Here is a 115,343-nt window from a genome sequence, read left to right as displayed (position 1 = left end):
CGCAGCATTGTTCAAGGATCGAACCCATGACCCAGCGTCAATCCATCCGCATCCCCCTTTCCGCTCAACCGCGCTTTCTCTGGTTCGCTTTCATTCCGGTCGTGCCTGCCGTTGCATGGATACTCGTCCAGGCAACCTCTCTCCCTAACCTCATTGCGTGCGCGGCACTGATGCTGACCGGCCTCGGCGCAGGCGCCTGGAGTGCTGTTTCCCGGCGTGACGCGGTGCTGCGAGCCATTGCGCTGGAGCAAGGGGATCAGTCAGCGGCGCACGCGGCCAGCAACAGCATGACCTCGCAGGTACAACTCAATGAGGTATTGCTGGGAGCGATGCCCATCTGGGCTCGGCAAGTGGAAAGCTCTCGGCATCAGACAGAAGAAGCGATTGTGAATCTGACCAATCGTTTTATCGGGATTGCCGCGCGATTGCAGGAAACGGTTCAGGCTTCCCAGCGCGCTGCCGGCGAACTGGACGGGCAAACCGCCGACGGAGCGCTTGAAGTGCTGTCCCTCAGCGAAAGCGATTTAAGCCAGGTGATCAATTCGCTCAAAGCCGCGCAAACCAGCCGCGACCAGACCCTGGCCCAGGTGCGCGGCCTCACCGCTTATACCGGCGAACTGCGCACCATGGCCGCTGACGTGGCGGCGATTGCCGCGCAGACCAACCTGCTGGCACTCAACGCGGCCATTGAAGCGGCCCGTGCAGGTGAAGCCGGTCGCGGCTTCGCCGTCGTGGCCGACGCGGTGCGCAGTTTGTCGAGCAAATCCAGCGAAACCGGCCAGCAGATGTCGGCCAAGGTCGACATCATCAATAACGGCATCACGCAATTGGTGCACGCCGCCTCCAGCAGCGCCGACCAAGACAGCCAATCGGTGGCCGCGTCAGAAAACAGCATCCAAGTCGTGCTCGAGCGTTTTCATAACATCACTGGGCGCCTGGCCGAATCCGCGGACCTGCTCAAGCAGGAAAGCCGTGGCATTGGTGACGAGATGACGGAGGTGCTGGTCGACCTGCAATTCCAGGACCGTGTGAGCCAGATCCTCAGCCATGTGCGAGACAACATGGACGACTTGCATGGCCACCTGCTCCAGGCCAGCGAGGCCCCGGACCAGGCGACGTCCATCGATGCCCACCAGTGGCTGGCGCGCATGGACGCCACCTATGCCACTGACGAGCAGCGGCGCACCCATCGTGGAGAGACGCCTGTGCAGCAGAACTCTCAAGACATCACCTTCTTTTAGGAGCTCATCATGGCGAAGAATGTATTAGTGGTCGACGACTCCAGCAGCGTGCGGCAAGTGGTAGGCATTGCTTTGAAAAGCGCCGGTTACGACGTGATCGAGGCGTGCGATGGCAAGGATGCGCTGGGCAAGCTCACCGGGCAGAAAGTGCACCTGATCATCAGCGACGTGAACATGCCAAACATGGATGGCATCACCTTCGTCAAGGAGGTCAAGAAACTGGCCAGCTACAAGTTCACCCCGATCATCATGCTGACCACCGAGTCCCAGGAGTCGAAGAAGGCCGAGGGCCAGGCGGCGGGTGCCAAGGCGTGGGTGGTCAAGCCGTTTCAGCCCGCGCAAATGCTGGCAGCGGTGTCGAAACTGATCCTGCCCTGAATCCTTGCGCGAGGGAGGCTGCGATGCCGATCACCATCGAAACACTCGACGACAGCACCTGCGTCAGCATTGACGCAGAGCTCACGATCTACACCGTCGCCGATCTGGCGGCCGCCCTGTTGCCGCAGATGGGTGGCGCGCCACGTCTGATGCTAGACCTCTCGCAGGTCACAGAAATGGATGGCGCGGGGCTGCAGTTGCTCGCGGTCATCCAGCGTGAAGCCGACAACGCTGGTACAGCGCTGAGCGTTACCGGCCAGAGCGTGGCGGTCACGCAGGCCCTTGAGCTGTGTCGCAAAGCGGGCCCATAGCCAGCCACCGCCACGCCAGCCCCAACCACGTTCATTGCACGTTCATTGATAGACAAGGAAGGTCCAGGTGAGCATCAATCTCGACCAGGCATTGCAGACATTCATTGTCGAGGCGCACGAACTGTTGCAGGTCATGGAGCAATCCCTGCTGCAACTGGAAACCGAGCCTGCCGACCAGGATGCCATCGGCGCGATCTTTCGTGCCGCGCACACCATCAAGGGTTCCGCCGGCCTGTTTGGCCTGAACCCCGTCGTCAGCTTCACGCACATTGTCGAGGACGTACTCGACCGCCTGCGCGACGGCAGTGTGGGCGTAGATGCCACGCTGATCGCGGTGCTGCTCAAGTGCGGCGATCATATGCTGGAGTTGATCAACGTCGTCGCCAGTCGTGGCGAGACGCTCCAGCCTGCAGCCCTGGAACGTGAAGCGGGGTTGCGCGAGGCGCTCAGTCGCTATCAGGCGCCGGCCCATCTGAACGACACCTCCGCTCAAAGCACACACACCGCTGCTGGCTGTGCAGACACGTCCGCCGAGGTGCTCTGGCATATCTCCCTGCGTTTCGGTGTGGACGTGTTTCGCAATGGCATGGACCCGCTGTCGTTTCTGCGCTACCTGGAGACCTTGGGGCAGATAACGCAGGTCACCACTCTGAGCGATCGTATTCCGGCACTGGACAGCTGGGACCCTGAAAGTTGCTACCTGGGTTTCGAGATCGACCTGCGCTCGACGGCCAGCCACGCCACCCTCAACGAAGTATTCGACTTTGTGCGTGACGACTGTGACGTGCGCATCGAGGCCATCGACGAAGCTTCCGACAGTGCTGTGTCCACTGGAAGCGAGTTGGTTGCCCAGGCGGAGCAGGGCCCATTGACGGCTTCGGTGCAGCGGCTACCGGCGGCCAGTGAGCCGAAAACCCGCGACGGCAACTACGTGCGCGTCAATGCGGACAAGCTCGACGAGCTGATTAACCTGGTCGGCGAACTCGTCATAGCGAGCGCCGGCGCAAGCCTGTTGGCCCGCTCCTGTCAAAACGACCCGCTGCAGGAGGCGACATCGACGGTATCGGGACTGGTGGAGGAGATCCTGGATGGCGCCCTGCACCTGCGCATGGTCCCCATCGGCGACACGTTTAACCGCTTCCGCCGCGTGGTGCGCGACATCAGCCAGGAGCTGGGCAAGGACATCGAGCTGACCATCAGCGGTGCAGAAACCGAGCTGGACAAGACCGTCGTCGAGAAAATCGGCGACCCACTGATGCACCTGCTGCGCAACGCCATGGACCACGGTATCGAAAGCGCCGATGCCCGGCGCGCTGCGGGCAAGCCGGGGAAGGGCCATCTGAGCCTCAATGCCTACCACGACTCGGGCAGCATCGTCATCGAAATCGCCGACGACGGCAACGGACTCAACCGCGAACGGATCCTGGAAAAGGCTCAGGAGCGCGGCCTGGTCGCCAGCGGTGCGGTGCTCTCCGATCAGGAGATCTACAACCTGATCTTCGAACCGGGTTTCTCTACCGCCGAGGCGGTGACCAATCTGTCAGGCCGCGGTGTCGGGATGGACGTGGTCAAGCGCAATATCACGCTGCTGCGCGGCACTGTCGATCTGGACAGTCGCCCGGGCGAGGGCACCGTGGTGCGCATTCGGTTGCCGCTGACCCTGGCGATCATCAACGGGTTTCTGGTCGGCATCGATACATCCACCTACGTGATCCCGCTGGACATGGTCCAGGAATGCATCGAACTGGACGAGCACCAGCGCCAGTCGAGCCGTGACAAGGGCTACCTGGACTTGCGCGGCGAGGTGTTGCCGCTGGTGGACCTGCGCGAGCACTTCAGCCACGAAGGCAGCGCCGGCCGACGCCAGAACGTGGTGGTGGTGCGCTACGCCGAGCACAAGGCCGGGTTGGTCGTCGACGACCTGCTCGGTGAGTTCCAGACCGTGATCAAACCGTTGGGCAAGTTGTTTGGCGCACTGCGCGGCATCAGCGGCTCCACCATTTTGGGCAGTGGCGCGGTGGCCCTGATCCTCGACATACCCGCATTGCTCAACCAAATCGTACAACTGGAAGCCCGCACGGCCCAGGCGCCTTATTCGCCAACCGTCGTCGCCCGCTGACGTATTTGCAACACCCTGGAGGCTCCACGATGAAATGGTTCTACGATCTTAAAATTTCCACCAAGTTGATCAGCTCATTCCTGGTCGTGCTGGCCCTCACTGCCGCGATGGGCGTCTTCGCCATTCTCCAGCTCGGGGCTGTCAACCAGGCTGCGCAGGACATCCGGGGTAACTGGATGCCCTCCATGCGGGCAGCGGCAGGCATGCGCTTTTTTGCCGCCAACTATCGCTTGAAAGAGAACCGCTACATCAGCACCGATATCGCCGAAGAAAAGGCCCAGGCCGGGCGTGAAGCCGTCGAAGCCCGCCAACAGTTCGAAACCCGCATGGGCACCTATGAGCAGTTGCTGTCGAACGAGGAAGATCGTCAGCTTCTCGCGGGTGCAAAAAGCGCATGGGCGTCCTACCTGGCAACTAGCAGTCAAGTGCTCGAGCTTTCCCGGCAGAATCAGGAGGACCAGGCGCGCAGCCTGCTCAGGGGTGAGTCCAAGGTGCGTTTCGAAGACTTGACCAACCGCCTGCAGAAAATGGTCGAGCTCAATGACGCCGGCGCGACGGCTGCCGGTGACAAGGGCTCGGCGCTGTACGAAAACGCTCGTTTAGCGATCATAGCGGCGCTGGTCGCTGCGTTGTTGATCGGGCTGGGCTTGGCCTTATTCATCGCGCGGATCATTTCGCGTCCTCTGAGACAAGCCGCCACAGCCGCCGAGCAATTGGCCGAAGGCAACCTCAGTGCACCTATCGCACCGGGTACGAAAGATGAAACCGGCATGGTGCTCAACGCCATGCGCAACATGGTCGGCAAGCTGGGACACATCATCGGCGAGGTGCGCAACGCCGCTGACAACCTGGCGAGCGCCTCCGAGCAGGTCAGCGCCACTGCGCAATCGATGAGCCAGGCCACCAGTGAACAGGCCGCCAGCGTCGAGGAAACCAGTGCCTCGATCGAGCAGATGAGCGCCAGCATCAACCAGAACACCGAAAACGCCAAAGTCACCGATGGCATGGCCAGCAAAGCCGCCAAGGAAGCCACCGAGGGCGGCGATTCGGTCCAGCAGACCGTCGTGGCGATGAAGAAAATCGCCCAGCGCATCAGCATCATTGATGACATCGCTTACCAGACCAACCTGCTGGCCCTCAACGCAGCCATCGAGGCCGCTCGGGCCGGTGAGCATGGCAAGGGTTTCGCGGTGGTAGCGGCTGAGGTGCGCAAACTGGCCGAACGCAGCCAGGTGGCCGCCCAGGAAATCGGCGAGCTGTCTTCCAGCAGCGTGGACATGGCCGAGAAGGCCGGCAAGTTGCTCGGCGAGATGGTGCCGTCCATTAACAAGACCAGCGACCTTGTACAGGAAATCAGCGCTGCATCCGAGGAACAGGCCGCCGGTGTCGCGCAGATCAACACGGCCATGACTCAGCTCAACCAGGTGACCCAGCAGAATGCGTCGAGCAGCGAAGAGTTGGCGGCCACCGCCGAAGAAATGAGCAGCCAGGCCGAACAGCTGCAACAGGCCATGAGTTTCTTCGTGCTGGATTCGACGCCAAGGCCCGCCGCTCAAAGCAGCAACGTGGACAACGCCGGCAGTAAGCCGGGCCATCAGCCGCCACGGGTGAAACCGCAGCCGCCGCGCAAAGCGTTCGCGTACAGCATGGCCGGTGCCCCGGACGAATCGGAATTCACCCGCTTCTGATCACAAGCATCGATGCGGGCCTACAGGGAGAACGACATGGGCGCAGTGACGACCACTCGGCATACCGCAGTTGCGGTGGATGAGGACGCGCAATATCTGACCTTCATGCTCGGCGGCGAAATGTTCGCCATCGGCATTCTGGGGATCAAGGAAATTATTGAATACGGCAGCCTGACCGTGGTGCCCATGATGCCCGCCTTTGTGCGCGGGGTGATCAACCTGCGCGGCGCGGTGGTCCCGGTGGTCGACCTGTCGGCGCGCTTCGGGCGAGCCAACTCGGCGATCACCCGGCGCTCCTGCGTCATCATCATTGAGGCGAGCACCGAGGAGGGGCAGGCGCAGGACATCGGTTTGCTGGTCGACACTGTGTCTGCGGTGCAGGAGATTCCGGCCGCGCAGATCGAGCCACCGCCCAGTTTCGGCGCGCGGATTCGATCGGATTTCATTGACGGCATGGCCAAGGTCGATGGCAAGTTCGTGATTGTGCTGGATGTGGACAACGTGATGTCCATCGATGAGATGTCCAGCCTTGCCGAAGCCGGTCAGGCGCCGGCCCTTGATCTCGACCCGCGTTGAGGCCCGAACATGGCAGACACCGCTACCATCGATGATCGTGAGTTCGGTCAGTTCCAGAGCTGGCTGTACCGCGCGGCCGGCATCAACCTGTCACCCGCCAAGAAAGCGCTGGTGGCAGGGCGCCTGTTCAAGCGCCTCAAGCATTACGAGCTGCAGAGCTATGGCGAGTACTTCAAGCTGATCATGAAGGACGAACGCAAGGGCGAGCTGCAAGTTGCTCTGGATTTGCTGACCACCAACGAGACCTATTTCTTCCGCGAACCCAAGCACTTCGACTTCCTGCGCCAGCAGGTGCTGCCCAAGGCTGCGCCGGGCAAGGTGTTTCGGGTGTGGAGCGCGGCCAGCTCCTCGGGCGAAGAACCCTACAGCCTGGCGATGACCCTGGCCGAGGGCCTGGGCACCACGCCTTGGGAAGTGGTCGGCTCGGACATCAGTACCCAAGTACTGGCCAAGGCCCGCAGCGGCCATTACGCCATGGGTCGCGCCGAGACGCTGCCCCAACCGCTGCTGGTCAAGTATTGCCTGAAAGGCATCGGGCGCCAGGAGGGCACCTTCCTGATCGACAAGGCATTGCGCAGCCGCGTCAATTTTGTCCAGGTCAACCTCAACGAAGCGCTGCCCGCCCTCGGTGAGTTCGACGTGATATTCCTGCGCAATGTGATGATTTATTTCGACCAGCCAACCAAGACCCAGGTCGTCGCACGGATGCTGCCGCTCCTTAAGCCAGGCGGCTACTTGATCATCAGTCACTCGGAAAGCCTCAACGGTGTGAATGACACCGTGAAGCTGGTGGCGCCTTCGATTTATCGCAAGCCATGAAAATGCCTGTCGGCGCGGCCGAAGTGGTGTTGGCCCCTGGCCAGGTCTGTTTCGCGACGCGTCCGACGCGCTTGCGCACACTGCTCGGCTCCTGCGTGGCGATCACGTTCTGGCACCCGCAACGGCTGATCGGCGGCATGTGCCACTTCATGCTGCCAGGACGGCTGCGTCACGATCAGCCGCTGGACGGCCGATATGGCGATGAGGCGCTGGAGTTGCTGCTTCGACACGCCCTCATCAACGGTACTCAGGTGCAGGATTACCAGATCAAGCTGTTCGGCGGCGGCAGGATGTTTCCCGACCACCCGCGCGACCTGCGCACGCAGGACGTGGCCAGCATGAATATTCGCGCGGCGCTGGCCCTGGCCGAGCGTCACCACCTGCACCTGACGGCTCAGGACATGGGCAGCACCGGTCACCGCACGATCATGTTCGACGTGTGGAACGGCAATGTCTGGGTTCGGCACCAACCAATGGGAACACTTCAACACGATGCCTACCAAAAAAATCAGCGTACTGCTGGTCGATGACTCGGCCGTGGTGCGCCAGGTGCTAATGGCCATTCTCAGCGACACACCCGATATCCACGTCATGGGCGCGGCTTCAGACCCGATTTTCGCCATGGACAAGCTCGCCCGGGAATGGCCCGATGTGATCGTGCTGGACGTGGAAATGCCACGGATGGACGGGATCACCTTTCTCAAGAAAATCATGAGCGAGCGGCCGACGCCTGTGGTGATCTGTTCCTCGCTGACTCAAAAAGGCGCAGAAACCTCCTTGCAGGCGTTGTCGGCAGGCGCAGTGGAAATCATCACCAAACCCACGACCGGGTTAAAGAATTTCCTCATCGAATCGGCGGCCGAACTGGTGGCCGCGATACGCGCTGCCGCCAACTCCAACGTCAGAAACCTGGGAAAGCGCAGCGCCACCCCGGTTCCGCTTGCTCCGGCCGGCAAGCTCAGTGCGGATGCGATCCTGCCTGCCGCCACTGGCCACGCCATGGCACAGACCACTGAACGCATCGTCGCCATCGGCACCTCCACCGGGGGGACGCAGGCGCTGGAAGCGGTGCTCAAGGCATTGCCGAGGGTGTGCCCGGGCATTGTGATCGTGCAACACATGCCCGAGAAGTTCACGGCCTCCTTTGCCGAACGCCTCAACAGCATCTGTGCGATCGAGGTGCGCGAAGCGCGTAACAACGACCGCATTCTCCCAGGTCTGGCCTTGATCGCCCCGGGTGGCAAGCACCTGATGGTCACCCGCAGTGGCGCTTATTATCACGCCCAGGTGATCGACGGGCCGCAGGTCAACCGGCATCGGCCTTCAGTGGATGTGCTGTTTCGTTCGGTGGCCAAGTTCGCCGGCAAGAACGCCACCGGTATTATCATGACCGGCATGGGCGACGACGGCGCGCGCGGGCTCAAGGAGATGCTCGACGCCGGCGCCGCCACGGTTGCCCAGGATGAGGCCAGCTGCGTAGTCTTCGGCATGCCCAAGGAGGCCATCAAGCTCAACGCTGCCCAGCGGATCATGCCGCTGGAGCATATTCATCAGGCCATCCTCAACGGCTAGCCTGGCCGCTGACCGTCAGCGTCTGCCCAAGGATTTACAGATCACGATCGCTCTTTCATGGGTAAGCGCTTGACCGAGTAAGCCCGCTTCTCATCCTCGGAGTTGTAGTAGACGTTCTGCGTCGTGCTGAGGCTGTTATGGCGCAGATCGACCTGCAGATCCTTCATGTCGCGGTGCGGCGCATCGAAGGTGGCCGAGGTGTGCCGCAGCCAGTGCAAGGACGCAGCGCGCAGGCGGCCCACGTCCTCATCCGGCCAGTGCTCGGCCTGCATGCGCTGCAGCGCGCGATCAAACACCTCCTGCAGCAACACACGGATATGCCGGTCGGACAAACCGGCGCGTCCACGTTGGGTGGCAATCAGCGGCGTGCTTTCACGGAAGCCGGGCAGGGGGGACAGACCCTGATGAAGGCGCCAGCGCTTGAGGTAGTTCTCGACATAGTCGTCACGCACGCTGATCTTGCCGGCTTTATTGCCTTTACCCACCACGTGATACCACCAGTTGCCGGCGCCGTCTTTGCGCAGATCGCCCATGGTTGGCTTCCAGTTATCGCGACCGACCAGATCGGAAACTCGCAGGTACATGGCAAAAATGGTCGCCACAATAAACAGTGTGCGCTCGTACTTGGTGTCCTCGGCGGCCAGCAGTTCGGCGGTCTCCAGCACGAAATCCCACTGCAGCGAAGTCAGGATGCGCGTGTCCTGGTTATCGGTGTTGCGCTCCTTGTATTTGCTCTTCTGTTTCACCGCGCGAAACGGATTCTGCTCGCAGAAACCCTCGTCAATCGCGTGCTGGAAAAAGCTGCCGCACACCGCAAAGATCTGCGCGATAGAGCCCTGGGCCAGCCGGTAGGTGTCCTGAAGGGCGGGCCGGTTTTCCTCCTCGGCGCGCTTGCGTTCTTCCTTGGCGACGGTCTGGCTGAACGGCCGCCAGTCGGGGTTGAGCACGCAAGTGTCCGTCGCGGTTTTCTTGCGCGCACCGAGGCGGGTGAAGCGGGATTTGACCACCGGGCCTACCCAGGAAGGATCAGGCGCCAGGCAGAATTCCATAAAGCTCTCGGCCTGGGTGCGGCGCATGGCGAGGAGGGGTGTTCTGGATTTGACCATCGTCCAGAGCAGCAGTCGTTCGACGTGAGTACGGTAGGAATTGAACGTGGATTCGTTGCCGGCGTAGGACTTGAGAAAGCTGCGCACGGCCCGGTAGCCTTCGATGGCCTGGGTCTCGGCGGGGAACTGCTCGAGATAATCACGGATCGCCGGAAGCTCTTCCTTTAATGAGCTGAAGTTGAGCTCGCCGAACTTCGCGTAGGTTTCGAACAGCGGATGGGGGGACGAAGGCGCGGGCATTTGAATTCGCTGGCTGGAGATGCGGAAGATGCCGGCATGATCGTGCAGGATGGGTATAGATGCAATATCCGGGTCTGACAGTTATCGGATATTGCATATTTGCGTCGGGGTGTGTTAGCGGGGTTCTCTGATCACCCTAAGGTTTGTGGACTCGTTTAGGCCTTCCGGGCAATTGAAGTGACGTTTGCGTGTGCAGGTAGGTGTATTTCGCGACTTTTGGGCCAGTTTCGACGCCAGGAGCAGCGATTTGTTGGGCTATCCAGAGGCTTTAGCGGGCGCACTGATACTCTACAGGCCTTGTTTTACTGGGCTTTCGGGGTGTTCAGGCGATCGCACGTCCGGGTGATCGGCGTTGGGCAGCTGCCTGTTACGCGGCTGGAGTGACGGTTCATTGGGGCGTCCTTGCACTGACTTGAGCCGGCTGTATCGGAGGATCGGCTTCGAAGCCTGGGCCTCATGAAGTCGCCGTTCAAGCTCCCGGCGGTCAGGCGCTCGCGGTCAGCTGGATGTCGGCGAGCTGAACTGCCGTAAATCTCCGGATCTGCGTCTGTGACAGATCATCTGTCGTGCATATCACTGGCGCCGGTCAGGTATCGACATCCTCGTGACTTGGGGATCAGGTATCGATGCTGATGTGGATGTTGGCATGGCTTACGAGATGTTTGCTGTGGCTTCGGACGCTGCGCTGGATTCAACGGTGCGCGGTAGGTAAGCGGCGATGAGCTTGTTGGATCATCGAGCTCGGCGTGAACGGTGAGCTGTGTGTGGGCATCCTTTTAAAATGGACAAACACTCAAGCCCTTATGAGCCGTGGCTTTCAGCTGGTCTGACTTTTATATGCGACTGAAAGCTGGGAGGGATGGTCGATATGACCATTTTTAAGGGATGCCACCTATACCCTCGAAAACACGGGGGGTACGGGATGCGCCTCTCCGACTAGGAACGAACCGTATCTACCCAAGTAACTGATTTATAGGAACTTTCTTTAAAGATTGGGCTGGTACACTTCAACGGAATCAGCCGTTTCTAAAAGGCGGCAAAACGCTGCCTGCGCCCTCCCATTCAACCAATGGCTACCGTCGAGGGCAGAGGCGCTCTAAGAGCTTTTAACGCAAGTAAGCCCTCTAGCTAACTACCCCATCGCATCCCTAGATGCATATCCAAGCGAGCGCCGATACCTCCAGGCTGTGGATAAACACCGTAAAACGATGATTTGGAGAATGCTAGCTAACCGTTCATGATTGTGAAGACCTGATTTTCTAGGGGAGCAACTCCGAGCCATCTCATAGAGCGGCGGTGCGTCTTACAAAGCGTCAGGGTATAGAAATTTGTCATTTTTTTGGCAGATATAAGGTCGCACCATACTTGAGACCTCTGGTGCAGCGGTTAATGTCGTGGGAGAAGGGCAAATAACACAACTCCGAACCTGAGCGCCGCTCATGCACTTGACGCTCATGAATGAATTTCATACGAGTTAAATGCCTTTAGGCAATAATTGATTTGTCTGGATTCCCCGGCTAAATAACTTATAAATTCGATTGCGACGCCTTTAAATTCGGAGCCTCAATGCAGTTGGCTCACTTATTGCTGCCCAGTTGTTACTACACTCGCGCATAACAATTAACGAAATATTAGTCATTTGATAGTATCAATTAATACATTATTCGTAATCGCTTAGCGCCAAATTTATGGCCATTGACAGCTCTAGATAAGTTGGAGATATCCTTCTCCACCTATTGTTCAACCATCAGGCGCTGAGTTATTATGTTGCAATACATCGTCCAAGGAAATTTGGTCAGCTTCGAGGAAAAGACATATCGAGTGGTAACGTGTGGCGCTGACGGCAGCGTTACCTTAAAAAGCCTAGAAAGCGAGTACACTTTTGAAGCGCCGTTTACTCAGGTTACTCTGGTTGAAATTGATCAGCATAAGCATGATCTGCACAATGACCGCCGTTTGATTTGGCTGGAGCAAACGGACGTTAACCCAAAAGAGCTCGCCATTGCTTCTGAACGAGCCAAAAATATTAATGATTACCTAGCCAAGAAGATTTCCAGGGCGGCTCTATTAGAAAAGCTTGATTCCTCGGAAACAACAGCGCGACGGCTGTTGAAAAGATATGATCCTGAACTGGGGGCAGTGTCCCTTGTTCGGAGTGTCAGGGGGCGGAAAAAGAATTCCCGGTTGCTTTCCGATATCCAAGAAAAAATCATGGAGAAAGCGATCACAAAACGTATTAAGGATAAAACAAAAAAACTAGAGGCCTTTTCTTCGCTCTGGGAGTACGTCGACTCTCTCTGTCATTCTATGGGCGTCAAAACCCCAAGTCTTAATGCGCTTAAGCGAAGATTGGAGTCGTATGGAGAAAAAGCTGTCTACTCGCTACAGCATGGCAGGGAGGCGATGCTTCAGAAGTTTGAATTGAAGCCGGGAATGATTGATGTAGAAACCATTCTAACCATGGTGCAAATCGACCATACCCGCGTAGACATTATAATCTGCGATGACCAAGGTGAACCACTCATGCGGCCTTGGTTGACGGTTGTCATCGATTTGAAAAGCCGCGTTATCCTTGGTTACTATCTCGCGCTCCACCCGCCGAGCGCAGTCAGCGTTGCAATGGCGTTGCTTTCAGCTTGTTTTCCCAAGCAAGACTTTCCCATCGCGCTTGGTGGCGGTCAGAATACCCGCCATAGGTTCTGGGGGGTGCCCCATGCTCTTGGTATGGATAACGCCGCAGAGTTCACAAGCCCGGAACTTGAAGCGACCTTGCAGTATTACAAAATTATTCCCATGCTACGGCCCATTGGTAAAAAGCACTACGGAGGGCACGTTGAGCGGATTATTGGGACGTTGATGGGGAAAGTGCACCTTCTGCCAGGCACTACCTACTCGAACGTCCTTAAAAAAGGAGAATACGACTCCGCCAAGAACTCAGCCATTACGTTCTCAGCATTCTGTGAGTGGTTCGCAGGTGAAGTGGCTATCTATCACGGTCGCTCTCACGAAGGGTTAAACCGACTCGCCCCTTTTGAAGTTTGGGATGCGGAAATGGCTAAAAAAGGCCCTAACTATGTTCCTCCTATGTCAGGGAATTTTAAAACGTTTGCACTTGATTTTTTCCCTAGCGTAATTCGAACGGTTCAGCCCAAGGGTGTCGAATTTAGCCGGGCTTTCTATTCCTCGGCGATACTTAATAGGCTCGTTGGTCGGCGACTTTCATTTAAATATAGTCCATTGAACTTCTCTAAGATATGGCTGCGCCAAGAGGGGCGGTATCACGAGATTCCGTATTCTGATCTCACAAGGGCCCCTATCTCCTACAGCGAGTACTGGGCCTTTGCAAGGCCTCGTAAGCGCCGTCCCGGTGCGCTCGTGGACGAAGATTTGCACCAAGTTCGTCTTGATAATTACGAATTGGTGGAGAGCTCCAAGGCTGAAACTAAGCGGCTCCGCCAGAACATGGCGAAGAAAGTCACAGCTGCTGAAACCATGTCATTTCTTTCTTACGGAGGGGAGGGGCACTTGCTTCAGGGGGATACCAAAGAGCCTAGTCCTGATCAAACTCGGAAAAAACTTAAGTGGGTGGATTGAAAATGGATGGAGAACATCTGCATGAAAGTCGCCGTTACGCTTTGACTTTGTCAACTGAAGAGCGTTGTAAGATTATTCGGCAGGATATCAAGGTCGATACCGAGCACTTGCTTACCGTATCTAATATTGTTCATAATATGCTCAGTATTCTACGCGGCAGCATGGAGGCTCCATGTTTAATCGTATCCGCAAGATCTAATCATGGGAAGACTACAATCTGCAACGCGGTCAGAGGTATGAATGCATCATGGCGCCATAAAATCAGGTACGTGACCTTTGTGAAGGATACCGAGAAAGTGAAGCCAACGGCGAAACTTTTAACTGCTTTAGGTATGGAGCCTGGGAAAGCCGGGATCCCGATTAGCATGGTAGCTGAATACTGTATCGCTAACGACATCCGCGGTATGTTCATGGATGAGTTCCATGATTCCCTTAAAGGGCTATCTAAAGGCGATCAAGATACCTTTCTATCTTTGCTCAGAGGTTTAACCGGGGCACCTGCTTACCTAAGCTTTTTTGTCTTCGGTATCGATGAGGCCCTCAACGCTCTGGCGATTGACACCCAGTACATCCGCCGATTTGAGCTCTATGAGCTCACGCCCTGGTCGAGAAATGATGCCGAGTATCTTAATTTCTTAGACACTTGGGAGGAGATCGTTCCGCTTGCGAAGAGATCTCACCTTTCTTCTAAACCGATTGCTGACTATATCTATGCCAATACAATGGGGGTCATTGGAAATATTTGCACCTTGCTTCGAGCAGCCGCTTGCCTAGCAGTAGTCTGGGGAGACGAAAAAATCACTCTTGAAAGCTTGCAAGCTTCGAGCAGATCGAAGTGGAATACCCGTGTGCTACGACCAGGTATTGTCGAATGAATTATTTACTATGTCCAAAACAGTATCAAGCTGAGCAGAGCGTCGTGGCAGGTTTTTCTGCTGACGCTCTAATTATCCTTGGTGGGGAGACACTGACAGGTAAAACCACAGTAGCCAGGCGGTTACTTAAAAATGCTGATCGGGCTAGGGTTTATACAGCTTACGTGCCTGGTATTTTTACCACACTATATGGCGATGTAACAATGGCATTTGTTTCGGCGCTAGGACTGCCGCTGACTAGCCAATATACGTCATTCCGAAATATTGAACGTTCACTACGAGACATGATTGGCGATCGTGAGTTTCGTTTAGTGTTTGACGATGCGGGCGTTCACTTTGGCGGCGGGGCAAAACAACGGAATGCAGCTATCAAATTGATGCAGGCGCTCCTGATGCATTTTCCGAACATAAAATTAATGGTTGTTTCGGGAGCTAGTATTTTGGACGGCCCTTTTAGGGATATCATGACTAAAGAGATGCGATACGTCGACATCAGTGTTTGGCAATATGGTTCACAGTACCGGTCTTTCATTAATAAGGTTGGGCAGGCATGCGGCTTCAAGCGCTCTCAGTTTGCCAATGAAGAGTTCGCACAAAACCTTCTAGAAAGGGCTCATGGTGCCAGCGGGGCCCTCATCCAAATCTTGCAGACACTGGCGAAAAACCCCCGCTACAAATTTTGCCCGTCGTTACCTGCTGATAGCCTACGAACCATGTGGAAGTTTTAAATTGTTCGATGAGTTTTCATCCGGGCGGCCGCCCCGTTTCATTCTGGGAGAAACTCTGCTTTCTTGGGTGATGAGGGGACTTGCCCAAAGCAAGCTCCGAAACCCACATTTATTCCGGAGCGCAATTAGTCAAGGCCTCGCCTCCCCCAAGCGTATGTTTCCGGGTGCTGTGGACTCATGGCCATTCCCAGCATTTGAGGACATCGAGTTTGATCGTTCGTCAAGACTTCTCGATGTTATCCATGCTACTTATGGAGTTGATGTGTCCGTCCTCCAGAAGCAATTTTCTGCCCGTGAATCCGGGTTGCTTCACATCCATTTCCGGCACTCATACTGCTCTTGCTGTCTAACAGACAGTATGGTCAGAACCGGGTTTCCTATCTGGCATCAATCCTGGTGCTACACGCACAGCGCATATTGTTTGGAGCACCGGCGCCCATTAATGAGAGCGCGAGATACGTTTACCCCCGATAGACGGATCTGGGACGCCTATCTCGACTCTGCGGCTGGGCGGACGGGGGAGAGCTCTCTGTTTGAACGGCGGATCGCTGGAATCACAATACGCATCCAACAGTGGGTTGAATCTTTGACACCTGGGGAAGGCCTGACTGAAGGCGTGGAAACCCTGTATGGACTGCTGCTTGCGAAGCGAACGGCGTTTGCATCTGGCGGGATAGCATCGGTGGGGTTTTCTCGCACGCAGCAGGTTCTTTGTAGGCTCAAGCTGGATCTAGCAGCGCGCATCGAGTACGGATTAAATGACAGTCATCCTTACCAGCGAATGGGCGCTTTGCTTTTGATTGGATGGTTATGCGGTCTAGTGTCCGCGGCAGAAATAGCTTATCTGGCTCGCCATGACCACTGCGTCCGTAGAACACTGCAGTCCTCAGGGCAGCAGTTAGCACGCTTAGTAGTTCTCGCGCTCACCGTAGAAGAGGCGGCGATCTATCGGGAAAAGCTGATCAAGCTGAGGGCGGCATCATCCGACATGATGTCTAGCTTTCTGGACGGGTTAGATGGCGCCTGAACTACAAAGCTCGTGAAAAAAGTTGGTGTAGGCCAGCTTATTGAGTCGTACATGAAGCCTGGTATCGAGGGGGATTTTTACTTCGTCAGGCTGGGCAGCTTTGGGTTTATTTTGTTTGCGATCAAAAAAGCAGACGGTCAGAAAATCTACGAAGAGAATGGGTTCTCTACGTGGATTTCGAAAATGCGCTGGAGCGCGTTCGTGCTGGCTCTGCTATTTATCCCGCTCAGTTTTGTGGGTCTTTTGATGGGAGGATATTTGGGGGTGATCGTGCCGATCGCATTCATCTGGCTGATCTGGAAGCTCTCGGTAGCATTCCCAGGCGTCTTGAAGGAAAGCTTTCTCAAGGGGCAGCTTAATCAGCTTGGATTCGCCAGTTAAGCTGCATACGGTGAGGCATCACTGCAGTGATGCCTCACCAGTCCTTGGTAACGCATCTACGCGCGGATATTTGGGGTCAATCAGTCCCTTTCAAGATTTGCACGTGCCTGGTGATTGTCGACCTGGCCACGCCAAGCTCACGGGCAACCTCGGCCTTCGATTTACCCTGCGCTAGAAGACTATCAATCTTGCGCGCCAGCTCCGCTGACTCCACCGCCCTTGGGGATTCGAGTTTAGACGGCTGGGCCGGCACAGAGGCCTGCAACAACCCCAATGCCTCCAATTCGTTCTGAGTCTGCCGCAAAACGGTCTCGGGGGACTCACCGCTGCGAGATGCGTAGACCAACGTGAGCAGCGACAGCGGGCTGATCCGCATTGCCTGGGCTAGCTCTTCGGTCACATCCAGGGATACCGATGTCGAGGCAGATTCGAGTCTGCTCACATGAGACTGATCCGTTGCCTTTGCGATTTCCCGCTGGGACATACCTCGATGTGTCCTCACGTACTGCAGAGCCGCAGCGAATGCGTTGCGAAGCGACATTTTATGCGTCCCCATAAAACGGGACGGTATGCCGTGTTTGCGTTGTTCGGCACAAATGTCTATATTCATCACGAAGCAACAACCGAGACACGTGAAGCTTGGGCATCTTTACCCGCACGTTCGAGCGAATGGATGGTACTTGGTCTGGCTGAGCGACATTGAGCGTCCTTCGATGCGGTGTGCCTGATCAATATATAGCTAAAACGAATCCACTGACGGGTCGAGATCCCTGACCGCAGTGAATTTGAAAAACACCCGGCCGTATGCCGATAAATCAAGATGAAGTCGTGCGATGAAAATCCAGATTTACTCAGACCTGCACCTCGAATTTTCCGAGTTTGTGCCGTCGCCAATAGATGCTGATCTCGTAATCCTTGCCGGCGACATCGGCGTGCAGGGGCGAGGAGTGCGGTGGGCAAATGAAACCTTTCAGTGCCCTGTTATCTACGTCTGCGGAAACCATGAGTTTTACAAAGGCCACATCGACCACACCCTTACGAAGATGCGAAACCAGGCAGCTCCTCACGTCCACATCTTAGAAAATGAAAGCTTTGTTTGGCAGCAAACACGCTTCCTCGGCACGACGACCTGGACTGATTTTTCGTCAACCGGAGACGTCGTCGCTGCTACCAGTCTGGCGCGAGAGTGGATGAATGATTTCAAGGTCATTCGTGCCGATGCCTCGTATCGCCGGCTGCGTCCTGATGACCTGGTCACACGAAACCAATTTGCACGCGCTTGGCTAGCCGAAGAACTTGCGAAGCCTTTTGATGGCAAAACCTTGGTCGTCAGCCATCACGCCCCGACACCACTAGTCGCCGGCGATAAGCATGACGGTCACCTGAATGCTGCTTATTCGAATCACTGGCCGGAGCTCATTACGCAGGCCGATGTCTGGATTTTTGGCCACACGCATCAAGCTATCGATACCACCTTGGTGGGGTGCCGGATCGTCTCAAACCCGCGCGGGTATCCAGGTGAAGAGACTGGCTTTCGCGCGGACTTCGAGATTGAGATCTGATGAGGGTATTTAAGTGAGCTCCAGCAACAAGATCTGCGCGTCGTACATGATCAAGACGTTCGGAGCGACTAAGGATGACCTCACATTCAATCGTCTGCCGCATGTGATCCAGACAGCGAAGACGCTGCTTCCTGACGATGGAATCGTAGGATTTTTCCTCTGCGCTCTAGAGCGTCCACCGAGGATGACGGGCTTGATTTTCTGTGACCATCGCAACGAATTCCCGCAGGGCTTACCCGCGCACACTCCGCCAATAATGAGGCGCTATTACCGAGAAGGTTATCTCGTTGTACAGGCGTCCACGGGCGGACTCTACGTTGTGGCTCATTGGCTTTACCAAAATGGCGAACAAGGGCCATTCAATGTGATTCATTAACAAACGGTGAACTCATGCAGACAGCGCTGCACAGCAAGTCGATCCGAGAGAGCATCGAGCCAGTATCGATACCGGCGATGGTGCTTGACGCAATGGCAACGGATTTTGGTGTGGCCATTACCGGTTACCTCATCTGCGCAGCAGCTGAGGGGGTAACCCTTATTGGCATCGTCTTTGGTGACAACAGAGGGCGGTTCAAGAACGGTCACAGCATTAGAACCTCTGTCGTGATGGGACGGCAGGTGATCCATGGGCACGTCATTATAGAGACGCTAAACAGCCGTTACGTCGTCTGCGACTGGGCGCAAGAAGGACTGGGGCCTCGGTTCACCGGCGTGCACCACTAAACCTCGATGAGTGTTCAGGAGTAGCAATGATCTGGTTCTGGCAGAGGAAACCGTTGAGCGCTGAAGATCGCGAAATAAGGGACGCAATACTGTCTCTCAAAACGCTCAAAGTCCGTGACGGCAGGGTATCCATAGATCCCTCGGAAGTGGTCGACCGGCCAGGCTACCTCGAAGCTCGCCGGCAGGCCGCTCAGCTCGTCCACGGGCGTCCAACCCATCCGGCGCAACCTACGACTTCGGCAGATTGGGCCATGGTTGACGCGTTGGGTATAGACGCCTTTGTGAGCAAGCTTTCGAAGAGCCTCGAAGAATCCCGCCGCAGAGGATTGAGCCTGGCGGAGGCGCTCGGTCAACTTAAATCTGTTCCAGACGAGACGAGCACGTGAATGAAGCGAGCCTTGAAGCTGTCATGGCCATCACCAATCGACGTCTTGCCTGATTAACAACGCGTGTAAATCACACTCGACCCACCTCACACATTCAAAACAAACAGGGGGATTTTTTGGATAACCAGCTGCTGGGAGACTTGTTCTTCGGCCCTGCACAACCTCTGCCGGGAGCAGATCTCGATGATGAGGCTTTGCTTCAATTTGCATGCAATGAATTTCCTGAAAAGGAGTTCTGCATCGTGCGGCGATGGATGTTGATCGACGTCATTCTCTCGGACGACCAGGAAAACCTGATCCGATCCAGCGGATTAAGGCCCTCGCTCATCTACGCTCAAGAAATGATCACCAAAGCAGGTACGAAAGCTGAAGCGACCCACGGCGTTCTTTCAGGTTTTCAGCTCACATTCGAAGATTGCTTTTTTGAGACCCAAGACATGCTGTACATCCTGGCAGGGCGGGGAAGCCGCAGGTTTGCAAGCAAACCGGCTGTCTCAGCGTTGGCTGATCTATGTGGTTCGGGACTTTGGAACACTTATGAAAAACGATCCACTAACAATCCTGCGTGATCAGTATCCCCAGGTTTTTTTGAGCCTAGCGCTCCCTGAGTTTGAGTGCTTGTCTGACCGGCTTCAACTTTTGGTCAAATTTGGATGCGATGGTACGGTCGTTTGTGAGCCATGAGCCAACGTTTCCAACAGGTTAGCTATACGACTCGTACAGGTGAGTTCATGATCTCAGCCGTTGTTTTCGATGCCTTCGGCACGCTGCTCAACCTCCAAAGCAAACGTCATCCCTTCCGGCAGTTGCTCAAGGAGGGGATCGCCGCCGGTCGTAGGCCCAGCCCGGATGATGTGCGAGTACTGATGAGTAACCCATGGACGCTGCAAGATGCTGCGGATCATTTGGTCATCAATGTCTCGCCAACTCGATTGCAGGCTTTACAGGACGACCTGGATCGCGAGGTCGCATCGATCACCCCATTCGCGGATGGCGTTGAGGCCGTGGCTTTGCTGCGCGCAGAGGGCGTGCGGGTGGGCATATGTTCCAACCTGTGCGAGCCGTACGGGGCTTCGGTGCTGCAGGCATTTCCGGAGCTCGATGGCTACGCCTTTAGCTATCAGATTGGTGCAATGAAACCGGACGTTGAGATCTACCAGTCCATCTGCAATGCATTGCAGGTGACGCCTGGGCAGCTTTTCGGCGATGAGCATGACCAGATCGCGATGGTGGGAGATTCGCTGAAGTGCGATCAAGATGGGCCCAGGGCAGCGGGCATACTGGGATTTCATTTGGACAGGTCGGGCAGGGGAGCTGTGCGGGGTTTGGTTCAATTTGCGCAGTTGATCATTGAGTCAAGACGCAGCCACGGTTAGGGCCGGTTGGGGACTGAGGGACTGTCCGTTATCGACCCATAGCTGCCCATAGCTGCCGGTGGCGACAGGGAACGATCGGCCAGAAGCAGTCACCTGATTTATTGCATGAGCGACGCGATCCATTTAAGGGCACTCAGAGACATAAGCACCCCGATAACCTTCGCAATCGCCAACCCCGCCTTTATTGAAACCATCTGTTTTTCGTGACGAGTCATTACACCAAAGGGTGGAATTGAATCTGCACTTTCACCGGTCTTTTTCCACTCCATCTCACGGGCGTATCCGATGCTCATGAAAACATACAGAATCACAGCCACGCCCAAGCATTTCAGGAGATCGTGTACTGAAAGCGAGTAATCTACCGTACCAAACACGTAATAAACCGCTGCCACTGCCCAAAGGCATACGCCAAACCACGTGAGCGTTTTTCTAGCCCGTGGCGATGCTTTCAGATTCTCAGCCAAACTGAAAGGACAAAACAATCCATCTCGTTGAAATCGAGCTTCAAGTGACACCACGTAGCCTGAGAGGAACGCTAAAAAACCCAGGAATATGAACATAACCATCATATTTTTGAGACCACCCGCGGCATGTTGTTGCTTGTGTTGACATATCTAATTTACCGTAAATATGAATTCACGATGAAAAAAATGTCGATCGTTTCTATAAAATCCTGCAGGACAGGATAATAAATGGACTTTGCAACGAGCGGCCCATTACATAGGCGTTCGCGTGCTGGGTTAGCTGAGCAGCGGTCGCTTCAGGGTAAAAACGGGATTGCATGTAGTGCATGGGGTTGCGGTTAGCCACTTAGGGTCGGCAGTTGCCGCTTGTAGATAACAGTCTCCATCCTGAGCCTTACAACCTATCTAGCGGGCAGCCTTATCAAAATGAGGGCGGCAGCTTACCCACGCGAGCAGTCTAGGATGTCGTGCAGCTCAACCCACGGACGCTCGGATTTTGCTCTGCTGGCTTCGCATTTGCTGGCATGAGAAAACGGTCTCTCACAATCCTCCAGTGCTTGGCTTTCCAGGCAGTCACTGCAAACCGCTCGCCCCGCAACAATCATCCACTGAATGTTCCATTTTTCAATCCTCCGCTCATTGTCCATATCCGGATCTCTTCCATGTGGGCTCTAGAGAACTGACGATACAGTCTGGACAGCTGCATTGATACGCTCGAAAATATCCTTGTTTTGAAGGTGATACCCCTGTCCTGCTCGCCCAACGCATGCGTTCGTCACCACCTGCTATCGACCCAAAGCTGCCGCTCAGGGAGGGGCGCTACCGGCCGATTTCTGCCACCCCACGCAGCCAGAAATCTATCCGAAGCGGCCATTGAAGAACAGCCACTCCAAGTTTGGAACTGCTTCACCTCCGCTACGGTAACAATCCAATCGTAAAATTGATCGACGCGCATAGCATTAAAAAAGGATAGGGTGTTTGCCGATTTACTTATAGTCAATTTCACAGACGTACACTGGCGAATTCTCACCTTTTCTCTGCACTGTTACTCCGGTGTAACCAGCATTGATCAGGTAGGGCGTATCGCCATGTAGTTTAGGAAATCCGTACAAATTGCCTTGGCGATTTTCAACTGTCGTTAGATCGTTGTTTACTGGTGCTAGGATGCCATCCTCATAATCCTTTAGCGCGAGATGCGGACAAAGTTCGTCAGAACTGGTGAGAGCAGCTACGTTTCCAGGTATCCATGCCACGATCCGATCTTCAGGTACTTTATTTTTTCTGTCATGACCGAGAAACTCGCTATACGAATTCTTTGAGATCAAGATAATGTTGTGCTCTGAAATGAGCTTGTCTAGCTTTTGTTTGGCTTCGTTGACAAAGTAAAGGTTGCCTTTCTGGGTAGCGCTATCAGCATCCTTTTTGAATAATGTCTCATACCGCTCTGATCCGAGAGAATGCTGAATTAACATGCTTAGCGCGAGATTTTGGTGCTCGTCCAACTTCAATTGCTCCCACTGCATATCCTGAAACTCTTTCATCTCTAATACGGCTGCCCTAGTGCATTTGCCAAGACGCGACTCCAGCCCGCGATCAATCTTATGAGCTATTGATAAATCAATTTCGTTTCGCAATTTGTTAAATATCGCAGGGCACAGAGTTTCGTCTAAGCTGATCACTGTATTCCAACCATGCTCAAAGGCAAGCCCTGAGTCAGGCGTCACGCTAGTGTCGTCGCAGTATGTCTCCGTGTAACCAGCGTTCCAGTCCCAACTGGCATGACAGCCGGTTATATGCGGTGAATCTTGTTTTCCAATGATCTCGATCTTGTAGTACGAATCTGGATTAAAGCAGTAGTAGTTAAAACTTATATCCTCAAGAACCGGGTGATCGTTAATTGACAACCGGTCGACAATTGCACCGCCTACCGCACCGCACATACCCTTATCTCTGATCTCGAGTATTGAGATCTGAGCTTCGATCTGAGCAGCATTGAGCGAACATTTTAAGGTGCTAGAGTCTGAAATAGGTTGGTAGCCATCGGGCACATCGACAGTCCCTACATCTGGTGTACTGGTAGCCATGGTGGCGACCAAGCTAAATGTGCCTGAGATTTGATCACATTTGTAAGCTACACCTGGGTTTGTCCAATCAGCGTATGATTGGCAGCAAAATAGCAAAACTGCGACTAAGGTTGTAATTTTTATAGCCACGTTACTGTCCTTTTTTATTGGACTCATCACGACATATCTCTTTGCCGCTTACGGATAGAGATCCAAGGGAACCATAGACAAACCGACAGCTATGACGGCTCTAAGTCCTATTTGCACGGCAGGTGCGTTACGCCTGATAGCCATTTGCCTGATGCATTTTGCCACTACTCCCCTGCGCGAGCTATTAGTAATCCAGGCGTATGTTGTTGCGGATTGGGATGAGAACGCAGAGCTGCCCAGTTATGTGGCAGGTCAGCGGCGGCCTGAATGCGGCCAGACGAACTGATCCGGGATGCAGAGGGAGTCAGCGCCTTGCTCTTGAGCATCCGAAGACGTAGAGAATGACCGCGCGAAACCTGGTGCGATTCAAGTTTTTACTCTTCTTGCGGGTTCCTACGTGTTAATTGCCGTCAGCGGCTGATCTTTCTCGAAAGGCGCTGAGGGGAAACTCTCGACTTGGCGTCCATAAAATCCCAGGGCCGCTATCGACCCAAAGCGGACATCTCCCTTGAATGCTACGGCGTAGGCAATCCCAGCCGGTGTGCTTCAGCGCTCACATTCATCGGTTTGTCTTTCAACATCGGCTTATGCCCGAGCAAGGCAATAGCTGGCCCAAGGCTGTCGTCCGAAGGTACCAGCAGGGCTTGAAGGCTTTCAGGATTGATTACTCCCCAGTTCGATAAATTATGACAACCGCTGCCGCCGCAGACAGCCTGATAGATGATCCGGCTAGCGTGATTTTCATCGGTGTCACATTCGCCGCCAACGAAATCCACATTGCTGTACCGCAAGACTGTTGAACGAGGGCCTCGTTCTACTCGGAGAATAACGTCTGCGCCTTCTGTTGACCGCAATGGCGTGGTCGCATCTACCGCAATAGTGACGGTTGCCCCAGCACACTGGAATTGCTCCTGTGCCGACAATTGCAGGGAAAAGATGGCCGTGGAAATAAAGATGATTGCAATCCGTAGCATGGAAAGATCTCAGGTTATCAATGAGTGGATGCTAGCAGCGGTTTGAGTGTAGGGGCGAGCCGCTTTGAGTAAGAAAGGAGTGACCGCTTCTGGCCGATACCAGCCGGTGGGCTACTACGAAGCTCGGCTAGAAGCTACTACTGCTAAAAGACCGCATCCGCCGGGGTTTGACGCTCATGCGTCGCAGGCTGCGTTTTACGCACCCTCGTGACACCGTGATGGATATCTCCCGTGGCAGGGGCCGATCCAGAGGTGGAATCAAAGCCGTCGCGGGTAGTAGAGCGCTGAGACGGATCAGTGCGCCGGAAACTCGATGAGATGAGATTGGATATCGTTTGGAGTTGGCAAAAGCCCGGCGATAGGCCGGGCTGATGTGAGTACTTGCTTGAGTGAATCTGAGGATCAATCTGTATCAGACGAGCCATGCCTGGGAGTCTTTGCCGGCACTGTGCGTGGGATTACTCCAAACGGAGGTATGTTTTTGGACGTATCGGTTCCGCTATCCCGGAGGTATCTTCAGCTGCCAGCCAGGGCACATAAGGAAAATCCGGACATGGACAGTGAATGCAGGATAGGAAAATGGAGTACCGAGTGGATGATCGTTGCCGGTCGCGTGGTGTGCACAAGCTGTATGGAAAGCCAAGCGCTGGAGGATTGCGAGATCCCGTTTTCTCATGGCCTTAAATGCCAAGCGCGTGACGATAAATTCAAAAAACCATGGGTTGCACTGCACGACGTCCTAGATTGCGCGCGAGGTTAGGCCGCCGGTGATGTTACGGTCTGGTCTCGTCTTGAAACGCTCATTTGGCTAAAGCCTAGAGTCTAAGGTGGCCCTCTCGGACGGCAGCTATCGATCCATAGCTCGTCTCGGAAAAGTCAGCCATCGGCCAACCGCCGCCACTGGCGAGCGGCGTTTCCCATAGGTGAAATCCGGTCAGCAAATAGTTGCTTCAAACCGCCATGGCAACCGGACGAAACGCCGTAGACGTGGCGTAATGCCATCTTGGATACTGTCGCCTTCTACTCACCTGTCCTAGGGCCCAATGCGAAATGTTTCTTACGTGAAAAAGAACACGGCTCGCGGTTTCGCAGTGGCGAAGCGCTCGTACATTCCTAGGTGCATCGGGCTGAGCGTCGGATTCGCCGCTGTTTATTTTGCGCTGCCAGAGCCTCAAGCAAGCACGCAGACGATCGCTCTCTTGGTGGTCTATTGTTTTGGCTGGCCTCACCTCGCCATAGTCCGCGCACTGTTCAGTGCGGCGCCAGCAAAAACTGAACGAGCGAACCTGCTGATTGATGCGTTTGCCGTAGGCTTCTTTTCAGGCTTGATCGGCATTAACCCTCTCCCGTCCTTAGCTATCACCATCATGGTCAGCATGAATAGCATCGCGGCGGGAGGGCCCAGGTTGTTGGCAACTGGTGGGCTTTTCACGCTCACCGGACTGGGGCTTTCACTCCTGATCTTCTCGCCCGATATCCTATGGGCAACCACGCCCGGGCAGATGAATGCATGTATCCCGCTTTTGGTGCTTTACCCGCTTTCGTTGGGCTATGCCTGCTACCTGACGGCTATCAAATTGGCTCAAAGCAAGAATGAGCTCAGAATTCTTAGCACTATAGATTTTTTGACTGGACTCAAAAATCGAAAGGCTGTGAATGATCTTCTGACTACACATCTTGATGCTGGGCGAGTAGGGCTGGGCACTAGCGTCGTTGCGCTTATCGACGTCGATCATTTCAAGAAAATCAATGATCAGCACGGTCACCTGGCTGGAGACAATGTCTTGGAGCAGCTTGGGAGAATCATGCTTTCCTGCGTTAGGGAGCAAGATACCGTGGGACGGTTCGGGGGCGACGAATTCTGTGTGATCCTGAGAGATGTTGAGCCTAATCAAGCCAAACTGATTTTAGAGCGCATCAGGGCAACAGCGGAACTCTCAGAAGTGAGCGGTGTGCCCAAGCTTCCGACGACCCTGAGCGTTGGCGCATCAATCTACAACGACGCGTCTTTGACAGTTACGAAGTGGCTTTCTCGTGCGGATACCGCATTGTATGAATCGAAGCATGAAGGCAGAAATCGGGTAACGTTCGCAAATTCATGAATCGTGGGCACCGTCCCTGTAATGCCAACCAGACACATTCGTTTGGTACTTGCTTGTTAGGCTTTTGCCTGGCCGTTGACCTCGCTCTCCCTGTGCTCGATTGAACGCATCGCACGCCAGCGAAGCAGGGCAGGGCAGCGAATCGGCGTTCGACGGCGAAGCCCATGCTGGCTCTTTGACCAAGCACGATATGAGCGCTGCGGGCCTCGAACAGGGGGCCGCATCCATGGTTTTAGCTCTTTGATTTCGGCGGGACGGGAGTCGCTATTTCATTTCAGGGACATAGAGCCGTCCGTCTTCAGCGCTGGAAGTAACGAAGCCTAATCTATTTTGCACGCCAGACCATCGCTACCGTTCAGGCTCTGCATCTGCACATGATTTCGGCAGAGATGAACGCCATTCGGGTACGGGCCTTGGCTGAGTGACGGACTTTTTTCGGGTACAGGCGCCCATCTCGATCAGCCATGCTCGCAATCTAGGATCTAGTGCAGCTCGGCCCACGGAATGGTTTCTACAGCGTTCTTAGCCGTGCGCCTCGCTCATGGATTAGCCGACGCGGAAACTAGAGAGAAAACCTTCCCACCAGTTTGCTCATATCCACAGCAAGGCGTGAGAGCTCGGAACTCGCTGCAGCGGTCTGATGAGCGCCCGTTGCGCTCTGAATGGAAAGATCGCGAATACTCATCAGGTTGCCGTCGACCGAACGTGCGACCTGCGCCTGCTGTTCCGATGCGGTAGCGATCATCATGTTCATTTCGTTGATTTCATTGATTGCTTTCGCGATCAGAGTCAGCGCCGCTCCTGCTTCATGAGCGATACTAAGTGTGCCGTCGGCCTGCTCGCAACTTTCACTCATGGCCTTGGTGGCCTGAGCAGTGCCTGTGAGTATGTCACCGATCATTTTCTCGATTTCCTGCGTCGAGGCCTGTGTGCGATGCGCCAAAGCCCTGACTTCATCCGCCACTACAGCAAAACCGCGTCCCTGATCACCGGCCCGTGCCGCTTCGATTGCCGCATTTAATGCCAAGAGATTAGTTTGTTCCGCAATCGTACGAATGACTTCCAGCACCTTGCTAATGTCCTTGGACTGCAATGCCAGACGCTCTACATCGACACTCGTGTTCTGCACTGTCTTGCTTAGTTTCTGGAGGGCGCTGACCGTGCTGGTTACCCGTGCGGCTCCGGTGCGTGTTGATTGATCAGAGGCTTTAGCGGCATCCGACGCGTTGGCAGCATTACGCGCCACCTCATCCACCGCAGCAGTCATTTGATTGACTGCTGTGGCTGCCTGATCGATTTCGTTGTTCTGTCGCAGCAAACCTCTGCTGGACTCCTCGGTGACGGCATTCATTTCCTCAGCAGCGGACGCCAGTTGAGTGGACGAATCGCCAATCAGCTTGATCGTATCGCGCAGATTGTTTTGCATGACTTGGGTAGAGCGCATCAGGTCGGAAAACTCGTCTTGGCCCGTGACAGTAATCACGCTGCGCAGGTCACCTTTGGCGATTGTTTCGTTGATAAGCAGCATGTCGCGCAAGGGTGTAACTATACTTCTTGTGAACAGCACGGCCAGCACAACTGTCGCAAGCACCGCAGCTGCGATTATAAAAATAATAAACTTCAAACCACTTTGATATGAATCCTCAGACTCTTTTCCGGAGATTGCTGCCTCGTCGATGTTCAGTTGAACAAGTCCGGTCACGGCTCCGTCAAGAAGAGGGGTTACAGGAGTCACATTGGAGCTTAGATAGGCCAGCGCTTCAGTCGGTGCGTTTCGTCGCATAAGTGAGTTCACTTCGTCAAATGCGACCAGCATTTTTTCAGTGTTGTCAGACATGACCTTAAACAGTTGCGCTTCTTTTGGGTTCGCATCTTCGCCTGAAACAAAAGGGCCATAGAGCTTGATTTGCTTTTTTAATTCTTCGCTGAGTGTGGCTATCGTACTGATCGTCGTGGCAATGTCTTGCGGATCGGTCTTGAACAGAAGTCGGCGGACTTCCAGCCTCAGGCGCAGCATCGCGGAATTAATTCGGTCGGCAACAACCACGCTGGCGAATGCATCGTCTTGAAGGGATCTGGCAGTCTCTCGAATTTCCCCCATTTTCCAAACGGAAATACCACCAAGAGCAACCAACAACAATGCGATAAACATAAAACTGACTGCTGCGCGTATTGATACTTTCAGGTTTCTCATCGCCACAAATCCCTAGTGTTAATCGACGTTTGGTTACCAAAAAAGGTTATCGGCTAACTAAAACAAAGCTTGAGCGCGACAGCCCATCAGGCCTTGACAGAAGCCAATAAATTTATCCCGCGCCAGAGAAAAACAGCCCTGCTAGTCCGCAATGATCCTCACAGCGAAATTATAGGGCTTCATAGGGAGATATTTTATCGTTGGTTATTCATGGGATTACGTGTGATTCCTGAGGAAAAGAGTGCCAGCAACACACCTTGCTGATGCCACCGCTTAAGGCGATGGTTTCCACCTAAATTTGATCCGATCAAGAAGAGTTGGACGCCATTTTTAGCCTTTTTACGGGGGACGCCCAAACCACCAGAACGCCGTATCTATTCCACATCCTCCAAAGTCCTGTTACACCACGAAGCGACTCACCAGCTTATTAAGGTTCACCGCTAGCTTTGACATTTCGCCGCACGCCGTAGCAGTTTGACTAGCACCCGCAGAGCTCTGAACAGCAAGCTCTCGAATGCTGACAAGATTACGATCAACTTCGCGGGCAACGTGAGCCTGCTCCTCAGAAGCGGTGGCGATCAACAGGTTGCGTTCGTTGATCTGCGTAATGGCCTTGGAGATCTGATCCAGTGAACTGCTGGCCTCTTGTGCCACATCAAGGGTTTGATTTGCCAGTTCCTTGCTCATGTTCATTGCCTCCACCGCTTCTGCTGAATCGCTCTGCATGCTAGAGATCATCTGCTCGATTTCTTGAGTTGAGGACTGTGTTCGGTGGGCCAGCGCCCTGACCTCGTCGGCGACTACTGCAAATCCACGGCCCTGCTCACCGGCTCGCGCCGCCTCAATCGCTGCGTTCAAGGCCAGAAGGTTGGTCTGCTCAGCAATAGCTCGAATCACTTCCACTACTTTATTGATGCTTTGAGCGCGCTGAGACAGCACCTGAATCTTGTCACTCGTGCTTTCAACATTGCCGCTCAGCTTTTGAATAGACTTCAATGTTTGAGCGACTCTCTCCAATCCTGCCTCTGTAAAACCCTGGGTGCGACGCGACTCTTCCGAAGCTGACTCAGCATTGCGAGCCACCTCATCAACGGCAGCGCTCATTTGGGTGACAGCTGTGGCGGCTTGGTTGACTTCATCATTCTGCGAAACAAGACCTCGACTAGATTCCTCAGTAACCGCCGTCATCTCCTCTGCAGCAGAGGCCAGTTGCGTCGATGAATCACCAATTTGCATGATGGTGTTACGAAGGTTTTCCTGCATGTGTGCAAGCGCTTTCAACAATCGTCCGGCCTCATCAGTCCCGCTGATCTTCACCTCCTTCGAGAGGTCGCTACCTGCGATTCGCTCGGCAATGGACAGGGCATCGCTGATAGGAGTCGTTATGCTTTTCGTCAAAAGTGTTGCCAAAGCGACCGTCAGGACTACGACGCCCGCAATAAGCCCAACAATCATCCACAAACCAGATGAGTAGGTGTCGGCTGCATATTGCCCAGCCAGTGCCGCTCCGTCGTTGTTGAAGTCAGCCAAGGCCTTGATCTCTCCTTCCATCCTGTTCGTCAGGGGACGGATGCCTGTACTTACCATGTTGAACGCAGCAGAAGTATCACCCCTTGTTAACGCCGAGATGAGACCATCCAGTTGGTTGGAGTAATCCTCGGCGGACGCCTTTACCGTTAAATACAGCGCGCGCTCCCGGTCGCTCGCTATCAAAGGCTCATAATTGATAACTGCATCCGTAAAGACCTTCCGGTAGCCGGGGAAGGCCGCTAAGGTCGACTGAAGGGTTTGGGCGTCGGAGATGCCTCGCAGAGTTTCAAGCCTTAGACGAAGTATCCCAGCGTTAATCGAGCCTGTTTGCCTAATGCTGGGTAGCCAATTGGTTTCGACGTCTCTTTCGGCGTCCCGCAACTTTCCCATTTGCACAGCAGCGACTGCGCCGAGTACAAAAACTAATGCGACAATGAGCGCGAAAAACAGAGAGGCTCTCGGGGCTAGGTTTAGATTTCTAAGGCGCATAGGAACTTCCTGTTACCAAGGGAATGATAGCGGTGTTTAATGGGCTATCGACCTGAAGTCGAAAACTTTAGGCAGATCGAGCTTAGCGGACGGATTGAGAGTCGAGGAGAAACTCACAGGGTTTTTAGCTATTTGACCGCACCACCAGCACCGACGCCTGCCGAGGTAGGCTGAGCGCCAAGACCCGAGTTTTTCGGTATCCAACTGCATTCCCTGCCTTGTTGCATGCCTGGCCCGTGACATCTATGCCTTGGTTCAAACGACGTGCAGCCAGCCAAACGCCAATCCCATCGTGTGCCAGCACTTTCATCCCCATCGCGCGGCGATTGGCAAACAGATAAGTACAGTGCGGCTGTGCCGCACAGAACACCGCGACCACCTTGGGTAACGCCGTTTGGTGTCGGCGCGCATGTCCATTGGCTCGGTGGCGGGGCAGATGGAGTCGATGCGGATCATCGCAACAGGTCTCGAAGAAAGGTCGCACAGGCAGCAGCACTTTCAGTTGGCCATCTCACTTTAACGGTGCCGCGTGGGTGCTGGATCTCAACGCTGATGTTCGATGATGCCGCTTGCGACTCAGCTCGTGCGAGTGGCATCGGCAGTGAAAAAAAAGCGGATCGCCGCTCCACGTTTTTCTGCGTTTGCAGCCGAACCCACTTGTGGACGAGATTCGCGTTGAGGCTGTGGTTGAGCGCGATGCTGGCAATCGACGCGCCGGGTTGGGAGCACACTTGAATGACTTGGGCTTGAACGACCTGGAATAGGAACGATGTTGTGGCTGCATGAAAGCTCCTCTTTAAAGGCTAGAAGTGGTGTCCACTTAAAATGAGGTGGAGACCATCGCCTTTGGCGGTAGGGCCAGGAAGGTGTGTTGGCTTGCGGGTTACCGAACAGAATCACGCCGCGAGGGTTGATAGCTTTTCTAAAGCCGATAGGCATCGGTAACCGCGACTCTCATGCCCGATCCCTTATCGATTGTTAGGTGCTAGGCTGTAATGAGCTGGTGCGGCACGGTAGATTGTCCTGAGTGACGGACATGATTTGAAAATAGCCGATACGGAGATTTACTCGCATGGAAAAGCAGATACAAGTAAGCGGTACTGACGATATTAGGATCAACCCTGAGGATGGATCAGAGTTGAAATACTGGTCTCATAAATTCGGGGTGACGAAGCAAGACATCCATGTTGCTGTTGATAAGGTTGGTGATTCCCTAACCGCTGTGACGAGCTATTTCAGAGCGCGGCGCTGAATGTGTGATGTGCTCGACATAATATTTCGTGGCAACAGCTCATAGCCTGCCCAATTCGCGTACCGCTGCTAGCAGCGAAATCGCGCATTACCCTTTCGTTACGGGTGGTGCGTGCTCAGCAATGCCCCAAGCCGATCTTCGAAAGCCTTCGTGAAGGCTTCAGCTATTAGATTAAACTGCGCTGGGGTAATAGCATTCACCAGCCCAAGGCCCGTGCTCAGCCCAAGGGCACGGCCATGGGCGTGGGTCAGATCAATGGCAGTATCCGCAGTCCATATCCGTTCTAGACACATTTGTAACCCCTGTTGGAGGCCGTAGCTCAGCCGCAGGGCGCGAAGGATGCGTTGCGGATCAGAGGCCGAATTAAGCAGGCGGTGGCCCATAAAGCGTCTCCTGTGCCGGTGAAGTCGGAACTGCGTATGCATCCTCAGGTATACCAGCAAACAGCTTGCCCCAAGCCAGCCGTTGAAGGAAGTTCAGACTTTTCGAATACCGATTTGGCCTACCTTGATCTTGGAATCCAGCGCGCTGCCGGTGGCCAAGTACAGGCCCCTCCTCGAACTGATCACCGTCTCGGTTAAGTCGAAGCTGTACCGCTGCGTCTCCAGCGCGCCCCTCCAGTTCGCTGGCAGCGTGAACTGCTTCTCGTACTTGTCCATCGAGCGGTATTAGACGAGCGAGGATTCGCCGCCGACGGGCTTGGTGATGATCAGCTCAGCTTCCCACCCCAGAATGGCCACGGTCGTTCCCAGGATCTCTGGCGAGGCCACCATCTCGATACGTCGCCGACCGGTAAGCGTCCGCCGAACACCTCTTACGTTATTAACGCGGATGGCGTCGGGGTTAGGAAGGTGAGTTGGCAGGACGGTGACCTATGTGCTTATCGATGGAATGGCGAAAGGATGCTTACGAACGATGCTTTTGTATGGGTTGATGAAGTTGAACGCGAGCAATCCCGGCGTTCATTAGTTGAGCAATAGGGCAGGCGAGGCTTCAGCATCCTGTGATTTACGAGCCGAAGTCGTCAGTCCGACAACCCTGCCTACCTTGCCGGCAGGCTGAAGATTCACGTCTCTCCATTCTCTCGTAGTGAACTCTACCTGGCCCCTGCAGCGTTGCTCGGAATCAAATACCTGCTGGATTAGGCCCACTCTGCGCCGTCGCCTTGAGGCCTCAGAAAGCCAATGGCGAGATCGAGGCATCTGACCTACATAGGTTTGACAGAGATGACCTCGACATACCTGTATTTCTTTCGAGCAGCTTTGGTCGCCTCCTGTTCGGCGAGGAGTGTGCTCAGAGTGTCGGCCTCGTGGATCAGCTCGTAGGTTTTGCCCTCAAACTCGTTGGTGACCTGCATCGCTACACGCAGCCGCGGGGTGTATGCCTTTGTGGCCTTCTTTTTGGGTTGGGGCTTCACCGCTTGCGCGAGCGCGACGTCTGGTATCGACGTCGATGAAGCTGGCGCAATTACTTTTGGAGCCGCCGCGGGGCTGCCGAAGAGCGCTCTACGCATCTCTTCTTCAGTCAGATCTGTATTCATCGACTTTCTCGTAGGTGATATGTTGCTGGCGAGATTCTAGCATTTCAAAACGGGTCGGCTGATTGGCCTTTTTAGATTGCCGCTCCTTCATTCAGCCGTTACTCATCTATCCAATCGGGCGCTCGGTGAAGTCGGCGCTGTGGCGCCTGATAATTCGGGGTTATCTGAAATATGTACTGACGTAACGGCCGCCGCAGCGGGAAAATGAGATTGCGGAGTTGCTGCTTCAAGTCTGGCAGCATCCCACGTTATGCTATGGGTAGAGTGCGCCTCAGAGTTTCCAGATCTTGTATAGGAGTCTTGAAGCTAGGCAAAATCAACATGTTACCGTTTGAGATCTGCCATTCGTAAAAGTCAGAAAAGTCCCCTTTGGCCAGTGCTCTGACTACTTTTGTGACGAAGCCGTGCGCTACAAGCAGAACAGTTTTCGAGGGGTATTTCGATTCCAGCTCAGCCAAGCCGTCTCGCACTCGTTTCACAACGTCAGAGATCGTCTCACCACCGGTGGGCCCAGCATCCCAGAGTCGAGTGATGTTCTGCGACCAGAGTTGCGGATAGCGCTTCTTGGCCTCTCCTTGGGTCAGGCCCTCGAAAACGCCGACATCCCGCTCTCTGAAGCAGTCCATTATTTCAGGAGAGAGCTTCAGGCGTTCGTTCAGAACACTCGCGGTTTGTACCGCCCTGAGGCGCGGAGAAACCACGAGCACATCAAGGCTTGCGGGCAACTGCTCGCAAAGCCTATGAGCTTGCAGGCGGCCCAGCGCTGTAAGCTCTGGATCAAGAGATCCAAGGTATCGATGTTCGGCATTAGCCCAGGTTTCACCATGTCGCACGATGTATAAATGCATGAAATCCGTCTCAGCGAAAAAAAGGATAGATTGTACCTTTCCGTCGCCGTTGAACGCACCAAGACCGGGGTTTGGGGCAGGCGTGTTCACCAGACGCTCACGATTTCCAGGGCTAAGGAGTGACCTTTCCGAAGATCTGCCTAAAACAGCTTCCGGGCAGCGCTGCTTTCAACTGCTACATCCACGCTTTTCTTGGCGGGCCGTTTTCATGCACATCAATCCGGATCACTTCCTACAGACGGAGAGGGGCCGCATTATTAATGCTGAGCTAAATAGACTGGCTTGGCAAAGAGCTCACATTGCCCTATCAGAGGCTTTGCTAGTGACTCCAAGGCCTTGTCGTTTGTATTTGTTGATAGGCGCTCAGGGTTCAGGAAAAAGCACTTGGGCCAAATCGACGCTTTTAGTTGAGCCTGGCGCTGTAATCTTCGATGCCATCCTGGTTCAGCGCTGCGAGCGTGAATCGCTCATACAGGCCGCCAAGAAGCATGGGGTTGATGTGGTAGCTATTTGGTTCACGACTTCGCTGGAAGACTGTTTGGCACGTAATCAATTGCGTCCTGATGATGAGATCGTTCCTGAGAATGCCATTAGAAACGTTTTTAAAGCACTTCAGCCTCCACGCTTGAGCGAGGGTTTCACCGAAATCCTAGTCGTAGATGCACAGGCTAGCGCGAATGCTCATGCTTCTAAAGACTGAATTGACTTCGAGGTGTACGACAACAGCTCGGCGATCTCGCTCGCCCGCCAGTACGTCCTTCAATTAGGCATGCGGATTATGGCCTTTGAGCGTAGGCGTAGGGCGAACCCACCTTGAGTGATCTGTCAAAGGATTGCATGCCATCGTGCAGACAATGTAATTTGCACCTGCAGGGGTTACTTTCAAATAGGTACATCGCTTAACTGGAGCTATATGGACGAGCTAAAAGTTTTAGGAAATGCCCACTGGATAGTGACTCATCGACGAGATGCACGTTACGAGGGATACTTGATAATATCATCCGAAGAGCCGGCTTCAGAACTCAGCGATTTAAGCGACGATGCCCTGTCATCTCTAGGTTTGATGATGAGAGCACTGGATCGTCTGCTTACGAAGGTGTACGAACCCTACACAGTGGTGTTTTATAAATTAGGGTTCTCTCGTGGTTTCAACGTACATTTTCATGTCGCCCCTATCTCGGAAAATTTGCTAATAGAGATATCAAAACATCCCGACTATTCCGACAACCCTGATGGTAACGACGCGATTATTTTTTTAAGTCGTGAATATTGCGAGAGACCCCTTTCCGCTGACGAGTCTGAAAAGCAGCTTTCGGCGGTTCGGCTGCTGAGGGCTTCGTTGACTAAGCCACAGCCCGTGTAGTCAGGCGCGCGCACTCATGCGGCAGTGACTGATCGATCCCACTCGCCCGCTGCGTCGGTAGACGAATGAGGACGTCTTATAAGTAGGCATTCGGGTCACGACCATTGAGCCGCGCACACTGGATCAAGCTCATGATGGCCGCCGCGCGTTTGCCCCTGCGCAGCGACCCAGCAAACTAATCGACTTCCCTTCAGACCTTCTTTAAAGCATGAATCTCAATCTTGGTGATTCATTGAGCATGGAACTGGTGAGCAGGACGATTTTGCTCAGTCCTATTCGTGATGTGGAGCCCTAAGGCAGGTATCGACCAATGAGAGAGGGTTATGCCAAAAGCAGAGCAGCCTCCGCCGGTTGAATCCCTTGCATCTAAGCGTCAGATTCTTTTTTTGCCAGCCTGATCGCTGTAGTCATATGCGGTACAGCGTAGGCCTTGTACCAATAATGCATTCCTTCAATAGCTTTCTTAGCTGGCGCCGTGTCGGCTGCTCCAACCAATTCCGCACAAGCCTGAGCCATTGAGACAAGAAGGCGGGCTGCTTCGGGAATGTAGGGAAGGTTATTTCCAGCTTCATGACGCTCACGAATGATCTGGTAGCGAATGTTTTCCGGCAGCGTCCACGCACTGATCAAAAACTCATGAACGGAGTAGTGGACGCCATTGATTTCCACGGTCGCGGAGCGATGTTCTTCACTGAACCCTGCTGTTTCGATCTGCTCGCAGCTATCGATGACAGTGCTCATCATTTCTCGAATTTGTTGCCAATCAGTACTCATTTGGGCTCCTCTCAATCAGCCATTCTGCAGGATACGTCGAGTGTGCTTCTACGGGTAGGTGAAAGGCGGCTTCTGGCCGATAGCTGTCAGTAGGGGCCATGCGGGCGTAGGATGAGGGCTCTCCCAGACATCGAAGCCTTTTCCCTTATGACTCAATCCGTGCGGACAATCGTGAAGTGCTAGGATCCAGGTGATGGTGGCGGAGACGTCATCATCGATCTCCCACCGGATGTCGTTGCAGCAATAAACGTCGGTTTGGGTGATTCCTTGAGCATCGGATTGGTTAACGGGGCGATAGTGCTCAGAACGATTCGCGAGGCGAATACCCAGTCCTGAGGCAGTTCTCGGCCAATATCGGCCGGGTGCGGTCGAGGTCGATATTCTAAGTGAAAGCCTTTTCGTAAAAACTAAATGATTAGAAAAAGGTTAGCCATGGAAAGCGATGACGTCACAGACTCCCACCGCGGTAAAACAATCGCTAACGCCTTTCCGCCCTACCTGAAAATGGAGGCAGATTGTCTGAGCTTGGTCATAGGCGATACCAAATGTGCTGATCATCGAGGCGTAGAGGTCACAACAGACAAAAACCGGGTGGTCGTTCCATACCGAATCCACCATGAAGGCAGCGAGCAGGATGGTAAGTCTCTGAGCCGGACGCAAAGCATCATGTACTCGTGCCTATTGACCAGGCATCACAATGGCTATGTGCGCCAGCGCCAACTTGAACGCATCCTCCCGGTCTACGAACCTTGGGTTGTTCCATTCGTTGTTCAGCTCACTGGCGAGTATGTGATCGAGATACTCGACACGTGCGAATCCCACTTTTCCCTGCTTGACCCTTTGCTTTATGGCTCCTTCATCAGAGACAACCCAAAGTATTTTCAGGCCACACGCGACCGAATGATCAGCTACTGGGATTGCTACTATCGGAGGCTATACAAGCGTAAACCTGACTATGTCGGGTTCAGGCTGTTCGACCGATTCCAAGACTTTGCATCTCGCCTGTAAAACTGAACCGCCCCCCGGCCTAACCACCGCTGAGCGTCTGCAATGGGTCGACATCGGCCGCTGCTCACCACGCCGTCTCCTAATTGTACGAAAACGATCCTTCCGGACACTCCACACACGGCGTATTGAGCAGGAGCGGGTATTGGCTAGAAGCCTTCATTGCGACGATGCAAGACGATGCAAGATAACCCGGTATCGGGCTTTAGCTGACCGGTTACGTTCAAACACGAGGAATGAGACATGGAATATCGGATTCAGATTGCTTCGGACGTGATCCGTGATGGCCTAGGACTAGAGCTGATTAACGCCACCAATCAAGTATGCGCCGAGGTCTTCAGGTGTGATTCTGATAACACATTGAAAATTTCGCTATTCGCTGAGGATCTGCCATTCGTACAGGTTGAAAATTTGGTGCTGATCGCCCGAGAAGAATTGGTTCGCTACGAGGACGGCACACCCTTGCCCTCTGCTATCCCTCTCCAAAGCTCATAGACAGAAGCCATCAGCTAGTCCTTCCCCGACGAACACTACCAACCATTGCCGGCCTCCTAGTGCCGAAAGGGATCCCTTTCGACATCAGATGGTCTGCAACGGGCTTTAGGGATCGCCGGGGAGGGGCTGCTACCGACTCAAAGCGGCTATTCAACTGCATCTCCATACAGGTGCGTGAGACCTCGGCCCACTGCTACCGTACTGGTGCGTATGTCAGCCAACTCAATCAATGCGGTTTAGCATTACGCTTAGTAAAAGGTCTTACGCTCAGGAGGCGTGGATGAACAGAACTTTTCTTGGTATTGCGTGGGCGGGGCTCTATGCAGCCGATCTGACTGCGCTGGTCGGTTTCTATGTCGAAAGGGTAGGCCTTCCTATAGTGGAAAACGGCGATGGCTATTGCATGCTGGATGTCGGCGGCGGCGCAATTTTTGAGTTGTGGGCCGATGGCGCGCGCGCTCGTCATCGAAAGACGCCTGCAGAGCAGTCAGTGATCATCGCATTCGCGGTACTTTCATTGGAGTCTGCTATGGAGGACTTGAGCAACCGGGGGCTTCAGCCAGACTCCGAAGTGGGTACATACGGCAACAGTCGTTGGGTCTATTACTCAGACCCAGAAGGCAACAGGTTTGAGCTCAAAGAAACATTGGATGCCGCCCTCACTTAGTTGAGAACGGCTTCGCCAATGGCGCGCGACCATAGTAGATCAACACGTTGAAGACATTCCGCATTTGCGCCGTAAGTCAGCAGCGGCAGCGCTTCGGCAAGCCGAAGCCAGCGAAATGATGTGTGCTCCGCTGACAGGACAGGATCTTCCATACCCGAAATATCTGCAGTAAAGACGCGCTCTTCTACTTGCTGAGGCTCGGCACCATAGTGCTTTCGCCATTGCTCCTTGATCGGATATTGGTGACTGAATCCAGAGTAGATAGGCGGACTGATGCGCAGCGCAGTTTCTTCGAATACTTCGCGAACTGCCGCGTCCTGGAAGCTCTCCTGATCTTCAAGTGCGCCCGAAATGCCCTGAAAAAACGCCGGCAAGCCTAGATCATCGCGTGGGGCTCGCTGGAAGATCAGATACTGACGTTCGCCTCCCACAGAGCGGGTCAGAAATACGTGAACTGAATAAGCACGTCGCATTGGCCTTCCTTTGCAAATGATCGATGGGCGAACGCGCGTTTACCTTTGCCAGGTTTTGGATCACTCACCTGTGCAGGAGTGCAGCCTTTGTGCGCCGGGACGTTGAGAATAATTAGCCTGATCTGGGTAAGATGACTTAGGCAGATCGCCCGCTCAAACATCGCTTTCCGGACTCAATATTTTCAAAAGTGTGTGGCGACTCCATGGCCCGCAGTATCCCGGAAGATGTGCAACGATTCGGTAACCGCAGCGTTTATATAAGTCAGCCGCGCCGTCATCGAGGGTCTCAATAAGCGCTTCCCGGCAGCCACGCGCCAGAGCCAGCGCCTCAAGGCGGTGCAAAAGCTTCGTGCCGAGTTTCTGCCCCCGCGAAGCTGCGTCTACCCACAGGTAATTGATAAATAGACGGCCGAATTCGGTACGGCCGGTGACGCCGCCTATCAAGACTCCATCTTCCAGCACTGTGCAAGCGATAGGGTTCGCCACGCCGCCCTGCTCACGGGACAAGTTCTGACCGTGTTTTATGACGCCATCAGAGACGGCTTGCAGATGCTGTTCGTAAATGCCGTCGCATGTGCGCCATTCCTTCATGTCGGTTCCCTATGTCCGGTGTACCGACATCTCGTGCAAAAGCCGTTCCTATAGCCGTTCGATTGGCTGCTCCCGCTCGAAAGCTGCCTCTTGGTCTGTCTGCAATCAACCCAGAATGTGTAAAAACGCGCGATGCACTGTCGGCGCTAAGCGCCGACGGCTGTTAGTTGAGTAATTGCTCGCAACAAGTCCTGCGGATCATCACTTGGCCTTAGGAGCTCCCAGCGTGCTTTATCTTGCTGGGTGGCCAAAATTAAGACCTATCCAGGCCGGCAGCGGCTTCGTTTAACCGCTGGTACCGAGAATTTTCATGACCCGCTTCCGGTTGTGGCGAGCACGTTCAAGCTCATCTCCCTCTGCCGGAAGCACCTTGAATATCACAGGCTCCGAGCCATCTCTAAGGCGAGCACCAGTCGCTCAAGCCCGATACCGAACCCAGCTCCTTCGAGATAAGCTCCGCCGCCGACAACTTGCTGCTGTGCCCCCAGCACAGGGCAACGCACCTCAAAACCGTTCCCCTCAAGGTAATAGCTCAGGCCACGCTTCACTGACAGATTGAGTTCATACGCGAGTCCCAACGAGTCAAGAAAGCCGGTGCAAATTGCTTGGCTACGTTGCAATGCCTGCACGGGGGCGGAACTAAGAATTTCGAGTCCCAGTTGACTGAATTCGCGATACCGACCGGCTTGAGGTCGTTCATACCGGTAACATCGCGTCACGTAGAAAAACATCGCTTCGTCTCGTGACCCGAGAAGTGCATTGTTGCGCTCCTGAAAAAGCGCGGTTGCTTCTGGGATGAGACAACAAGGCCGTCCGGCCTTGTCATCAAACGCCCACATTTGTCCGATTATTTCACTTCCACCGGCTTTCTCAGTAAACGTGTCTTGGCCCCACAATGCAGGAAGTATGGCCTCCTCAGCCCCGGCATCGATGAAGGTAGCTCCGAAATATGGCTTCTATCTCACGCATGGTTGCAGCTTCTTTCCCTGTCACTATTCGAGTTCCGCGAAGCATGGTCATTTATAGATCTCCATTTTACAGGCAATAAAAAAGGCGCCATTGGCGCCTTGGTTTGGTTCACTGATTGGTCAGAAAGGATGTCTAAAATTCTGAGCATTCGATGAGCGTGAGCAACCGCGGCACCCTGAGTGAGTCCCGTGATGATGACGGCGATTGCTTGGAATAAATTGAGTCATAGCTGATCCTCGCACACTTCTGGAAGCGCTCACAAGCTGCTGTATCTTTCACCCAGCGCAGACCAATGACGCGTGCCGCTGACACCGTTTTCACCCAGCCTGGGTCACTAGCAGCCGGTGGGCTATTGCGAAGCTCGGCTAGGCGCTGCCACTGCTATATGACCGTTTCCACCCAGGCCTGCCGCTTATCCGTCGCAGGCCGCGTCTTACGTATCCTCGTGACACCGGGATGCACATCTCCTGTGTAGGGCGCGCCCCAGAGCAGTACTGAATACCCTCACGAACGATCTTTTGAACATAGCTTGAGCCTGGCAGCTATCGGATATGCGTCCCTACAACGGAGAGCACGAGACGATCCTCCGATTGAACTCTCATAGACTCATGACCCGGCTCGTAAGCCCCTCGGCAGGCAAGATAGTGTGAGCTGGTTCACGTTTTGAAATTATTCAGGGGTACCCCCCCTGTAAATTTTTTTTGAAAGACGGAGTTGTTATATTTGAGACCTAAAGAAAAGCAGAGGCGTTGCGGATACCCCTGGTTATCCTGAAAAGACACGATCTGAAAAACATGCCCTGCCTTTTGAGGTCGTTTTCCACTCTGCGGTTACCTCACTGATACGGTTTTGCTTCGCCCGTCGTTCTCAACGCCCGCTAGGGCAGGGGAATCGCCGTTTCGACCGCAAGGTCGCTGCTTTTCATCTTTGTGTTCAAACCGATATCTCTTAAATTTTCAGAAATCTGTCGCCCGCCACAGACGCTTTGGTTTGGGATTACTACGTCTGAAAATTGGAGGGGCGGGATGGACTACAGTTTGGAATCAACGATCTGGAAAGAAGCGCAGGCGACGTTTCCTGGGGAAGCGTTTACCGCCGTTGTAAAGCTGGCTGTCAGCGGCTATCGAAGACGCCCTGGCTACTCCGGGATTGAGCGGATTTATGCCTCAGATCTCGGTCAGACCGGGCTACAAGCCCTTCGATATGCACTGAGGCACGTCGATCACTTACCTCGTGGCGAACTACCTGAGTGCGTTTCCGTGAGAGCTGCGCTCAGGGCGCACATCTACTATTTCCTGGAGTCGCAGGTCGTTCGGGCTGGTGTTGCTTCTGAAATGGTTATCGAGGATCACTTGGCTCGTGCGCTGAATCTATGAGCAGGGTTACTGGGGTGGCGGGTGTGGAGGAGGTTGCTCCCAAAACCTCGTCCAGCCTTCGGGCCCGGATTTGTTAGGCGCTTTTGCCGCCGGGGATTGATCAGCATGTGCGGTTGGAGTGGCGGAAGCTACAAGGTCGCAGCGCGAGCGTGCGGCCTGCGCAGGCAACCATGCGGCTAAGATCGTGAGTCTGCTCCGCCCCCCGACTCAGCGGGCTTGATCCGTATGCGTGCTTAAGAAGGATATTCTCAATCGCCAGCGGCTGCCGCCGGCGGGTGCGTATTCAGAGTTGTTGCCTCATAACAGGATGCGCGCGTCACTCACTCCAGTTGGACGCGGTGCAGGCTCAAGACTTTAAACAAGGACGGATGGAAAATATGACAACGCATATCATCGTGATTGGTAATGAGCAAAATCCCGAGTTTGAGGCAGCAATCAGCGTTGGCTTGAATGCCTTCAATGATCAGATGACTGGCTCAAATGATCGGAGCCCATTGACGGTGATAGTCAGAGACCCGACCACAAACGAGGCTTTAGGAGGGATCGTCGGACGATCGTCCCTAGGGCTGGCGTTTCTTGATCTCTTTCATCTTCCAGACTCTCTTCGTGGAGGGGGTTTAGGTACGAAAGTCCTGAAAGCATTCGAGGATGAAGCGCGGACGCGGGGATGTCGCTCTGCTGTGCTTTACACCATCAGCTTCCAGGCACCTGGTTTTTATGAAAAAAACGGGTGGGTACGTTTTGGGGAAATAGCCTGTGATCCAGAAGGTGCGAGTCGAGTTTTTATGAGCAAAAAGCTTTGATGGGCAGGTCAAATCGCGACGATTGTAAAGGTAGCTAGCAGCAAGGCATGGTCGCCATACCCTCACTTTGAGCGCAGCGGATCATGGAGGCCGTCAATGCCTTGGTAAAACTGCGCTTGAGAGCTTACCTGCATCAAAGAGAGCAGCCTTTCGAGCTCGCTGTGTTCCCAGGTGCTTAGGAGCTCCACCGGATCGGTACCGAACCGTTTGGAGGAGTCAAAGGTATAGGCCCTGCCTTCCGGGTTGTAGCAGCTGTCGCAATAATCGAGTGTGTCGCAATCGTTTTAAAACGTGATCACCCACCCATCGGTTTCGACTGTCATCAGGCCGCAGTAAATATCTACCCACGAGTGTTCGCCTATGCGGCGCATTGATCGCACCCCCAGGGCGATGTCCCGCAGGACTTGATAGGTTTCGCGCGCGGTAAGTGGGTTTGGAGACAAACGGATATACCTTCGTGGCTCTGGCTGTCGAGGAATAGGTGCATGAAGAATTCTTGCTGAGGCATGCGGCGCAGGCATCGATTTGATAGCCTCCGTTCACCTTTTGGAGAGTGTTCATGGCTACCAACAACCAATCAAAGATGGCGGCTCGCTATGGTCAGCCTGATGCATCTGCGCTCCTCGTTTGGAACGATATCATCGATCAACTCCTCGACCATCGCAGCGTCCGCGCATTTACTGCCGAGCCCTTGCCTGAAGGCGCAATCCAGACGCTCATCGCTACCGCGCAATCTGCATCAACCTCGTCAAACCTGCAGGTCTGGAGCGTTGTCGCTGTGCAGGATGCTGATCGAAAGGCACGACTAAGCGCGCTCGCCGGAAACCAGGCCTATATCCGATAGGCGCCTCTGTTCCTCGTATGGCTCGCCGATTTGTCCCGAGTCACGCGCGTCGCCGAGCAGCAGCATGCAGAACTGGAAGCACTTCCTTACCTCGAGAGCCTGTTGCTCGGAACAATTGATGCTTCCCTGGCTGCGCAGAATGCGGTCGTGGCGCTCGAATCCCTGGGGCTTGGGAGCGTGTACATTGGCGCCATCCGCAATGACATCGAGGGAATCGCGAAGGAGCTTGCGCCGCCTCCACACGTCTACCCGGTATTCGGTCTTTGTGTAGGTTATCCCTCCAACGAATTGCCGGCCGAGGTCAAGCCGAGGCTTCCTCAGAGCGCGGTTCTCCATCACGAAACATACTCAGCTAATCCAGAGCCTGAAGCGGTCGCCGAGTATGATCAGCGTTTGGGGGCTTTCTATCAGCGCGAGGGCATGAAGGCATCGGGCTGGTCGGAGCAGGTCGTCAATCGGTTAAGCAGCGTCTCTAATCTTCATGGCCGCGAACGACTTGTTGAACAGATGCTGCGAATGGGTTTTGGTCTTCGTTAACCAGTTGTCCGTCATAGGCGCAAGCGTAGCGATGAGGTCGCCCTGCCATGGAAAGGGGCTCCGCCTGGGTGAGCAAATTATTCTCTGCTATCACTACACCCCAGCACCAAAGGAGGTGTTGCATAAGATGCCAACCGCCTATGTCTCTCGAAATTTTGACAGCAACTTGGATTTTTGGAACTTTGCTTTTCATTTACTGTGTCAGGCCGAGCCGTCTAACGTGGGTCGATCATGGCAGGGTCATGATCAGAACTCCGATCGAATTCACTTCGTTATATGCTGATGCTGCGACAGCAGCAGGATGCGCTGCCCCAGCGGCTCTAAGTGCTGTCCTAGCAGGTGCACTATACCCGATAGCAATCACGTATCTTGAAAGATGTAAAGCGTCCGGGGCGACATATTGTGCAATTTTCTGGACATCGGACATTGCTTGTGTCATTACGCTGGCACCCGCATTGGTTGCGCTTTCAACCTTGAGTTCGATCGCGTACCTACCATGTTGATCAGTAGCAAGGAAATCCAATGTCATTCTCGTTGCACCATATGGAACCTCCCTAGCAACTGTAACCCCAGGCATCCCAAAAAGCATAATGTACATTTCCACTTGCATCCATAGCTCCCATTGGGCACCTGTTTGTATGGCAAGCGTTAGTCGTTGCGAGTCATTGATGATCTGACTGATTAAATCGTTCGGCGTCATTGGTCGCTCCAATATTGATTAAAGGATCTATTTTAGGTATGGCTACTAAATTTTTTTTCGAAATTAAGTCTATCCTGGCTTTGGATTAACATCTTCTGTGACTCATGACTTAACGTCCACAGTTACAGCTTGGGGCTAAACACTATATTAACGTTATTGAGTTGCATAGCGGTCAGCCTTATAGTCATCGTTAGGCCGAGCTCCTTTGTTAGGTATATTCCATAAAATTATAGAACAGCCTGATCTTTAAAGTTAATATTGACCTCGGGTTTTGATCGGGCTGTTTCAATTATTGCCGTTCGTCAATATGAGGGAGTGTGCTGAAAATAACCTCATCTAGATAGGCGTCCCCGGCGGCTGTAGGCTGACGCCCTAAGCCGCGTGCAAGAATCGATCTAGTTCCCTGAGACAAATAAGTTTCGTTGTGTTTAGGTCGGTGTGGCGGGTGTAGACGGTGTGGCCGGGTTTGCAGGTGCGCCGATCATAGCTGCCATCTTACTGACTAACGCATCGTATGCGGGCTGGTCACTATTAAGGCTCGCACAATAGGCTGATATTGTCGTCGGGTCGATGAACAGGTACGTACTGGCCTGTTGTGTTTGATCTATTGTCACACTTGATGTATGTGAGCAAGAGGTGGAAGTAACCTGCGTATGTGTCGTCTTGGTGGCGTAAAAAATTCTCACAGATACGCTTGGAGCGCCGAATAATTCTTCGCAGAAGAATAATAGGTGCCCGACTTTTGTAGAGTCATCGCTCGATTTGCTTGTCAGCTGGGTATTAAAAGCGCCGAGGACTGCTTTTGCGATTGTCATAGTTGATGTGTTATCCATAACGCCTGGAAGAAGCTCCTGAACTATCTGTGTGTCGATCGTAATGGAACTTTCTTCAATATGCAGGTTTTGTTGAAAGTCTTCCATTTCAACAAAATAGCCAGTTTTACCGATCAACTGAGCCCAAGAATCATAGTCGAACAAGGTTTTGCCTGCTTGGTGCATGGCTTTCGTCATCGCAGCAAACAATACCGATGCGGAGTTGAAAAGCGCTTTTGTATCAGCCTCTAGTTCCGGGGACGTAGTGGAGTAGAAGATGTTTCCAGTAGTGTTCAGGCGGAACTGTACACCAGCTTCGCTATCTCCTGTCCCCCCGGATTCGTTTCCAGCAACGGCTACCGCCTCTACCAAGGATGATGTTGCGAGATAGTTTTGTAAGTTTTTATTAAGCTCAGCGGAAGCAAATTTGTAAGTTCGAAGATCGGCAGTGCCTCCCTCCACGAAACTAGATACTGCTTTTACTTCTTCATTCATAATAGTCATAAGACCTCATCCAAGAGAGAGCCCCGGCAAAGTGCCGGTGGGGAAATACGTTACTTGCAATAATCAAGGCAGCAGTTCGCCGGTAACATCGACTCAGTAAAAAAACCTCAATGTGTGATCACTTACCCCGCCTCGATAAGTAATGATGCCGGATTTTAGCAGCATGTGGGCAGATCTCAGCCCCGTTAATAGAGAGTTAAGCAAAAATTACACAGTTCAGATTTTCTACATCGAGCATGTGCGCAAATGGGTTCGTCGACGTAGGTAGTCTGGTCTAGGTTAAATAAAAATCGATTCTGAACCGGTATCGGCAGTTTCTCCGCAAGGTATTGACAGTCTTTACGATTGACTCATTCCAAAGCAATCTCAGCCTAGCATGCATTTTTTGGTTGTAAAGGACGCGAAACGAAAGTTTAGCGCTGGACGGAGAATCGCTCAAAGCCCGTGATCCATCTCGCTACGGATTGTCCTACACCTTGCTGCTGCACCACTGGCAGGCTGAACAGTCGTGAGTAAAAGCACGGCTGGAGACCGCGTTTTGTCGTCTGCAAAATGCACAATAAAACCCGGATTTGGCTTGGTATATATATCTAGAAAAATATAAAAATTAATTTTCTCGATACTGTTGACCCGCCGAGTGGGGCGCATAGCGTCTGATCTGAGTCGGTTCTCACAAAACCGTAGCGATGAGGTCGCCCTGCCATGGGTATGGGCTCCGCCTGATCGGCACCACGAAGGCACGGCGGAGGTAGGTGAGGGCGGTGAGAGAGCGACGCTTGAAACGCTTTCGGTCGTTCAAGTCGCCAAACCTCCCACCCTCGTTCACCTAAAGCGCACACGCTGTATCCGCAGCCATCGCCTTCAGTAATCGAGCACTAACGCTAGTGAACGGTTGTGCTTTCAAACGTGCTTCCACCGTGAAGCCACCGAGTACTGAACAACTTTGCGAACTCGACCGCGCCTTTGAAGTTGAGCTGAGACGAGGCATAGGATTTCATGAGCAGCGAGCGGGGCAAAGCCCAGTCCCATTTTTCCTTGATGAGATTCTCGACGCCTTCCAGCAGTGATTCGATGTCGTCCGGATCCAGCTCGACGATCTTGGAGAGCGCGTCAGCGACAGTCTTTTTTGAGCCGCCAACCGACAACGCAAGGCCTGAGCTCTCGCACGCCATTCCTACGTGGTTGAACATGAGTACCAGAGCGTCGTTGGTTTGATCGCCACGCCAGGTGACTAAATGAGTCTTCGAGTCAGAGCCATAGGTGAATTCATCTACCAGCCCGAGTGATCTGAACGATTTACGGGCTTCGCTCAGCAACTCCTGTGCTTTGGTATCGATGAAGGGGCAGGGCGTCGTTTCGGTCAGTACAGCGCGCATTTCTTCGCGGACATGATCGTGCACCATGGCGCCAAGTCCGTCGAACTGGGGGCTGACCCCCCTCGTGCGGCAGTGACGACGATCACCTTATTACTTTCAAGATTAGCTGTGGCATTCCCTAAGCACTTCAATGAATGCCTGCAACCCTGATGGTATATGGCGATGCCCCGGATAATACAAAAACAATCCGGGAATCCGCGGGCACCAATCTTCCAGAACCGGCACCAGCCGAGCATCTGCCAAGGATCCCGAGACGACAAGTTCCGGCACGTAGGCGATGCCGAGTCCAGAAATGGCCGCTTTGGCCATTATTTCCGGATTATCGAGGGTCAGCTGTCCATTCGGGTCGATGACGAACGACCGCCCATGTTTTTCGAACTCCCATCGATAAGGTTTACCACTGGGCATACGGATGCCGATGCACTGATGTCGAAGCAGGTCACCTGGCGTCAATGGGCAGGGATGCGTCCTGAGGTAGTCCGGGGAAGCGACGGTGATAAACCGAATGTCCGGGCCTATCGGCACGGCGATCATGTCTTGAGGTATTGACTCACCCAAACGGATGCCCGCGTCGAACCCGCTGGCAACGATATCAACCAGGCGACCATCGGTGACAAGATCGACCGTCATCTGCGGGAAACGTCGCAGGAATGTCGGCAGGGCAGACTCCATCAAAACGCGCGCAGCCTGATCGCTTGCATTGATTCGCAAGATGCCACTTGGAAGAACCCGATACTCGTTCACTTCATCTACCGCCAGCGCAAACTCTCGCAGCACCGGCCTTAACCTACTCAGCAGGCGTTCGCCCGCTGCCGTCGGGGAGACACTACGTGTTGTGCGATTGAGTAACCGAACTCCGAGTCTTGCCTCCAGAGTTCTCATCAAATGGCTGAGCGTGGATGCAGACAACCCCAACTCATCCGCAGCTTTGCGAAAACTTCGGTGAGAAACGATCAGAGTCAACGCACGTAAATCAGTAAGTGAAAGGGGCAGGTCATTCATGGTTTTTTTTCATCAGGTCATGCGCATTCTGCTCGATAGTAGCAGCAGTTCCGAGGGCGTAGCGTTAGGCCCTCGCAAGCCAATCCGGCTCGCCATGAGGAGGACACACGCATGAACAGAACCTGGTTAGTCACTGGAAGCTCGTCCGGCATTGGCTTGGCGGTGGTTGAGCAACTCCTGGAACGAGGGGATCGCGTGGCGGCTACATTACGAAAGCCTGACGCACTCAGCCACTTAAAAGAGCGGTACGGCGAACGGCTGTGGACAGCGGCACTGGATGTGAACGATACCTCCGCCGTTCGGGATGTGATTCACCGGGCGTTCACTGAACTGGAGCGCATTGATGTCGTGGTCAGCAGTGCGGGATACGCATTATTTGGCGCAGCAGAGGAATGCAGTGACGAACAAATCGATCAGCAATTGCAAACAAATCTTGTTGGCTCAATACAGGTGATCCGCGCGTGCCTGCCTTTTCTCCGTCGGCAAGGGGGCGGTCGAATCCTGCAGGTTTCGTCGGAGGGCGGGCAATTGGCTTATCCCAACTTCAGCTTTTACCACGCCAGCAAATGGGCCATCGAGGGTTTCGTCGAATCAGTCGCCCAGGAAGTTGCGCCATTTGGCATTCAGTTCACCCTTGTAGAGCCAGGCCCGACTCGCACTAACTTTGCTGCGGCCCTAGTTAGCCCTCCCGTGATGGCCGAATACGACCAGACGCCTGCCGGCGAGGTGCGTAGAGCTGTCGCCAGTGGTGCTTTCCCCCTGACAGGAGATCCGCAGAAAATGGCCAAAGCCATGCTGGATATTGCTGAAACCGATCCAGCGCCAAAGCGTATGCTGTTGGGGAGCGGTGCTTATGAGCGTGTCCGCGCAGCGCTGATCCAGCGAGTGGCTGAGCTGGAACAGTACAAGGGAATCGCAAGGAGCACCGAGATCGATTGACTTCCGTTCAGGAAAGCGTGCAACACAATCAGCGCCGACACATGGGTTTACTTCTACTAGAGACATGCCCAGCACGCGGATAGTCCTAGGCGTGGTAATACCTCTCGAATGTGATCCTCGAAGGCGCTCACCAGTGCGGATGGCTTTTTGCTGTCGGGCTTCAAAGTGATTGATACGTCAGGAAGTTGAGGAAGCCCAAATTCGCTAGGTAGGATTTGCAGGTCATCGGGAACAGCGGTCTGAGTAAGAACCGCAATGGCTTGGCCTGACCGCACAACGACTGTTAGTCCAGACACTCTATGACTTGCGTAGGCAAGGCGATATGGGCGGCCTGCATTGTTGAGCTCTGATATGGCTGCAATGTGATCTAGCGTATCGGGATCAGAAAGCGCTAGTTGCAGCGGTTCCATCTCGGCAGCGTCACCCCCTTTTGCTCCTACCCACACTAACGGCTCTCGCCTAATGATGGCCCCTTCGATGGTATTACCTGGCAGTGAAATCATAGCTATGTCCAAAGTATGGTTTTCCAATCGCTCCAGCAAACGAGGCGTGGGTGCGCAGTAAACCTCGACTAAAACTTGGGGATGTTGGCTAGCGAAATCGCGCAGCAGTAGTGGCAAGAAAACCACTGCGTAGTCGTTAGGACATCCGAAGCGGATTGTTCCCGAGAGGCCGGCACCCGATAGCTCAGCCAAGGCCTCATCGTGAGCTCGCAGGATTTTTTGGGCATGGAGGAGTAAGCGCTTACCGTGGCCCTTAGAAGAACGCCTCGACCGGTGCGCTTAAGCAATAGGAACCGCGTGTTAGTTGCATGAAATCCCCGCTTAAAAAGGCTAGAACCGGTGCCCACTCAAATTTAAGCGCACACCATGTCTTGGCTTTGGAGGGCTGGGTGGATGACTTGGCCGGACGCATACGCTGAGTCAGCAGCGCTGGCAGGTTCAATCCTTGGAGGAGCTTTTGAGCAACCGTCCTGTCTTCGCCTAAGCAATGCCTTGACGAGACTAAGACCCGCGTTTATCGGGGTTTTTCCAGAACGCTGGATCAGCATTCTTAAGTCTTTCTACCGCGTTACAGATATGGGCCAACGCAGCTTGACGGGAGCCCTCGGGATCCCTGGCAGCAATCGCCGCATAGATCGCAAAATGCTCAGAGTGTACTTTCCGGGACAAGTCCTCTCGACGACCTTCATTTGAGCGCGTGATGCGGATCGCTTCTTTGACGAACTGGGCGATGAACTCATGCATTGAAGGGTAGAGCGGATTGCCAGTGGCATGCGAGACGGATAAATGGAATGCGAGATCCTCTTCGACACCGTCATGGCCTTTTTGCTCGGCTTTGTCGATGGCTTTCAACGCCACTGCGATGGCTTCGAGTTGTTGTGGAGTATGCCGCTGAGCGGCCAACGCTGCCGCTTCGCTCTCGATACCGCGACGTAACTCGGTCACTCGCAGCACGGCCTCGATGGAGCCGCAAACATCCACGTCTATGGTGAATGCCTTGATGTGAGCGCCTTCGCTTACAACGGTACCACTGCCTTGGCGCACTTCTACCAAACCTGCAGATTTAAGTCGGGAAATCGCCTCACGCACAACTGTGCGGCTAACACCATAGCGCTCGCAAAGCACTGGCTCGGTTGGCAGACGCGAACCGGGTAAGGCTTCGCCGCTAGCGATGTGAGCCTTAAGCGCAGCTGTCACTTGATCGGCCAGCGTACCCTTTGAGGCGTCTTTCAAGCTGGCCGAGGTATCAGGAAGCCAAGAAGTCAGGGTGGCTGACATATGGATCTCACATCAATGAACGTGGACGCATTGTGAGCGCGTCCCCCTGCTCTAAGCTACCCTTGAATTCGTATGACGTATTATGTAGATTCAAGTCACACACTGTTACCCGTACACCAAATCTCCCACTACAAAAATAAAGGGATGTGCTTCAGATGAGCGAATCATTGATTCAAAACAGCATCCGGCCGTCTGTCGACGCTTCAGAGGACGCGCTTTACCGCAAAGCCGCGTGGCGAATCTTGCCACTGTTGTTGCTGTGCTACTTGGTCGCCTACCTTGATCGTGTGAACGTCGGTTTCGCCAAGCTGCAAATGTCAGACGATCTGCATTTCTCTGAAGCGGTCTACGGCCTTGGCGCCGGGATCTTTTTCATTGCTTATTTCCTCGTGGAAATCCCCAGCAACTTAATACTGCACAAGGTCGGCGCACGGCTTTGGATCGCGCGGATCATGATCAGCTGGGGGTGATTTCGTCGTGCATGGCCTTTGTCACGACGCCGATGTCTTTCTACATCATGCGTTTCTTGCTGGGTCTGGCTGAGGCTGGATTCTATCCGGGGGTCATTCTGTATTTGTCGTACTGGTTCCCTACCCATCGACGCGGAAAAATGTTTGCGCTGTTCGCCACGGCAGTGCCGTTGTCGGGTCTTGTCGGCGCGCCGCTGTCGGGCTGGATCATGACGGCCTTTGACGGTGCTCACGGGTGGGCCGGCTGGAAATGGCTGTTCTTCATTGAAGGCCTGCCTTCGGTAGCCATCGGAATCCTGGTGATTTTCTGCTTAAGCGATCGTATCTCCCAGGCAGGTTGGCTGACTCCTGAACAGAAGGCCCTTCTACAATCGCGGATTGATGCCGAAAGTCAGGGACATGTTGCCCACAAGGTGAAGGACGTGTTCCGCCAGCCACGCATGTGGTTGCTGACGGGTATTTATTTCTGTCTGATAGCAGGTTTCTACACCGTTGGTTTTTGGCTGCCGACACTGGTACGGCAGGCGGGTGTGACCGACGTGTTGCAGATCGGCTTGCTAACTGCAATTCCTTATGGCGCAGCGGTCGCAACCATGCTGCTGGTGTCGCGTAATGCCGACCGTCTGCGTGAGCGTCGCTGGCATCTGGCACTGACGGCGATTGTCGGAGGGATCGGTCTGATCATTTCAGCCACTTGGAGCGATAACTTCACGGTCTCGATGATTGGCCTGACGCTGGGTGCAATGGGTGCGCTGAGTACGTTGCCACTGTTTTGGCCGCTGCCAACGGCGTTTCTTGGCGGTACGGCTGCTGCGGCCGGCATTGCGCTGATCAACTCCTGTGGCAACCTCGCCGGCTTCGTGTCGCCCTACTTGATGGGATTTCTCAAGGATATGACGCAAAGCACCACCATCGGCATGTATGTCATGGCCAGCGCGTTGTTTCTGGGCGCGGCTCTAGTGTTTCGTATTCCCGCCAAGCTGGTTAATCGCTGAGTATCAGGAGCTAATCATGAAAATTCTAGTGACCGGCGCGGCTGGCTTTCTTGGCCGTCGCCTTATAAATGCGCTCCTGCAGCGCGGTTCGTTGTCAGATCGACAGGGCGTCAGTCAGGCTATCTCCACCCTCGTGGCATTTGACCTGATGCCGCTGGCCGGTTTCAGTGATTCGCGCTTAAAGGTGCTCTGCGGCGACATCGCCGATCCAGAAGTGCTAAGAGGGTTGGTGGATGCCGAAACCGACAGCATCTTCCATTTGGCGGCTGTCGTATCGAGTCAGGCCGAGCAGGATTTTGAGCTGGGCATGCGCATCAATTTCGCGGCTACGCAGAATCTGCTGGAGCGAATCCGCCGTCTGGGGACGTGTCCGAAATGGGTAATGACCAGTTCGGTCGCAGTCTTCGGGGGACAACTGCCCGAACAGGTAGAAGACGACCAGGTGTGGGCTCCGCAAAGCTCCTACGGTACCCAGAAAGCAATGAACGATTTGCTGCTTGCCGATTACAGCCGACGTGGCTTTGTCGATGGGCGCAGTCTGCGTATGCCCACCATCGCCGTTCGTCCCGGCAAACCTAACTTGGCAGCGTCCAGCTTTGCCAGCAGTATCATCCGGGAACCACTCAATGGACAGGAGAGTGTTTGCCCAGTGCCCCTTGAGACTCGCTTGTGGTTGATGTCTCCGGCGCAGGCCATCAGCAACCTGATCCATGGTCATGAATTGCCGGGCGAGATGCTGCGGCGGGGCAGGGTGATCAACATGCCTGGCTTGTCGATTACCGTTGAGAAAATGATTGATGCCCTGCGCCAAACGGCAGGCGATGAGGTGGCAAACCGAGTTCGTATTGAGCGCAGTCCTGCCATCGAAAAAATTGTGGGATCTTGGCCCGGCTCATTTGCTTCTTCGTATGCACGAAATCTAGGGTTCACCCACGATCAGGATTTTGACGACGTCATTGCCCAGTTCGTTGACGAGTATCTTCCTCAAGCTCTTGAGTCTTAGGACGGAATTGAAAGCGAAATCTCGCGGAGACCTTGTATGTCCCCGGCACCGATCAGTGTGAGGTAACACGGCATCAACTGGGTGGGTAGGCAGCGTTTCGTAGATCACGGATGATCACCCTAGCTCGTATGGCTGCTGAGAGGATGTGGGGATCATTCCGCAGTAAGGAGCCTGACTAAACAGACCTTCCGGTACCCAGAGTTTGACTGGGATTAGATTGACGTCCGCGCGCATTGCCCAAATGACGGATACAGCAAGCCCAGGCATGAACTACGATTTTTAAAGCGGCCTGATTGCAGCGCCAGCGCCAATACGCTTCCAAGGTCAGCCGAATACCGAGGCCTGAAGCTGCTCAGCATCCAACTGCAATTGGCTGCCTTGCTGAGCAACTGGCTAGTGGAGCCGTCGCTGATTCACTCGACGTGCCGCGAGCTGGACGCCAACCCATTGTGTATCAGCACTTTCATCCGAGTCGTGCGGCGATCAGCAAATAGATAGGCGCAGTGCGGCTTCGACCTAACGAACATCGCGACCAACTTGGGCACCGCCGTCTTGACGCTGGCGCGCATCCAGAGGCTAGGTGGCGAGCCAGATGGCATCAATGCGCCTCATCGCAACAGGCCGCGAAGGAAGGCGGCGCAGGCATGCGCGCTATCGGTTGGCCCTTTCACTTTGACGGCGCCGGGTGGGTGCAGAATTTCCACGCCGATATTCGGTGAAGATACCGGCGCAATTGTTTGTAACGACAACGGGATGACTGCGGGCTGAGGCGTCGTACTATTGGACAAGTCACAAGGATGTTCGTGATGGTGTAGTGGCGGATGTTGGCCGGCTGCTGACTTAAAGCAGTGCGGGCGGTACGAATTTTTTGCAGAGGCGCATTGGAATGCTTCCGCTCCTGCATCATCAGTACCCCCGGACGGGTTTTACGGTCGGTCGGTGCTGTGATTTCTTGGTGATTTCGGTATCGGGAACACCCATGGAGAGTCACAACGCGTTGCCAGCGCAACAACACGGCTGGCTGAACTGAGCAAACTTCAGAGCGATCGTAATGGCTCCTTTTTTGAAGCCGAGGATGTCCTTTGCAACCTTGCAGGCCGAGGAGGCCGCAATCATGCCAGCACGCCGTTAGTCCTAGCGCTCGAAAATCGGGTCAGTGTCCAACTTCTCCCTGCGATAGCTCCGCTCGTCTTATTGAACATGGCGCCAGAAAGTGGTCGTTGACTGACGAGAATCTTGAAAAATTCAATTACCTTAGATGACATCTGACTGCCCATAATTCTTAGCAATCTGCATCAACGGCAGGGACGAGCTTGTGTAAGCGTCCGGCGAAGTCACCTACCCGATCCCAGCGATAAGGGTGATGTTGTCCACTTAAAAATACGTGGACACTATCGCCCCTATCATCAGGATTGCCATGCGCCAAAGAACCTCTTATCCCAAACCCTTTAAAGGTAAGCGCCTGGGCAACCCGCCTTGTAAAGTGCGCGCTGAGGATGGGTACATTTCCTTCCAAATGGCAGTGTCACACGAGTGGTGTAATCTATTTCAGAACTCAGGATACGCAAGCCGATAACCTGTGCCCTACATGAGCAATCTTGAGCCAGAACCACCCTATGTTAGAGGAGTTCGCATGTGACCGTACCACCTGACGATCTGCCAATTTATCGTATTCTTACTGGCCATGACGATGCAGCTTTCTGTCACCGTGTGAGTGCTGCATTGCAGATGGGTTACCAGCTTTATGGTAGCCCTGCTGTCACCTTCAATGGGCAAAATGTGATAGTGGCGCAAGCGATCATTTGGGGCGGATCTACCCTTGTATCTGTTGGGTAATCAGCCTGTATCGATGATGGTTAGAAGTATGCCTCCGGCATCACGCCTTGCGTGCTTAAAACGGTTGCCACTTATGCGGCAGCAACTGGTCGATTTCACTCGCCCGCTGAGTCGGCAGCCGCGTGAGAACATCTTTCAGATAGGCATAAGGATCATGACCATTCAGTCTCGCCGACTGGATCAGACTCATGATCGCCGCTGCCCGTTTTCCGCTGCGTAGAGACCCTGCGAAGAGCCAGTTCTTGCGCCCAAGAGCCCATGGCCTGATTTGGTTTTCGGCCCAATTGTTATCTATGGGTACGGCCCCGTCATCAAGGTAGCGCGACAGCGCTGCCCAGCGTTTGAGGCTGTAATCGAGTGCTCTGCTGATGGCCGAGCCTCCGGGCACGAGGTCACGCTGGGCGATCATCCAGGCATGCAACATATTCATCACTGGGACGGCTTTTTCTTGCCGTATTCGGCGCCGTAAATCCGGCTCCAGATCGCGGACTTCGCTCTCGATTTCGTACAACAACTGGATATAGCGCAGGGCTTGCTCGGCGAGCGTGCTTTTATTCGTGGCGTGCAGCTCGAAGAATTTGCGCCTGGCATGGGCCATGCAGCCGATCTCGGTCACGCCCAGTTCGAAGCTGGCCTTGTAGCCGCCAAAATCGTCGCAGACCAGCTTGCCCCTCCAGTCTTGCAGGAAGTTGCGAGCATGCTCACCGGCACGACTGGGACTGAAGTCATAAACCACCGCTGCCAAGTCCGAGAACTGGCTGGTGGCGTAGGCCCACACATAGGAACGGTGAGTTTTCTTTGTTCCCGGCATGAGCATCTGCACCGGTGTTTCATCTGCGTGGATGACTTGTTGCCCAAGCACTACTTCGCGCAGCGCGTCGACCAGCGGCTGCAACTGCACGCCCGTCACGCCCACCCATTGAGCCAAGGTTGAGCGTGGAATCGCCAGGCCTGCTCGACCGAAGATCGATTCCTGACGGTAAAGCGGCAGATGGTCAGCAAACTTGGCAATCATGACGTGTGCAAGTAGGCCCGCAGTCGGGATGCCCTTATCAATAACCTGCGCCGGAACCGGTGCCTGGATAAGCGTTTCGCAGTCATCGCAGACCCACTTGCCACGTAAATGGCGTTCAACGGTAAATACGCCGGGCGTGTAGTCCAGCTTCTCGCTGACGTCCTCGCCGATGCGCTTGAGGGCGCAGCCGCATGGGCAGTGAGTGTTGTCCGGTTCGTGATGGATCAGCGTGCGTGGAAACTCAGCCGGTAATGCGGTGCGCTTGGGCTTCTGCTTTTTCTCGGCCGGAGTTATCACTGCCTGCAAGCTTTGAAGCTCTGCTTCAATTGCCGCGATATCGGTGTCGATCAGATCATCGAGCAGGCTGGCCTGCTCGGGATTCATCTGTTCGCTACGCTTGGCAAATTTCAAACGTTTGAGCTGGGCGATTTCGTGGGTCAGTTTCTCGATCAGCGTTTGGTCGCGGCTGATCTTCTTGCCCATGGTCTCAACGGTCTTACCCATCGTCTCAACTTGTTGGTCGAGCGTTTCTACCGTCTTGCCCAGCGTGTCGACCTGGTGGTCGAGCGTCTCGACACGCTGCATCAACTGCGCCGTCAAGGCGCGCAGTTGTTCAGGGGTCAGGTGAGCGAGATCGGGAAGCGAAGTCATGACGCCGATTTTGCCAGAGCAGGCAATTCGCGGCGATAGACCGATAGGCTAATGGTAGCGGTTAAAGCAGTGTGATCGAGCCTCCAGAACCTGCGCGTTGCCATGGCAGACCCAGCACCAGTGCCTGAAACTGCTCGGTATCGAGTTCCATTTCTGAGCCTTGGCGAATGCCAGGCCAGTGAAACTTGCCTTGGTTTAACCGGCGCGCTGCCAGCCATATCCCGAAGCCGTCATGCACCAGCACTTTCATGCGATTGGCGCGGCGGTTGGCGAACAGATAAGCACAGTGCGGCTGCGCCGCACCGAACACCGCTATCACCTTGGCTAACGCCGTGTCGGTGCCTGCGCGCATGTCCATCGGTTCGGTGGCGAGCCAGATGGCGTCGATGCGAATCATCGTAGAAGGTCTCGAAGAAAGGTCGCGCAGGCAGCAGCATTTTCAGTGGGCCAGTTCACTTTTACGGTGCCGCGCGGGTGTTGTATTTCAACGCAGATATTCGATGAGGCCGGATGGGAGTTGGCCCCGGCCAGCAGCATGGGTAACGGAATAAATGCAGGTGGGAGCGCAGGGCTTTTCTGCGCTTGCAGCCGAATCCATTTGTGGACGAGGTTTGCGTTGAGGCTATGGCCGAGCGCGACGCTGGCAATCGAAGCGCTGGGCTGTGCACACTCTTGAATGACTTGGGCCTTGAAGGACTTGGAATAGGAACGGCGTGTTGGCTGCATGAAATACCCGCTTAAAAGGCTAGAACTGGTGTCCACTTAAATTTAAGTGCACACCATGTCTTGGCTTTGCGGGGCTGGGTAGATGACTTGGCCGGACGCATACGAGCTTGTTCTCCTTTTTGACCATCGATAGGGATAAGGATAATGGTTACTCATCGACTCTTTGTGCTTGGCCGGCTTTTGCTAATACCGATAGTTTTGAGTGGTTGTGCCGCGTTCAACCAGACACACGATGAGGTCGTAGTCCGAAAGCCAGGCACGCGGTTTTTAGGAAAGCCATTCCCTAATCAGGGCGAAGCCAAAACCCATTGGCAATATGCCTGGTTAGCCGATGCCGCGTATGCACATGCGGTCAATGGTGAGGATAGGGATATCTGCAAGGCAACAAGTGCCGACCGCGTTGTGGCTAAACACGGGTGGACGCGCTGGACTAACTTCCCCATTCCTAATGGTCATCTGGACTCAGTTATGCAAACTTCTCATCTTCGTGCGGAAGTGTGGGAAAACCGTGACTTAAAACAGGTCGTGGTCGCGTTTGGTGGCACTGAATCTAAAAGTGGTAAGGACTGGATATCGAATTTTCGATGGTTGACTTTCAAGGTCGACGACGAATACACCAGGCTGGTGAGAGACTTCGCACCTGCATTCGTGCAGGAGTATTCAGATCGCTCTCGGTCAGAGTTGGGGGGATGGTTGAACGGTGCCAAGCTGATTTCCACCGGCCATTCTCTGGGAGGCGGGTTGGCTCAGCAATTTGCTTACGCCATTCCTGCCACACCTCAGAAATTGAAGGTCAGCCAGGTGTACGCTTTTGATCCCTCACCGGTCACGGGATTCTTCAGCGTGGATCCGGCAGTTCGCGATGTGAACCGTGTTGGCTTGCCCATCGACAGAATCTACGAGCGGGGCGAGATTCTTGCCTTGCTTCGGTCGTTCACTAGCCTGTTCGTCCAGCCTTCAGCGGAAAACCCGACCATCCGAGGCGTGCGCTACAGCCTGCTCAATGGTGGGAGTGCGGTCGCTAACCATTCGATGCATGACTTCGCGTGTGCCATTCAAAAAGCCTCGGGGATGAATGTGGGCGAACTGCAGTAGTCCACGTCAGAACCTGCTCGACATCATTAATGTGAAGATAACCGGCCAAGCGCACAGCATGGCCGTGCTTCATGGCTTGATTTTTCGTTTGGTTGGCATTTTGGGCGGCTGGGGCGGAGGTCGGAGAGGAGGCTGTTTGCGAGTACTTGTTGGTTCGTTCAGACGAGTCGAACTTGAGGCTTCAAAACGCCATTGGCGAGATAAAGGTATCTGACCTACACAGGTCTTACAGAGATGACCTCGACATACCTGTATTTTTTTCGAGCAGATTTGGTCGCTTCCTGCTCGGCGAGGAGTGTGCTCAGTGTGTCGGCGTCATGGGTTAGCTCGAACGTTTCGCCTTCAAACTCGTTGCCCACTCGCAGTGTAACTCTAAGCCTTGGCGTAAACGCTTTGGCGGCCTTGTTCTTTAACCGTGGCTTGAGCGGCGAAATTATCACGGTATCCGGAACGATTTCTTTCTCAATGGATTGGGCTCGCGGGGAAGGGTGATCGGATCCCCGAACAGCGCGCGACGCATGTCTTCTTCTGTCAATTCTTGATTCATATTGCGTCTCGGGAGTCATGGAGCAATGTGCATTCTAGCAGCCAGCCCGACATTAACAGGTACCGGTGGCACGTTCTGATTGCGTCAGCCGCGCTCGAAATGCGTGAAGTGGTCTTTGGGAGTGAACTCTCTCCAAGCAGTTATCGGCGATGTAGTACCGAGCAGGTGTTATCTCACCGAGGTAGACGGCCTCCGTAAGTGGACGTTGAGCGGCCTAGCGGGCGACTGCAATCACCAAGGGAAGCGTGACTTAAGGTGAGCCTAGGCTCAAAGCGAGTTTAGCTTCAGATATCAGACGGTCGATACTATTCACTCTCGCTGGATCAAAATAACCGTCCGCTCAAATCATCTTCCCGATCCCAGCGATAAGGGCAATGTTGCCCACTTTAGAATACGTGGACACTATCGCCTTTATTATCAGGATTGCCATGCGCCAAATAACCTTGAAAGCAACCCCGGTCAACCGATGTGCTGGGTGGAGCGATGGGTTTTTGCCATGGATTCAAAACGCCTGATTGACGCTTAAACCACGCATGATAGAAAAGCGCGGGTCGATCAACTGCAGCGTGCTATCCGCCTTCAACCTGCCGACAACCACGCGATAGCTTTTCGGTTCTTCAGAAAGCGTTTCCGGGTTGCGTGCCAGTTTTTGAACAGCAGGTGTCTTGGCCCATGCGGCTACTGACTTCTGACGAATGTCCACCGTCACGACCCATGACTTATCGACAGCGGGGCCCATTTGTTCAGTGTTTGTTGACGTGTCTCTGATCTTGGCTATTTCAAAGCCCCGGGCATAACAGAATCCTGACTCCTGCTGGACATAAGCAGCTTGGCCAGGGTCAGTGAGGGAATATGTCTTGCCACTTTTAGCGAGCAGCCCCGCCGCCACCAAGGTATCAAAAGCGGGCTCATTACCCATCGACGTGCCGCTCCCGAAACCTTCCTCCAGAGTCACCGGGAAGGTCTTGAACATCGGCGCACGCACACAGGACGCGCCCTCAAGCCTAGGTTGCAAGGCGGCCTGAATCTCACCTTCGGAAGGCCCGCCTGAGCAGGCAACAAGCATCAACGCACCACTTACAATCAACACCGCCTGTGACACTTCACTGATTCGCATCGTTTTATCCTTTACGATTGAGGGCGATATTGGCGTTAGGACTTCTGGCTCAGGTAAATGTTTCCATTTCTCCAAACTACTACTTTCCAACCTCGATAAGTGCCAAGTCAATCGACTGTCCCTTGAAGCCGTCGTGCTGTAAGCCAGATGCACACCCTCGTGCACGAGTACATTTATCCAATTGGCGCGGCGATTGGTCAATAGATAAGCGCGCTTCGTGGCTTCGCCGTACCGAACTCGGCAATTAGCCGGGCTTAGGCCGTTTCCGCGTCACCGCGCATAGCCAGCGATTCGGCAGCGAGCCAGATCGCATCGATTCGAATCACCTCAACAGGTCTCGCAGAACGGAGCACAGGCCGCAGCGCTATCGGTCGACCAGTTCACTTTGACCTGCCACGCGAGTGCTGGACTTCAACGCAGATGGTCGATGACGGAGCCTGGGGATGCCCTCCGGCGAGCTGCAAAGGTAGCGGAACGAAAGCAGGCTGCCGCTCTATGACTTGGTCGTTTGTACCCGAATCCAATTATGGACGAGGTGCGCGTTAAGACTGTGGTGCTGCGCGACGCTGGCAATCGACGCGACGGCCTGAGCGCACTTTTGGACTACCAAAACCGGCGGGGGACAGACCAGTTAGGGCTGGAGGTGGCGCCGAGATACTTAGGCGAATGACTGGCCACCGGCGATCGGCTAACATCGGTGATATCAAACGTCCTTGGAGATTTACATGTCGCGTCTAGCCGAATTCCGGAAGCTTGAACAACAGCTCGCAGCCCAGCTCGCCGAGCTTGAAACGCTGAAAAACGACAGTGGCCTGAAAAAAGAAATCGAGTTTGAAACCAAACTGCGCGACCTCTTGGGTGAGTACGGCTTCAGCTTGAGAGAGATCGTTGGCATTCTCGATCCGCAGGCTGTTACCGGTCGAAAGGCTGCTCCAGTCGCTGCTGAGAAAAAGACACGCAAGGCCCGCGAAATGAAGGTTTATAAAAACCCGCTGACAGGTGAGGTCGTTGAAACCAAGGGCGGTAACCACAAGCTGCTCAAAGCTTGGAAGGGCCAGTTCGGCGATGAGGTTGAGTCCTGGTTGGTGAAATGACCCGTTGCAGTTGAACCAGCCGTCGTAAGACGGTTTTTTTTGGCTGCGATTGCGCTCTATGCACGCTGGAACGGCTGGTACCGCGTCGTGCCAATTGGAGTGGTTCAGCTGCCCGCTCACCGGGCTTCTCTGGCTACTCAAAGCCAAGAGATTTTAGTGCTCTTTAGGGTTCTCGTTCTAGGGCCTTCTGCTGGCGCATGATTAGCGCGGCCAGTCGGGCGTCCTCAACTCCGTTATCGTCTGACCGTATCAAGAGCCGCGAAGATACCTAGGTCTCGTTCGTCTCATCCTGATTGTCTTTAGTGCGCCGGCTATCCGGCGGGCTAGCGACCAGGCATAGGGCGCTAGCGCTTACGAAGCAATAACGCAGAGGTGATAAACCCGAGAAATCCCACAGCCCCTAGGGCTGACCATGTCTCGACGGGGGTTCGATTCAATATGAGCCAGCTCCCCACGTAATAACCAGCGGCGCCGCTTAGCGCTCCTACCGCACTCATCACGCCGAAGAAGGTTCCCTGGCTGCCGTCCGTCGCCAGCGATGCGGTCATACTTTCAATCGTGGGCAACAAGATTGTTTCCACGACGGTATAGGCAACGATAAACAACAGGAACCACCCGATGCCATTCAGCACAGCCAGAATGGCGAACGCCACTGCTGCTCCGAGGTAAGCCCAAGTGGTGAGGGATGCAGCATCCATTTTCAACATCCAACGCTTCGCCGTGAGGATGAAGGCAAGCCCCACAAAGCCATTAACGACGTATATTGCAGAAGCTGCATGGGGCCCCGCTAATTGACCGGCGTACATCGGGAACGCCACATAGAGCTGTGGAAATAGAAAAAACCACGGCAATGAGGCGACGATCAACCGCCATAACCCAGCATGTGTGAGTGCTGCCTTAAGGCTCTCCATTATTAGCTGCCTTCTGAAGATCACAGATGATCCAAACTGCGCTTTGTAGGCAATGACGCCAAGGGTGATGAACACCATGGCGCTGAATCCAAAAGCTACACGGATGTCAGCTAACCCCGCGAGACCGCCAATAATTGGCCCTACTGCTGCTCCTGCGTTCAGCATCTGGTTGTTATAAGCAAAGAGGGTCGAGTGGCATTCTTTGGGTTGCCGGCCGAGTAGGCCATAAACGCCGCCCTCGTAGCAGGCGACGCCTGCACCCGCGATGGCCGCACATCCTACCCAGGCCGCCGCCCCGTCAAGATAGCTGAATCCGAGAAACCCCACGCCACGCAGCAGCAGGCCCAGGGTAATGAGTCTATGCGAGCCGAACCGATCAGCAATTGCGCCGGCAGCGAGTGGCAACGCCTGTGCGCAGAGCAAGTTGGCTGACATAACGGACGCGAGCGCTGCGGCGCTGAAATGAAGGTTCGTTGCCATGTACAGTGCCAAGAGAGGAATGGTCATAAAATGGGACGCGTTCATCAATCCCTGCATCCACAGCAATCTGCGGATGTCGGTCGGCCAAGGCATTCGATCGGGGTGCGCTTCTATGACCATGTCCATCTCCGTAACCATCAATTCTGGTTTGATGGTTACTCCGAAGACCTGCGTTTTGCAAGGAACTCGCGATGCAGACTCATAATCAGGCAGCACCCGGCGCGCTCGAACTCGTCCGACGCTTCCTCAATACCTGGTCAATTCCAAACCAGACGAGGGTAGAAGTGGACAACCTGCCGGTGCTGGCACGTGACGCAGATAAATGGCGCGAAGAGCTCTCCCTTCACCCTCGGGCTGAAAGCGATACCTTGGAGAGGCTATCGGAGCTGCGCTCTGATCTGCGCAAGTCTTGCGAGGGCCTCGACGACGACCATCAGTTGCTGAACGCTTGGCTTGCGCGCGTCGCTCTGTCAGTGAAGGCAGTTGCTGCAGAAGGGGGTGCCCCCGGGTTATGTGTGACGTCTGCCGACACTAGCTACGTCGCCAGTATTCTTGCACTGGTTGCGAATGCAATATCGTCAGGTACATGGTCGCGACTTAAAACTTGTGATGACTGCCGGTGGGCTTTTTATGACCATACCCGCAACGGCAGCAAGCGCTGGTGCGGTATGACAAAGGGTGGAGTGGATGGTCGAGCGTGTGGGACGATTGCTAAGGTCAGCGCCTTCCGAGCGCGCGCTGCGGCGAAGAAGAGTCCGATAACGGACGGGGGTTAGTCGCTCGCGTTCCCGGCCTTTTGGGCCATAACCGGGCTGTCGGGATTGTTTGATCCTAAGGAGCTGGCCAGTGGTTCTGCGCTCAGTCCGTCTTCGCTAAACCCATCAGGCGCTGAAAATCCAAAATCTGATGCGACCGACGTTAGTGGTACCGCCACCTGCGGTGGGCATTTGCAGCCAGAAGACGCTCCTGCGGAAGTGTTAGCGATTTGAAGTGGGCACCACTTCTGGCCTTTTAAGAGGGTCTTTCATGCAGCCAAAACGCCGTTCATATCCCAGGTCGTTCAAGACCCAAGTCATTCAAGAGTGCGCCCAACCCGGAGCTTCGATTGCCAGCATCGCGCTCAACCACAGCCTCAACGCGAACATCGTCCACAAGTGGATTCGGTTGCAAACGCAGAAAAGCATGGCGCTGCACCCCGCTTTTGTTTCACTGCCCATGCCACTCGCAAGCACTGAGTCGCAAGCGGCATCATCGACTATCAGCGTTGAGATCCAGCATCCTCGCGGCACCGTTAAAGTGAACTGGCCAACTGAAAGTGCTGCTGCCTGTGTAACCTTTCTTCGAGACCTGTCGCGATGATCCGTATCGACTCTATCTGGCTCGCCACCGAGCCCATGGACATGCGCGCTGGCACTGACGCAGCGCTGGCGCGGGTGGTGGCCCTGTTCGGTGCGGCGCAGCCGCACTGTGCTTATCTGTTTGCCAACCGCCGCGCCAATCGTATGAAAGTGCTGGTGTACGATGGGTTGGGTATCTGGCTGGCGGCGCGCCGACTGCATCAAGGCAAGTTTTTCTGGCCGGGATCTCGGCACGGCTCACAGATGGAATTGGGTGCCGAGCAACTGCATGCCTTGGTGCTGGGTTTACCTTGGCAAAAAGTTGGGCAAAACAGTGCAATCACCCTGATGTAATCACTGCCATGACCAGCGTCGCCGTGCAAATTGTCCAATGAGCCTATCGCCGGTGTTGGCCTGCTCTGGCAAAAACGGCGGCATGACTTCGCTTCCTGATTTCGGCCAATTAAACCCTGAACAACTGCGCGCTATCGCAGCGCAGCTGATGCAGCGTGTCGAGACTCTCGATAAAAAAGTCGAGTCCATGGACAAGCAGATCCATCACTACAAAACGGTCAACGACAAACTTACCAATGAGATAGCACAGCTCAAGCGCTTCAAGTTTGCCAAGCGCAGCGAGCAGCTAAGCCCGTATCAAGCCAGCCTGCTCGATGATCTGATCGACGCTGACATCGCTGACATCGCTGCCATCGAAGCTGAGCTTGAGGCGTTGCAACCTGCTCCAGCTTCGACTGGGGCTCGGCAAAAACCTAAACGCACCGCCTTGCCGCCCGAGTTTCCACGCACGCAAATCCATCACGAACCGGACAACACTCAATGCCAATGCCAATGTGGCTGCGCCCTCAAGCGTATAGGCGAAAATGTCAGCGAGAAACTTGACTACACGCCCGGCGTGTTCACGGTTGAACAACACATCCGTGGCAAGTGGGTCTGTGATGATTGCAAGACTCTGATCCAGGCACCGGTTCCTGCGCAGGTCATCGACAAGGGCATCCCTACGGCAGGTCTGCTGGCCCACGTGATGATCGCCAAATACGGTGATCATTTACCGCTGTAACGTCAGGAAAAGATCTTTGGCCGGGCCGGCCTTGCCATCCCGCGATCGACCTTGGCGCAGTGGGTCGGCACCTGCGGTGTGCAACTGCAACCGCTGGTTGATGCACTGCGCGAAGTGGTGCTTGGACACAATGTGGTGCACGCCGATGAAACGCCGGTACAGGTGCTCATGCCTGGCGCTAAGAAAACCCATCGAGCCTACGTCTGGGCCTATGCAACCACCACGTCTGCCGATATCCGCGCAGTGGTGTACGACTTCAGCCCCAGCCGCTCAGGCGAACATGCGCGCAGTTTCCTGCAAGACTGGAAAGGCAAGCTAGTGTGCGACGATTTTGGTGGTTACAAGGCCAGTTTCGCACTCGGCGTCACCGAAATTGGCTGTATGGCCCATGCCCGACGTAAGTTCTTCGACCTTCACGTCACGAACAAGAGCACGCTCGCCGAGCAGGCCCTGCGCTATATCCAGTTGCTCTACGAAATCGAAAGTGAGATCCGCGACTTGGAATCCGATTTACGGCGACGAATACGGCAAGAAAAATCCGTGCCCGTGATGGACATGCTGCACGCCTGGATGATCGCGCAGCGCGAGCTGGTGCTCGATGGCGTGGCCATCGCCAAAGCTCCAGATTACAGCCTGAAGCGCTGGACGGCGTTGTCACGTTATCTGGATGACGGCGCGGTGCCTATCGATAACAACCACATCGAGCAACAGATGCGGCCATGGGCGCTTGGACGCAAGAACTGGCTCTTCGCAGGATCGCTGCGCAGCGGTCAACGAGCGGCGGCGCTGATGAGCCTGATCCAGTCGGCCAAGCTCAATGGGCATGATCCGTATGCTTATCTGAAAGACGTCCTAACCCGACTACCAACACAGCGAGCGAGTGAGATCGCCGGGTTGTTGCCGCATAACTGGATGCCGTTGCGCAGCCTGTGATCCCGTTTGCTTACTTTCAAGTCAAGGGAAACGAGTTGGGACTCTGTTCCTAGCGTGCGAGAAATAACCCGAAGTCCAGCCGGCAAACCGCTGTGCAGCGGCCGTAGAGTGGCGCTGTTATCGCGACTCAGATTCTGGCGTTCCACAGCTTGGGAATAAATTCGCCAAACATGTTTAATAGCAAACCTGCGATGATAATCAGCGAACTTGCCCCTTGTGAGGCGGATAGTGTTTCGCCCAATAACAGATTGGCGCTTAGCAAACCAATGACGGGTACCAGCAGTGACAGTGGTGCAATACGCCACGTCTCATAGCGTTTCAGTAGTTGTCCCCACACGGCATAACCAAACAGTGTGGCGAAAAATGAAAGGTATACTAGCGACAGGACAGTCAATCTCGAAATATTTTCCAAACTGTCCTTGATCGCCCTAGAGCCATCGAACAGCCAAGAACAGACGAAGAATGGGACAATGGGTACCAAGGCGCTCCAGACAACCAGCGACATCACCGAGGTCGGATGTTTCTGTGCGATCACTTTGTTTGTGATGTTGCCCAAGCTCCAGGACAGAGCGGCGCCAAGTGTCAGCATAAGCGGCAGCAACGCGATCCCTCCTGCCTGTGTGGCGGTAGCGGCATTAGCTAGCAGCATCATCCCTACGGCGGCAATCAACATGCCCGCAACATGATTCCACCTGAGCTTTTCCGAGAGCAGCAAAGCTGCGAGCATCATAGTGAAAAACGCTTGGGCCTGGATGATTAGCGAAGCTATGCCTGCGGGCATCCCCAGTTTTATGCCTAGGAAAAGGAAGGCAAATTGCCCGAAGCTTATTGTCATGCCGTACGCAAACAACCATTTGAAGGGAATGGATGGTCGCTTGATGAAGAAAATAGCTGGAAAGGCGACTAAGGTAAAGCGTAGCCCCGCTAACAGGAAGGGCGGCATCCCATCCAGCCCGACTTTGATAATCACAAAATTTACGCCCCAGGTAACCACCACACCGAGCGCGAGTATCCTATCTGTAAAGCGCATTAAGCATTCCTTGTGCTACTCATTCACGTGCGTGCACGTCTGTATAATAAGTTCGATTCTAAGCTGGCCTTACCGTGTCAGCGATATACAGATCTATTGGGTTTGAGGTAGTACAGATGATGCTAGGAGTAGCAGGGCAAGGGTTGAATGATGCCCGGTACCGACTCATCGCCGACAAGATCAAGGCTGCCATTGACGCTGGCGGGTTACGTCCCGGTGCTCGGCTTCCATCGGTACGCAAGCTCGCCGCGCAGTTTAGCGTTAGCCTAACCACGGCGTTGAAAGCGTTGCGTACCCTGGAAAATGAGCACTATGCAGAGGCAAGGCCCAAATCCGGTTTTTTCGTAGCATCGGTACTGTCGAAGTTCAGAGAACACGCAAAAATAATTGCTCCCCTTGATGAACAGACAGAGCTGCATCTATCTCTGGTGGGGGCAGATTGCCGGGTTCGGCTCGACTTGGCCAACGGCGCAAGTTCACTATACCCACTCGATAAATTGGCACTGCTACTGCGAAAGGCTGGGCAGTCAAAACCGTCAGCCTTAGGCAGTGCCGTCAAGGGCAGCGGTTATGAGCCGCTGAAAACAGAAATTGTCCGTCGTGCCGTCAGCTATGGCTGTCACCTCGAACCTGCCCATTTACTAATCACTAACGGCTGCATCGAAGCGCTGTCACTGGCGTTGCGGGCGACGCTCTTACCGGGGGATGCAGTTGCTGTCGAGTCACCGTGCTATTTCGTGTTGCTGCAAATGCTACGGAGTCTCGGATTGCGAGTGATCGAAGTGCCGACAGGCGCTTCTGGTCATGTTGATGTCGACAAGTTGGTACTACTTTTTTCACGCAAAGCAGTAAAGGCCTATGTCACCCTAGCCAATGTCAACAACCCGCTGGGCAAAAGTATACCCAGCGCAGCAAAGGCTACTATTGCCCAGCGGGCGGATGAGCAAGGCATAGTCATCATTGAAGACGATATTTTCGGCGACACGGCGTTTGGCGGGCAGCGCCCGTTTCCGATGTTGGCCTTTAGCCCTAACACTATATTGTGCGGCGGCTTCTCCAAGACCTTGGCACCGGGGCTGCGTATTGGTTGGGTCTACAGTCGCCAGTACAGTCGCCAGTTGATGATGCTCAAATACACGTCGAGCATGGGAACCTCGGTGCCACCTCAAATGGCGATTGCCGAGATGCTTAGCAACGGCGGCTATGACGCGCATTTACGCAGACTGCGAGCTACCCTCGCCAGCCAGATTCGCCTTATGCGCGAGACGGTTTTGCGTTGTTTCCCGTCTGGTACCCGCGTATCTGATCCTGAAGGTGGGTATGTGCTGTGGGTTGAAATGCCGAAAGAAGCGCTCAACGTTCGTGCGCTGTTTATCAAGGCGCGAGAGTGGGGGATTGGTATCGCCCCCGGCCATATTTTCGCCACCGATGAGCGATACGACCATTGCTTTCGGCTTAATGCCGGGTATGGCTGGAATGAGCTAGAACGGGAAGCTATTGAAATACTCGCGAAATGGTGCACAGACTCACTCATTGGGAAGGGGGGCGAGTAAAGGTGACTTCGCCGGCCGGTTACTGTTAACCGTCCGCATACGATGCTTCGCCGGACGCTGGCAGCCCTGAGTACAGCGCCATAGTTCAGACGGGCGATACTATCCACTCACGTTGGATCAAGCGCTGGGAATGACATTCATACTGAGACATGCAGTTGTCATCGATCTCCCGGCAATCTACCGAGGAGAGCAGAGCTATATCCTTCTTGGGAGCCCGTCCACGAGGCTTCCTGGAATTCCCAATTTGAGGGCCTACGACCGGCGGCGATCCCCTCCTTGAGCAACTGCCGGAAGGGATGGCGTTTGCTTTTGACGTTGACGTTGACGTTGACGTTGACGTTGAGCAGGGTGCCGAAGGCATCGAAAACAACGGCTGAGATCATGGAGCCACCTGTACGAGTCGTAGAACTAACATGTTGGAAACGTTGGTTCAAGGCTAGCAAACGACCGTACCATCGCAGCCAAATTTGCCCAGCCCGGGTGTCCGGCTAAGGCAAAGGAAGATTTCGCCCCTAATCCATGCTGAAGCATCTTCTCTATGGTGACCTACCATCTGTGTCTGGCGAGCCGCAGATGGTCATCCGATGAGAACGCACAGTCATACGCCACGCATTGACTGGCGAATTGCTGTCACGGAGCGGAACTCTTGCTCTATCGAACTGAGATTTCTCGACGTATCGCTGGAGCGATGTTCCGTATCCTTTCGAAACTGTCGGCTCAGTGGCCCGACGCATATGGCAAAGCTATGCGGATTAAACTCCACAAAAAAGGGCAAGCCCGTCGAGGCTAACCCTTTTCCCGAAGCGTGGATTGCGCTGCTTTCTGCTGAATCTGCTTCAGTCCATTGCGCAGTGCCGCACCTAGGCGCTGTACATCTTCAGCTGTGTTGTAGATGCCAAAAGACACTCGGATGCCATCTGGAGATCGGTGCGATGAAACCGGACGTTGAGATCTACCAGTCCATCTGCAATGCATTGCGGGTGACGCCTGGGCATCTATTCGGCGATCAGCATGCCCAGATCACGATGGTGGGCGACTCGCTGAAGTGCGATCAAGATGGGCCCAGGGCAGCGGGGATGCTGGGATTTCATTTGGACAGGTCGGGCAGGGGGGCTGTGCAGGATTTGGTTAAATTTGCGCAGCTAATTATTGAGTCAAGACGCAGTCACGGTCAGGGCCGGTTTGGGGACTGAGGGACTCAACAAACGGCGCAAAAAAAGGGCTGATACCAAACCAGCTGCAGAATGCCGGAGGCGCTGCTTCGAGATATTTCGCAACGCGACGCTTCTTGCTATCCGTGAGCAGTTGAGTCGCCGGCGTCATGACCTTGGCCGGGTTCAAGGGCAATGGCTCAAACGTGTGGTGAGCGGTTACTTCAATTACCACGCGGTACCGGGGAACCTGATATGTCCTGGCGGTTTTGTTTGGCGGCATGCCGTCTCTGGCGGCAAGCCCTTAAGCGACGCAGCCGGCGTGATCGGCTTCAACGGTCACGGTACGGACGTCTTGCCGATCTCTACATTCCGAGACCTAGCAATGCACATTCTTACCTTGAGGATCGCTTTGCGTCATACCCGAGGCCGAAGCCGTATGCGATAGTTCCGCACGTACGGATCTGCGCGAGGGGCGTCAGGTAACTGCCGTTCCTACCGCGACCCATCAGTCATTATTTAATGCACCGCTACAACTGAATTCGTCAATACCAGTTCAATAACGTACTGGCACCAGCTCAGTCCGAGATAAAACTTAACGTCGTTTCCGGGATCAATTGACCACTACATTACCAAGGCTAGTACCTGATCATAGGAAGGCGTAGCTTATCATTTAGCGCTCCTCGAAAAACTTCTTACACCGAACCAGTAACTTGCTTTATCCGATGCAGCTTTTCCCGACTTCCGCAGACACTCATCTGGCACCATCTTCGTTGCTTGTTCTTGGAGCTATCAAGAAAAAGCCAATCACATTCAGAAGATGAGCAGCATTTTAGGTACATAAGATCGGGGCCTGTTAGCAGCTCTTGGGCAAAATTAGCCAAGCGTCCTAGGAGGACGCCGGCGATGTCTTGGGCGTTGAGGCACGGCCTCCATGCCCAACAAGGTATTCCGGCCTCAACATTAAGAAAACGCAAGGGCATAGTGCGCTGCAAAACGGCATTAAGAGGGTGCAGTGTGTGGTCGTTGATGGGATGGCTTTGCGAGCGAGCATAAAAGAGCATGAACAAGTCCTCCCTAAACCCTGTAATAGCGTCGAGCATAGGAGCCAAGCTCTCCTGAGGGCCAGCTACAAGAGGAAGCCAAGTCGCATGTTCTGCGAGCGTGATCAGCCCTGAATGCTGAGCCCACTCAAAAAAGAAGCCAAAGCTGGTTAATCGCTCCTGTGCTTGATGCAGTGAGGTATCTGGACGACGCCCATTGCAAGTATTCACAAAATCCAACACTACGGCGCCGCCGATTAGCCGAACCATTTTGGCAGCTATGAAGCCATGTTGCATTGCAGTCTCCCCAGACCGTGTTTATAGACGCTTGGGTCAAGACTACTCGCTTCACGCGAAAGGGGGCATGCATGTCGTCCGATTTAGGGCTTTCCGTGGCCAGGAGGCACTAACCATTGCAGTATCGCGTCGACTGAGTCAGAAACTGACAGCTTATCGGTCTCAAGCCGCAGCTCAGGCCGTACTGGTATTTCATACGCAGAGTCGATGGCAGTAAAATTTTTGATCAAACCTGCCCTTGCTTTTTTGTACAAGCCCTTTGGATCCCGCGATTCGGCAGTGACAAGCGAAACGTCTACATGCACCTCCATGAAGCGGTCGGTACCAATGATTGATCGGGCGTGATGGCGGCTCGACATCGATGGCGAAATAAGAGCCACAATCACCACCAAGCCTGTCTCGGCCATCAATTTAGCGACTTCGGCCACGCGCCGAATGTTTTCATCGCGATCTGCTAAAGCGAAACCTAAGTCCCTGCATAAACCGCTTCTGACTGAATCGCCGTCAAGAATACAAGCCATGCGGTTGCGAGATTTCAGGCTATGGGCTAAAGCATCTGCAATGGTCGACTTACCCGATGCAGAAATACCAGTCAGCCAGATAACTAAGGGGTTATGTGCGTGTTCATGGAGCTGCTGAAAGGCATAAAAATGCAGGTCTTCCCTGCCAGGAACTGGAAAATAGCTCATGTTAGCCTCGTTGACTAGTTTAAGTTTTTTGGTTTTTTCAGCATGAGCACTAACGCTACCTGAAGCAATAAAAGCATTGCTACCGCCGCGTATACCGATGAGAAAGAACCAGTCGTATCTTTTGTAAGTCCGCCAAGAAAATTACCACATACGCCACCGAGACCTATGAGGACATTGGCAATGCCGAATGCTTGAGTTAGCCGGCTGACGTGTACTATCTGGCCAATGTAAGTTGGGACTAAACCAAAAATAGGATAAAACGCGGCAGCAAATAGAAAAGCCGCAAGATAAAAAATTGGTATTGCATCAAAGCCGTAGACCAAGGCGGAGGCAGCACCCGCGCTCGCGAAGCACAATGCAAGTGCGATCCTTACTCCAATTCTGTCAGCGATCCAACCGACCAGAAAACCTGAAGCCATACCTACCGCCCCTATGGTTGTCCAAATGAAACCTGTTGTTGCAACTGGTAAGCCAAGTTCATCGCGTAGGAATGGTGACAGATAGGTTTGAAAAGGCAGAAGCGTTACCCCGTTGAGAAATGCCAATACCCAGACTACATATAAGGATTTCGTCAACCACGCGGTTTCTAAATCCTCCGACATCTTTTTGGCGATGGCAGCACTTTGATCTGAGTCCTTCATTGTGCTTCGAAGCAAAAAAAAAGCGACAAAGCATAACGCTATCGATATGCAGCCGGCAGTCATCCAAATCGAGCGCCATCCGCCATGTACAGTTAGAAACGATACAAGGAGGCCATTGATAAAAACGCCATAGCTAGTGCCACTTGATATGAGGCCCATAACACGAGAGCGTTTAGATGGGCTGAAACTCTTGGTGACAATTTCAGCCAATGGAATGTAGACAGACGCAGAGCAGCCACCCAATAATATGAGTAACGCCCCAGATATCCACACATTATTGCTGAAGCCTAAGCCAAGTAGGGCACCTGATGTGGCAAAAGTAGAAACCAGACTTATTTTCCATCCCTCTACATAACGACTAATGAAGCTAGTTACAGAGGAAAAAACTAGAAAGCCGATTTGGGCACCGCCAGTGATAATTCCGACAGTGGTATAATCAAATTCCATATCTTTGCGCATGTCGACTACTAAGTTTGCAAAGAGATATACGCCGAAACCATAGGTGCTGGCTACGAAGCCAGTTAAGACTAGCGCTAGTATTATGCTGTGAGTGCCACGACCTGGCGCGCTCTCGAAAGTGCTGGAGGCTTCATTGCTCATATTGCCACCGCCTTATGAATAATGAAGTCAGAGCTAAGCATGTCGAAATCCGCGCGGAAATCACCGTACATGGACTGATGTGAAAAACCGGACGCGTTGATTTCCGACTTGAGTTGATTTGGTTGTAGCGGATACACTTTAAGCGAGTACGGGGGGGCGCCATCGAAGCTATAGCGAAATTCACAAAGTTGGTCGTTTACCTCCCCCAAGGTCACCGAGGCAGATGTCCCGCAGTAATAGTAATTACCGCTTGCCTTGAACCGGCCTGCAAGTATCGCGTAGAAATTACGTTGATCAACAATTAGCAGGCCCCCAGGTTTGAGTAGAGACCTGAAATTTGAAAGGACTTTACGTCGGTCTTGCTCATCAAAGACGTGGCACAACGAACTGCCTAGGCACACTACTGCGTCAAATTTCCCTAATATCCTGCTGTCGAGGTCTAACCAGTCACTATTATGGCAGTCAATACAGACATCATATCGCTCAAAGTTAGCTTTTGCCTTTGCAACCATGGTCGCGCTGCCATCGTTAGCCACGACGTGCAAGCCCGCAAGTGTCAGTTGAACCGAATGAAAACCGCTACCGGCCGATACGTCAATTACTGAATGGCACTGAGCCGCTTTAAGCAATTGTTCGAAAAAGCCATTCTCGCCTTGCTTTCTCAGCTCCCAATTAATCAGTTCGTCCCACTTGCTGACAAAGTCTGCTGAATATTGTGATGTATATTCGTCAACAGAGTCTTGGGTTTGTGCATGCTGGGTCATGAAAAAAAACTCCTATCTTTGCGCAACTTTGAATGCTTTATATGAGGATGATAGCTCCTCGGCAAATTCTGCGGATTGCGCTATAGACATCTCACGCTTTGTGTAACCTAATAAATCTTTAAACACTGCCATGCATGAGGGGTTGAAAGTAACAGTGCCGTCCTCATGTATACGCTCTATGCCGTCTTGATTTTGACAGCGCTGATTGATTTCTACTGCTTCCTCTTCAGTGCATTGAGAAGAGAATTCAATCTCAATGCTGCCTGCTTCTAATTTAACAGGGTACCCTCCTGGCAAACCCATCGGCCCTGGACTATGAACCCAAACAGGAGTTGGGGAAATAAGCCCTTCAAGTATTGTTACCGCAGAGCATGCTGTAAGGTACTGACCGTCAATACCGCCGAGGCGCCGGAATCGTTTTCGTACTGTCTCGAAAATGTCGCTGTCAATCAGGGATCCTGTGGCGTCTTCACCTCTAACTGTATAAAGCAACTTATAATGTGGATCTGGCGGCAGCCCGCCACGCGGTACGTAATGGCTGAAATAATGCTGTGTATATAGCCTCGCCTGCACATCAACGGGATTAAGTTCCAACAGCAAGGCAATGGATGCACGTACAGCAGGAATTAAATTAGCTACGTTTCCGATGCCAAGTTGCGGTGCAAGTCCGACCTTACCAAGTATTGGATTCACTGCATCTGGGAAGGCCGCATTTATAACGGTGATACGGATTTCGCTCTTCTTTACTGCGATCATTAAACTGTGCATCAGCGTCAGATGCATGGGCAACCATGGCCCAAACTGACCTTTATCAAGCTCGTCAAAAATAGGTTTTGGCAACTCAGTTATAATCCGCCAAGACTGCAAGGAGGCGCAGTTCATGATGATGTCAGGTTTGTATTTATTTAATGTTGCAACCATGCCATCTACATTAAGAACGTCCATAGTCACATTGTCTATTGATATATACGAGTTCAGTTGTGCTGCGGACAATGCCACAAGATTGCAAAGTCGGAACGTTTCCTCTTCTCGACGGCCAACGACGACAAAGTCAAATTGATTACGTGGAGCCAAGATCTTCAAAATCTGAAAGGTCAGATTGCCGGCGCCGACTAGCATCAATTTTTTCTTCGACACAGTGGTGCTCATCTTGGGTACGCTCCGTTGTCGACAGGTATCAGCTTTCCTGTCAAATGCCGCGCGTTGTCTGAGATAAGCATAATAATAACGTCTGCCACGCCTGCCGGCATGATAGGGTTCTTAAGTATTTCCTGCCTTGCATACTCATTGCGCCGATAGTCCGGGATAGTATCATAAATTGCAGTATCATGAATTAGCGCAGGGGAGACGGTGTTGACACGGATGAAAGGCGCGAAGTTCCACGCGTTGGCTTTGGTTAAACCTATTACTGCTGCCTTGGTCGCACCATATAAAGCATCGCAACTACCTACCTCCCCTGCAACAGATGAAATATTTACAATACACCTCGGCGATTCAAATTTCATCTCTTTCTCAGCGAAATCCTTGGAGAGATAAATCAAAGCTTTGAGATCTACGTTAATTATTTCGTCGATTTCCTCGTGGCTGTAGAGGTAAACACTTTTACCGTGGTATATGCCTGCGTTGTTGATTAAGGCGTATATTGATTCGTGCTGCTCGTACAGCCTAGGAATGAACGAACTCAACGTATTGAACAGGGAAAAGTCTGCTACATGTGTTTCGATGTGTTCCTGACCGTAAATCTCGTTCAACGTGGCCAGGCCATCTGCATCTTTGTCCGCGCAGATGACATAATACCCTTCCTCAACTGCACGAATTGTCGTGGCCCGGCCAATACCGTTAGCTGCACCCGTGATAAGAATTTTCTTCATGTTATTCCCTCATTTATGCCGCAGTGCATTCATGCGTTCGAAGTATGGAAGATGAAACTCATAATATGCTCTTAACTTTGGGTGCAGATCAAAAATACTCATATCATTTTGTACAGGTTGTGCTGCCACGATGCTTTCGCTTTTTTCAGCAGCTGCGTGCCAACTTCTCCATGTTTTCCATTGCTCTGGGCATTCCGGCTTCCAGGTCATTGCTTGTGGGGCATACTCCAAATCTAGATAAAGGCATAACTTCCGTATGACTTCTTCAGGATTATTTGCTAACTCATCTGCGTTGATTACGTAGGGTGTTTTCCCAGTCAGTTTGGTTACTGCGCAGAAAACCTCATACAGTGCCTTGTGCCCTATAGCTTCTAGAGGCATATCAGGGAAAATCAGATGGTGAGACAAAATACTGCTGATGGGTTCGCGGATTAAAAAGATGTTCGTTTGCTGCGATAAAAAGTCCGCGTCAACTCTTAGTTCTTCCTCGCAGTGGTAACACATATCTTTATGAAATACATTGCCGTGCCGCTTTGCCTCCAGAAGCATATGCTTTATACCTTCGTAGGTATTGGGCAACTGCTCATTCCATTCGTCTGATGGAATGACCGAGTCTGCGCTGAAGGCCATATGTGCAAAGGGTTCGTGAAAGACTTGAAAGTCCTTTCGCTCGATAAAAATACGCTCAAGTACAGTCGAGCGGGAACGGGGGTGTGCCCACAGAGCAACCATTTTGTTCATATGCTAGCCCCTAGTTCCGATGCCAGAATTGAATCAAGAACAGGCCTCAATTGATGGTTTTTCGAACAAAGCATCCTGCAGTAATCAGATAAGCGACGATGGGCCAAGCTCGCTTCGTTCCAAGTATTGATAAACGCTTCGTGATTGTTGAAGTCGAAAGGATCTGTCGTGTCTGGAAGGAACGCTTCTGTGAAGTAGGGTATTTGCATAAGCCGGTTTACTATGTTCGCTGGTGGCCTAATTATCGATGTTGACGGCATCACAGGATTGCCATGGCTTTCTCGCGCAATCAAGAAATCAACAACTTCTGGCGTAAGGGTATATAACGTCTTCCCCTGTCCGGTTTTTTCTAGATGCCAGGAATATGGGCGGCCGTTCGGTAAGATATCTATCTTAATACTAGACAGAAGAGTCTCAATCCCTGCTGTCGAAGCATCTACAAGGTTCTGCACACGCTGATAGATCATCAGTTCAGCCCATCGCTCATCTTCACAGGACAGCCTGATTCCTCGCTCATTAGCTTGAAGCTGAAATTCGGGCTGACATGCGAAGCGACCTATCATAAGAGTGATGACGTACTTGCAGCTTAGAGTCTCGACGCCAGTTTTTCGGGCCAGGGCTTTTCCATCTTCTATTGCCTTGATAGCAGCTTGGAATTGGGAGACGGTGAAACAGAAAGTGACATTTATCGAGCATCCCAGCGCCACTAAATTTTTAACCGCTGCTAGACCTTCTAAATTACCCGGGATTTTAACCATCACGTTTCCCGCTAACGCTTGGAATGTTAGTCCTTGGGTGGACATGCGTTTCGTACATCGAGCGTTAATAGGATCAACTTGAGCGGAAATCCACCCAGTGGCTTTTTCTGATTTAACCAGCGGGGGGCAAGCGTTGCAGCTCCCTCACTGATAACTGTGTTGTAAAGGGTTGTTTGTAAGGAGTGAAAAGATAAATTTGAAGCATCTATATTTGATGCCCAATACTCCTTATTCGCAAGGATCTCTTTTGCGATTAGCCGAGGGTTTGTCGTGACACTACTTAATCCTTTTTCTGTGGTTGCGAAGCCATCAGGCATCAAATGTTCAATATACCCGGCCGCGGCTGGATACTTTCGTAGAAAGCTTTTTTTATGCGCTGTATAAGCGGTGGTCGGCGAATCCCACCAGGCATCAGAACCTTGATCGTTAGCTTTCAACCTCTCAATATAGCCTATATAGCTCAAGGTATCCTCCTTTAATGTTGAGTTAGCGCAATACGGCTAGTAATTCATCCATATGTGTGAAAGGCAAGGCCCCAGCATCGGCCAGTACAAGATGTCTTTCGTATGGCCCGAATCCTAGTACCCTAATACCAGCGGCAACCGCCGCTCGAACGCCCGAAACGCTGTCTTCTATGACAAGCGCCTCGCAAGTCTCAACCTGATAATACTTACACGCAGCCAGGAATATCGAAGGGTCTGGTTTCCAAGCCCCTATTTCGTAACAGCTAAAGATATTGCCATCAAAGTAGGGGAGCAAGCCCGTCACCCTTAAGCAATGCTCAATCTTTTGTCGAGGTGCACTGGAAGCTACGCAAAATTGTATCGCCACTTCCTCAAGAACATTTACAATTCCATCCGTTGGCTTGAGTTTTTCCCTCAAAATGATAAGCGAAGCCTGTCGAAATTTTTCTTCGAAGTCATTTTCTAGAGTAATCTCTAAATCCGTCTCTATCTCACTCAAGCAATCTGCAAGCTTGCGACCTCTAAAGCGCTCTATGAATCCTGAAGTTTCTAGGTACCTGCAATTAGGTACTGAGGGCCCCCTATGCACTTCAAGCATTTTTGCTAACAAAGTTAGTGTGATTTCTTCGCTCTGTACCAAAACACCATCGCAGTCAAAAATTATTAACTTAGGTCGATGGTCTCTGGCTGATTGGTATGAAGCATTTGAATTGCTCCTCTTGTTGGCCACCAGAATATTCATCGGTACGTCCTTTACTTGGGTATAACCAGCAGCTCCAGACGAGACTCTCATGATGGGTAAAAACCTGTCAAACCATTTTTACCGGTTCTTTAATTCGATATGATTATAAGCTTATAGCCTTATGGTATAAGCCAATTTCGGGTTTTCTGATTTGGGTTCTAAGGGGACGTTACTTTGTGCGTCAGCTATTTGTGCCGTTGACTATCATGCTCTTAATAGCCTTCTTTTGGTGCGTGTTTCGGAGCATTGCAACCTATTGGTGCGATTGCTTAGCGGCACATTTATCTAGGGTGACCTCGCCAATTTCTTAGAAGTCAGTAGATTTTAGGCTGTGGAGTAATTGGATAAAATACGCTTTTGGTAATGCGGGGCGTAATGTAAGTCGCGATGGAAATAGTCTAGTGAAGATGTGGCCTCAATCAAAACGTTAGGCATGCACCTATATGCCGATTTGTCGTATTTGGTAATTAAGGACTCCAAGTCCAATACTCCATGCACTTGCTTATAATGCACGTACGGGCCGCAATTAGATTCATGCAACAGGTTAGCGGTATTTATAAGCTTGCGCTAACAGCAGCTCTATTAGTTCCAAGAGCTTTTTCAAAAATTGGGTTGATAACTTCTCTTCGTCAGCGTTGTTATTATGAGTTTCGCTGTGTTACCTCTGGCTCGATAAGAATGTGGCACTATGGATTTTCAGCTCCTGCGTGAAAATCTCCGTCGTTCAATTTACTTAGGGGAACTCTGAAAAAGACTTCAAAGTCTGATGCAATACGCCAGTCCCAAAAAATGAACGGTTGAGCCCCGATGAAACAGATCTCCTTCGCTGACGCCTTATACGCTGGCAAACGCAAAGAGGCCCGCCGTGAACGCTTCCTGATCGAGATGGATCAGGTCGTGCCTTGGAAAGGTTTGATCAAGCTGATCTAACCGCACTATCTAAAGGGCGAAGGTGGGCGTCCGGCATACCCGTTGATGGCGATGCTGCGGGTTCATCTGATGCAAAACTGGTTCGGTTATAGCGACCCGGCGATGGAAGAGTTCCTCTACGAAACCACGATTCTGCGCCAGTTTGCCGGGCTGCATCTGGATCGGGCTCCGGACGAACCCACGATCCTCAATTTCCGCTGACTGCTGGAAAAGCATGAACTGGCCACTGGGATGTTGCAGGTCATCAATGGCTATTTGGGCGACCGTGGTTTGTTGCTGCGCCAGGGCACAGTGGTCGAGGCGACGATCATTCAAGCGACCAGTTCGACCAAGAACAAGAACGGCAAGCGACGATCGCTAAAGTCAGCGCTTTTCGAGCGCGCGCTGCGACGAAGAAGAGTCCGATGGCGGACGGGGGGGTAGCCGCGCGCGTTCCCGGCCTTTTGGGCTATAACCGTGCTGTCGTGATTGTTTGATCCTAAGGAGCTGGCCAGTGGTTCTGCGCTCAGCCTGTCTTCGCTAAACCCATCAGCCGCGCTGAAAATCCAAAATCTGATGCAGCTCGGCCCACGGCATTTCCGCCACTTCGCCCTTACCTTTGCAACTTGGCTCGTGTGGGAATACGTCCTCACTTAGCGAGATAGATTGCCCCCGCATGCACCCGGTACATACGACGAGCCCGCCGACCAATGCCCATGCGGACGACCATGTGATCATGCGTTGATTGCTATCCATATGCGGCGCTCCTTTTGCCAAGTTTAGCTTCATGCTTACCTAAGCTGCATGCACTGTCGACGCTCAAACGGGTGCCCTCGAACGAGGAGTACAACCCATAATTGGGAGAGGATCTGAAGTGCGCTGGCATTCGCGCACTGGGGTTGGGCGTCAATGGACGTTGAGCTTCACGATTTTTTCCACTCGCGCGTCCTTCATGTGAGTACGCATTTGCCTTCAGCGCTATGAATTTTCTTGGCCAGCTCCACCAGCCGCCTCGCTTCTTCATCCTGCCCGACCTCAGCTAGCCGCACGGCTGCGCTCAACAGAGAGGTGAAAGAGTCGTGCAGCGTCTCGGCAACTTCAGCCATGCTTTTCACGAGATCTGTAGTCGGGGAATTGGGTTGCATGTGTTTTTCCACAAGGGGCGCCTGGGTGCATTTAGGGGCTCCAGTGACGCTGTCAGAGCCGCATGGCTGGATTAGTTCAGGCCGCCCAGGTAGCTCCGCCTGATCTTGAGCAATTCTTGTGTGACGAGGCCGTAGCTTCGCTGCCGAACATCTTTCTCATCACCCAGCTGCCGATTCCCGACCGTTATGTGCATGAGCCGCATCTACAATCAGCGTTGCCCCGACCAAGCGAACTCGGGATGCCACGTGATAGGCGTCGTCATCGTTGTGGCGAAGAGTAGATCCGTTCGCAGCCATCGCATTGCCAGACCGTCCTCTGGGTAGGAGATGTCTAGTGGCGAGACAGTGCTTGCCGTTGAAAACCATTACGCCGTGTGAACAGCTACGAAGGAGCTGTTGTCAGCCAAACGGAGCGACGCTGAGGGTGATGCTATTGCCAAGGTGAGTTAGTAGTCAGCGGATGATCTGGAGAAATGCTGGAAAAAACGTTCTCTCCGGATTCTTCGAGCCTGCTGGCCAGGGCTTTGACCGCATTGCAGAACAACCAAGCGCACCCCTATGGTGTGATTGAGTGGGTACGCAGACCTCGGCGCTGCTTACCACACCCACGTGAGTTGATCAGACGATTTGTCTAGACGCTTGGTGCTCAAGATGTGAGCTAGGATCTCACTAGAGTCGCCAAGGCCAAGTCATGGTCTGACTCGTTTCGATTAGCGCGATGCCGAACTTCAATAATCATGCTTTTTGCCGATGCCAGCTCTAACAACTGATCGATTTTATTCAAGTTAGCCTTATCTAGATTCGCATCCCACTCATCAAGGAGAAACACCTGGGCTGGTTCTTCAAGCAACATTTCCAATTCGCCAAGCTGAATCTGTCCTGTGGACTGGCTAGCTGGATGATAGCTAAACCGACCGCCAGGACTGATGAGAATTGCGTCTTTTATACTGGCTTTAAGATGGTTGAGGAAGGTTGACTTGCCTGCTCCGTTAGGGCCGTGAATCAAGTATCGGCCAAATGCTCGCCCTTTTAGGGCAAGCTCAGAAAGCTGTTCGAGCGATATATTCGATCCATGTTTCCCCGTCACAGCAACGATGTGCTCTTGCTTGATCTGACTAAAAAAGCATTGGCGGTGGAGCTTAGTAACAAACTCATCCAGATTCTTCATTTTCTGTCCGATCATCAGAAACTGGCTTAGATAAATGCTCAAGGAGTGCACGTTGCCCAACAGCTGTAAAGATCTCGGCAGAACTGCAACGAGCATTCCCATCTGTATTGCACTGGTATCACGAGTTAGTATTAAAGATATAGATATTACAATAACTGAAATGGTAATTGGGACGCACGCTATCACTTGCTCAATCGTCACGTAGGCCTTTGTTGACTGAAAATATTCGGAAACCTTTGAGTCGAAATCCCTGCTGGATTTGGCCGACATGGCAGGCGTACCGAACAACCGAGTTACTAATACGCTCTCGATACGGGAGATAGCAACCATTTTTGTATCTTGAATGTCCGTCGACAGTGATTGTATCTTCCTTCGGGCAAAAAACACGAGAACAAACGATATTGCCAAGGATGCCAAAACAGCGCTACCAACTATAAAGCCTAAGGTTATGAAGAAAACAGCGCCAGTGAACAAGATGTTCAAGACCGTCGATATAGCACCGAGATAGAAATATGAGGCGCTTTGAATGGTGGAGAGTGCCTCGGAGGATAGCCATTGCGATATACGCTTTCGGTTGTTTTCCGAGCCTAGCTCATGCTCCTCGCCCGCTATTTTGATTGTCGAATCTACGTATCTCTGCCATGTCGAGTTCGCAAGATTGATTGTAAATAGCTCGTTTGCTGAGCTTATAATATATGCCGCGAGCGCGAGTGCGAAGAAGCCAATGATGAACAGCTTTGACGACGAGTAGTTGCCTGATGACAACGCCGCCCCTGCTGATGCGATGCTCCAAGTGGACGCAGCGAGAAGCAGCTGCTGCAAGAAAATTGCTACAACCGCTAATCTAAAGTTTAAATTTTTAAATAGCATGCTTACCCTCTGAGCAATAGCAAGGTTGAGATTGTAAGGATGAGCGCAGTGATGATCTTTGCCCAGGAGCCTATCAATTCTTTTAGGTATTTGGCTCTCAGTTCGTTAGCCGTTGAAACTTGTTGTCTGGTGAAAGATGACTTTTCCGCGGCTCCAGAAAATTTTCTAATGAAGGCAGATAAGAAAGCAATTCGCTCGAACCGGGAATAGTGTGTAGGATTCAGAAATACTAAATCGCTGGAAGTTAAGTTTCTCAAAACTAATGTCGGCGTTGGTGTCCTGAGAGGGTAGTATTCTGTTGAGTGTAGGCTGGTTGCTGAATTCGTCTTGTACAGAGCGCCGAGCATTACGGACGATTTTATACATCTCTTCTTGTTCGCTATGTGTATTTTTAGCAGTTCTTCAATGCTAAAGTTTTCTTTGAGAATAACTACTATCGCTCCGTTGCTTTCGCCGATAAGACGTTTGAAGTCTAGAAGTAAGTTGCGGAGTACATGGCCGCTACCGGCTGCGGTATCGTTTTGATAATAAGTATAATAGATCAGGCCTTCTTTTACCGCCTTCGGAACGAACGGGCACATTACGCCGTTTCGATAGGGATGTTTTGATGTAAGAAAAGACGTGACATAAGGTAGGATTTTTTGATAGTTGTCTGCAGCCCAGTCAGGAACATGGGCGGAATCGAATGTGCAGGCAGTCCAAGCGTTCATTGTAGTCACCCTCCCTGGGTAGGCTAGCATCTAAGATGCCAGCCTTTTTTGCTGTTTAAATTGTCACCACTTCCAGCCAACCCCAAAGCAGACTTCGCGTGGGCAGCGGGTCTTGACCTTTTCCGCTTTGCCAATACCTAGCTTGCACATCGCCCTTCCGAACAGACTCGCCTTTGCAAGCTGACTTAGAGTGATGTCAGAAAATTGCTGAGAGAATGATTCGGAAGCCGGAGAAGAGAAATTGCTTTGCATACTATATCCTTGTATACAGATAGGAATTAACCTCAATTGCTATTGAGGCGCATCTGCATAATGATTGGATCCATTACTGTAGTCAACCTAAATTGTAAGAATATGTGTTTAACCTTTGATTTGCTGGGCGCGTACTGCCGTGGACGCACCCACTCATCGCATCGTCAAGGTCGCGAGCAAGACCAGGAGGCGAGCCATGTAGAAAGAGAGGGGGTTCGGATGCCGGGTGCGGAGGGCTTCAGCATCAGCTCAAATTTTCACGGGCTTAGCATTGCGCAGAAGCATCAGGAGCGCCCCTGAACTGTCCCCCTAGTCGTCCCCATAGCGAGACTTAGAAAGCGTTCGCATCAGCTGTTGGTGCTTCAGGTGGCCAGGGAAGCTAGCCTTAGCGAATGACATGCCGGCTTTCCGAATCGTATATGTAGCTAGGGGTTCGAGTGGCCCGCGTTGGGTGTAATTTTCCGTTTCGAACCATCGACTGACGTAAGCAATAATTCTTCAAGTTGGGGCAGGAGGCAAGCCGCGAGCCAGCCCGGTAGTGCTGGTTCGACCCAGCCGCGCTTAGCTTTTGACACCGCTAAAATGCCAAGCGCCTTCAGCTTAACCACCTCGATTTTCGACGATTCCGAATTAAGCCCAACGAACATCTCGAACTCGTGTTGAGGCATAGAGCCCTGCACGATCAAACAGAGCAGCGCCGGTGGAACACCCCTGTGGACTTTCGCGTCCAGGATCCGCTCGTTACTTTCAAATGCCTTAAATAGCCGGGTGCGTAGGACTGCTGGGAGGAATGCGTCCAGGGTAAGACTGACTTCGTCGATGCACGCACTGAGCAGGAGCTGAAGGAATTGAAGCTCTCGATGAGCCGTGCTCGGCTGTGCCAATGAGGAATCTGCTCGGGAAAGCTTTGCATATTCGACGATGGCACGGGTCGTGGCTCTGTTGAGAGACCACAGATTTGTACGCAAACCGAGCTCGTCGAGTTTCTGTCGAGGGGCTGTTGGGCATGATGCGGAGGGATCCGCCTCGACGGTATTTAGAAGGCTACGACAGTAATCGCGCAGGGCTTCGACGGTTCGGTGTCGATAGTCTGATTCTCTGTTGATGACGCATGGGCTGAATTCGATTTGCGGCAGGTGTGCCGGGGTTTTTGGGCAATCTGGTTCTAATTGTATGAGCGCAACGCTGAGGCTTGACGCGGTCTCAGGAGCAAGCCGGCCCGTGAGTCCTGCTGTCTTTAGCCATAACTCTTCGCCCAAGAGTAAGAGTCGCGCCGGGGTAACCGTGACGGCGGATGGTTGTTCCAAGCGATAGAAGCTCATCGACAGAGTAGCAGGCAATGGGGAATCATTGGGTTTCTCTCAGGATGTGGTCAGCCCAAGCAGCGTGTGTGGCTCAGGCGGATCTTACCGGGATTTCGCTGCATCCCAGTGGTTTTGCTGAAACAGCTCTCAACAACCTTAGCCATGGTATTTATGAAGCTTGCAGTTGGAGAGTTGGTTGATGCCTGAGGGTGCAGATAACGCCGTGAGAGCCGCAGGGCTAGGTCAGCTCAGGTCGCCAGGTTGATCATCATCTCAAATCAAACAATTCTTGTGGGACGTGGCTTGTGAGCTTCGCTTTGGAACGTCGTTTGATCATCGAGTTGCGGATTTGCGTCTGTATTCGGCATGAGCCACATCTACGGTCAGCGCGGTCTCAACCAAGCGAGCCCGAGATGCTACATGACTGGTGCGGTCATAGCTGTGGCGAAGATAGATCCGCTTGCATCTAACGCAATGCCAAACAGGCTTTGGCTGTAGCGATGGCACCGGCGGACGATCGGCACATTGCTGACCAGTAAGGGCGGGCCGGATAGGGCCATCCCGACGTTGGTACTAGGGGAAAATCAATGCGTGAACCAGCATGCGATATATCACTTGGGGATTAGATTTGTAGTGTGCTAGCATAATCGCGCTTGTGGCATTTGGCCACAAGGTGAATCACAGATTGTCAAGTTCGCAATGGTTCGCCTCGAAAGCGACCAGCAGACTGAGCAATGATGCACGGAACCTCTTCATCGAGCACCTCCAAGCGTTATCCAAACAGTGATACTGACATTATACGTCATCCCTAGCAGCAGCGGCCTAGCTTATATCGCTTACATATGTGTATAAGTGGATAATGTGGGGAACATTTAAGATTAGCCGGTGAGGCGCTCAGGATTGCCGCCATCCGAGTCTCACCGGTTGGCTTAACAGGAAATCATGGAAGAGAACAGTTGGTTCAAACCTAGACACTATCTGCATTTTGATCGCCCAGTGGGTTTAAAGGCTGCGGTCATGTACGTGTCGGATCCGAGGAAAGTATCCGAGCATTCCTTCTATCCCTTCATACGCAACGCCACCGTATCAAGAAAGATCAAGTATCATTCGGTGCTTAGGGTATTTGAGGTCTTGGAAAAGATGCGGCCAATCTCCTACGCCGCACATATGGATTCCAATATATATGCCTACTATTCGTCGCTCCTCTCATTGAAGTATGAGGAGAAGCTTCAAGCGTATGGGCTTCATACATCAGTTCTTGCTTTTCGTTCACTTGATGGGCAGAGCAATATTCACCACGCAAACAATGCTTTTCAAGAGATCAAGGCTCGAAAAGAGTGCAGCGTACTATGCTTTGACATCGAAAAGTTTTTTGACAGACTCAATCACAATATTCTTAAGCGAGTGTGGCAAGAGATTATAGATGAAGTGAAGCTGCCTGATGATCACTATGCGGTATTTAAAGCCATCACAAAGTATTCATGCGTTAGCAGGGTTGAAGCTTTCAAAGCGCTAGGCGTTTCTGTACACAATCCAACTGTTGTAGATAAGAGGTTGTGTAGCGCGAAGGAATTCAGAACTCTTATCCGTAACAACAAGCTTGTCGCTCCGAATTCCGAAAAGTACGGTATACCGCAAGGCTCCCCTATAAGTGCCATTCTTTCTAACATGTATATGCTCAGCTTTGATAGAGCAATACTGCATCATTTGTCTACGACCGAATCCGTATACTATAGGTATTGTGACGACATAATGATCATTTGCCCTCTAGGTGCGGAAGATGATATTGAGGAGTTTGTTGGAGAGGAGATCAAGAAGATATTACTTAACATTCAAGACAAAAAAACTGACATCCAGCAATTCATTTTTGATTCTTCCGGTAAGCTTCGGGCAAGGAAACCTATACAGTATCTTGGTTTTATGTTTGATGGCGAGCGCACCTTCATTCGACCAGCCTCGCTAACGCGCTATTACAAAAAGATGAAGGTCAGGGTGGGGTTGGCAAAAAAAGCAAAAGATCGAGTCAATGTCCTCCGACGGTCGCGCGGCGAGACTGATAAGGATCTTTTCTTAAGGGCGATCTACAAAGGTTACACTCATCTAGGGCGCAGAAACTTCATCACTTACGGTTACCGTGCCGCCAAGATCATGAATTCTAAGACTATCAGACAGCAGCTGCGTGGTCATTGGCGGAAGGTTTGTCAGGAGATAAGTTTGTAAAGAGTCCCGGATCTATGATGTCGAGAGCGTGTCGAGTTGATACGGCAAAATCCTCAAACCTATAGCGGGTTGAAAAAAGAGTTTGAATTTGAAACCAAGCGGCGTGTCCTGTTAGGTGAGTAAGGCTTTGCTTGAGAGAGATTGTTGGCATTCTCGATCCGCAGGCAGTCAGCGGCCAGAAGTCGCTCCAGTCGCGGTCGAGAAAAAAACCGCAAGGCCCGAGAGATGAGGTTTATAAAAACCCGCCTAGAGGTGAGGTCGTTGGAACCAAGGGTGGCAACCACGAGTTGCTCAAAGCCTGGAAGAATGGGCGTGGCTATCTGTCAACCGCTTCGTGCGAAGGTCAAGTCCCCAGTGGCTCATGTTCCAGGTCACAGGCACATGAGAAACGCTGGTGGCTTGAGCCTTCGCATTCCTACGTCGAGCTTCGTTATCGCCTGCAGCTGCACATCAGCAACCACCTATTGCGTAAGAACTTTCCTGAATATCAAACCGAATCGGTTCATAGATATGTCTCGTTTCCGGCGATGTAGGCTCGTAAAAACGGTGCTGCGGTGCTGTATAGAGCCCCGATTTTACTCGCGATTACCGCCCTCATTGAGACGGCTTGAACCTTCCTGATCTTCCCCGCGTCACCAGGTTACTGGTTTGCCTCTTTTGATTGCGCCTGGCATTACCCGCCGAACTTGAAGTTGCTCCTTGTACAGCTCACAGTATTCATCGATGAGTATCTGTCGGGGCATCACGCTGAACATGTTACCGTCGTCCGCCAGTTCGTGATTGGGCGGAGGGGCGGTCACAAAGCTTCCGTTCATTGCATCAACGACAAGGATGTAGGAAAAGAGATGGCGCGCCTCCAGCCCACGAATCTGCCAGTTCGCTGCTAGTACATTGCGAGCCTGGTATTTGGCGGCTTGGTTTTTTGACCAAAACAGGATCGCATGGACACCTTCCTGATGCCCTAACCCAAATGGTGCTCCGGTCTCTAGGTCGAAGAAAGTCCAGAAAGGCATTCCCACGCTTAGCTCCGTCGGTATTGTGTTGTGACGGAGCCGCATTCCCAGCAGTTGCCCAATTGATGGGATTTCTTCGATACTCAAGGCAGTAATTCGGTTCCGCTCCGCAAAGTCCTTGGCGCCTGACTGGAAACCGCTCGCAGAGACAATGACTCCGATCACATCAGAAAACTCACCAACCTTGGCTTTGAAGGCCAACATGTCATTGCGTTCCAGGCGTCTTTTTTTATTCTTACACTCAATGGCAACTCGATGGCGTATCCCTGCCACTTCAAACTCGTAATAAACGTCAATCTGATACTCAGCGCCCTCTCTGCCCATCAAACAAGCATCCTTCGCGACGACGATGTTGTGTCCGCCAAGATTCAGAAGCGTCTGATAAACGTATTGAACGTGATCCTCAAAATCCTTCCAGTTTAGTTTGTTGGGGGGCTCGTTACCTTGCTGCTCAAGGGTTTCTATTAGGCCTAGGATTGACGGTTGGGTTGTCTTGGACATGGCGGTTAGGGTTCGAGTTGAATACCATTGAAAGCCGACGCAAACACGTCGACGCGCAGGCCCGTATCCTATCTGAAGCACTTCGAATGAGCATGTATAGCGTGGAACGCCAGCTGGCACGGGTACGTACCAAGGAGTCCCCCTGATCAACACATGCCATCGTGCATTCGGCAGCGTGAGGTACTTACGCCACGCAATCCGTCTATGTCTGCCTGGGGCCGTGTGAAGAGGCATGGCCGAAAGAGATGGTTTGTTCATACGAGCAGAGCTGTTGCCAGCTTTCAACGTGGGGGATACACGCCTGCTCAAACGCAGAGTTGACTGGATTCAAGTCGATCGCGTCGGCAGGCCCTCGCTGGAATGGTCAGCTCACCGGCGATGAGTATAAAAAGCACGCAATACTCTGCTCCGACGTACCTCCGACTTGTTCGTGATACCTCGCGAGTTTGAGCTTGAGGCGTTGTTGCTCTTGTCCGGCCTCACTCAGGGCTATTGCGGCTATTAGCTCAGGTTCGGGGTCTACCCCCTCAATTGCTGACATGAAATCAAATCGATGCTCATGGAAAACGCATCGGAACTTCTCATGTTGAGGCTCGAGGTTTTCAAATGCCTTCGACATCCAGAACAAAGCCTCGTTGGGATTCCCCATCTGGTGCTCGGCCAGCGCCATTAGTCGTTGAACGAATGGGGCCGATGCCAGATCACCTCTAACCTCCAGCAGTTGCTTCGCTTCAACAGGCCTATTCATCAGCAGTAGAAGCTCGGCATGTCGCTGCTGGTGGAAAGGCTTAGGTGGTAAGATCTCAAAATACACCAGCGCTTCCGACTGCAGTCGCAGGGCGGAGTCGCCAGCAGTGCGTGACGCCTCTAATAGCGTATCACCCCAATCGAAGCGCTTATCGGATTGAGGAATGTCATCGATCAGAGGGCGTGGAATCTTTCCCAATAGCCGGCTTAGAAACACGGGTGCTTCCCGAGACAGGTAGCGTGCAATCGACGAAAGCGTCTGTACCGCCTGAGGCATCTCTCGAAGCGCCGCCTCTACCAGCCATTTTTCAACGGTACGCTCATAGCGCAAAAGCAAGTCGCCGCGTCCGAGCCAGGCAGCATGCTCAACGGCAGCAAAAAGTACCGAGTGCGATACAGGTTCTGCAGATTCTGCGGCGCATAGGATGCGTTCGACTATTCGTGAGGCCTCCACCTTCTCCTCGGCGGTGCGGTGTCTGAGCAGTCTCATGATCTGAACCTCACTTTCGGCAAGTGGATGTTCGCCAGCCATGACAGATCGGAAAATACGGAGAGCCTCACTCTTTTGCTCGAGTCGATTTAGGGCTTTGCCTTTATGGTGAAGAATTTCCGAACGCTGCTTTAACGTCAGTCCGGGAGCGTTTTCTAGTTCGTCGAACATCGGCATTCGTAGGGTCAACTGATCTTGAGCGTATTGCGTCCCGGTGATTTTGTCGCACAGGTACAGCTTCTCGACTGTTTCAAGCAGGGCCATTGTTGTGATGATGGGAGTAGGGGCCGTTCCTGCCCTGACGAGCCCCGCTAGCTTCACTGGATCACCAAGAAGCGCGGGTTGTACTTCTGCAGGTGACCAAACCAGGGCAATGGCGTAGATGAAGGCTGGGTGGGATTCTCCGCAATTCACCAAATGCTGGATTCGGCGATGAAGGTTCACCGCAGCAGACCAAAAGGACAGGCCCGTTTTGCTGGCAGTGTGACCTAAATAATCGCAGACCTTCTCAGTGATCGCTGCCCGCTCTTGGTCAGTCCACCATGGCTGGACACTCAAACTGTTAAACACAACGTCATGCAGCCGGACAACGTTGGGGCGATCAGCAGCAACCAATCCGTGCTTTTGCACCAGCCGGATCGCACTGGGCGCCGTCAGCGTTTTGAGCAACTCAGCATCCACATTGGGTTGACCCGCCCACTGAAAAACAGAGAGCGGCGATTGAACCGCAGCACGCAACCTGCCTAGCAGTATATCTGCCAGCGTCTGCCCATTAGAGTCCAGGATACCCGGGGCGCGACAGTCTAGTTCGATGTCATCCCAGGTCGTGCCTTCGGCAACTGCTGCGTTAATGAGGTTGATTGTCAGCGCGTGTCCGCCAACTGCCTCCCAGATTTTCGGGAATACCTCAGGCGGGCAGTGTTCAACGTCCCTGTTCACCAGGGTCAGTGTCTCATCTTGACTCATCAATGGGAGCCGATAAGCACCGTCCGAGGCAGCTCGCCTCGTGACCACGATGTTCGAGCCCGGAGCGCAGAGCGTTGCAAGGCTCTCGATTCTGAGACTCTCATTGGCATCGTCGATAATGAGCAGACAGCGCTGGTGCTTCAGAAGGCCCGTTACATTGCGCAGCTCACCAATCCTGCTGATTGCCACAGCCGATAGCTTTTCAATGGTTTGTACATTTGCCCCAGCAAGCCAGATCACTGTCTGATATTGAGATCGGTTGCGATGTGCGAGGGCAGCAGCAGTGTCTGACTTGCCAGTTCCGGCCATCCCCGAAATGACGATGCATTTTTGCAGGGACAAAAGGTCATCCATGTGTTTATCCACTTGGGGTCTGGACAGTCGGCGCGCATCAGGCATGGGCACTAAGGCTTGGGCTGCTTCCTCATCAGCAAATTTTGTTAACGATGGCAAATACGAGCTCATCTTGAGGACGATGTCGTCACTAAACAGCCCCTGGTCGACGATGCTGGTTGCGATTTCTTCGGCACCAAGCAGGTGTAGTACCCGCCCCTGGAGTTGTGGACTGTTCATTACCGCATCAACAAATTTTTGGGCGATCTGAGGACGTTTCTTGCTGCCGGCGACGAGATAGATTTCCCTGGCACTCGGGGCTTTGCGCAGCACGTGCTCCAGATCTTTGCGAGCTTTGGCCATGGAGGAGGTGAAGTAACCTTTCTCGGCTGAATATTCAGCAGCGATCAACCCGTCAGCTGATACGCCATCCACTACCCCAGCTACAGGAAAGCCGCCTGCGTTAACACCCTGTGATCCAACCGGTACGTTGAGCACCAGCCTCAAAAACAAGCCGCCAAAAATCTCAAAAGGCTGACCGATCAAGCTGATTTCCTTGGCCAGTTGATCGATGTAGAGAGTGCGTTTTTGAGCTTCCATGGTCATCCGAGCTTAAGAAAATTGGGCGAAATAAAAAGTGCCGCCAGGGCTGCGCACGAGCGCTCTAGCAGCAGCTCAGAGGGCGTTTCCCCGTCTGACCTTGGTTCAGGATCAAACTCGATACTCCAGTTCATGGTTGCCGAGAAAGCATATCAGCAGATCTTGTAGCGCCATGGATTCCTCTTCAGTCAGCTCGAACGGCTCGCAGTCTTCGATGTAGATCGTGTGCCGCTCGTAGCGGAAGTCCCGCACCTTGCTTCCTACAAGCTTTCCTTTCTGAAAATGCACTTTGCCACGGCTCGATGGATGCAGCTCGCTGAGCAGGTTGCCGATGTCCCGCGCATTCAGGATGTAGGGGGTCTCATCTATTTTGAAGTGAAGGTGAGGGCCTTTCCAGCACATGCCCGAGAATCTGTCTCGCGATCTGCTGCCCACAAACCCGAAAGGTCTGAGCATTGTGTTCGCACTACGAAACTGCTCATAAAGCGCGGGTAAGTCAGGCAAGCCCTGGACGTTAGAGAGGTCAGAGTGAACAATCTTGTTTCGCCAGGTGTTGAGCTTTATCGCCTGGGCTACAAATTTTGGCCAGAGCTCAGGAATTTCTGGGTGCATATCGAATTTGGGGAGCTCGTCCTTGATCAATGACGCGAGACTTTGGTGCTTGGGCCATTTTCCCGTTTTGCGCTCGATATAGCCCTTGACCATTTTTTCGAACTCAAGGGCTTCGTAGCGGACATCATCTACCGAAGGTTCCAAGCTACCCGGCAGATCCTTGTAATCTGCACCGGGCATATACAGGGGGATCACAGTGGGGCTTTTCTTTCGTCGGAACCAGTTAAACATGCACAGCAAGCCTTGAAGTGAAGAGGGGTGATTGTGGTGAGCTCGATCTCCGGCCAACCAGCGCCAAGCGCTTCACCTTTAGTTTCGTATGCTATGGGACAACGGACGAACTTGTATGTTGGGGAAGAGCTCGGCGGGCAGTTGAAATGGATAGGACTCTGATGCCTCTGGTCTGCGCAGCGTCCTGTTCTCTGACCTACATGGTTCGCCGTCGAGAATGCGGTGACTGGCCAGTGCTGATAGCGCAGGTGGGGCTGAGCAGATGATTACGCCATAATGCTTTTGAACGATGGGCTAAAGGCTTGCTGGATGAGTAGAGCTTTTGAATGGCAGTGCCGGTGGTGGCCTTCATGACCCGCCCTGCGGAAGGAATCTGCCGCCGGCACATTCCCGCCCGCAAGGCCTTCACAGGCTTTACGACTATGCTGCTTCAGCGCGTCGCTTGGTCAAGCCGTCACGCCAGGCTTTGAGGGCCTCCAAGTCCTGTCGCAGCTCTGGTTCATCCGGAATGAAGATAGGAATTTCGCTGGACTGGCTGTGCTCATAGCAGCTGTATTTGGTCATCATTGTATCGATCAGCTTGCAGTCCTCCGGCAGGATGCCCTGGATAGCGTGCAGACGATTATCGGTGGTAATGCTCCGCCGGTGGCGGAGCACGACCTTATTGAGCAAGTCCTCTTCCACCGATCGCTCTATGAGCTTGCGAAATTCACTGCAGATACCCTGAGCGAGCATGCGGTAAGCGGCAGCGCCACCTGCCTCACCGGCCTTGCGAGCCGTATCTAGTTTGGTGATTAGCAAGTTGTTGGCTTTTTTGGTGTTGGCATTCCAAACATCTTGGTCGGCCGGGTGCCCAGCAACCCCCGCGTACGCCTCAATGCACATAGGCTGGTGATGATCTGACTTCCATTTATCGCCCTCTTTGCGGGCCAGGTCTTCCAGAATTCCGTAAAGGGACAATCGGTGTGTCAGCACAATCACTTGCCTAGTTTTGGCAAGCTGAACGAGACGACATGCTACAAACCACTCGAAATCGTGGTCGAGGGAAGAAATAGGGTCATCGAACACGAAAGGGGCAGCGCCTGGTTTGTCACAGACGTCGGCGAGGAAAGCCGCAAGGGAAATGATGCGACGCTCCCCGTCACTCAATACGCTGTCGGGCATGGCGCGACCGTTTTGGGCACCTTTAAGTTTGAGCTGATGCAGAACTTTGGCGTTGCGGGTTCTGGTTTTGACCAACTCGACTTGTATCCGGGTTGCACCGAGCGCGAGAAGTTCGCGATTGAAGCGCTCAACGTACGCTTCGGTGACGACGGCCTGGGTCACTTCTGCTGATTTCATCGATATCGCCCGAGAACCAGCCAACGCCTTCCAGGAGTCATAATCTTTCAACGTGCGCAGGCGGTCGACCTCGACACCGATGGCGGCTGCCTGCTCGGCAATCCACTTCTTCGCTTCCAAGGCGAGCTTTTGGTTCGAGGCCAGGGCCCTATCAAAAACCAGGGCATCCTGGTCGTACTGGGCAGCAGTTGCTTCCAGTTGATCACGATACTCGGAAAGCTTCTCAACAGCATCATCAGCTGGCGGGATGGGGGTTGCAGCTTGATTGGTTTCATGGGCAATCAGGGCATTTGTGGCAGAAAGCGCTTGTTGCCAGAAACCTTTGAGGTAATTCCACCACGCCTCGTCGGTCACGCCAGCAGCCTGACATTGAGTCTGCAGATCCTGCTCAGAAGTGATACCTGGCAAGTCATCAAGGCCTTTTTTATACAGAGCTTCAGCGGCCTTGGCATCTGACTCAAGCTTGCTGTGCACGAAGGACTCGAAGTCCTTCAAGCGCTGCTGGGCGTCTTCAGACAGCTCTTGATGGCAGAGCACGCAACGCGCATCGGTTGTCGCGGGAAAGGCAATGTCCGGATAAGGCGTTGCAGAATAGCTCCTGGCAGCTTCCCACATAGCGCGCCATGTCCCGGTACCGACGCCGTCAATCTCAGCTGACTTTACCTTGGCACCCTCCATAGCGATCTGGCGTTTCGAGACCGCTTCCTGCTTGAGTTGACGCAAAGCCAGCACATTGTGGGCTCCAAAAGCAGTCGAAGCTTGCTGGAGAGCCGTGATGATTTTCTGAAGCTCGGTCTTGGTACGTCGTTTCTGTAGGGCCAGGGCAGAAGGATCTTCGGTTTTGAGTCGCTCCACGAGCTCCAGCAGCCGGCGCTCATCTTCGGCCGCCCAGCGCAAGGCGGCTGCAACTTCGGCCGCGGACAGCTTGCCAAGCTCGCCATAGAGCTTTTTAGACGGGGTGGTACCATAAATCGGCGGGAGTGCGGGTAATGTGCTCACCAGCTTGTCTTGCTCGGAATCCAGAATTTGCCGAACCATTTCGACCGCAGAGGCAAGCTTTTCAAAAAGCCCGATTATAGGAGGGATGTAGGTCGCAGCACTCTCAGCAGTCAGGTAATGGCTGGCTTCGTCACTGTCGAAGATGTCGATGCCTCGCAGCTTATCCACGGGTGCACCACCTGCGCTCCACTCATGAAGGCTCTCGATGCCGTTGAGTAGGGAGGTGATACCGCATTTACTGTGAGCAGGAGTGGCTTTGAAAACATTGGTCTTGAGGTCTACTGCTCTAGGCTTGCCCGACACCTTCTTGAGAATGCGGGTATAGCTCGATTTCCCGGAACCGTTGTGGCCGTAGATTACGGTTAGGTTCGCGTTGCCAAACTCAAGCGGGACACGGGGTTCCAGATTTTCGATTCCGACAACCTCCGAGATCCGAACCAGCCGTAATTCATCTTGCGCCTTGGGCTTGTTAGTTAACTCCACGAAACCGCGGTGCTTGGTAGGTTTTTGGCCGGCTGGCGTCTTGAGGATGGCCACCAGTGCTGTGATGTCCGCTGGACTCAGCTCTCCATTTTTCAGAAGCCTGTCAGCGGCCTCTTGTAGCCAGTCATTTTGCTTGAGCAGCCATGCACGAATTTCTGCCTGAACGTCCACTGTATTCCCTCCTTGATGGTAGATCGTAGCAAAAAGCTATCAGAGCATTCTGTGCACATCTAAGCCATTTAAGGAAATACTTTCACAGGCCTGGGAAAAGGGGCAGGGGCTAAGAGCTTTAGTAGGTGGTACCTCCAAAAGCGGGACTGAACGTCACTCATGGCAGAAGTCGTTGACATTTCAGGTGCAGAACAGGGTGGTACCTGACGCCATTATCCGTTGAAGGGCATCGGCGCCGTTGAGAGGCGGGCGCCGGTCTGTTGTTGCCGAGGCGTTAATAATGCTAAGGGGGCGGCCAGGCAGAGAGCAAGCGAGCAGGGCCACTCGGCTGTGCGGTTAGCGCACAGGTTGATACCAACCAAACGGGCCGGGAGATAAAGTTGACGAGGAACTCGTTGGTAACTTCGAAGTAGTGTGCAGTCAGTGCCGAAATATGCATGGCAATGGGCTAAAACCAAGGACAGACTCTTCGAAAATCTTCGAGCCCTTAGTGAGGTACGGGGCGTCAGACTAGCGCACCAACGCAGGTCTGCGAGGTAAATCAAATCAGTATGAAACGGATCAATATCACTAAGACTCAGTAGAATAGCGGGGGGCTGCATCCGATTGGGTGATGAAATTCCTGCTCGGCAAATGATCCCAGGGTGGGAGATCAGGGCATCTCCATCTGCGCAGTTCAGCCCCTGTCACGCATGCCAATTTTCTTCACCGATCGGCTGCGCTCCTGATCGTGGGAGTGGTAATAAACATTCTGAGTCGTGCTGAGGTTACTGTGTCGTAAGTCCAGCTGCAGATCCTTGGCACTGCGCAGCGGCGCATCAAACGTGGCCGCCGTGTGCCTCAGCCAATGGGCAGAGGCAGCTTTAAGGCTGATCAACTCGTGCTCCTCTCGGTTTTCATCTCGCATCCGAGACAACGCGTTATCAAAAACAGCCTGGAGGAGGGCGCGCACCTGTCGTCCTGAAAGACCTGATCTGCCACGCAGCGTCGTGAGCAAAGGGGTCTGCTCCTCCCACTGCGGCAGCTCAGGCAGGCCAAGAAAGCGTCGGTAGCGCTTCATGTATTTGGCGATGTACTCGTCTCTGACTGCGATCTTCCCGGCCTTGTTGCCCTTGCCTATGACGTGGTACCACCAGTTTCCTTCCTCGTCCTGTCGAAAATCGCCCATGACCGGATGCCAATTGGGCCGGCCGACGAGATCTGAAACTCGAAGGTACATGGCGAAGAGGGTGGCTACGATGAAAAGCGTTCGTTCATGGCGCTCGGGCTCAGCCAGCGCCATCTGCTCAGCAGTTTCCAGGACGTAGTCCCACTGAAGCGGCGTTAACGCACGATGTGCGCCTTCCTCCTGCGGGGAGCTGCGATTCTGTCCCTTTTTTTTGATCATCCGAAACGGGTTGGCGGCTACTACTCCATCTTCAACGAGATGCTCGAAGAAACGACTACAGATAGAGTACACCTGGTTGATGGTGCCCTGAGACGCCCGGTAGTTCGCGGACACCGCCAGCACCAGAGGCTTATCGCAGCTTTCCTTCTCATGATGAGCAGCTTTGGGCGATTTCAGGCTGAACGGCCTCCACTTGTCGTTCGGCATAACCAGATCGTCCCACGTTGACTCCGTGTGGCCACTGGAGACAAAACGTCCGCGGACAATGGGGCCAATCCAGTCTGCCGGAGGGTTGCGGCAAAACTCAAGATAGTCCTCGGCGTCTTGGCGCTTGAGGTGGCCGAACGGTTTACGCTTAACGATCATCGCCCAAAGGAGCAAGCGCTCCACATGCGTGCGGTAGGACGTAAACGTAAAACTGTTCTCCGAGAATGACCTCAGAAAACCCCGCGTTGCAAGGTAACCCTTGTGAGCCTCAGCCGCGGGCTCGAATGAATCCAAGTAGACTCGGACGCACACCATTCCAGGCTCAGGCGAACTGAAGTCTTGATCAATGAAGATCTCATAAGACTCGAAGATGGGCCGGGGCAGCTGAGACATTAGAAGGCTTACCGAATGAGTTAGCGTTGAAGAAACTTCCAGTATTAGTAGTAACTGGAAGTTGGAAGGGTATGTTTCACATCCCCGCTTTCGCCATCCGCTGACTAATAGAATGATCGTTTGGCAATGTCCGATACTAGCCGTCCGCGTGCCTGCCCGCAACTCCGCTGTTTCAGATTTCATGACGCGAGCACGCACGACAAAATTTGACATCAAGTCTTGACTTAGGCTCGAAGCCGTACGAGACCCACAACTTAGCACGTCAGGTCGCTCTGATTTAACAGTATATTGTTGTTGAGGTTATTCGTTCGAGACCTCTACCTTTCTTTTTGAAGGAGCCTTAGGGTTTTCTTAGTAATTTAGAAATATGAACTGAAATGTCTACATTATTCTATTTTGACGTTAATTGAGAGTCGGGTTTCCTTAGGTTTGGGTTAGCTGACTTGCTTTCGATTCGGCTTTGACGCAGCTGGTGCGGGAGCTCTGAGTGGTTGGTGTTTGGCCAGAGCTTCAACCTCTGCTGGCCTTATTGAAACCAATTGGGAATCGTCGGCCGCGATAAGCCGACCGCTGCACTGTTTAAAACACGGCCAGCCAGGCCTATGCTAGGTAGGCACAGTGATTAGCAAACCTTTCATTCACCGTCAGCGAGCGGCGGATATTGCTGCAGACGCAAATGCGTCTGCTTACGACTTAAAAATGGATCTAGATTTTGGAGCACCTCTAGATGCCTGAATTTTTTCGGGGCACTTTTAAAGGATTCGGTCGCTTTCAAAAGTCAGAAGTCATGTGCCCCACATATACGGAGCGCAATGCTGAATAGCCATAATTCGTGGGGACGTCCACTTTTAAAAGTCTCGAACATTTTTATAAAAAATGTCGTGAGATTTGTTAGAGGCCCTTGACTATAACCGGCTATCAGTCCATTAAATATACCCTTGAAATGGAAAACCATTGATGGTTTATAATGAAGCTTCTTTGAAGCTTCAGTCTTGAGTCCTGTTTTAGAGAGCCTTTCCCCGCAAATTTAGCGCTGTTAATTGCGCTTTTATCCGCTCTAATCGTTTGCTCCATCGCTATCCACGCTATGCAGACCGGGAGCTTTAGTCCATAACTAGGCTTTACCTCCACGCCGCAGGCGAGTTTCTGATCACCTAGGTGCAGCCTCCTGATCATCGGTCTTGGTGGCATCTCGCTTCGGCGGATGAGCCCGGTATGATCTGACGCCATGCAGTTGGGGCAGCGTGGCATGGCATGGCAGAGGGGAGTCGCAAACCGCCATATTCATTGGGTTACGGGCGTGTCTACTTTTAAAGGGTTCGGTCATTTTCAAAAGATGTCTCGCATTTCAAGGCCTAATGCGCTGGATGAACCTAGTCTAAATTAATGCCTATCGGTTCACATGAAGCCCTTTTTCAGCAGCGTACGGCGCTACGATCCGACGGAAAATGTCCAAACCCTGGGTGTACGACCGATTCCGCCAGAATTAAAAAGCGCTGGATTGGAGATCTGTAAGGATTGCTTGCTCGCAAAGGCACGGTCTACAAGGCTTTCGGACTAGGCACAGTGGGCGCCACCTAAAGCGCCATTTTTACAGGGGGGTCACACTGTGATCATCGAAAGTGAGCGTTGGGTTTGGCGTGAAACTAGATGCCTGGGACAGAGGCTCGTGAAATGCGGAAGCGCCACGTTCGATTGCCTGGGGCACTGGGCCAGATGCGTAACATAGTGTTACGCATAATGTATATTATGTTAAATGATGTGTCTGAATGTCGAATCCCCTCGGCTTCTGTCTGTTGCCTAGCAATTCGGCGAATGGCCAGTTCTTGCCCGCCGGGATAGAGCCAGCTCAGACACCGCGCAGTTGCCGCCTACCCGGATCTATTTGAACCGAGAATTTTTAAGCTGCTCCTATCAGTCGAGGCAGCCAATGGCTGCTTCCGCGAATGGCGCAATTCATACGAACCAAGTTCACAGGAAGCACTATGCAACGCTTAGCTATCAGCCAGATCACCACCAAGCCACTAACATTAGAGCAGGACTTGGCCCTCTGCAAAACACTGGACTGCGGACTGGAGATAGTGGAGAAAAAGCTCTCGGTTGATCGTAGCGAGGCTCATGATCAGTTGGCGTATATCAAAGAAAGCGGTGTTCGGATTACGTCCATCCAACCTAAGACGCTTACAGTCTTTCCATCCGCTTCAGCACCGCAGCCAGAGTCTCCGGAGGCCAGGCTGGAAAATCTCATTGGCTCGGTGGATCTGTTTGGCAAATACTGGAAAGGTCTGCCTTTGGTCACAAACACTGGAGCTGATCCCGATGGCAACGAGAACAAAGTTTGGGAAGGCTGCGTGCAGCGTTACCAGACTCTGGCCGACCATGCCGAAGATCAGGGGATGAAGATCGCTCTGGAGGCTCTCGGCCCATCGCTTATGAACGCCAATTCTATTCTTTTCGCCTACAGCCAAGCTCAGGAGATGGCCGCATCGGTGGACAAAAAAAGCTTTGGCGTCTGCCTCGATATTTACAACAGCTGGCAGGATCCGGCCTTTATCGAATCAATCACATCAGAGAAGCTATTTCTGGTGCAGCTAGCTGACTGGCGTCGCCCAAGGTCATTGCATGACCGACGTGCCCTCGGGGAGGGTCAGATCTCCTTTTTACCCATACTGCGCAGACTGGTGGAGTGTGGCTACACGGGTGAGTATGTTCTGGAGATCTTCTCAGACTCGGTTTCTGACTCGCTGTGGAGAGACGCTTCGACAATCAGCCTGGCCATCGAAGCCAGTATGCGAATCTTCGACAGCCTGTTACTTCAAGCCTGACCTTGACCTATCTCAACCTGATCACCAGGGCCGCGGACGTCCGCTGGGCCAGGCCTCGGATTCGTGAGACCACCGAACGGCTGTCTGATGCTCTGGTACGAGGTAAAGTATGGAGAACTGGCGTTATCGGAATCAGGTGCCCAGGGATGAATTGAATGAGTGGTTCATTGTTTCCGGGGATGACTCGCATCGTAAGCAAAATAAACAGCGGGCCCCAGAAGAAAACCGGCCACGCATCCCGCCGCCCGAAGCTGCCAGTGGACAGTCTTGGGGGCAGGAAACTCTAAACTTAAAGGAACGCCCCTGGCGGAGCTTCCCTTTCTCCTCACTCAGCGGCGGAAGAGACGGTCTAGAATCAGCAAAGCAATTCCACCAATTGCAACTGCAGCGACTGGTTTCTCTTTAACAAACGCAGATACGCTGTCCATGGCATCGCCATAGGCTTGGGTCAACTGACCAGAAGCCTGGCGACCAGTACCCTCCGCCTCCAGCTTCGAATCACCAAACAGTTTCCCAACTGCGCTCTGTGCTTTGCCGGCAACCTGTTCTACAACGCCTTCTACCTGTTCGCTCTTCATAATTCACCAAAACTTCGTGTGTGAGTGACCCAGGATCAGCCTGGGATTGGCGCAACCTGCGCAGAATTAGGGGACGGGCGCAGTGATTAGTTCAGCGAGGATGAGCCTCTGGATTCCTCATCATGCCCCCTACCCTCCGCCATCCTGCGCGTCACTGCAGGAGATCACCTCAATGCCAATGGCCGCCGAACGTATCGCGAATCAGGTTTTGCATCATCACCGAGGCGCCGCCTTCGAGAAGATGCTACCGACTGCTGATTTCGCAACCATTTAGAACGACGGTGCGACACAACAGTCTGTCCTTACACACCTTTGCATCTCATAGGGAACCTCATGATCATCGTTCACCATCTCAACAATTCCCGTTCGCAGCGCATCCTCTGGCTACTCGAAGAGCTCGCCCTGCCCTACGAAATCAAGCACTACCAAAGAGACGCCAAGACCAACCTGGCGCCGCCTGAATTGAAAGCCATAAACCCGCTGGGCAAATCACCGGTTATTCAGGATGGACCTCATGTGCTGATCGAATCCGGGGCTATCGTCGATTATCTGATCCGCCGCCACGGCGACGGCCGCTTGCAACCTGCCCCGGCCACCGCCACCTACGACGAATATGTGCAATGGCTACATTTCGCAGAAGGGTCGGCCATGCTGCCGCTGATGCTCAGCCTTTATGTCGGGCGCCTTGGGGAAGCTGGCAAGCCGCTGCAGCCGCGAATTGAATCTGAGCTGGCAAACTACCTGGGTTATCTGGAGAACGCGTTGAAACTTACCCCATACTTATTGGGTGAAGAAATCAGCGGCGCGGATATCCAAATGAGCTTTATTGGCGAGTTCGCAAAGTCCCAGGGCATGCTGCACAACTACCCTAGCCTAGCCGCGTGGATCGACCGGTTCCAGGCGCGGCCGGCCTATGTCAGTGCGATAGAAAAAGGCGGTGATTACAAGTTCGCGGGCTGAGCGCTAAATACGCAGGCTCAGAGGACGTTTATGACAGAACTCCCACACGCAGGCTGAACCACCGATTTGGGGTATCGTACTCGAATACAGCGTGTTCATCGTTCACAACGAATCCCATAGAGTCGTGTTCATGAAGCAGTACGTTTTGATGGTGATGACAGCGTTCAGCTTGCAAGCTGTTGCTGCCGAACCAGGCCCCATCCTGCCAGGCTGCGTTCTACAGGCTGCGTTCTACAGGCGCAGCGTACGCTGGCAGGTGAGACAGGCGGGACGATCACTGATGTACGACAGGCCCATATATCGGCAAGGGCAAATGTCCTGGCTGCGGATATCAGCACAGCCCGAAAGGCACGAAAGATTACCGAAGCTGAAGCTAATCAGATGATCAACCGTGTACAGGACGTGCGCGTGAAAACCCAAGGCTTCGTGACTCAACAGGGTTTCCTGAGCGCCGCAGAGAACGCCAGTTTTGATCGTGAATTGGATGCTATCTCTATGCAGTTGTGTCGATAACGACCACCGGAGAGCCCCGCTCATTCAGAAATGTTTTCGTTCACCTTTCGACTGCCGAAATTGAAAATTATCCAGGCTATGATGACCATGGCGAATTTTGAATTGTCTCTCTCCAATGTTCGCGATTTTGGAATTCCCTAGCTTGGCTATTGGCACAATGACGCCCTGATAAAAAGTCAGTCATAAAGTCCTATATGATCGTTGATATCAAGCAGGCCGGTCTCGGTTCGTGAGTACTTTCCGATCCTGCTGGGAACAGTCGCAACGCGATACTATCCGTTGGATCAGTCACCTTATCTTGTGAACCACTGGAGCGTTGCAGATGACTACGGATGAAGAGTTGCACCAGCAGGTAATAGCAGAACTGAACTGGGATCTGGCCCTGGAGGCGAAGCATATTTTGGTGCATGTCAGTGATGGAACGGTAACGCTTTCCGGCGAGGTAAGCAGTCATGCCGAAAAATGGCACGCTGAAGAAGCCGCCTCCCAGGTATCAAGGGTAGTCGCGCTGATAAATAATATTGAAGTGATCGTCTCCTCTAATCATGTTCGCACCGACAGCGATATTGTGTTGGCAGCGGTCAATGCGCTGGAATGGAATGCCTCACTTGCAGGTCATAAAATCAGCGTCAATGTGTCAGATGGCTGGCTGGTGCTCTCAGGCGAAGTAGAGTCTGAACATCAGCGACAAACTGCCGGTTATGCCGTGCGATACCTGCAGGGTATCAGAGGGATTAACAACGATATCACCATAAAGACTCACGCTTACCCTGATACGATCAAGGCGGATATCGAGTCGGCATTCAGGCGCAGAGCCAGCATTGACGCCCATGGTATCGAGGTTCTGGTCAACCATGGTGAAGTCACCCTGACCGGGGCGGTAGCGTCACTTCCCGAGCTGGAGATGGCACGCTCGACTGCATCGGGTACTGCCGGAGTACAGAGGGTCGTCTCTCACCTGATCGTCTCATCGCACCGTTAACAGTCGCCACATCTCACCGAGCCAATGCGCTTGCCTCCAAGGCAAGACGGGCCAGTTCGGGGATGGATTTTGCCTCCGTCCGAGACATGATCGATGCTCTGTGCTTTTCAACGGTCCTCTGACTGATGCCCAGGTTGACGGCTATGTTCTTGCTGGGTTGCCCCGCCAGTACCATGGCCATGATCTGACGCTGACGCACGGTAAGATGAGCGATATGATCGATGGCTGATTTGCGGCTGGCTCGCAGGATTTCGGTCTTTTTGTACGTGAGCAAGGCGTTGGCCACACGGGTCAGCAAGTCCTGGCGACGGAATGGTTTTTCTATAAAATCGCAGATCCCGACGTTCATGGCGTCCACGACAGATGAAATGCTGCTTTGGCTGCTGATCATGATGATGGGCAGGTCGTCACCATCGGCCCTTAGTCGCCTGGCCAGTTCCAGCCCGTTCATACCTGACATATGAGCATCTACAATCAGACAGGCTTGGCGGCCCGGAGAGTAACTGGCGAGGAATTCCGCACAGCCAGAATAATCCTGAACTTCGTAGCTGTCGGCCTCCAGTGACTGACGTAACGTGGCTTTTAACAGCCCGTCATCGTTTACCAGAAATATAATCGGCGGGCGATCTGACTTTACAGACAGTTTGATCGTTTCCTGGAGCGCTGTTCTCAGCAGTGTGCTGACGATAAAAGTGAGCATATTTAACCCGACGGGCTTTCGAAGCAGCGTGCAGTTACCTGCCCAAATCAGCTGACACACCCGTTCATGGTTCTCGGTGCTCAATATGATCGCAGGTATTGCCCTACGGAACTGCTCGCGCATCTTTTGTACCAGCTGTACCCCGTCAATCTGCTGCCCAAGTGCGTAAGCTGTCAGGATGAGGTCCGGCTGGACGCCCGAGTGAGCAATACACTCAAGAGCAGTGCATGCGTCGCTGGCAGCGGCAATCTGGTAGCCAAGCTTGCCGAGGGCGAAACTCAGCAAGTCCCGCAAGCGATCATCAGGTTCAACGATCAATAGCATGCCGGCCGACACCTGTGTGTTTGAGTTTTTAGAACAGATGTAGCCGGCCGGACGATTGTGAGAGCGCGACAGCGGCACACTGATTGAGATGAGCGTGCCTTTTCCCGGCTGAGTCTTGACCTGCAACTGAACGCCTGGAATATATAGTTTCGGACTGCCCGGGACTCCGCTTGTGGAGTCTTCCGTGTCTGACGTGGACAACACGCATAACGCGTCAGTGCGTCTTCCCTGTCCCGTGTATCTGAGCTCTATATCCACCCACCCGGAGCGCCTTCTGCACCCCAACGACAGTCTCTCGCCGCTCATATGAGTTACGACATTGAAGATCACGTTGCCCAGTATCCTTGCCAGACCATCCGGGTAACTTCTTACCTGTACCGTACTGGCGACTGCGCGCGCTCTGATTTTTCGGACCGACGCCAGAGGCCAGAGATCCACCGCCAACCGATCGAAGATGTCTTGGATTGAAAAGTCCAGCGCATCGGAAGTGTTTATTTCTTCGTCATCACTGTCTCCATCCAGTTGGGTGGCAAGACGACCGAAAAAAACTTCCATGTTTTCACCCAACTGCTCCACCAACCCGGAAGCTGAACAGAACGGGTCATATTTCGTCGCCGCGAGCTGACCTGCAATTAGGGCGACGGCTTGCGCAGACTGGCGAAGCCGTTGATCCGCGGAGCTCCAACGCTGCAAACGGGTGATGTGCTGGCGCGATGCGTGTTCGTAAACACTGGCAAGTTTACTACCGAGGCGTCGCTCTTCTGTGGTCTCTGTGAACACCAGCACCACTGCATTTTTTCCGCTTTCCCAAGGCGGACACTGCGTGATGACACAATCGAAACAGCGGCCACTGCTCAATGTGATAAATGTTGCGCAGGGTGCCCCACTGTTTAGTGTTTCCTGAACTTCGGACAACAAATGGATGGTCGCCGCTCGGGAGCAGAGATCAGCCAACGGGCGTCCTTTATCGCTGGACAGCATATTAAACACGTGGGTTATTGCCGGCGTGAAAAACACAATATTCAAGTCGCTGTCGAGAAACAGAATTGGCGCAGCTGACTGACACAGCACCTCTCGAATTGAAGTTTGATTGAGCTCATCAGTTTTATACATACAGCCCCTTCGAACCTGAGTCCCTGTCGTCGGGGCGCGCGCAAGACATGACCTTTAGCGATGTTGATCCTTCGGTTATGGATCGGCTAACGCACATGCTGAATATTCCTGAGGGAACCTGCTGCGGATTGACGCTGGTACCGATACTACTCCGTTTCTGCACCCACACGGCGCGTGGTTGATTTTTCATCGCTTGCCGGCCTTCCAACCCCTTCACGCCTGCCCTGCCCACAGCGCTTATGGGTAGTTTCCGACTCTGGCAGCGAGCCATTGGCGGGTAGAAGGTATCGGAGCCATTACAAGGCAAATCGGGTGTTCAACCCCGTAGGTTGCTGATACTCCACTTAACTCAGGGCACCCGTTATGGCCTATATGACGCTCAATCCCTACAACGGCAAATTGCTCGAACAGTTTGAGACGCTGAGCGATCAGCAACTTGAGAACAAGCTCAAGATCGCTGCGCAGTGCTACTCGTCCTGGAAAAATCAGACGTATGCGCAGCGTGGCTTGATCATTGCCAAGGCAGGTCAGTTGATGCATGAACAATTCGACATGCTGGCTCGCAAGGCCACGCTGGAGATGGGAAAGCTTCTGAACGAGGCCAGGGGCGAGGTTAAATTCAGTGCTGGCATTCTGGAGTACTACGCCAGTAATGCCGAACGATTTCTAGCGCCGGAAGTTCTTCACCCGTTTCAAGGTGAGGCCCACATGGAAAGCAGCCCTATTGGTCTGATTTTCGGGGTTGAACCCTGGAATTTCCCGTTCTATCAACTCGCTCGTGTTGCGGGTCCGCACCTGATGGCCGGAAACGTGCTGGTAGTCAAACACGCTGGTTGCGTTCCTCAATGCGCGATTGCTTTTGAGCGGATTCTGCTTGAAGCAGGTGCCCCTGCGGGTCTTTACACCAATCTGCTGATCTCCCACGAACAGTCCAATAGGGTGGTCGATGATCCGCGCGTAAAGGGCGTCGCGTTGACCGGCAGTGTCAGTGCCGGTCGTATTCTGGCTTCACGGGCCGGGCAGAATCTGAAACCTTCCTCCATGGAACTGGGAGGGAGCGATGCGTTCATCGTTCTGGAAGACGCCGACCTCGAGCTTGCGATCAGATGGGCGATCTGGGGGCGGATGTATAACTGCGGGCAGACATGCTGCGCCGCCAAGCGTTTCATCGTCGTAGAAGAACTGGCCGACGCGTTTCTTGCAGGTTTTCAAGCCGGGCTGGCCCTGTTGAAAGCCGGTGATCCCATGGACGAGAGAACGACCTTGGGGCCTTTATCTTCGGAAGAGGCGCTACTGCAATTGCTCGATCAGGTGCAGACCGCCATTGCCCATGGTGCAACGGTGCTGTTGGGAGGCAACCGAATTGCTCGCCCCGGCTCCTTCATGGAACCCACAATCCTTGCTGAGATCTCCCCTGACAACCCTGCCTACAGAGACGAGTTCTTCGGGCCCGTTGCGCTGTTTTTTCGAGTGGCCGACGAAGAAGCAGCCATTGCCATGGCCAACGATTCCGATTTTGGCTTGGGGGGCTCGGTGTTTACTCGCGATCTCGCTAGGGGTCGTCGTGTTGCCAGCCGTATCGAGACCGGAATGATGTTCATCAACAACATCAGCTGGAGCGATGCAGAGTTGCCGTTCGGTGGGATCAAGGACTCGGGATACGGCCGTGAGCTTGGCGATATGGGCATTCAGCAATTTGTAAACAAAAAGCTTGTGCGTTACGTGGACGCTCAAGCGCCTGCCTGATATCTCGCGCCCAGAAACATTCCAGGTGTCCGGCACTTGCCGGATATTTCCCCGAAGGAGCGCACGATGTACGTCAATGTTGCTGTGATGAAAGAGACCCACCCGCACGAACGACGTGTGGCATTGATACCGAGCCTCTGCGAAAAGCTTCGTGCGCTGGGTGCCCGACTTCATATGCAGTCGGGAGCTGGCGATGCCAGCTTCCTCCCGGACACGGCGTATCAGGACGTTTCTTTTCTGTCCGGCGTGGGGCTATTGGTGCACGAAGCCGATGTCGTGCTGGCCGTCCAGGCGCCCTCGCTGGACGTCGTGGACAAAATGAAACCAGGCTCAATCCTTTTGTGCTTTGTATACGCGCAAAAGAATCCTGCACTGGTAAAGCGATTATTGGAGCGCCGCATCACCTGTTTTGCCATGGAGCGTGTGCCACGCATCACTCGCGCCCAGTCAATGGATGCCCTTTCAAGCCAGTCAGCCTTATCGGGTTACTACGCGGTGCAACTCGGGTCGGCTCATATGACCCGCATCCTGCCCAAGCTCACCACTGCCGCAGGTATTGTCGGACCCGCACGGGTGCTGGTACTCGGCCTGGGGGTGGCCGGTCTTGAGGCCATCGCCACTGCACATCGCCTGGGCGCTATCGTGGAAGGCTATGACGTCAGACCGGAAACCGAGGAGCAAGCCAGGTCACTGGGTGCCAGCTTCGTCAATGTAGGCGTCGATGCTCGCGGGAAAGGTGGCTACGCACGCGAGTTGAGTGCGGCGGAAAAAACCGAGGTTGCGCGAGTCCTGACTGAGCATATCCAGAAGGCTGACCTGGTCATCACCACGGCAGCCATACCGGACCACCCTTCTCCACGCCTGATTGGCGCCGAACAGCTGGCAGGCATGAAACCCGGAGCCGTCGTGGTCGACCTGGGTGCCGAAGGTGGCGGTAATTGCGAGGGCTGTGTGCCCGGGAAGACCGTCATGATCGGTCAAGTCACCTTGATGGCACCGCTTAACCTGCCCTCTTCATTGAGTCAGGACGCCAGCACGCTGTATGCGAAAAATCAGTTCAACCTGTTGACCCTCATGCTGAAGGAAAACGTCATCCGCATCGACTGGGAGGATCAGGTCCTGTCGCAAACCGCACTGACCCATGCAGGCAAACTCGTGCACCCGCCGGAGAAAGTCGCCACAGATCTGAACGCGGTGGCTAAGGAGCAAACCTCTTGAGCCTGGTCGGCTTTGTGGGACTTTACATTTTCATGCTCGCCGCATTTACCGGCTGGGTCATCATCGGTCGGGTTCCGGCCATTCTGCATACGCCCTTGATGTCGGGCTCCAACTTTGTTCATGGCATCGTCGTGGTCGGCGGTCTTATTGGCTTGCTCGACGCGGCGACAGCCGCCGAGCAGGTCGCCGGTTTCGTCGCGGTATTGCTCGGTGCCGCCAATGCGGCGGGCGGGTATGCCGTCACCGTTCGCATGTTGGCAATGTTTCAAACAAGCGCACCCGAAATCAAGCGGCGCAAAGCCCATCATTCCGCTACCAAAAAGCCTGAGAAGGCCTGAGGCACAAGCATGCTTATTATCACGTCGCAATGGCTTACGGGGACCGTGTATCTGCTTGCTGCCTTTTTGCTCATCTACGGATTGTGGCGAATGTCTTCGCCGGTGACTGCGGCTGGAGGAATCCGCGTTGCTGGTTGGGGCATGATGGCCGCCGTATTGGTGAGTTTCCTCTACGCTTTTTCGGTCAGCGAGGCCGCACGACCCGCCCTGCCCGTCAATATCAGCCTGGCACTCCTGGCATTACTGCTGGGTGGCGGTGTTGCGTGGTGGAGCGGCCGCAAGGCGGCGATGACATCCATGCCGCAGATGGTCGCGCTCTACAACGGTGTGGGCGGTGGTTCAGCGGCCTCTATAGCCGCGATGGAACTGCTGGGCAATCGTGTACACGATCTCACTGCAATGACCGGAACGTTGCTGGGAGCGTTGATAGGCGCAGTTTCGTTATCGGGTTCGCTGATCGCCTGGGCAAAGCTGGATGGCCGCATCAACAAGCCACTGCGTATCAAGGGGCTGCAACTGATCAATGCGGTGCTGATGCTTGTGACGCTTACTGTGGGTGGCGGGTTGGTTTTCGTCATGCGAGAAACCGGTGCCGCGCCAGGCGTCGCTTTCTGGCTGATCGGTCTGTTCTTCGCCTGTGCCCTGCTGTTCGGGATTCTCATGACCCTGCCTATCGGCGGCGCAGACATGCCAGTGGTCATCTCCATCTATAACGCCTTCACCGGTCTGGCGGTCGGTCTTGAAGGGTTTGTACTGCAGGTCCCGGCGATGATGATTGCCGGCATGCTGGTAGGGGCCGCCGGGATTTTGCTCACGTTACTGATGGCCAAGGCCATGAACCGTACGGTGGCCCATGTGCTATTCGCCCGCTTTGGTGATCAGCCCATCAAGAAAGGCGTTGCGATCAAGGGTGAGCTCAAGCCTTCGGCTCCAGGCGATGCGGGCGTCGCCATGCGTTACGCGAACAAGGTCATCATCGTTCCCGGATATGGACTGGCAGTCGCTCAAGGTCAGCAGAAGCTCTACGAGTTCGTGAAATTGTTGCAGGCGGCTGGCGTGCTGGTGCGCTTCGCCGTACACCCGGTTGCCGGGCGGATGCCTGGGCAAATGGACGTGCTATTGGCAGAGGCCGGCGTGCCCTACGACCTGATTTTCCAGCTGGAGGACATCAATGCCGATTTTCCGGACACCGACGTGGTGCTGGTCATCGGCGCCAACGATGTGGTCAATCCCGCTGCGCGCAGTGATAAGTCTTCCCCCATTTACGGCATGCCTATTCTTGACGTCGACAAGGCCCATCACGTGTATGTGGTCAAGCGTGGTGAAGGCAAGGGTTATGCCGGCATCCAGAATGCGCTGTTTTATGCAGACAACTGCAACATGGTTTACGGCGACGCGCAGGCCGTATTGGTGAAGATGATCGAAGCGGTCAGAGGCTTGGGTTAAGCGCATTCGATCACAGGTTTTTTGCCGGGCTGGCATTTGCAGACGCGGAAAGCACCACTCATTAGAGGGAGCGTAATGAAACATAAAATGATAGCGGCGGTTGTGGAGAACCACTGGTTATTAAGCATCTGGACATAGCAGCCCCGGGGCCCGGAATGATTCTGGTCAAGTTTGAAGCATGCGGTGTCTGTCAGATTTGAATGAACGCGAGTGCTTAGCCGGCAGCCTTCTCACAGGCCGGGCGCTAGCTCGGTGCACCAAAGGACGGTCTTATGTTAAGAAGTATGCAAGATCTTGAGGATTACATGATCGTTGCCACGGACGGTGACGTTGGAAAAATCAAAGACTTCTATTTTGATGATGAGGCGTGGGTCATCCGCTACCTTATGATTGATACCGGTTCGTTGCTTTCACGTCGCAGCGTATTGATCTCGCCGCTTTCAATCCGGCAGCACGACTGGGCATCCCGGCAACTACTCGTTGCGGCGGACAGGGACCGTATCCAAAACAGTCCGGACATCGATACAGAAGAGCCCGTATCCCGGCAACATGAAATGCGGTACCTGAACTATTACGGCCATCCCTATTACTGGAGAGTGTCGGAGACTCGCCCGCCTGCATTCCACCCTGCACACGATCCTGCACAGGCAAGCAATGAAGATCATACAAAGGCCGAGTGGTCGGATCATCAGGACAACAACCCCCATCTACGCAGCTGCAAGGGGCTCATCGGTTATCACATAAAAGCCACGGATGGCGAGGTCGGACACGTCGAGAGCCTGCTGATCAACGAGGATACGTGGGCGGTTCAGTACCTTGTGGTCAATACCCGGAACTGGTGGGTTGGACAGCACGTACTTATTGCGCCCGAATGGATCGACAGGGTGTCGTGGAAGGATAAGTCTGTGTCTCTGGATCTGGATTGTGCGGCAGTCAGGTCCTCACCACATTATGAGTCGTCAGAGCAGATAAACCGTGAACAAGAGGCTTGTCTGCATGCGCATTATGGGCGTGCTGCTTATTGGCACGTTTAGACGTCTGGGTTGCAATGAACGTCCTCGCCTATCGGTGATTCATTAAGGTTGTCGATCTGCCCGGAGATGCGAGGGCCGCCGAAGTAGGGACAGTCGTCAACCTAAAGAATACAAGCGTTGCCACCGCCACGGAGATCGGTGACAGCTGCATATTGAACTGCGCCGCGCCGCTATCATTATTTGGTGGTGTCTTGGCTGCGCTGTACCGTGCCGAGAGGGTCGTGCGTCGGTGCAGTTCGCCAGCACTACGTGTCGTGCCGTACAGACTCCATTTCAGGTTAAGAGGACAGTTAACAGAGAAGTGAATGGGCGCCGCCACCAATCGGCGCGCCATGACCGCTTGGAGAAATCGCTGAACACATGTTCGCTGCCCTGAAACAACACACGACAACCTAACCCATGTCAGCAGCGTTCAGTGTACTGCCGGTGCCTTTCCTTTCACCCGTGGGCGCCTACGAACCATTGGTCAACAACTGTGTTGAATCGCGGATCTGAAACGTTGGCCGGATGCACAGTCGCATCCAACGCGGTACCCACTCTTCGGTTCTCGGCATCCCGATACTGATGCCTGGAGAAACGAAGCTGAAGCCACTTGCCCCATGCCTGGGTACCTGAAGACATTAGAGGCGTTGGATGCGAGGTGCCAGGCTTTGCCCACGACAATCACGACGTAAGGGTAGTCGACTGCTGTTATCGGATTCTGTGGATTGAAGAGGATTTATCAAATGAAAGCTGTCATCACACCCATTGATATCTCAAGGTCAGTCGCGCCCGCCCGCAAAATCTTCACGAACAAGCTCGGTATGGTGTCGATGACCTTGCTTGTCATCGGCGCCATGGTCGGTGGCGGCGCCTTCAACTTACCGCAGAATATGGCGCAACACGCCGGCTTAGGCGCGATACTCATCGCATGGCTTGTTTCCGGTCTGGGCATCTTCTTTCTGGCGCGAACCTTCCAGGTGCTTGCCGACATCAAGCCGGACATTACCGCCGGCATCTATATGTACTCGCGCCAGGGCTTCGGAAAATTCGCAGGGTTCCAGGTCGCCTGGGGATACTGGCTATCCTCTGCGTTCGGCAACGTGGGTTTCGCCGTTCTACTGATGGACACCCTTAACTACTTCTTCCCGCCTTACTTCAAAGGGGGGAACACCTGGTTGGCGATTGCGATGGGATCGAGTGTTTTCTGGTTACTGAACTGGCTTGTATTGCGTGGCGTCAAGAGCGCGTCGACGCTCAACGTGATTGGCACCATCGCCAAGTTCGTGCCGATTGCCATGTTTGTCGGGATCCTCGCGATCTCGATGAAGGCCGGCCTCTTCACCAACGATTTCTGGGGCAACGTCAGTGACAACGTCGCCGGGTCAAAGCCGCTCGGCAGCGTCCTCGAACAGGTCAAAAGCACGATGCTGGTCACGCTGTGGGTCTTCATTGGCATTGAAGGTGCGGTGGTGATGTCCGACAAGTCGGATGCAAAAACGGTAAGCCGCGCCACGTTGTTGGGGTTCTTCGTGACTTTGCTGTTGTACGTGCTGATTTCTGTACTGCCCTTTGGCATCATGAGCCAGGCACAGCTATCGGTCATAGCGCCCCCTTCCATGGCTGCGATTCTCGGCTCGGTTGTCGGTAAATGGGGCGAGTATTTCATCAATGCGGGCGTATTGATTTCGGTGCTGGCGTGTTGGCTTGTATGGACAATGCTCGTCGCAGAGTTGCCTTGGGCGGCCGCCAAGGACGGCACCTTCCCCAAAGCGTTCGCCGTGACCAACAAAAAAGGATCTGCATCCGTCTCACTCTGGGTTTCTACCGCTGTGATGCAGGCCGTGATGATCCTGATGTTCTTTTCCCATGATGCCTGGAACGTCATGCTGTCCATCACCGGCGTGATGATCCTGCCTGCGTACATCGGCGCGACGGGGTTCTTGTGGCGAGTCATGGTCCGGGGTCATTACCCGGCCAACGCCAGGATCGGCAAAATCACAGCATGGGTCAGCAGTGTGCTCGGGACCGTCTACGGGTTCTGGCTGGTGTATGCGGCCGGCCTGGAATATATGATTGCTGGCGCCATGTTCTTCGCCCTTGGCAATTTGGTATTTATCTGGGCTCGCAAAGAGCATGCGCCGACGGAGCCGGTGTTCAACACAATTGAGATGATCGTTGCCGCTGTGCTATTGACTCTTGGCGTGCTGGCGATATGGATGCTGTTCAGTGGGCATCTGATGCAGGTTTATGCCCCTTGACCCTGCGTCTGCAGAGCCCCCCTTAGACCGACTCGAAAAGGGCCGGATGAGCGCCGCAGGCGAGGTCTCTTTTCGGGTAACGTGTAAGCCATCAACGTCACTCATAACGGCCATGTAAGCAGGCGTCATCGACGATGAATATCGCGACTCATTTCACCCCATGGTCATCGTTGGCCGGCGGAGCACTGATCGGGCTCTCGACAGGGCTGTTCATTCTATTGAACGGCAGGATTGCGGGCGTCAGTGGCCTGCTCGGCAGCGTGCTTTCCGGACATGGCGAAGGACGGACTGAAAAGTGTTTGTTCATCGCCGGATTGATTGCCTCTCCGGTGCTCTGGTCAATGGCCTCTCACCTGCCTGTTGCCTCGTTTCAGGCGGGCGCTTTACCGCTGGCGGTCTCGGGGCTTCTGGTTGGGCTGGGCACCCGCTATGGTGCTGGGTGTACAAGCGGCCATGGCGTATGCGGACTTTCTCGCCTGTCGCCCCGATCCTTCGTCGCCGTTTGCTGCTTCATGGGCAGCGGTTTTGCGTGCGTTTACCTGATCCGTCATTTGATTGGATCATGACCGTGCGTAAATTGAGTGCGCTGATCGCCGGCTTGATATTCGGATTGGGGCTGTACCTGAGCGGCATGACCGATCCGGCCAAGGTCATTGCATTTCTCGACATCGCCGGCGACTGGGACCCTTCCCTCGCGCTTGTAATGGCAGGGGCCATCGCCACGGGTAGCGTGGCCTTCTATTTTGTCCGGCATCGTCAGACCTCGCTGCTGGACGAACCCGTCCAGTTGCCGACCAGCAGGAGCATTGACCGGGGTCTGGTTGTTGGAAGCGTCGTGTTCGGTATCGGTTGGGGGATTGCAGGCCTGTGCCCGGGGCCTGCAATGGCCCTGCTGCTGACAGGTCGATGGCAGGTTCTCTTATTCGTGGGGGCCATGATTGCAGGGATGCAGATTTTTCAGTGGCGTGAGTCACACCACGCTGCGCACTGACTTCAAGGCTGAATGACGTCATAGGGGGCAGGATCGAATCAATAGCCTTGCCTCGTGCTTCACTCCTGACCCGCCGGCGCCTTGTTCGCCGGCCGCACCTGAGTCCCTGCGCTGCCCGCGAGCATCGCCTCAATCTGATCAAGCGAACCAATGACGGCACGGTTGCCGGTGGCCACGACAAAGGCGCGTGCTGCTTCGACCTTGGGCCCCATGGAACCTTCGGGAAAGTCGTAACCGGCCAGTTCCTGTGGCGTTACATCGCCGATCGCCCGTTGCGTGGGCAAGCCCCAGTCCACGAAGACCGCCGGCACGTCGGTGGCGATGATAAGCACGTC

The 115,343-nt window shown here is 53.5% G+C and carries 101 protein-coding genes and 9 pseudogenes (1 of these 110 cut by a window edge); 56 read left to right on the top strand and 54 right to left on the bottom strand.

Annotation, left to right across the window (positions count from 1 at the left end; all coding sequences use genetic code 11):
- Positions 1–26: 26 nt before the first annotated feature.
- The 9 genes from OKW98_RS15820 (at position 27) to OKW98_RS15780 (ending at position 8,704) form a co-directional block, all read left to right on the top strand.
- Positions 27–1,241, top strand: a complete 1,215-nt coding sequence (locus tag OKW98_RS15820) for a methyl-accepting chemotaxis protein (protein WP_322114149.1) — start codon at positions 27–29, stop codon at positions 1,239–1,241.
- 9 nt (positions 1,242–1,250) lie between these two features.
- Positions 1,251–1,619 carry a response regulator gene (locus OKW98_RS15815; protein WP_065990830.1) on the top strand — a complete coding sequence of 123 codons (369 nt, stop codon included), beginning with the start codon at positions 1,251–1,253 and terminating at the stop codon, positions 1,617–1,619.
- Positions 1,620–1,642: 23 nt separating this feature from the next.
- A complete protein-coding gene (locus OKW98_RS15810; protein WP_265385606.1) occupies positions 1,643–1,930 on the top strand; it encodes an STAS domain-containing protein in 288 nt (95 codons plus the stop codon).
- A 67-nt stretch (positions 1,931–1,997) separates the two neighbouring features.
- Complete coding sequence (locus tag OKW98_RS15805) at positions 1,998–4,049, top strand: chemotaxis protein CheA (protein WP_265385605.1); 2,052 nt, start codon at positions 1,998–2,000, stop codon at positions 4,047–4,049.
- Positions 4,050–4,078: 29 nt separating this feature from the next.
- Positions 4,079–5,737 (top strand): methyl-accepting chemotaxis protein, encoded by a 1,659-nt coding sequence (locus tag OKW98_RS15800; protein WP_265385604.1) that lies wholly within the window; start codon positions 4,079–4,081, stop codon positions 5,735–5,737.
- 36 nt (positions 5,738–5,773) lie between these two features.
- Positions 5,774–6,313, top strand: coding sequence for a chemotaxis protein CheW (locus OKW98_RS15795; protein ID WP_265385603.1), 540 nt, complete (start codon positions 5,774–5,776; stop codon positions 6,311–6,313).
- Positions 6,314–6,322: 9 nt separating this feature from the next.
- Positions 6,323–7,132 carry a CheR family methyltransferase gene (locus OKW98_RS15790; RefSeq protein ID WP_265385602.1) on the top strand — a complete coding sequence of 270 codons (810 nt, stop codon included), beginning with the start codon at positions 6,323–6,325 and terminating at the stop codon, positions 7,130–7,132.
- A complete protein-coding gene (gene cheD, locus OKW98_RS15785; RefSeq protein WP_265385601.1) occupies positions 7,129–7,662 on the top strand; it encodes a chemoreceptor glutamine deamidase CheD in 534 nt (177 codons plus the stop codon). The genes OKW98_RS15790 and cheD overlap by 4 nt, the downstream gene beginning before the upstream one ends.
- Complete coding sequence (locus OKW98_RS15780; RefSeq protein WP_265385600.1) at positions 7,625–8,704, top strand: protein-glutamate methylesterase/protein-glutamine glutaminase; 1,080 nt, start codon at positions 7,625–7,627, stop codon at positions 8,702–8,704. Before cheD ends, OKW98_RS15780 begins: the two co-directional genes overlap by 38 nt.
- A gap of 41 nt (positions 8,705–8,745) precedes the next feature.
- On the opposite strand, the gene OKW98_RS15775 is transcribed toward OKW98_RS15780, so the two are convergent.
- Complete coding sequence (locus OKW98_RS15775) at positions 8,746–10,050, bottom strand: tyrosine-type recombinase/integrase (RefSeq protein WP_265385599.1); 1,305 nt, start codon at positions 10,048–10,050, stop codon at positions 8,746–8,748.
- Between the two features lie 1,764 nt (positions 10,051–11,814).
- Here OKW98_RS15775 and OKW98_RS15770 point away from each other — a divergent pair.
- The 5 genes from OKW98_RS15770 (at position 11,815) to OKW98_RS15750 (ending at position 16,655) form a co-directional block, all read left to right on the top strand.
- The gene (locus OKW98_RS15770; RefSeq protein ID WP_265385598.1) at positions 11,815–13,644 is read left to right on the top strand and encodes a Mu transposase C-terminal domain-containing protein; all 1,830 of its coding nucleotides are present in this window, start codon (positions 11,815–11,817) and stop codon (positions 13,642–13,644) included.
- A gap of 2 nt (positions 13,645–13,646) precedes the next feature.
- On the top strand, positions 13,647–14,519 hold the full coding sequence (locus tag OKW98_RS15765) for a TniB family NTP-binding protein (RefSeq protein WP_265385597.1): 873 nt from the start codon (positions 13,647–13,649) through the stop codon (positions 14,517–14,519).
- Positions 14,516–15,247 carry a hypothetical protein gene (locus tag OKW98_RS15760; protein ID WP_265385596.1) on the top strand — a complete coding sequence of 244 codons (732 nt, stop codon included), beginning with the start codon at positions 14,516–14,518 and terminating at the stop codon, positions 15,245–15,247. Before OKW98_RS15765 ends, OKW98_RS15760 begins: the two co-directional genes overlap by 4 nt.
- 616 nt (positions 15,248–15,863) lie before the next feature.
- A complete protein-coding gene (locus OKW98_RS15755) occupies positions 15,864–16,274 on the top strand; it encodes a hypothetical protein (protein WP_265385595.1) in 411 nt (136 codons plus the stop codon).
- Positions 16,275–16,325: 51 nt separating this feature from the next.
- A complete protein-coding gene (locus OKW98_RS15750; protein WP_265385594.1) occupies positions 16,326–16,655 on the top strand; it encodes a hypothetical protein in 330 nt (109 codons plus the stop codon).
- A gap of 76 nt (positions 16,656–16,731) precedes the next feature.
- On the opposite strand, the gene OKW98_RS15745 is transcribed toward OKW98_RS15750, so the two are convergent.
- Complete coding sequence (locus OKW98_RS15745) at positions 16,732–17,196, bottom strand: transcriptional regulator (RefSeq protein ID WP_265385593.1); 465 nt, start codon at positions 17,194–17,196, stop codon at positions 16,732–16,734.
- A 292-nt stretch (positions 17,197–17,488) separates the two neighbouring features.
- Between OKW98_RS15745 and OKW98_RS15740 the strand changes: the two genes are divergently transcribed.
- The 5 genes from OKW98_RS15740 (at position 17,489) to OKW98_RS15720 (ending at position 20,702) form a co-directional block, all read left to right on the top strand.
- On the top strand, positions 17,489–18,217 hold the full coding sequence (locus tag OKW98_RS15740; RefSeq protein WP_265385592.1) for a metallophosphoesterase: 729 nt from the start codon (positions 17,489–17,491) through the stop codon (positions 18,215–18,217).
- A gap of 390 nt (positions 18,218–18,607) precedes the next feature.
- Positions 18,608–18,940, top strand: coding sequence for a hypothetical protein (locus OKW98_RS15735; RefSeq protein ID WP_265385591.1), 333 nt, complete (start codon positions 18,608–18,610; stop codon positions 18,938–18,940).
- Positions 18,941–18,966: 26 nt separating this feature from the next.
- Positions 18,967–19,326, top strand: coding sequence for a hypothetical protein (locus OKW98_RS15730; protein WP_265385590.1), 360 nt, complete (start codon positions 18,967–18,969; stop codon positions 19,324–19,326).
- Between the two features lie 116 nt (positions 19,327–19,442).
- Entirely contained in the window at positions 19,443–19,895 is a 453-nt protein-coding gene (locus tag OKW98_RS15725) for a DUF6957 family protein (RefSeq protein ID WP_265385589.1), read from the top strand.
- 162 nt (positions 19,896–20,057) lie between these two features.
- Positions 20,058–20,702 (top strand): HAD family hydrolase, encoded by a 645-nt coding sequence (locus OKW98_RS15720; protein WP_265385588.1) that lies wholly within the window; start codon positions 20,058–20,060, stop codon positions 20,700–20,702.
- A gap of 98 nt (positions 20,703–20,800) precedes the next feature.
- On the opposite strand, the gene OKW98_RS15715 is transcribed toward OKW98_RS15720, so the two are convergent.
- From OKW98_RS15715 to OKW98_RS15705, 3 genes are all read right to left on the bottom strand, one after another.
- A complete protein-coding gene (locus OKW98_RS15715; protein ID WP_265385587.1) occupies positions 20,801–21,271 on the bottom strand; it encodes a hypothetical protein in 471 nt (156 codons plus the stop codon).
- 881 nt (positions 21,272–22,152) lie between these two features.
- Positions 22,153–23,379, bottom strand: a complete 1,227-nt coding sequence (locus OKW98_RS15710) for a hypothetical protein (protein ID WP_265385586.1) — start codon at positions 23,377–23,379, stop codon at positions 22,153–22,155.
- Positions 23,380–23,894: 515 nt separating this feature from the next.
- Complete coding sequence (locus tag OKW98_RS15705) at positions 23,895–24,353, bottom strand: hypothetical protein (protein ID WP_265385585.1); 459 nt, start codon at positions 24,351–24,353, stop codon at positions 23,895–23,897.
- 1,061 nt (positions 24,354–25,414) lie between these two features.
- Here OKW98_RS15705 and OKW98_RS15700 point away from each other — a divergent pair.
- Entirely contained in the window at positions 25,415–26,455 is a 1,041-nt protein-coding gene (locus OKW98_RS15700) for a diguanylate cyclase (RefSeq protein WP_265385584.1), read from the top strand.
- A 562-nt stretch (positions 26,456–27,017) separates the two neighbouring features.
- Here OKW98_RS15700 and OKW98_RS15695 read toward each other — a convergent pair.
- The 3 genes from OKW98_RS15695 to tnpB (OKW98_RS27550) all read right to left on the bottom strand — a co-directional run bounded on the left by OKW98_RS15695 (position 27,018) and on the right by tnpB (OKW98_RS27550) (position 31,038).
- Positions 27,018–28,607 (bottom strand): methyl-accepting chemotaxis protein, encoded by a 1,590-nt coding sequence (locus tag OKW98_RS15695; protein ID WP_416148489.1) that lies wholly within the window; start codon positions 28,605–28,607, stop codon positions 27,018–27,020.
- A gap of 441 nt (positions 28,608–29,048) precedes the next feature.
- Complete coding sequence (locus OKW98_RS15690; RefSeq protein WP_416148487.1) at positions 29,049–30,614, bottom strand: methyl-accepting chemotaxis protein; 1,566 nt, start codon at positions 30,612–30,614, stop codon at positions 29,049–29,051.
- A 178-nt stretch (positions 30,615–30,792) separates the two neighbouring features.
- Positions 30,793–31,038, bottom strand: coding sequence for an IS66 family insertion sequence element accessory protein TnpB (gene tnpB / locus OKW98_RS27550; protein ID WP_416148485.1), 246 nt, complete (start codon positions 31,036–31,038; stop codon positions 30,793–30,795).
- Positions 31,039–31,740: 702 nt separating this feature from the next.
- Between tnpB (OKW98_RS27550) and OKW98_RS15685 the strand changes: the two genes are divergently transcribed.
- On the top strand, positions 31,741–31,920 hold the full coding sequence (locus OKW98_RS15685) for a DUF3606 domain-containing protein (RefSeq protein WP_265385581.1): 180 nt from the start codon (positions 31,741–31,743) through the stop codon (positions 31,918–31,920).
- Between the two features lie 1,207 nt (positions 31,921–33,127).
- Here OKW98_RS15685 and OKW98_RS15680 read toward each other — a convergent pair.
- Positions 33,128–33,460: a hypothetical protein gene (locus tag OKW98_RS15680; protein WP_265385580.1), complete on the bottom strand. Its 333-nt coding sequence runs from the start codon at positions 33,458–33,460 to the stop codon at positions 33,128–33,130.
- 248 nt (positions 33,461–33,708) lie between these two features.
- Positions 33,709–34,398 (bottom strand): histidine phosphatase family protein, encoded by a 690-nt coding sequence (locus OKW98_RS15675; protein WP_265385579.1) that lies wholly within the window; start codon positions 34,396–34,398, stop codon positions 33,709–33,711.
- Positions 34,399–34,516: 118 nt separating this feature from the next.
- Here OKW98_RS15675 and OKW98_RS15670 point away from each other — a divergent pair, with 118 nt between their 5' ends.
- Both OKW98_RS15670 and OKW98_RS15665 read left to right on the top strand, forming a co-directional pair.
- Positions 34,517–35,008 (top strand): AAA family ATPase, encoded by a 492-nt coding sequence (locus OKW98_RS15670; RefSeq protein WP_265385578.1) that lies wholly within the window; start codon positions 34,517–34,519, stop codon positions 35,006–35,008.
- Between the two features lie 213 nt (positions 35,009–35,221).
- Positions 35,222–35,671, top strand: coding sequence for a hypothetical protein (locus OKW98_RS15665; protein ID WP_265385577.1), 450 nt, complete (start codon positions 35,222–35,224; stop codon positions 35,669–35,671).
- On the opposite strand, the pseudogene OKW98_RS15660 reads toward OKW98_RS15665, so the two are convergent.
- Together OKW98_RS15660 and OKW98_RS15655 are read right to left on the bottom strand one after the other, a co-directional pair.
- Positions 35,652–35,846, bottom strand: a pseudogene (locus tag OKW98_RS15660) (transposase domain-containing protein); the annotation flags it as partial. The gene OKW98_RS15665 and the pseudogene OKW98_RS15660 sit on opposite strands and share 20 nt — an antisense overlap.
- Before the next feature lie 191 nt (positions 35,847–36,037).
- Positions 36,038–36,445: a hypothetical protein gene (locus OKW98_RS15655; protein WP_265385576.1), complete on the bottom strand. Its 408-nt coding sequence runs from the start codon at positions 36,443–36,445 to the stop codon at positions 36,038–36,040.
- Between the two features lie 432 nt (positions 36,446–36,877).
- Here OKW98_RS15655 and OKW98_RS15650 point away from each other — a divergent pair, with 432 nt between their 5' ends.
- From OKW98_RS15650 to OKW98_RS15640, 3 genes are all read left to right on the top strand, one after another.
- Entirely contained in the window at positions 36,878–37,453 is a 576-nt protein-coding gene (locus OKW98_RS15650; protein WP_265385575.1) for a hypothetical protein, read from the top strand.
- 240 nt (positions 37,454–37,693) lie between these two features.
- Positions 37,694–37,945 carry a hypothetical protein gene (locus tag OKW98_RS15645; protein ID WP_265385574.1) on the top strand — a complete coding sequence of 84 codons (252 nt, stop codon included), beginning with the start codon at positions 37,694–37,696 and terminating at the stop codon, positions 37,943–37,945.
- A 280-nt stretch (positions 37,946–38,225) separates the two neighbouring features.
- Positions 38,226–38,612, top strand: a complete 387-nt coding sequence (locus OKW98_RS15640) for a VOC family protein (RefSeq protein WP_265385573.1) — start codon at positions 38,226–38,228, stop codon at positions 38,610–38,612.
- On the opposite strand, the gene OKW98_RS15635 is transcribed toward OKW98_RS15640, so the two are convergent.
- The 3 genes from OKW98_RS15635 to OKW98_RS15625 all read right to left on the bottom strand — a co-directional run bounded on the left by OKW98_RS15635 (position 38,609) and on the right by OKW98_RS15625 (position 40,608).
- Positions 38,609–39,085, bottom strand: coding sequence for an NUDIX hydrolase (locus tag OKW98_RS15635; RefSeq protein WP_265385572.1), 477 nt, complete (start codon positions 39,083–39,085; stop codon positions 38,609–38,611). The genes OKW98_RS15640 and OKW98_RS15635 overlap by 4 nt on opposite strands.
- Positions 39,086–39,238: 153 nt before the next feature.
- Positions 39,239–39,676 carry a GNAT family N-acetyltransferase gene (locus OKW98_RS15630; protein ID WP_265385571.1) on the bottom strand — a complete coding sequence of 146 codons (438 nt, stop codon included), beginning with the start codon at positions 39,674–39,676 and terminating at the stop codon, positions 39,239–39,241.
- Positions 39,677–40,053: 377 nt separating this feature from the next.
- Positions 40,054–40,608 (bottom strand): ATP phosphoribosyltransferase regulatory subunit, encoded by a 555-nt coding sequence (locus OKW98_RS15625; protein ID WP_265389744.1) that lies wholly within the window; start codon positions 40,606–40,608, stop codon positions 40,054–40,056.
- A 1,062-nt stretch (positions 40,609–41,670) separates the two neighbouring features.
- On the opposite strand from OKW98_RS15625, the gene OKW98_RS15620 reads away from it, so the two are divergent.
- Together OKW98_RS15620 and OKW98_RS15615 are read left to right on the top strand one after the other, a co-directional pair.
- Entirely contained in the window at positions 41,671–42,021 is a 351-nt protein-coding gene (locus tag OKW98_RS15620; RefSeq protein ID WP_265385570.1) for a hypothetical protein, read from the top strand.
- A 377-nt stretch (positions 42,022–42,398) separates the two neighbouring features.
- A complete protein-coding gene (locus tag OKW98_RS15615) occupies positions 42,399–42,824 on the top strand; it encodes a GNAT family N-acetyltransferase (protein WP_265385569.1) in 426 nt (141 codons plus the stop codon).
- A gap of 134 nt (positions 42,825–42,958) precedes the next feature.
- On the opposite strand, the pseudogene OKW98_RS15610 reads toward OKW98_RS15615, so the two are convergent.
- A pseudogene (locus OKW98_RS15610) lies at positions 42,959–43,267 on the bottom strand (hypothetical protein); the annotation flags it as partial.
- Between the two features lie 116 nt (positions 43,268–43,383).
- Between OKW98_RS15610 and OKW98_RS27545 the strand changes: the two are divergent.
- Positions 43,384–44,205: pseudogene (locus tag OKW98_RS27545) on the top strand (NADPH-dependent oxidoreductase).
- A gap of 229 nt (positions 44,206–44,434) precedes the next feature.
- Here the strand turns inward: OKW98_RS27545 and OKW98_RS15595 are convergent.
- The 4 genes from OKW98_RS15595 to OKW98_RS15580 form a co-directional block, all read right to left on the bottom strand.
- Positions 44,435–44,905, bottom strand: coding sequence for a hypothetical protein (locus OKW98_RS15595; protein WP_265385566.1), 471 nt, complete (start codon positions 44,903–44,905; stop codon positions 44,435–44,437).
- 428 nt (positions 44,906–45,333) lie between these two features.
- The gene (locus tag OKW98_RS15590; protein ID WP_265385565.1) at positions 45,334–46,221 is read right to left on the bottom strand and encodes a hypothetical protein; all 888 of its coding nucleotides are present in this window, start codon (positions 46,219–46,221) and stop codon (positions 45,334–45,336) included.
- 881 nt (positions 46,222–47,102) lie between these two features.
- The gene (locus OKW98_RS15585; RefSeq protein ID WP_265385564.1) at positions 47,103–47,624 is read right to left on the bottom strand and encodes a hypothetical protein; all 522 of its coding nucleotides are present in this window, start codon (positions 47,622–47,624) and stop codon (positions 47,103–47,105) included.
- 75 nt (positions 47,625–47,699) lie between these two features.
- A complete protein-coding gene (locus OKW98_RS15580; RefSeq protein WP_265385563.1) occupies positions 47,700–48,599 on the bottom strand; it encodes a LysR family transcriptional regulator in 900 nt (299 codons plus the stop codon).
- 111 nt (positions 48,600–48,710) lie between these two features.
- Here OKW98_RS15580 and OKW98_RS15575 point away from each other — a divergent pair, with 111 nt between their 5' ends.
- Positions 48,711–49,538, top strand: a complete 828-nt coding sequence (locus tag OKW98_RS15575; RefSeq protein WP_265385562.1) for an SDR family oxidoreductase — start codon at positions 48,711–48,713, stop codon at positions 49,536–49,538.
- Positions 49,539–49,594: 56 nt separating this feature from the next.
- Here the strand turns inward: OKW98_RS15575 and OKW98_RS27540 are convergent, their stop codons facing one another.
- Positions 49,595–50,167, bottom strand: coding sequence for a LysR substrate-binding domain-containing protein (locus OKW98_RS27540; RefSeq protein ID WP_416148483.1), 573 nt, complete (start codon positions 50,165–50,167; stop codon positions 49,595–49,597).
- A gap of 375 nt (positions 50,168–50,542) precedes the next feature.
- Positions 50,543–51,319 (bottom strand): FadR/GntR family transcriptional regulator, encoded by a 777-nt coding sequence (locus tag OKW98_RS15570; protein ID WP_265385561.1) that lies wholly within the window; start codon positions 51,317–51,319, stop codon positions 50,543–50,545.
- Between the two features lie 155 nt (positions 51,320–51,474).
- On the opposite strand from OKW98_RS15570, the pseudogene OKW98_RS15565 reads away from it, so the two are divergent.
- The 3 genes and pseudogenes from OKW98_RS15565 (at position 51,475) to OKW98_RS15555 (ending at position 55,623) form a co-directional block, all read left to right on the top strand.
- Positions 51,475–52,784 (top strand): annotated as a pseudogene (locus OKW98_RS15565) (MFS transporter).
- 16 nt (positions 52,785–52,800) lie between these two features.
- Complete coding sequence (denD, locus tag OKW98_RS15560; protein ID WP_265385560.1) at positions 52,801–53,787, top strand: D-erythronate dehydrogenase; 987 nt, start codon at positions 52,801–52,803, stop codon at positions 53,785–53,787.
- A gap of 1,635 nt (positions 53,788–55,422) precedes the next feature.
- Positions 55,423–55,623, top strand: coding sequence for a DUF1737 domain-containing protein (locus tag OKW98_RS15555; RefSeq protein ID WP_265385559.1), 201 nt, complete (start codon positions 55,423–55,425; stop codon positions 55,621–55,623).
- A 55-nt stretch (positions 55,624–55,678) separates the two neighbouring features.
- Here OKW98_RS15555 and tnpC (OKW98_RS15550) read toward each other — a convergent pair whose 3' ends face one another.
- The 3 genes from tnpC (OKW98_RS15550) to tnpA (OKW98_RS15540) all read right to left on the bottom strand — a co-directional run bounded on the left by tnpC (OKW98_RS15550) (position 55,679) and on the right by tnpA (OKW98_RS15540) (position 58,015).
- The gene (gene tnpC / locus OKW98_RS15550; RefSeq protein ID WP_265385558.1) at positions 55,679–57,289 is read right to left on the bottom strand and encodes an IS66 family transposase; all 1,611 of its coding nucleotides are present in this window, start codon (positions 57,287–57,289) and stop codon (positions 55,679–55,681) included.
- 61 nt (positions 57,290–57,350) lie between these two features.
- Positions 57,351–57,686 (bottom strand): IS66 family insertion sequence element accessory protein TnpB, encoded by a 336-nt coding sequence (gene tnpB / locus OKW98_RS15545; protein ID WP_265385557.1) that lies wholly within the window; start codon positions 57,684–57,686, stop codon positions 57,351–57,353.
- Positions 57,683–58,015 carry an IS66-like element accessory protein TnpA gene (gene tnpA, locus OKW98_RS15540; RefSeq protein ID WP_265385556.1) on the bottom strand — a complete coding sequence of 111 codons (333 nt, stop codon included), beginning with the start codon at positions 58,013–58,015 and terminating at the stop codon, positions 57,683–57,685. Before tnpA (OKW98_RS15540) ends, tnpB (OKW98_RS15545) begins: the two co-directional genes overlap by 4 nt.
- 144 nt (positions 58,016–58,159) lie before the next feature.
- Between tnpA (OKW98_RS15540) and OKW98_RS15535 the strand changes: the two genes are divergently transcribed.
- Positions 58,160–59,110, top strand: a complete 951-nt coding sequence (locus tag OKW98_RS15535; RefSeq protein ID WP_265385555.1) for a lipase family protein — start codon at positions 58,160–58,162, stop codon at positions 59,108–59,110.
- Between the two features lie 215 nt (positions 59,111–59,325).
- Here the strand turns inward: OKW98_RS15535 and OKW98_RS15530 are convergent.
- A pseudogene (locus OKW98_RS15530) lies at positions 59,326–59,657 on the bottom strand (hypothetical protein).
- A 502-nt stretch (positions 59,658–60,159) separates the two neighbouring features.
- On the bottom strand, positions 60,160–60,774 hold the full coding sequence (locus OKW98_RS15525; RefSeq protein WP_265385554.1) for a hypothetical protein: 615 nt from the start codon (positions 60,772–60,774) through the stop codon (positions 60,160–60,162).
- A gap of 725 nt (positions 60,775–61,499) precedes the next feature.
- Between OKW98_RS15525 and OKW98_RS15520 the strand changes: the two genes are divergently transcribed.
- Positions 61,500–61,868 (top strand): histone-like nucleoid-structuring protein, MvaT/MvaU family, encoded by a 369-nt coding sequence (locus OKW98_RS15520; RefSeq protein WP_265385553.1) that lies wholly within the window; start codon positions 61,500–61,502, stop codon positions 61,866–61,868.
- Positions 61,869–62,212: 344 nt separating this feature from the next.
- Here the strand turns inward: OKW98_RS15520 and OKW98_RS15515 are convergent, their stop codons facing one another.
- Positions 62,213–63,379, bottom strand: coding sequence for an MFS transporter (locus OKW98_RS15515; protein WP_265385552.1), 1,167 nt, complete (start codon positions 63,377–63,379; stop codon positions 62,213–62,215).
- A gap of 71 nt (positions 63,380–63,450) precedes the next feature.
- Here OKW98_RS15515 and OKW98_RS15510 point away from each other — a divergent pair, with 71 nt between their 5' ends.
- From OKW98_RS15510 to tnpC (OKW98_RS15495), 4 genes and pseudogenes are all read left to right on the top strand, one after another.
- On the top strand, positions 63,451–64,035 hold the full coding sequence (locus tag OKW98_RS15510) for a CGNR zinc finger domain-containing protein (RefSeq protein ID WP_265385551.1): 585 nt from the start codon (positions 63,451–63,453) through the stop codon (positions 64,033–64,035).
- A gap of 250 nt (positions 64,036–64,285) precedes the next feature.
- Positions 64,286–64,618 carry an IS66-like element accessory protein TnpA gene (gene tnpA / locus OKW98_RS15505; protein ID WP_265385550.1) on the top strand — a complete coding sequence of 111 codons (333 nt, stop codon included), beginning with the start codon at positions 64,286–64,288 and terminating at the stop codon, positions 64,616–64,618.
- Entirely contained in the window at positions 64,615–64,950 is a 336-nt protein-coding gene (gene tnpB, locus OKW98_RS15500; protein ID WP_265385549.1) for an IS66 family insertion sequence element accessory protein TnpB, read from the top strand. Before tnpA (OKW98_RS15505) ends, tnpB (OKW98_RS15500) begins: the two co-directional genes overlap by 4 nt.
- Positions 64,951–65,032: 82 nt before the next feature.
- Positions 65,033–66,604 (top strand): annotated as a pseudogene (gene tnpC, locus OKW98_RS15495) (IS66 family transposase).
- A 127-nt stretch (positions 66,605–66,731) separates the two neighbouring features.
- Here tnpC (OKW98_RS15495) and OKW98_RS15490 read toward each other — a convergent pair.
- Positions 66,732–67,634, bottom strand: coding sequence for an EamA family transporter (locus tag OKW98_RS15490; protein WP_265385548.1), 903 nt, complete (start codon positions 67,632–67,634; stop codon positions 66,732–66,734).
- A gap of 116 nt (positions 67,635–67,750) precedes the next feature.
- On the opposite strand from OKW98_RS15490, the gene OKW98_RS15485 reads away from it, so the two are divergent.
- Entirely contained in the window at positions 67,751–69,187 is a 1,437-nt protein-coding gene (locus tag OKW98_RS15485; RefSeq protein WP_265385547.1) for a PLP-dependent aminotransferase family protein, read from the top strand.
- A 158-nt stretch (positions 69,188–69,345) separates the two neighbouring features.
- Here OKW98_RS15485 and OKW98_RS15480 read toward each other — a convergent pair whose 3' ends face one another.
- Positions 69,346–69,570, bottom strand: a complete 225-nt coding sequence (locus OKW98_RS15480) for a hypothetical protein (RefSeq protein WP_265389862.1) — start codon at positions 69,568–69,570, stop codon at positions 69,346–69,348.
- 537 nt (positions 69,571–70,107) lie between these two features.
- Between OKW98_RS15480 and OKW98_RS27345 the strand changes: the two are divergent.
- Both OKW98_RS27345 and OKW98_RS15475 read left to right on the top strand, forming a co-directional pair.
- Positions 70,108–70,380 (top strand): annotated as a pseudogene (locus tag OKW98_RS27345) (HAD family hydrolase); the annotation flags it as partial.
- Positions 70,381–70,839: 459 nt separating this feature from the next.
- Positions 70,840–70,959: pseudogene (locus OKW98_RS15475) on the top strand (IS3 family transposase); the annotation flags it as partial.
- Positions 70,960–71,033: 74 nt separating this feature from the next.
- On the opposite strand, the gene OKW98_RS15470 reads toward OKW98_RS15475, so the two are convergent.
- The 10 genes from OKW98_RS15470 to OKW98_RS15425 form a co-directional block, all read right to left on the bottom strand.
- Positions 71,034–71,678, bottom strand: coding sequence for a CGNR zinc finger domain-containing protein (locus OKW98_RS15470; protein ID WP_265385546.1), 645 nt, complete (start codon positions 71,676–71,678; stop codon positions 71,034–71,036).
- Between the two features lie 83 nt (positions 71,679–71,761).
- Entirely contained in the window at positions 71,762–72,367 is a 606-nt protein-coding gene (gene cysC, locus OKW98_RS15465) for an adenylyl-sulfate kinase (protein ID WP_265385545.1), read from the bottom strand.
- Between the two features lie 14 nt (positions 72,368–72,381).
- A complete protein-coding gene (locus tag OKW98_RS15460; protein WP_265385544.1) occupies positions 72,382–73,608 on the bottom strand; it encodes an MFS transporter in 1,227 nt (408 codons plus the stop codon).
- Positions 73,605–74,372, bottom strand: coding sequence for a class I SAM-dependent methyltransferase (locus OKW98_RS15455; RefSeq protein ID WP_265385543.1), 768 nt, complete (start codon positions 74,370–74,372; stop codon positions 73,605–73,607). The genes OKW98_RS15460 and OKW98_RS15455 overlap by 4 nt, the downstream gene beginning before the upstream one ends.
- Before the next feature lie 12 nt (positions 74,373–74,384).
- Positions 74,385–75,521: a hypothetical protein gene (locus OKW98_RS15450; RefSeq protein ID WP_265385542.1), complete on the bottom strand. Its 1,137-nt coding sequence runs from the start codon at positions 75,519–75,521 to the stop codon at positions 74,385–74,387.
- Positions 75,518–76,243 (bottom strand): SDR family oxidoreductase, encoded by a 726-nt coding sequence (locus OKW98_RS15445; RefSeq protein WP_265385541.1) that lies wholly within the window; start codon positions 76,241–76,243, stop codon positions 75,518–75,520. Before OKW98_RS15445 ends, OKW98_RS15450 begins: the two co-directional genes overlap by 4 nt.
- A gap of 9 nt (positions 76,244–76,252) precedes the next feature.
- Complete coding sequence (locus tag OKW98_RS15440; RefSeq protein WP_265385540.1) at positions 76,253–76,984, bottom strand: sulfotransferase family protein; 732 nt, start codon at positions 76,982–76,984, stop codon at positions 76,253–76,255.
- Positions 76,981–77,787, bottom strand: a complete 807-nt coding sequence (locus OKW98_RS15435) for a transaldolase family protein (protein ID WP_265385539.1) — start codon at positions 77,785–77,787, stop codon at positions 76,981–76,983. Before OKW98_RS15435 ends, OKW98_RS15440 begins: the two co-directional genes overlap by 4 nt.
- Positions 77,769–78,206 carry a hypothetical protein gene (locus OKW98_RS15430; protein ID WP_265385538.1) on the bottom strand — a complete coding sequence of 146 codons (438 nt, stop codon included), beginning with the start codon at positions 78,204–78,206 and terminating at the stop codon, positions 77,769–77,771. Before OKW98_RS15430 ends, OKW98_RS15435 begins: the two co-directional genes overlap by 19 nt.
- 22 nt (positions 78,207–78,228) lie before the next feature.
- Entirely contained in the window at positions 78,229–78,948 is a 720-nt protein-coding gene (locus OKW98_RS15425) for an HAD family hydrolase (RefSeq protein ID WP_265385537.1), read from the bottom strand.
- A gap of 807 nt (positions 78,949–79,755) precedes the next feature.
- Between OKW98_RS15425 and OKW98_RS15420 the strand changes: the two are divergent.
- Positions 79,756–80,229: pseudogene (locus OKW98_RS15420) on the top strand (transposase); the annotation flags it as partial.
- A gap of 177 nt (positions 80,230–80,406) precedes the next feature.
- On the opposite strand, the gene OKW98_RS15415 reads toward OKW98_RS15420, so the two are convergent.
- The 6 genes from OKW98_RS15415 to OKW98_RS15390 all read right to left on the bottom strand — a co-directional run bounded on the left by OKW98_RS15415 (position 80,407) and on the right by OKW98_RS15390 (position 85,342).
- Positions 80,407–80,613, bottom strand: coding sequence for a hypothetical protein (locus OKW98_RS15415; protein WP_265385536.1), 207 nt, complete (start codon positions 80,611–80,613; stop codon positions 80,407–80,409).
- Positions 80,614–80,807: 194 nt separating this feature from the next.
- Positions 80,808–81,002: a hypothetical protein gene (locus OKW98_RS15410; RefSeq protein ID WP_265385535.1), complete on the bottom strand. Its 195-nt coding sequence runs from the start codon at positions 81,000–81,002 to the stop codon at positions 80,808–80,810.
- Positions 81,003–81,660: 658 nt separating this feature from the next.
- The gene (locus OKW98_RS15405) at positions 81,661–83,040 is read right to left on the bottom strand and encodes an ABC transporter ATP-binding protein (RefSeq protein ID WP_265385534.1); all 1,380 of its coding nucleotides are present in this window, start codon (positions 83,038–83,040) and stop codon (positions 81,661–81,663) included.
- 2 nt (positions 83,041–83,042) lie between these two features.
- Positions 83,043–83,750, bottom strand: coding sequence for a DUF6875 domain-containing protein (locus OKW98_RS15400; RefSeq protein WP_265385533.1), 708 nt, complete (start codon positions 83,748–83,750; stop codon positions 83,043–83,045).
- Between the two features lie 63 nt (positions 83,751–83,813).
- Complete coding sequence (locus OKW98_RS15395; protein WP_265385532.1) at positions 83,814–84,002, bottom strand: hypothetical protein; 189 nt, start codon at positions 84,000–84,002, stop codon at positions 83,814–83,816.
- 425 nt (positions 84,003–84,427) lie between these two features.
- On the bottom strand, positions 84,428–85,342 hold the full coding sequence (locus OKW98_RS15390) for a hypothetical protein (protein WP_265385531.1): 915 nt from the start codon (positions 85,340–85,342) through the stop codon (positions 84,428–84,430).
- A gap of 906 nt (positions 85,343–86,248) precedes the next feature.
- Between OKW98_RS15390 and drt2 the strand changes: the two genes are divergently transcribed.
- A complete protein-coding gene (gene drt2 / locus OKW98_RS15385; RefSeq protein WP_265385530.1) occupies positions 86,249–87,526 on the top strand; it encodes an antiviral reverse transcriptase Drt2 in 1,278 nt (425 codons plus the stop codon).
- Between the two features lie 131 nt (positions 87,527–87,657).
- Positions 87,658–88,059, top strand: coding sequence for a hypothetical protein (locus OKW98_RS27535; protein WP_416147236.1), 402 nt, complete (start codon positions 87,658–87,660; stop codon positions 88,057–88,059).
- Between the two features lie 99 nt (positions 88,060–88,158).
- Here the strand turns inward: OKW98_RS27535 and OKW98_RS15380 are convergent, their stop codons facing one another.
- The 5 genes from OKW98_RS15380 to OKW98_RS15360 all read right to left on the bottom strand — a co-directional run bounded on the left by OKW98_RS15380 (position 88,159) and on the right by OKW98_RS15360 (position 98,000).
- Positions 88,159–89,040 (bottom strand): restriction endonuclease, encoded by an 882-nt coding sequence (locus tag OKW98_RS15380; protein WP_265385529.1) that lies wholly within the window; start codon positions 89,038–89,040, stop codon positions 88,159–88,161.
- A 364-nt stretch (positions 89,041–89,404) separates the two neighbouring features.
- A complete protein-coding gene (locus OKW98_RS15375; RefSeq protein ID WP_265385528.1) occupies positions 89,405–92,176 on the bottom strand; it encodes an ATP-binding protein in 2,772 nt (923 codons plus the stop codon).
- 111 nt (positions 92,177–92,287) lie between these two features.
- A complete protein-coding gene (locus OKW98_RS15370) occupies positions 92,288–93,019 on the bottom strand; it encodes a hypothetical protein (protein ID WP_265385527.1) in 732 nt (243 codons plus the stop codon).
- Between the two features lie 420 nt (positions 93,020–93,439).
- Positions 93,440–96,013, bottom strand: coding sequence for an AAA family ATPase (locus OKW98_RS15365; protein WP_265385526.1), 2,574 nt, complete (start codon positions 96,011–96,013; stop codon positions 93,440–93,442).
- Between the two features lie 676 nt (positions 96,014–96,689).
- Positions 96,690–98,000 carry a tyrosine-type recombinase/integrase gene (locus tag OKW98_RS15360; protein ID WP_265385525.1) on the bottom strand — a complete coding sequence of 437 codons (1,311 nt, stop codon included), beginning with the start codon at positions 97,998–98,000 and terminating at the stop codon, positions 96,690–96,692.
- Between the two features lie 1,985 nt (positions 98,001–99,985).
- On the opposite strand from OKW98_RS15360, the gene OKW98_RS15355 reads away from it, so the two are divergent.
- Positions 99,986–100,825, top strand: coding sequence for a sugar phosphate isomerase/epimerase family protein (locus tag OKW98_RS15355; protein WP_265385524.1), 840 nt, complete (start codon positions 99,986–99,988; stop codon positions 100,823–100,825).
- 329 nt (positions 100,826–101,154) lie between these two features.
- Here the strand turns inward: OKW98_RS15355 and OKW98_RS15350 are convergent, their stop codons facing one another.
- Positions 101,155–101,403, bottom strand: a complete 249-nt coding sequence (locus OKW98_RS15350; RefSeq protein ID WP_265385523.1) for a CsbD family protein — start codon at positions 101,401–101,403, stop codon at positions 101,155–101,157.
- Between the two features lie 333 nt (positions 101,404–101,736).
- Here OKW98_RS15350 and OKW98_RS15345 point away from each other — a divergent pair, with 333 nt between their 5' ends.
- Both OKW98_RS15345 and OKW98_RS15340 read left to right on the top strand, forming a co-directional pair.
- Positions 101,737–102,363 carry a glutathione S-transferase family protein gene (locus OKW98_RS15345; protein ID WP_265385522.1) on the top strand — a complete coding sequence of 209 codons (627 nt, stop codon included), beginning with the start codon at positions 101,737–101,739 and terminating at the stop codon, positions 102,361–102,363.
- Between the two features lie 835 nt (positions 102,364–103,198).
- The gene (locus OKW98_RS15340) at positions 103,199–103,858 is read left to right on the top strand and encodes a BON domain-containing protein (RefSeq protein ID WP_265385521.1); all 660 of its coding nucleotides are present in this window, start codon (positions 103,199–103,201) and stop codon (positions 103,856–103,858) included.
- 13 nt (positions 103,859–103,871) lie between these two features.
- Here the strand turns inward: OKW98_RS15340 and OKW98_RS15335 are convergent, their stop codons facing one another.
- Positions 103,872–105,995, bottom strand: coding sequence for a response regulator (locus OKW98_RS15335; protein WP_265385520.1), 2,124 nt, complete (start codon positions 105,993–105,995; stop codon positions 103,872–103,874).
- Between the two features lie 363 nt (positions 105,996–106,358).
- Here OKW98_RS15335 and OKW98_RS15330 point away from each other — a divergent pair, with 363 nt between their 5' ends.
- The 8 genes from OKW98_RS15330 to OKW98_RS15295 all read left to right on the top strand — a co-directional run bounded on the left by OKW98_RS15330 (position 106,359) and on the right by OKW98_RS15295 (position 115,008).
- Positions 106,359–107,741, top strand: coding sequence for an NAD-dependent succinate-semialdehyde dehydrogenase (locus tag OKW98_RS15330; protein WP_265385519.1), 1,383 nt, complete (start codon positions 106,359–106,361; stop codon positions 107,739–107,741).
- Between the two features lie 66 nt (positions 107,742–107,807).
- Entirely contained in the window at positions 107,808–108,959 is a 1,152-nt protein-coding gene (locus OKW98_RS15325) for an NAD(P) transhydrogenase subunit alpha (protein ID WP_265385518.1), read from the top strand.
- The gene (locus tag OKW98_RS15320) at positions 108,956–109,297 is read left to right on the top strand and encodes an NAD(P) transhydrogenase subunit alpha (protein ID WP_265385517.1); all 342 of its coding nucleotides are present in this window, start codon (positions 108,956–108,958) and stop codon (positions 109,295–109,297) included. The genes OKW98_RS15325 and OKW98_RS15320 overlap by 4 nt, the downstream gene beginning before the upstream one ends.
- Positions 109,298–109,306: 9 nt before the next feature.
- Positions 109,307–110,743 carry an NAD(P)(+) transhydrogenase (Re/Si-specific) subunit beta gene (locus OKW98_RS15315; protein WP_265385516.1) on the top strand — a complete coding sequence of 479 codons (1,437 nt, stop codon included), beginning with the start codon at positions 109,307–109,309 and terminating at the stop codon, positions 110,741–110,743.
- Positions 110,744–111,048: 305 nt separating this feature from the next.
- Entirely contained in the window at positions 111,049–111,777 is a 729-nt protein-coding gene (locus OKW98_RS15310) for a PRC-barrel domain-containing protein (protein ID WP_265385515.1), read from the top strand.
- Positions 111,778–112,502: 725 nt separating this feature from the next.
- Positions 112,503–114,017, top strand: coding sequence for a basic amino acid/polyamine antiporter (locus OKW98_RS15305; protein WP_265385514.1), 1,515 nt, complete (start codon positions 112,503–112,505; stop codon positions 114,015–114,017).
- Between the two features lie 134 nt (positions 114,018–114,151).
- Positions 114,152–114,583, top strand: a complete 432-nt coding sequence (locus OKW98_RS15300; RefSeq protein ID WP_265385513.1) for a YeeE/YedE family protein — start codon at positions 114,152–114,154, stop codon at positions 114,581–114,583.
- Positions 114,584–114,585: 2 nt separating this feature from the next.
- Positions 114,586–115,008, top strand: coding sequence for a YeeE/YedE family protein (locus OKW98_RS15295; RefSeq protein ID WP_265389743.1), 423 nt, complete (start codon positions 114,586–114,588; stop codon positions 115,006–115,008).
- Positions 115,009–115,067: 59 nt separating this feature from the next.
- On the opposite strand, the gene arcC is transcribed toward OKW98_RS15295, so the two are convergent.
- A protein-coding gene (gene arcC / locus OKW98_RS15290) for a carbamate kinase (protein WP_265385512.1) crosses the window boundary here: on the bottom strand, positions 115,068–115,343 show its 3' portion. 666 nt of this gene lie beyond the right edge of the window; 276 of the gene's 942 nt are visible here — the last part of the coding sequence; its start codon lies off the right edge, out of view; it ends in the stop codon at positions 115,068–115,070.

It is taken from the genome of Pseudomonas sp. KU26590 (genome assembly GCF_026153515.1).
Lineage (GTDB): Bacteria > Pseudomonadota > Gammaproteobacteria > Pseudomonadales > Pseudomonadaceae > Aquipseudomonas.
Note: the sequence above shows the minus strand (reverse complement) of the source record. Positions and strands in the feature narration are given on the sequence as shown.

What these genes read in the sequence shown, in the direction of transcription:
- tnpB (WP_265385557.1), bottom strand. Translation starts at nt 57,686, where the DNA reads ATGATTCGCATCGACGCCATCTGGCTCGCCACCGAACCGATGGACATG.
- OKW98_RS15415 (WP_265385536.1), bottom strand. Translation starts at nt 80,613, where the DNA reads ATGGATAGCAATCAACGCATGATCACATGGTCGTCCGCATGGGCATTG.
- OKW98_RS15340 (WP_265385521.1), top strand. Translation starts at nt 103,199, where the DNA reads ATGACTACGGATGAAGAGTTGCACCAGCAGGTAATAGCAGAACTGAAC.
- OKW98_RS15325 (WP_265385518.1), top strand. Translation starts at nt 107,808, where the DNA reads ATGTACGTCAATGTTGCTGTGATGAAAGAGACCCACCCGCACGAACGA.
- OKW98_RS15775 (WP_265385599.1), bottom strand. Translation starts at nt 10,050, where the DNA reads ATGCCCGCGCCTTCGTCCCCCCATCCGCTGTTCGAAACCTACGCGAAG.
- tnpA (WP_265385550.1), top strand. Translation starts at nt 64,286, where the DNA reads ATGCAGCCAAAACGCCGTTCATATCCCAGGTCGTTCAAGACCCAAGTC.
- OKW98_RS15780 (WP_265385600.1), top strand. Translation starts at nt 7,625, where the DNA reads ATGCCTACCAAAAAAATCAGCGTACTGCTGGTCGATGACTCGGCCGTG.
- denD (WP_265385560.1), top strand. Translation starts at nt 52,801, where the DNA reads ATGAAAATTCTAGTGACCGGCGCGGCTGGCTTTCTTGGCCGTCGCCTT.
- OKW98_RS15650 (WP_265385575.1), top strand. Translation starts at nt 36,878, where the DNA reads ATGGAAAGCGATGACGTCACAGACTCCCACCGCGGTAAAACAATCGCT.
- OKW98_RS15635 (WP_265385572.1), bottom strand. Translation starts at nt 39,085, where the DNA reads ATGCGACGTGCTTATTCAGTTCACGTATTTCTGACCCGCTCTGTGGGA.
- OKW98_RS15685 (WP_265385581.1), top strand. Translation starts at nt 31,741, where the DNA reads ATGGAAAAGCAGATACAAGTAAGCGGTACTGACGATATTAGGATCAAC.
- OKW98_RS15820 (WP_322114149.1), top strand. Translation starts at nt 27, where the DNA reads ATGACCCAGCGTCAATCCATCCGCATCCCCCTTTCCGCTCAACCGCGC.
- OKW98_RS15515 (WP_265385552.1), bottom strand. Translation starts at nt 63,379, where the DNA reads ATGGTCATAGAAGCGCACCCCGATCGAATGCCTTGGCCGACCGACATC.
- OKW98_RS15330 (WP_265385519.1), top strand. Translation starts at nt 106,359, where the DNA reads ATGGCCTATATGACGCTCAATCCCTACAACGGCAAATTGCTCGAACAG.
- OKW98_RS15490 (WP_265385548.1), bottom strand. Translation starts at nt 67,634, where the DNA reads ATGCGCTTTACAGATAGGATACTCGCGCTCGGTGTGGTGGTTACCTGG.
- OKW98_RS15740 (WP_265385592.1), top strand. Translation starts at nt 17,489, where the DNA reads ATGAAAATCCAGATTTACTCAGACCTGCACCTCGAATTTTCCGAGTTT.
- OKW98_RS15715 (WP_265385587.1), bottom strand. Translation starts at nt 21,271, where the DNA reads ATGATGGTTATGTTCATATTCCTGGGTTTTTTAGCGTTCCTCTCAGGC.
- OKW98_RS15425 (WP_265385537.1), bottom strand. Translation starts at nt 78,948, where the DNA reads ATGAATATTCTGGTGGCCAACAAGAGGAGCAATTCAAATGCTTCATAC.
- OKW98_RS15520 (WP_265385553.1), top strand. Translation starts at nt 61,500, where the DNA reads ATGTCGCGTCTAGCCGAATTCCGGAAGCTTGAACAACAGCTCGCAGCC.
- OKW98_RS15360 (WP_265385525.1), bottom strand. Translation starts at nt 98,000, where the DNA reads ATGTCTCAGCTGCCCCGGCCCATCTTCGAGTCTTATGAGATCTTCATT.
- OKW98_RS15570 (WP_265385561.1), bottom strand. Translation starts at nt 51,319, where the DNA reads ATGTCAGCCACCCTGACTTCTTGGCTTCCTGATACCTCGGCCAGCTTG.
- OKW98_RS15585 (WP_265385564.1), bottom strand. Translation starts at nt 47,624, where the DNA reads ATGGTGCACGATCATGTCCGCGAAGAAATGCGCGCTGTACTGACCGAA.
- OKW98_RS15335 (WP_265385520.1), bottom strand. Translation starts at nt 105,995, where the DNA reads ATGTATAAAACTGATGAGCTCAATCAAACTTCAATTCGAGAGGTGCTG.
- OKW98_RS15510 (WP_265385551.1), top strand. Translation starts at nt 63,451, where the DNA reads ATGCAGACTCATAATCAGGCAGCACCCGGCGCGCTCGAACTCGTCCGA.
- OKW98_RS15795 (WP_265385603.1), top strand. Translation starts at nt 5,774, where the DNA reads ATGGGCGCAGTGACGACCACTCGGCATACCGCAGTTGCGGTGGATGAG.
- OKW98_RS15445 (WP_265385541.1), bottom strand. Translation starts at nt 76,243, where the DNA reads ATGAAGAAAATTCTTATCACGGGTGCAGCTAACGGTATTGGCCGGGCC.
- OKW98_RS15670 (WP_265385578.1), top strand. Translation starts at nt 34,517, where the DNA reads ATGCACATCAATCCGGATCACTTCCTACAGACGGAGAGGGGCCGCATT.
- OKW98_RS15665 (WP_265385577.1), top strand. Translation starts at nt 35,222, where the DNA reads ATGGACGAGCTAAAAGTTTTAGGAAATGCCCACTGGATAGTGACTCAT.
- OKW98_RS15525 (WP_265385554.1), bottom strand. Translation starts at nt 60,774, where the DNA reads ATGCGAATCAGTGAAGTGTCACAGGCGGTGTTGATTGTAAGTGGTGCG.
- OKW98_RS15655 (WP_265385576.1), bottom strand. Translation starts at nt 36,445, where the DNA reads ATGAGTACTGATTGGCAACAAATTCGAGAAATGATGAGCACTGTCATC.
- OKW98_RS15305 (WP_265385514.1), top strand. Translation starts at nt 112,503, where the DNA reads ATGAAAGCTGTCATCACACCCATTGATATCTCAAGGTCAGTCGCGCCC.
- OKW98_RS15730 (WP_265385590.1), top strand. Translation starts at nt 18,967, where the DNA reads ATGATCTGGTTCTGGCAGAGGAAACCGTTGAGCGCTGAAGATCGCGAA.
- drt2 (WP_265385530.1), top strand. Translation starts at nt 86,249, where the DNA reads ATGGAAGAGAACAGTTGGTTCAAACCTAGACACTATCTGCATTTTGAT.
- OKW98_RS15680 (WP_265385580.1), bottom strand. Translation starts at nt 33,460, where the DNA reads ATGAATACAGATCTGACTGAAGAAGAGATGCGTAGAGCGCTCTTCGGC.
- OKW98_RS15615 (WP_265385569.1), top strand. Translation starts at nt 42,399, where the DNA reads ATGACAACGCATATCATCGTGATTGGTAATGAGCAAAATCCCGAGTTT.
- OKW98_RS15745 (WP_265385593.1), bottom strand. Translation starts at nt 17,196, where the DNA reads ATGTCGCTTCGCAACGCATTCGCTGCGGCTCTGCAGTACGTGAGGACA.
- OKW98_RS15395 (WP_265385532.1), bottom strand. Translation starts at nt 84,002, where the DNA reads ATGCAAAGCAATTTCTCTTCTCCGGCTTCCGAATCATTCTCTCAGCAA.
- OKW98_RS15350 (WP_265385523.1), bottom strand. Translation starts at nt 101,403, where the DNA reads ATGAAGAGCGAACAGGTAGAAGGCGTTGTAGAACAGGTTGCCGGCAAA.
- OKW98_RS15435 (WP_265385539.1), bottom strand. Translation starts at nt 77,787, where the DNA reads ATGTCCACCCAAGGACTAACATTCCAAGCGTTAGCGGGAAACGTGATG.
- OKW98_RS15770 (WP_265385598.1), top strand. Translation starts at nt 11,815, where the DNA reads ATGTTGCAATACATCGTCCAAGGAAATTTGGTCAGCTTCGAGGAAAAG.
- OKW98_RS15485 (WP_265385547.1), top strand. Translation starts at nt 67,751, where the DNA reads ATGATGCTAGGAGTAGCAGGGCAAGGGTTGAATGATGCCCGGTACCGA.
- OKW98_RS15535 (WP_265385555.1), top strand. Translation starts at nt 58,160, where the DNA reads ATGGTTACTCATCGACTCTTTGTGCTTGGCCGGCTTTTGCTAATACCG.
- OKW98_RS15300 (WP_265385513.1), top strand. Translation starts at nt 114,152, where the DNA reads ATGAATATCGCGACTCATTTCACCCCATGGTCATCGTTGGCCGGCGGA.
- OKW98_RS15380 (WP_265385529.1), bottom strand. Translation starts at nt 89,040, where the DNA reads ATGTCCAAGACAACCCAACCGTCAATCCTAGGCCTAATAGAAACCCTT.
- cheD (WP_265385601.1), top strand. Translation starts at nt 7,129, where the DNA reads ATGAAAATGCCTGTCGGCGCGGCCGAAGTGGTGTTGGCCCCTGGCCAG.
- OKW98_RS15470 (WP_265385546.1), bottom strand. Translation starts at nt 71,678, where the DNA reads ATGCAACATGGCTTCATAGCTGCCAAAATGGTTCGGCTAATCGGCGGC.
- OKW98_RS15580 (WP_265385563.1), bottom strand. Translation starts at nt 48,599, where the DNA reads ATGAATGACCTGCCCCTTTCACTTACTGATTTACGTGCGTTGACTCTG.
- OKW98_RS15455 (WP_265385543.1), bottom strand. Translation starts at nt 74,372, where the DNA reads ATGACCCAGCATGCACAAACCCAAGACTCTGTTGACGAATATACATCA.
- OKW98_RS15375 (WP_265385528.1), bottom strand. Translation starts at nt 92,176, where the DNA reads ATGGAAGCTCAAAAACGCACTCTCTACATCGATCAACTGGCCAAGGAA.
- OKW98_RS15460 (WP_265385544.1), bottom strand. Translation starts at nt 73,608, where the DNA reads ATGAGCAATGAAGCCTCCAGCACTTTCGAGAGCGCGCCAGGTCGTGGC.
- OKW98_RS15800 (WP_265385604.1), top strand. Translation starts at nt 4,079, where the DNA reads ATGAAATGGTTCTACGATCTTAAAATTTCCACCAAGTTGATCAGCTCA.
- OKW98_RS15595 (WP_265385566.1), bottom strand. Translation starts at nt 44,905, where the DNA reads ATGACGCCGAACGATTTAATCAGTCAGATCATCAATGACTCGCAACGA.
- OKW98_RS15760 (WP_265385596.1), top strand. Translation starts at nt 14,516, where the DNA reads ATGAATTATTTACTATGTCCAAAACAGTATCAAGCTGAGCAGAGCGTC.
- OKW98_RS15810 (WP_265385606.1), top strand. Translation starts at nt 1,643, where the DNA reads ATGCCGATCACCATCGAAACACTCGACGACAGCACCTGCGTCAGCATT.
- OKW98_RS15735 (WP_265385591.1), top strand. Translation starts at nt 18,608, where the DNA reads ATGCAGACAGCGCTGCACAGCAAGTCGATCCGAGAGAGCATCGAGCCA.
- OKW98_RS15355 (WP_265385524.1), top strand. Translation starts at nt 99,986, where the DNA reads ATGCAACGCTTAGCTATCAGCCAGATCACCACCAAGCCACTAACATTA.
- OKW98_RS15640 (WP_265385573.1), top strand. Translation starts at nt 38,226, where the DNA reads ATGAACAGAACTTTTCTTGGTATTGCGTGGGCGGGGCTCTATGCAGCC.
- OKW98_RS15575 (WP_265385562.1), top strand. Translation starts at nt 48,711, where the DNA reads ATGAACAGAACCTGGTTAGTCACTGGAAGCTCGTCCGGCATTGGCTTG.
- OKW98_RS15750 (WP_265385594.1), top strand. Translation starts at nt 16,326, where the DNA reads ATGAAGCCTGGTATCGAGGGGGATTTTTACTTCGTCAGGCTGGGCAGC.
- OKW98_RS15480 (WP_265389862.1), bottom strand. Translation starts at nt 69,570, where the DNA reads ATGATCTCAGCCGTTGTTTTCGATGCCTTCGGCACCCTGCTCAACGTC.
- tnpB (WP_265385549.1), top strand. Translation starts at nt 64,615, where the DNA reads ATGATCCGTATCGACTCTATCTGGCTCGCCACCGAGCCCATGGACATG.
- OKW98_RS15440 (WP_265385540.1), bottom strand. Translation starts at nt 76,984, where the DNA reads ATGAACAAAATGGTTGCTCTGTGGGCACACCCCCGTTCCCGCTCGACT.
- OKW98_RS15815 (WP_065990830.1), top strand. Translation starts at nt 1,251, where the DNA reads ATGGCGAAGAATGTATTAGTGGTCGACGACTCCAGCAGCGTGCGGCAA.
- cysC (WP_265385545.1), bottom strand. Translation starts at nt 72,367, where the DNA reads ATGAGCTATTTTCCAGTTCCTGGCAGGGAAGACCTGCATTTTTATGCC.
- OKW98_RS15765 (WP_265385597.1), top strand. Translation starts at nt 13,647, where the DNA reads ATGGATGGAGAACATCTGCATGAAAGTCGCCGTTACGCTTTGACTTTG.
- OKW98_RS15315 (WP_265385516.1), top strand. Translation starts at nt 109,307, where the DNA reads ATGCTTATTATCACGTCGCAATGGCTTACGGGGACCGTGTATCTGCTT.
- OKW98_RS15790 (WP_265385602.1), top strand. Translation starts at nt 6,323, where the DNA reads ATGGCAGACACCGCTACCATCGATGATCGTGAGTTCGGTCAGTTCCAG.
- OKW98_RS15345 (WP_265385522.1), top strand. Translation starts at nt 101,737, where the DNA reads ATGATCATCGTTCACCATCTCAACAATTCCCGTTCGCAGCGCATCCTC.
- OKW98_RS15630 (WP_265385571.1), bottom strand. Translation starts at nt 39,676, where the DNA reads ATGAAGGAATGGCGCACATGCGACGGCATTTACGAACAGCATCTGCAA.
- OKW98_RS15705 (WP_265385585.1), bottom strand. Translation starts at nt 24,353, where the DNA reads ATGCTACGGATTGCAATCATCTTTATTTCCACGGCCATCTTTTCCCTG.
- OKW98_RS15450 (WP_265385542.1), bottom strand. Translation starts at nt 75,521, where the DNA reads ATGAGCACCACTGTGTCGAAGAAAAAATTGATGCTAGTCGGCGCCGGC.
- OKW98_RS15400 (WP_265385533.1), bottom strand. Translation starts at nt 83,750, where the DNA reads ATGAACGCTTGGACTGCCTGCACATTCGATTCCGCCCATGTTCCTGAC.
- OKW98_RS15645 (WP_265385574.1), top strand. Translation starts at nt 37,694, where the DNA reads ATGGAATATCGGATTCAGATTGCTTCGGACGTGATCCGTGATGGCCTA.
- tnpC (WP_265385558.1), bottom strand. Translation starts at nt 57,289, where the DNA reads ATGACTTCGCTTCCCGATCTCGCTCACCTGACCCCTGAACAACTGCGC.
- OKW98_RS15410 (WP_265385535.1), bottom strand. Translation starts at nt 81,002, where the DNA reads ATGCAACCCAATTCCCCGACTACAGATCTCGTGAAAAGCATGGCTGAA.
- OKW98_RS15590 (WP_265385565.1), bottom strand. Translation starts at nt 46,221, where the DNA reads ATGACTATTATGAATGAAGAAGTAAAAGCAGTATCTAGTTTCGTGGAG.
- OKW98_RS15695 (WP_416148489.1), bottom strand. Translation starts at nt 28,607, where the DNA reads ATGTTTATCGCATTGTTGTTGGTTGCTCTTGGTGGTATTTCCGTTTGG.
- OKW98_RS15405 (WP_265385534.1), bottom strand. Translation starts at nt 83,040, where the DNA reads ATGCTATTTAAAAATTTAAACTTTAGATTAGCGGTTGTAGCAATTTTC.
- OKW98_RS15310 (WP_265385515.1), top strand. Translation starts at nt 111,049, where the DNA reads ATGATCGTTGCCACGGACGGTGACGTTGGAAAAATCAAAGACTTCTAT.
- OKW98_RS15720 (WP_265385588.1), top strand. Translation starts at nt 20,058, where the DNA reads ATGATCTCAGCCGTTGTTTTCGATGCCTTCGGCACGCTGCTCAACCTC.
- OKW98_RS15620 (WP_265385570.1), top strand. Translation starts at nt 41,671, where the DNA reads ATGGACTACAGTTTGGAATCAACGATCTGGAAAGAAGCGCAGGCGACG.
- OKW98_RS15370 (WP_265385527.1), bottom strand. Translation starts at nt 93,019, where the DNA reads ATGTTTAACTGGTTCCGACGAAAGAAAAGCCCCACTGTGATCCCCCTG.
- tnpA (WP_265385556.1), bottom strand. Translation starts at nt 58,015, where the DNA reads ATGCAGCCAACACGCCGTTCCTATTCCAAGTCCTTCAAGGCCCAAGTC.